The organism is Acidimicrobiales bacterium (genome assembly GCA_022452145.1).
Classification (GTDB): domain Bacteria; phylum Actinomycetota; class Acidimicrobiia; order Acidimicrobiales; family MedAcidi-G1; genus UBA9410.
Map to the genome: position 1 here is coordinate 1 of JAKURY010000010.1, position 84,704 is coordinate 84,704.

Here is an 84,704-nt window from a genome sequence, read left to right on the forward strand (position 1 = left end):
CTGGCCACGCTGGCCGCGGTCGCCCTGGGAGCCACGGTTCTGGTTCTGGCCACGCTGGCCGCGGTCGCCCTGGGAGCCACGGTTCTGGTCCTGGCCACGCTGGCCGCGGTCGCCCTGGGAGCCGCGGGTCTGGTTCTGCCGCCCCAGACCGCGTCCCTGGCCATCTCCCGGGTCGGAAGCCTCGTCCACGCTCGCTTCGGCAGTCACCGCGACGTCGGTCGGTCCGGTGTCGGTCTGCGCCTCGTCGGCATCGGTGGCAGCCGCAGCGGCGGCCTCCCACTCCGCGGGTGGCTCCCCATAGCCCGCCTCGACCTCGGGGACGTCGACGGTCGCCTCCGATCCGTCGGACGAACCGTTCGACCCGGCGTCGGTCAGGTCCAGGATCATGTCGACGATCTCGGCCTTGCGGGCCCGCGAGCCAGGCTTGCCACCCAGCGCGTTGGCGATGGTCGTCAGTTCGTCGCGGTCCTTGCTCTCCAGCGTGCCGCGTTCTAGTTGGGTGGAGTCCATGCTCACAACACCTCGGTTTCGTCGGGCCGAGTGGCCCGTCTGGTCTCCCCGGTCAGGTTCGACCGGGAGAGGGGGAACGCCATCCGGGTACCCGACTGGCGGGATCGGAGGACGTGTCGTGGAGCGGTGATCCCCGGTCCCCTCCTGGCCACCACCACGGTCGCGCGATGGTTGCGAGGCGAACCTCGTGGGGATCGTCGCCCGCCCGGCGACGACACCACTGTACCCAACAGACCTCGGCGGCGACAACCATCCCTGCTACGGCGGGAACGGGTCCTCAGTCGGCCAGCAGCCGGGGAACCAGGCGATGGCCGGGAACAAGGGGTTCTGCGGCCACGCCGGCCTCTGAGAACGTCCCTCCGGGGCCGTCCACGGCCGAGTCCACCAGCACGTAGGGCACCGGGTCGGCGGTGTGGGTGCGGGTCGTGAGCGGCGTGGCGTGGTCCGGGAGCATGAGGAGGCGCCACGGGCCCATGGCGTCCAGTCCCGGGATCAACCCGGACAGGATGCGGCGGTCCCAGTTCTCCAGGGCAGCGACCTTCTCGGAGACGTTGCCGGCGTGGCCGGCCTCGTCCGTGGCCTCCACATGGATGACGAACAGGTCCAGCCCGGCCTCGAGCTCTGCCAGGGCCACGTCCCTCTTGCCCTCGTAGTCGGTGTCGTACCAGCCGGTGGCGCCCCGGATGTCACAGACCTTCATGCCCGACAGCACTCCTATGCCCCGTACCAGGTCCACTGCCGTCACCAGGCCGGCCTCCACGCCGTGGGTGTCGGTGAACGACGGCACCTGTGGCTGGAAGCCCTGGCCCCACAGCCAGATCTGGTTGGCCTCGATGTCGAAGCCCGCCAGGACGTCCTTCGAGGCCTCCATCAACCCGGTCAGTACCGTGCCTGCCGGCCCGGACGGGTTCACGATCGTGTCGCCGGAGAGGTCGTGGGGCGGCGTGCAGTCGGCCTCGATCCACGGCCCGGGCGCGATCATGGCGTTACGGAAGCCCACCCCTGCCAGGAACTCGACGCCCTCCTGGGCTCCTGCCAGCTCCGCCTGCAGGGCGGCCACCACCGCGGCCCCCTCCTCGTCGGACGGGTTACCACCCGCGTAGTCGACCATCACGCCGTCGCGGACGACCACCAGGTTGCAGCGGAAGGCCGTCTGCTCGGGCCGCAGCGAGCGGCCCATGGCGGCCACCTCGATGGGAGCTCGACCGGTGTGGAACTCGGCCGGGTCGAAGCCCAGGATCGACATGTTGCCCACGTCGCTGCCGGGAGCCATGCCCTCGGGTATGACCGCCGCGCGGCCCACCGTTCCCCTGGCGGCCAACGAGGCCAGGACCGGCATGTGGGCGACGTCCAGCGGTGTACGGCCGTCGAGGTCGGGAACAGGAAGGTCGGCACAGCCGTCGGGGATGCAGATCACGTACTTCTTCACAGGTGGGTCATCCTGCCAGCGCCCGGCACCGGCCGGGGCACGGAGCATGGACCCGGCCGTCGGTCATCCGGCACGCCGGTGTGCCTCGACGAACTCCTGCACCACGGCCAGGTCGTTCGGGAGCCGGGTCAGGCGCTCGGGGCGCTCATGGAGGTCGGCCAGACGTTCCGGGAGAGGCGGCCGGATACCGGTGGCGTCGGCGACGGCGTCGGGGAACTTGGCCGGATGGGCGGTGGCCAGGGCCACCATCGGTACCGACGGATCCCGTCGACAGGCCCTGGCAGCCAGCACACCGACGGCGCTGTGGGGATCCAACAGGACGCCGGACCTGTCGGCCTCGGTCGCTATGCAGTCGCGGACGGTCCCGTCATCGAAGCGGGCACCGGCCCAGCCGTCGGCCAGGGCAGCGTGGAGCACGGGATCCAGGCGGAACGAGCCGCTGGCCCGGAAGCGGTCCAACTGCTCGGCGACAGCCGCGCCGTCACGGTCGAGTAGCTCGAACAGCAGACGTTCCAGGTTCGACGAGACCTGGATGTCCATGCTCGGCGACGAGGTGGGAACCACCTCGTCGATGGTCATCGTGCCCTCGACGAAGAACTGGGTGAGGACGTCGTTGGTGTTGCTCCCCACCACCAGCTGCGGTACGGCCAGGCCCGAGCACCGCGCCACGTGGCCGGCGAACACGTTGCCGAAGTTGCCCGTCGGAACCGAGAAGGCCACCGGCGACCGGCGTCCGCCCAGGCGCTCGGCAGCCACCACGTAGTAGACGACCTGCGCCATGACCCGGGCCCAGTTGATCGAGTTGACCGCCGAGAGGCCCACGCGATCCCGGAACACGACGTCGGCGAACATGGCCTTCACCAGGTCCTGACAGTCGTCGAAGGTGCCGTCGACTGCCACGTTGTGCACGTTTGCCGAGGTAACGGTGGTCATCTGCCGCCTCTGGACGTCGGACACCCGACCAGCCGGATGGAGGATGACCAGGTCCATGTTGTCCCGGTCCCTACAGGCCTCGATGGCAGCCGATCCGGTATCGCCCGACGTGGCGCCGACGATGGTCACCCGCTCCCCCCGCCGGTCCAGCTCATGGTCGAACAGGCGACCGACCAGTTGCAGTGCCACGTCCTTGAAGGCCAGCGTCGGACCGTGGAAGAGCTCAAGCAGGTGGATGCCGTCGGACAACTCGACGATTGGAGTCACGTCCGGCGCATCGAACACCGCATAGGCGTCCTCCACCATCGCGGCGAAGGCGTCCGCTCCGACGGAGTCGCCGACGTACGGCGACATCACCTCCACCGCCGTCTCGACATAGTCGCCCCGGCCACCGTCGCCAAGCACCGGCCAGGCCTCCGGCACGTAGAGGCCACCGTCGTCGGCCAGCCCTGCCAGCAGGGCGTCGCCGAAGTCCAGGACCGGGGCGGCTCCCCGGGTGCTGACGTAGCGCATCACGGTTCCGGTCGGTTCAGTCGCCGATGACGCGCAGGACACTCCCGACAGCCCGCACGGCATCCAGCGACCTGAGTCCCTGCAACGTGGAGCGCAGGTCCCGTTCCCTTGCCGCGTGGGTGATGAACACCAGGCGGGCCTCTCCTCCCAGGCCCTCCTGTTCCATGGAGCGGATCGAAACGCCGTTCTCCCCGAACACCGTGGCGACCTGGGCCAGGACGCCGGGACGGTCGTCGACCTCGACGTTCAGGTAGAACGCCGACGTGACGTCGTCGATCGGGGCTATCCGGGCCCGCTCCAGGGCACCGATCGGCGCCCCGTGGCCCCGCCGCAGGTTGCCGGCGGCGTCGATCAGGTCGCCCAGCACCGCCGATGCGGTGGGTCGACCGCCGGCCCCCCGGCCGTAGAACATGAGGTCACCGGACGCTCCACCCTCGACGAACACCGCGTTGAAGCTTCCCCTGACCGACGCCAGCGGGTGGTCGAGCGGCACAAGGGTCGGGTGCACGCGGACGCCGATCTGGAGCCCGCCGTCGGAGGCCCGGGTCTGCTCGACCACGGCCAGCAACTTTATGCAGTGCTGCAGGTCCGCGGCGAACTCGATGTCGGCGACGGTGATCCCGGAGATGCCCTCGTGGTACACGTCGCCGGCCACCACCCGTGCGCCGAAGGCCACCGTGGCGATGATGGCCGCCTTGGCCCCGGCGTCGAAGCCCTCCACGTCGGCCGTCGGGTCCCGCTCGGCGTAGCCCAGGCCCTGGGCCTCGGCCAGGGCGTCGGCGTAGCTGACACCGTCGTCGGCCATACGGCTCAGGATGAAGTTGGTGGTGCCGTTCACGATGCCCATCACCCGGGTGATCGGCTCCCCGGCCAACGACTCCCGCAACGGGCGCATGATCGGGATGGCACCGGCGACGGCCGCCTCGAACAGCAGGTCCACGCCGGCAGCCTCGGCCGCCTCGTAGAGCTCGGCGCCGTGGTTGGCCAGCAGTTCCTTGTTGGCTGTGACCACCGGCTTGCCGGCCGAAAGGGCGGCCAACACCAGCTCACGGGCCGGCTCGATGCCTCCCATGACCTCGACCACCACGTCGACATCCGCATCAGCGACGACGGCCGCCGCATCCGTGGTGAAGGCCGAGGCATCGACACCCACACCGCGGTCGATTGCCGTGTTGCGGACCGCTATGCGGGTCACGTCCAGGTACAGCCCGGTGCGACGGGCCACCTCGTCACGGCGTTCGGCGATGAGCGACACCAGGGCGGCACCGACGTGGCCGCAACCCAGCAGCCCGACACGGATCTGGGAGGGCTCCATGGACCAGACGGTATCGCTCGGACCGGCCCGGTCCAGCGCCGATTCAGTCGGTGGGGGTCGACCGGGTGGTCACGCCTCGCGACGCACGAGGTCCTCGTAGGTCTCCCGGCGGATCACCAGCCTGGCGTCGCCGTCGGCCACGAACACCACGGCCGGACGCAGGACGTGGTTGTAGTTGGAGCCCATGGCGTACCCGTATGCACCGGTTACCGGCGTGGCCAGCACGTCGCCCACCACCAGGTCGCCGGGAACCCAGCCCTCCCGGACAAGGAGGTCACCCGACTCGCAGTGCTTGCCCACCACCCTCACGGACCGGTTGCGCTCGGCATCGGCCGCCCTGGGCAGGAACGTCTCGTATCCGGACCCGTAGAGGACCGGTCTCGGATTGTCGCTCATGCCACCGTCGACGGCCACGTAGGTGCGGATGTCCGGCAGGTCCTTGACCGTTCCCACCCTGTACAGGGTGACCGCCGCCGCGGCCACGATGGCCCGTCCCGGCTCGGCCGAGACCGAGGCCGTGACCCCGGCCGCCTCACAGACGGCGCGGATCCCGGCCGCCCAGTCACCAATGGACGGTGCCGACTCGCCCTCCACGTAGGGAACCCCGAGGCCTCCCCCGACCGAGAGCTCGGCCAGCCCGTACGGCGCGGCGAACGTGGCCAGCACCTCGACGGCCCTGGCGAACGCCCCGACCTCGAACACCTGGCTGCCGATGTGGGCGTGGAGCCCGACGAGGTCGACCGAGTCCGAGGCGACGGCCCTCTCGACCGCCGCCGCGGCCAGACCCGATGACACGGTAAAGCCGAACTTGGAGTCGTCCTGGCCCGTGGCTACGAACTCGTGGGTGTGGGCCTCCACCCCGGGGGTGATCCGGAGCAGCACCATCGGCTTGGCGCCGGTGGCCGCCGCGATGGCGTCCAGGCGGTCCAGTTCGTCGAACGAGTCGACCACGATCCGGCCCACGCCCTCGGCGAGCGCCATGGCCAGTTCGCTGTCGCTCTTGTTGTTGCCGTGCATGACCAGCCGGTCACCCGGCACCCCGGCGTGGCGAGCCACGTACAGCTCGCCTCCCGTGGCGACGTCGAGGTGCATGCCCTCCTCATGGGCCAGGCGTGCCATGGCCCCACAGAGGAATGCCTTCGAGGCGTAGGCCACGCCGTCACCGAAGGCGGTCACCGCCTCCCGGCAGCGGGCCCGCAGTTGTGCCTCGTCGTAGACGAACAGCGGCGTGCCGTACTCGTCGGCCAGGTCAAGGAGGTCACAGCCGCCGATCGAGAGCCGACCGCCGGCACCGATGGACGCCGTGTCGGGCAGCAGGTGGGTGGGTATGGGACCGGCCACGGTCAGGCCTCCCCGTCGGCCCGGTCGTCGACCCCGTCACGCCACATCTCGGTGGGGGCGCCCACGCCGAGCAGGTCCATGGCCACGGCCAGCCCGATCCGGACGCCCTCGAGCAGCCAGAGACGGGCCTGGGTCGTGGACGGGTGCATGCCGTCTCCGAACACCCGACAGTCGTGGTAGAAGCCGTGGAAGGCCGACGCCAGGTCCCGGACCCAGGCGGTGACCTGATGGGGTGCCCGTTCCCGACATGCCCGTGCCACCACCTCGGGCAACTCGTGGAGGTACCGCAGGATCTCTAGCTCCCGGGGATGGACGAGCACCGACAGGTCTGTGTCGGCCAACGGCTCGCGCCCGATGCCCTCGGCGGCGGCCCTGAGGACCACCGAGTGGATCCGGGCATGGGCGTACTGCACGTAGAAGACCGGGTTCTCGTTGACCTGGCTGGCCACCAGGTCCATGTCGAAGGTCTGGGGTGAGTCGATCGAGAGCAGCAGGTAGGTGAAGCGGGCTGCGTCGGCACCAACCTCGTCGACCACCTCAGCCAACTCCACCATCTCACCCGTCCGCTTGGAGAGCCGGACCTCCCGGCCGTCCCTCTGCAGGTTGACCAGTTGGGTTATGACGATCTCGAGGTCACTCCTGTCGTGGCCGAGCAGCGCCATGGCGGCGTGCATGCGGGCCACGTAGCCGTGGTGGTCTGCGCCGAACACGTTCACCAGCCGGTCGGCCCGCCCGAACTTGTCCCGGTGGTAGGCCACGTCGGGCATCAGGTAGGTGGGCTGGCCGTCCCCCTTGACCAGGACGCGGTCCTTGTCGTCGCCATGGTCGGAGCTCCGCAGCCAGACCGCGCCGTCCTCCTCGTAGACGGCACCGGCGGCCCGCAGGTCGACCAACGTGGCGTCGACGGCCCCCGAGGCGATCATCGACCGCTCCGAGAACCAGGAGTCGAAGTGGATGGAGAGGGACTCCAGGACCGACCGGTGGGCCGCCAGGGCTCGGGCGTAGCCCCACTCCAACGGATCGGCGTCGCCGGGCATCTCGGCCGCCCAGTCCACGATGTACCGGCCGTGGTAGCCGTCCTCTCCCACCTCGGTGCCGGCGGCACGGGCTGCCAGCGACGCGGCGAAGTTCTGCATCTGGACGCCACGGTCGTTGACGTAGAACTCGCGCACCACTTCGTAGCCGCACCGCTCGTAGAGGCGCGCCACCGAGTCGCCGTAGCAGGCGCCCCTGCCGTGGCCGGCGTGCAGGGGACCGGTCGGGTTGGCGCTCACGAACTCGACGATGACGCTCGTCCCGACGCCGGAGTCGAGACGGCCCCAGCCATCGGTGCCGGCATCCACCACGTCGACCAGCACCTCGTGCAGCCAGGAGTCGGCCAGGCGGAAGTTGACGAAGCCGGGTCCGGCCACGTCCACGCCGATCACGTGGGGGGGCGGTGCGGTGGACAGGTGGTCGGACAGCGCCGTGCCCAGCTCCCGCGGGTTGCGACCCGCCGCCTTCGCGGAGGCCAGGGCCACGTTGGTGGACCAGTCGCCGTGTTCCGGGTTGGCCGGACGCTCCAACTGGACGACGTCGGGCACCGGCTCGACGCCAAGGTCGGCCAGAGCGGAGCGAACCGCGTCGATGAGGGTGTCGCGCACGTCCATAGCCGGATCCGGGGAGGGGGGGTGGAAGCGACCGGGGTCCGGCCGCCGGCCCGATGCTACCGGCGGCACCCGGGCCCGACCGGCTGCGAATAACGCAGCACATGGTCGGCGGAGTCACGGGCCGGTGGACAGGCGGATCGGCGACCTCAGGAACCGGCGGCGTGCAGCCGGGCGTCGCGGCGTACGACTACGACCAGCGCGGACAGGACCACGACCATGCCCAGTACCTGGACGGGAGCCAGCCGCTGGTCGAGCACAAGCCACCCACCTCCGGCCGACAGGACCGGGATGGCCAGCGTCAGGAAACCGGTCAGGGTGAGGCTCACGTGCAGGTGGGCCCAGTTCATGAGGAAGTGACCCGTTCCCGGCACGGCCAGGAGCAGGGCCAGCCATCCCCACTGCGACCAGGACGGGAGCGGCGGGATGACCTGCCCGGCGTCGATGGCGGCCAGGGGCAGCAGGACCACCGCACCGATGGACATCGACGTGGTCTGGAGGGTGAAGGTGTCGAGGTGGTGCCTCACGTCCTTCACGAACACGAAGTAGGCGGCGAAGAGGACCATCGACATGGCGGCTAGGAGGTCACCCCTGAGGTGCCCACCCGGCCCGCCTCCGGCACCGAACATCACCAGGGCGACCCCACCGATGGCGACGAGCGCGATGCCGACGAGCCACCCGGTCACCCGCTCCCGGTAGCGGCGGGAGGCTACGGCCATGAGGAGGATGGGCTGGAGCGCTCCGATGGTCGTGGCGTTGGCCAACGACGTGTTGTGGAGGGCCACGAAGAACAGGGCGATCTCGAGGGCGATGGTGACCGCCGGCAACGCCACCAGCCGGACCGTGGCCCAGGTGATGCGCCGGCCGCCGGCGTAGAGGAACGTCCCGTACACGAGCGCTCCCAGGAACAACCGCCAGAAGCCGATCTGGAGTCCCGGCAGGTCGAATCCGGCGACGATGACGTTGCCTGCCGACCAGCAGCAGATCGCCACGGTGGCCGACGCCCGACCCAGGCCGGCCCTGTCGTCTGCGGCTCTGGAGAGGCCCGTCATCCGCGGCACCCTAGGCCTCCGCCCTCTCACCGGCCGCCACGCGTTTCACATGCAATGCACCATTGGCTACTGTCGCTTCGTCGGCGAACCAACGAGGGCTCGCCACGAAGGGGAGGACCCATGAAGATCCGTTCGCTGTTCGCCGCCCTACTGGCCCTGGTGATGATCGCCACGGGCTGTTCCAGTGATGGAGGCGGTGCCGCCGGAGACGGCACCTGGCCGTCCGAGATCACATTCGGGTTCGTCCCCAGCTCGGAGCAGGAATCGCTCCAGGACGACATCCAGCCGTTCATGGACGTGCTCAGCGACGCCCTCGGCATCAAGGTCAACGGCGTGGTGACCACCGACTACACCGGCCTGGTCATCGCCATGGGCACCGGCAAGGCCGACCTGGGTGCCTTCGGGCCGTTCGGCTACACGCTGGCCCAGCAGCAGTTCGGCAACATGGAGGTGCTCATCCAGGCCGTCCGCTACGGAGCCGCCACCTACCACGGCCAGTGGATGACCAACGACCCGTCGTTGTGCGACTCCGCTCCGGAGTCGGCCACGGCGCTGGAGAACACGGCCAAGGGCGTCCAGCAGGTCGGGGCGCTCGACGCCGTGGCACTGCAGGTCGGCGTCTACTTCGGCGACTCCGGCAAGGCCCTGGGCGAGTCGGTGGACGCCGGCGACGTGTCTCCGGGTTCGTCCTGCATGGCCGACCTGGCCAAGATCAAGGGCAAGCGGGTGGCGTTCACCTCGGAGTCCTCCACCTCGGGCTACCTGTTCCCGGCCCTGCAGCTCATCGAGGCCGGGATCGACCCGGTCAACGACATCACGCCGATCTTCACCGGCGGACACGATGCCGCTGTCGTCGCCGTCTACAACGGCGACGCCGACGTCGGCGTGTCCTACGACGACGCCCGTCGCTCGCTCCGCAAGGAGAAGACCGACGTGGGCGACAAGGTGATCGTGTTCAACATCACCTCGGAGGTACCCAACGACGTGGTGGCCGCCAGCACGCTGCTGCCGACCTCGCTCAGGACGGCCATCTACGACGCCATCTACGCCTACCTCGAAACCGACGAGGGCGAGGCGGTCTTCGACGAGACCTACGGCTGGACGTCGATCCGCCGGGCCGTCGAGTCCGACTTCGACGTCGTGCGCCAGGCCGCCGAGGCCCTGGGCATCACCGAGCCTCTGGGCTGACCAGACGACGGGAACCGACGACCACGACCAGACCGACGCCCGGACCGTGATCCGGTTCGACGACGTCTCGGTGACCTACCGGGGCGGCGTCCGGGCGCTGCGCAACGTCGATCTCAGGATCGACGACGGCGAGTTCGTCGTGGTCGTCGGGCTCTCGGGAGCGGGCAAGTCCACGCTCCTGCGGGCCCTGAACGGCCTGGTCCCGGCCACTTCGGGGTCGATAACCATCGACGGGACCGAGGTGGTCGGCGCCGGCAGCGCAGAACTGCGCACCATCCGATCCCGGATCGGGATGATCTTCCAGACGTTCAACCTGGTGAACCGCACCTCGGTCCTGAACAACGTGCTGATGGGTCGGCTGGCATCGGTCCCGGCGTGGCGCTCCACTATCGGCCTCTGGCCGGCACCGGACAGGGAGATCGCCATGCGGGCGCTCGAGCGGGTGGGCATCGTGGAGAAGGCGTACGTCCGTGCCGCCAACCTCTCGGGCGGCCAACAGCAGAGGGTGGGCATCGCCAGGGCCCTGGCACAGGAGCCGTCGGTGATGCTGGCCGACGAGCCGGTCGCCGCCCTGGATCCGGTGACCAGCCGCCAGGTCATGGGAGACCTTCGGCGCATCAACCGGGAACTTGGAATCACCACCCTGGTGAACCTCCACTTCCTGGACCTGGCCCGGGAGTTCGGCCGCCGCCTCGTCGGGCTTCGGGACGGAGAGGTGGTGTTCGACGGCGACATCTCCGATGTGACCGACGAGACGTTCCGGAACATCTACGGTCGGGCGATCACCGACGACGACCTTCTGGCCGTCGATGGTGAACCCTCGGAGTGAACGGAGAGTCGGCCGGCGGCCGCCCCACCCGACCCCGTCCCGGTGTCCGCACCTGGGCGGTGGTCGGTGCCATCGTCGCCTACACGGTCTTCGCCGGACGCCAGGTCGACTTCGACCTCTCCACGTTCTGGAACGTCTGGTCGAACCCGCTCTGGGAGAAGTTCTGGCCGGTCCCGTGGGACTGGGTCCTGGACAGGCACAACGTTCTCGACCCGCTGGTGGAGACGTTCCAGATCGCCGTGGTGGCGACGCTGGTCGGCTGCGGCCTGGCCCTGCCGCTGGCCTTCACCATGTCGCCGCTGACCTCGCCCAACCGTCCGACCCTGGTGGTCAGCCGGTCGGTCATGAACGTGGTCCGGGCGGTACCGGACCTGTTCTGGGCGAAGCTCCTGGTCACCGCCGTGGGTATCGGGGCGTTCGCCGGCTCGTGGGCCCTGTCGGTGTTCTCGCTGGCCGTGATGGTGAAGCTGTTCAGCGAGACGGTGGACGGCGCCGATCCCAGACCGCTGGAGGCGGCCCGGGCGAGTGGTGGCCGACACCTGGCGGTGGTCAGGACCGGGGTCCTTCCCACGGTGCTGCCCGAGTACGTCGCCTACGCCCTGTACGTGTTCGAGTTGAACATCCGCGCATCGGTGGTGCTGGGCCTGGTGGGCGCCGGTGGCATAGGCCGGGTGATCGAGGCCCAACGCCAGTACTTCCGATTCGACAGGGTGCTCGGCATCCTCATGCTCGTGTTAGTGGTCGTATTCGTGATCGAGCAGGTCAGCGTGGCCATCCGAAGGCGGCTGGTCTGACGTGACGACCGACCCGGTGGCCGCAACCGACGGCCGGCCGGCGGCGCCGACCGGGGTGGCCCGGCGCCGCTGGACGGCGGCAGGCCTGCTGGTCGTCGCCGTCGGGTGGTCCCTCTCAGGCCTGGACGTGACCCTGGATCGCCTGCTCGGCGCCCCGGGCGACGCCTGGGACATCTTCCGTCGCATGTTCCCACCGGCCTTCGGCGAGGCCGCCGAACGGGGCGTGGTCGGCAAGGTGTTCGAGTCGGTCCACATCGCCTGGATCGGCACGCTCATAGGCGCCCTGTTCTCCCTACCCCTGGCCTTCCTGGCGGCCGGCAACGTCGCACCGGCATGGGTCCGTGCTCCTGTCCGCCAGCTGTTCAACGTGATCCGGGCCGTCCCCGAGCTGATCCTGGCCGTGATCCTCATCCCGATCACCGGCCTGGGCCCGTGGGCCGGGGCACTGGCCATCGGCGTGCACTCGGTGGGGACCCTGGGCAAGTGGGCCACCGAGGCCATCGAGGGGATCGACGACGGGCCGTTGGAGGCCGTGGCCGCCACCGGGGGCCGCTGGGCATCGGAGATGCGCTGGGGCGTGCTGCCCCAGATCCTGCCGGTGGTGACCTCGCAGTGGCTGTTCCGGTTCGAGATCAACGTCCGGGCCTCGGCCGTGCTGGGCATGATCGGTGCCGGCGGCGTGGGCTCCGAACTGGTGTCGCAGCTGGTGTTCCGGAACTTCCCGGCCGTGGGCGCCGTGCTGGCCATGACCGTCGTGGTGGTGCTGACCATCGACACCATCTCGGCAGCCGTCCGGCGGCGAATCATCCGGGGCACCGGCCGGGCACCGGGCGACGGAATGGACGAGGACCGGAACGCCGCCGTGCTGGCCGACCTGACCGGGTTCGGCCGCTGAGTCCCGCCCCGTCGGGTTTCTCCTAGCCTCGGGGCCATGCTGATCGGCATCGACGTCGGGGGAACCAAGGCATCGGCCCTGCTGGTCGATCCGGCGACGGACGCCATCGTCGACAGGGAGCTGACCTCCAGCGACGGGGACGGACCCACGCTGGTCGGGAAGCTGGCCGCGATGGCGGGCAGCCTCCGGGAACGCAGCCCTACCCCGGTCAGCGCCGTGGGCCTGGGCATCGCCGGACTGGCCGAACGGTCGGGCACGGTGGCCTGGTCGCCGAACCTGCGCAGCGCCGTCGGCCACCCCGTGGGCCCCGACCTGGAACGGGCCCTCGGGCTGCCGGTGGCCGTCGGCAACGACGCCACCACCGCCACGCTCGCCGAGGCCAGGCTGGGAGCGGGCCGTGGATGCGACGACTTCGCACTGATCACTCTAGGTACGGGTATCGGAGGAGGCTTCGTCCTCGGGGGACGCCTGCAGCGGGGAGCCCACGGCTTCTCAGGGGAGCCGGGTCACATGGTGGTGTCGGCCGACGGCCCGGTCCACGTCACGGGACAACGTGGGCCCTGGGAGTACTACGCGTCGGGGAGCGCCCTGGGACGCCTCGGCAGCGAGGCGGCGTCGGCCGGGGCCTTCGACCGGGGGGTGGCCCTGGCCGGCTCCCCCGACGCCGTCACCGGATTCCACGTCATCGAGGCGCTAGCCGACGGCGACCCGCAGGCCGCTTCCGTGTTCGACCGATGGTGCACAGAGGTGGCACGGGGGGTGGCCAACCTGGTCGTGCTCCTCGACCTCCAGCGTGTGGTGCTGGGTGGTGGGCTGGCCGAGGTGGGTGAGCCGCTGCGGGCCGGCGTCGACTCCGCCATGGGAGGCCTGGTGGCGGGGGCCGATTCCCGGCCGCCGGTTGAGGTGGTGCTGGCGCAGCTGGGAGCTGACGCCGGGGCGCTGGGTGCAGCGCTCCTGGCCGGCGACCCGGACTGACCGGACCGGCTACGGGGACCTACGTCAGAGGCGGGAGCGCGGAGAGCCCAGCGACGTCAGAGGCGGGAGCGCAGGAAGCCCACGGTACGGCCCCAGGCCGTGGCGGCCGCGGCCTCGTCCCAGGTGCCCAGGGGGTTCTCCTCGTTGGCGAAGCCGTGCCCGGTGCCCTCGTACACGTGGAACACCACGTCGCGGCCCGCCTCCCTGAGCTCGGCACCCAGGGCGTTGATGGCCTCCGGCGGGAAGAAGTCGTCGTTCTCGGCCAGGTGGCCCTCGACGGCGGCCGACAGGCCGGACCAATCGGGTGCGCCGTCGCCCAGCGGTGCCCCGTAGAAGGGTGCGGCGGCAGCCACCCGGTCACCCTCCAGGGCGGCGATCAGCAGGGTGAGCATCCCGCCCATGCAGAAGCCGGTCACCCCGACGGCGTCGCCGGTGGTGGCGTCGTGGTCCAGCAGGAAGTCGATGGCCGCCGACATGTCCCGAGCCGCCTGTTCGGGGGGCAGGCCCGTCATGAGCTCCCCGGCTCTGTCCATCTCCGTGTGCTCGGCCATCTCCCCGTGGTACAGGTCGGGGGCCAGGGCCACGAAGCCCTCGCCGGCCAGGCGATCGCAGACCCCCTTGATCTGGGGGACCAGGCCCCACCACTCCTGGAGCACGACCACGCCAGGTCCGCTACCGGTCTCGGGCACCACCAGGTAGCCGCCCGCCGTCGTCCCGTTGGCCGGGAACTCCACCATCACACCCATCGTCGCCTCCTGATCGTCCTCGCCCATCGTCGCCTCCGTCATCCGGGGACACGAACATAGGCCACCTGAGCCGCAGCCCGTCAGGACCCGGACCCGACCAACCCAGACCCCGACCAAGCCCCGGACCATCGGGCAGACTGCACCGACGACCCGAGACCCGAAGGGCCCCATGTCGATAGCCGACGAGAGGTACGTGCGCCTCACGACGTGGACCGCCGATGGCCGACCCAAGCATGTACCGGTATGGATCACCGCCGTCGGCAGGGATCAGGTCGGCTTCACCACCGGCTCGGACTCCTGGAAGGTCCGCAGGATCCGACGGAATCCGCAGGTGCGGATCCAGGCCAGCGACACCGGGGGGACAATCGTCAACGGCTCGACCCCCCGCACGGGAACGGCCCGACTCGGCGACGCCGACGAGTTGGCAGCGGTCCGCACCGCCATCCGCCGCAAGTACGGGTTCGGGGTCGTCGTCGTCGTCGTCTGGTTCATGGGCGCCATCGGTCGCCTCGCCGGCAGGGGTGCCGCCGCCGATTGCGCCCTGGTGATCACCCTCGACTGAACACCGACGTTCGCGCCCGCCCAGCCTTGCCCGACTACCGGACCGGTAGCCTGACCCGTCCCGGCCCCTGTAGCTCAGCGGATAGAGCATCGGCCTCCGGAGCCGTGTGCGTGGGTTCGAGTCCCGCCAGGGGCGCCACCAGGGCACCGTCACCCAGAGCGGAAGACGGTGCCTCCGTCGCGCCCGGCCCGGATCCGGGCACAACCGGGGCCGTGGCTAGGGTGACGTGGATGGCCGCGCAGCGCGAGAAGTGGTCCTTCCAGTGGAAGGAGCTCTACGAGGAGGTCATCGACACCGGCCTCTGCACGGGTTGCGCAGGCTGCGTGATCGCATGTCCCCACGACGTCATCGGCTACGAACACGAACCCGGGAAGTACACCCCGTTCCACCTCGAGGAGGACCTGGGCGCAACCGACTGCGGCCACGGCCAGAAGGGCTGCACGTCGTGCACGCGCGCCTGTCCCCGGTTCCGCAACTGGGAGACCGAGGCCGACCAGCACCTGTTCGCACGGGAGCGCCGACCCGACGAGATGTCCGGCATCTACAAGGACGTCCTGCTCACCCGGGCCAGCGACGACACCGTCCATGCCATGGGCCAGGACGGCGGGCTGGTCTCGGCCATCCTCATCTGGTGCCTCGAGAACGGGATCATCGACGGCGCCCTGACCAGCCACCTGGAGAAGCCGGGCGCAGACGGATCGAACAGCTGGAAGGCCATACCGGCGCTGGCCACCGACAGGAAATCGGTGCTGGCCGGTGCGGGCAGCCGCTACACCTACTCGGCCAACACGCTGGCCCTGCCCCAGGCGGTCGAACAGGGACTCTCGGCCCTCGCCCTCGTCGGCATGAGCTGCCAGACGTCCATAGGCCCGGTCATGTGGCACCGCAAGGTCGGCAAGGTCGGCAGGCCGATCAAGCTGAACATCGGCCTGCTCTGCTCCAAGTCGTTCGACGACTCGATCTTCGAGGAGCTGTTCTGGGCCAAGTACCGCCTCCGCAAGGAGGAGATGGTCAAGATGAACATCAAGGGCGTGTTCCAGATCTGGATGCGCAACGGCGACTACCACGAGGTGAACCTCAAGGAGTGCCACGCCTGGACCCGCGAGGGGTGCAACCACTGCCCCGACTTCGCCGCCGAGCACGCCGACATCTCGACCGGCGGCATCGGCGAGAACAACGACTGGACCCTGACGATCGTGCGCACCGAGTTGGGTCGCCAGATCATCATGAGGATGCTCGAAGAAGGCGTGATCGAGGGCAGACCGGGTGACAGCGACCCGGGTGCCATCGCCCTCATGCACAAGCTGGCAGCCAAGAGCCGGGAGCGGTGGCCGGTATGGGCCAACGAAAGCGCCCGGGTCGGCCTGCCGGCCAGGGCCGGCTGAACCCCCGATGCGTGTGCCGATGGGAACCGGCTGAACCGTAGGGCCGGCGGTCGGACGGGAACCACCGTCCGCGGACCGATCAGGTGGCGCAGGCCTCCGTGGCCTCCACGAACCAGCCGTAGTGCTCACCCAGCATCGCCTTGCTCACGTCGTCCCGGTGTTTGTCAATGAAGTCGTCCAGCTCCGTGAACTCCTCGAACGTGACCGCTGCCTGCACCTGGTCCAGCACGCAGGCACAGAACGTCTTCGCCTTCATCTGGGATAGGTCGTCGTTGGCCGCCATGCAGGCGGCGACGAACTCCCGCTCCACCAGGCCCTCGCCCGATTCGTCGGCCTGGTCCTCCCAGGAGACCGGCTCACCGGACGACACGCAGCCGGCGGCCAGAACAACTACGGCTAGAACGGCGAGAAGGAAACGGAAGCGAATCACGGCGCAGAGGCTATCGGCGGTCCCCCGACCTCCGGCCGGGATCAGCCCGCTGTGGCCAGCTCCCGGGCCCTGTCCAGGACGGCGTCGAACATGGGCTCCGTGAGACGACCTGTGAAGGTGTTCTGCTGGCTGACGTGGTACGAGCAGAGGATGGTCCGGCCATCGGCGAGTGGAGCCTCCACGCCGTGGCCGAACCTCGGCCGGGGTCGGAGCCCGAACTCGGCCGCCGCCGCCACGTAGCCGATCTGCCCAAGGACCACCACGACCCGGACCCGGTCCAGTGCGGCGACCTCCCGCTGGAAGAAGGGTCGGCAGGCCGCCTTCTCGTCGGGCGTGGGCTTGTTTGCCGGCGGGGCGCACTTGACCGGGGCGGTGATGAACACGTCGGTCAGCCGGAGGCCGTCGTCGGGACCGATTGCCTCCGGCTGGTTGGCCAGACCCACCCGGTGGAGGGCCCCGAACAGGAAGTCGCCGGAGCGGTCGCCGGTGAACACCCGTCCGGTCCGGTTGGCACCGTGGGCCGCCGGTGCCAGGCCCACGATGAGGATCCGTGCCGACGGGTCGCCGAACCCCGGCACCGGTCGGCCCCAGTAATCCTGGTCCCGGTAGGCGGCCCGCTTCTCTGTCGCCACCTGCTCCCGCCACGCCACCAGGCGCGGGCAGGCGCGGCACCCCACCACCTCGTCGTGCACCGCCAGCAGCAGTCGGCGTCCATCCATGAAGGCAGGGTAGGTTCGACGGCCATGCCCGGAGACGACCGCTCCCCGACGCTGGTGCTCTACGTGCGCCACGGTCGCACCCCGACCACCGGTGCCCGGCTCCCCGGCCGCGCACCGGGCCTGCACCTTTCCGACGAGGGCCGTGCGCAGGCCGAGGCGTTGGCGGCCCATGTGGCCGGGCTGGCCTCGCACCTGCCCGGAAAGGGCGTGGCGGCCGTGTACGCCTCGCCGATGGAACGCACACGGGAGACCGCCGCACCGATCGCCCGAGCCGTTGGTCGACGGGTCCGAACCGCCTCCGGGCTCATCGAATGCGAGTTCGGCGCCTGGACCGGGCGACGCCTGAAGGACCTCATGAAGCTGAAGGCGTGGTCCACGGTGCAGCACCAGCCCTCGGCCTTCCGGTTCCCGAAGGGCGAATCGTTCGCCGAGATGCAGGCCCGGATCACCGGCCAGGTCGCCGACCTGGTGGCCCGCCACCCCGGTGAGACCATCGTCTGCGTATCGCACGCCGATCCAATCAAGGCGGCACTGGCCCAGGCCCTGGGCTCTCCCCTGGACCTGTTCCAACGCCTTGTGGTCGGCCCCTGCTCGGTGAGCGCCGTGCTCCACGGCCCCGAGCGACCCACCGTGCTGACCGTCAACTCGACCGGCCCGCTGGGCGGGCTCAGCCCGTCGTGACCACGACCGGCGGCACCCCAGGCGACTCCTAGGCTCCCCCACGATGGAACGACCGGAGATCGACTGGGACGACACGGACGCCTTCACCGCGGGCACGGTCGGACCACTGGGGCGGCGGGTCTTCTTCATCCAGGCCCGCCGGGCCGGACAGGTGGTGTCCCTCAAGCTGGAGAAGCAGCAGGTGGCCGGGCTGGCCGACTTCCTGGACGGCCTCATGGGCGACCTCCCGCCGATCGACGAACCGGCCAGCGAGATCGTGGAGACGGCCGCCGAGTTCGACGACCCGGTCGAGGCCGACTGGGTCGTCGGGAGCCTCGGCATCACCTACCAGCAGTCCACAGACCGGCTGGTGCTCATTGCCGAGGAGCTCCTGCGGGACGAGGACCTGCTCCCAGCCCAGGCCCGGTTCCCGATGCGTCGGGAGCTGGTGGCTGCGTTCATCGTCCGGGCCCGCCAACTGGTGGCCGCCGGCAGGCCCCCGTGCCCGTGGTGCGGCGCACCGCTGGATCCGACGGTCGACGGCTGGTGCCCCTGTGCCAACTGACGCGGCGGTCCCGTCACCGACGCCGACGGACCCACACCCGGCAGGAACTGCCCCCGATCCGTTCCGGGAGCGAGGGCCCGTCGAGGACCACATGGCCGTGGAGATCCTCTCGACCGGCGACATCGATGTCCTGGGCCGCATGCCGTGGACGTCCAACGCCACATTCCTCGTAGACGTCACCCACCCGGACACCGGCGATGAACCCGTCCTCCAGGGCGTGTACAAGCCGCGTCGCGGCGAGCGCCCCCTCCACGACTTCCCCACCGGGCTGTACCGACGGGAGGCAGCGGCCTGGGAGCTGGCCCACCAGCTGGGATGGGGGCTGGTGCCTCCCACGATCGTCCGGGACGGACCGTTTGGCGAAGGGTCGGTCCAGCTGTACGTACCGTGCGACTACGAGCAGCACTACTTCACCCTCCGGGACGACCCCGAGCGGTCCGACGACCTCCGCCGGCTGGCGGCCTTCGACCTGGTGGCCAACAACACCGACCGCAAGGCGGGCCACGTGCTGGCCGGCCGCGACGGCCACCTCTGGGCCATCGACAACGCCCTCTGCTTCCACCACCAGTTCAAGGTCCGGACGGTGATCTGGGACTTCGCCGGTGATCCGATCGGCGACGGGCCGACCGCCGACCTGGTCCGCCTGCTCGCCGACGGACTCTCCGAGGGGCTGTCCCGGATGCTGGACCCGTTCGAACGCGACGCCGTGCTCACACGGGCACGTGCCGTCGTCGAGGCCGGCGAGCTGCCCGTCGACGCCAGCGGTCGCCGCGTCCCGTGGCCTCTGGTCTGAGGATGCCCACCGGGAACCCGAACCGGTGAGCGGACGCCACCTCGACCGGCTGCTGGCCGACGGCGACCTCGACGGGCTCCTCCGGCTGATCGACGGTGCCTGCGAGGACGGCGACTGGGAGGCCCTGGAACAGGTCTCCATCCGGTCCCGGGCGGCCCACGACCGGGGCCACCAGCTGTGGCCTGCCGCCGACCATGCCGACCACCGCCTGGCGCTGGAGGCCCCGGCCGAAGCGGCCGTCGCGGCGGTGCTCCGGGACGCCACGACCTTCGGGATCGCCCCGCTGGCCGAAGTGGCGTCGACGTCCCACACCTGGGCCGAGATGGACGTCCACCTCCCTACCGACGCGGCAGGGCCGATCCGCGCCGTCGTCGCCCACGAGAGGGTGGCCCGGGGCGAGGACCTCACCGGCGCCGAGTTGGCCGAGGACCCACTCGGCCTGCCGCTGCGCCTCGCCGCCTGGGAGCCGACGCCCGCCGGGCCGACCATCGGGGCCTACGCCATCGACGACCCGGTACCTGCTCCCGGACCGCTCGCACCGGTCGAGCCCCGGGAGCCGGCGAAGGCGGGCGGGCCCGAGGCGGTACCGGGGCTGGGCGCCCTCCTGGACCTGACGAACGTGTGGACCGAGCAGTCCAACGGCCGACGATCCGCTGTGGCCGTCCGGGGCGACGCCACACAGGCCGTGACGGCCCTGACCGGGTCAGCCGGGCGGAGGCGGGCCCTTCGTGGCGACGAGGCCTTCGGGCTCCTGGCCTGGGCCGGAGCCTCAGGTGGTGCCCATGGGCGACGACGGGGCATGGCCCGTGGCCGGTTCGAGGCGTGGTGGTGCGCATCGGCGCTGGCCGGGCTGGACGCCGACTGGCCGCCTGATGCCGACGACCTGGGCCGCGCCATCGGCGACCTGCGGTGGTGGCGATTCGATGACGGCTCGCCGCCGACCGGTTGGCACCTGCAACTGGCCGTAGAGGACACGCTGGACGGCCTGGCGTGGGCACTAAGCGCCCGGGACTCGGCTGATCCGACGGATTGAGCCCGGTGCGGTGGCCGACGCCACCGCGGGTGGGTCGGGTCTCAGCCCCGGGCTTCGAGTGCCTCGATCAGCCTGGGTAGCACCTTGTGCACGTCACCCACGATGCCGAGGTCGGCGATGCCGAAGATCGGCGCCTCCTCGTCCTTGTTGATGGCGATGATGTTGGCCGAGCCCTTCATGCCCACCAGGTGCTGGGTGGCACCGGAGATGCCGCATGCCAGGTAGACGGTGGGCTTCACGACCTTGCCCGTCTGTCCGACCTGGTACGAGTAGGGCACCCAGCCGGCATCCACCACGGCACGCGACGCTCCGGGCGCCCCCTTCACCAGTTTGGCCAGCGACTCGATCATCTCGTACTTCTCGGCCTCGCCGAGACCGCGACCGCCTGACACCACGATCGTCGCCTCGTCCAGCTTCGGCCCGCTGCTCTCCTCGACGAAGCGCTCCTTCACCGTTGCCGACCCGGTGCCGCTGAGGTCGCCTACGGCAATGTCCACGACCTCGGCCGGGGCACCGCCCGATTCCTCAGCGGTGAACGACTTGGGGCGCACCAGGAAAATGGCGGTACCGGAGTCCGTGAAGCCGGTCGTCACGTCGGTGGTACCGCCGAAGACGGGCTCGCTGCCAAGCAGGCGGTCACCGTCGGCGATCAGGTCGACCACGTTGGTGATGACGGGACGGTCGATCTTGGCCGACAGGCGTCCAGCCACGTCACGGCCGTCGTAGGAGGTGGAACAGAGCAGTACGTCGGGACCGGTCCCGACCTCTACGGCGCCGGCGATCGCCGAGGCGATGCGGGGGCCGGCCAGCGACCCCTCGATGACGCCGATGGTGTGGACGGTGGTGGCGCCGTGGGCGCCCAGGGCGCCGGCGACGGCGCCGGCGTCACCGGACATGACCACCTCGACGGTGTCGGCCAGCTGGCGGGCCCTGGTGAGCAGCTCCAGCGTGGAAGCCGTCGCACCGGCCTCGGTGGCCTCACCGAACACCCAGATCTTCGAGATTCCCATGACGGCCTCCTACAGGACCTTGAGGTCGTCCAGGAACGCCAGGATGCGCTCGTGGGCGTCGCCGTCGTCGTGGACTATCTCACCGGCATCCCGGGCGGGAGCAACGGAGATGTCGATGATCTCCTGGCGGGCGCCGGCCCATCCGACGGTCGCCGGGTCGATCCCCAGGCCGGCCAGGTCGATCTGGTCGACCGGCTTGTTCTTGGCGCCCATGATCCCCTTGAAGGAGGGATAGCGGGGCTCCACCACGCCGGCGGTCACAGAGACCACGGCGGGCAGCGGGCATTCGACCTGGTCGAAGCCGGCCTCGGTCTGGCGCTTCACCGTGGCGACGCCGTCAGCCACCTCGATCTCCTTGCCGAACGTCACCGACGGGTATCCCAGCAGCTCGGCGACCTGGACCGGCACGGTCCCGGTGTAGCCGTCGCTGGACTCGGTGGCGGTCAGGACCAGGTCGGGCTCGCAGCGCTGGATGGCGGCGGCCAGCACCTTGGCCGTCGACAGGGCGTCGGAACCGGCGAGTGCCTCGTCGCTGACCAGCACGGCGCTGGCGGCACCCATGGCCAGGGCGGTACGCAGGCCGCCCACCTCGCCGTCCGGGGCCATGGAGACGAGCCTCACCTCGCCATCGCCGGCGGCGTCCACCAGCTGCAGGCCCATCTCGACGCCGTAGGAGTCCGACTCATCCAGGATGAGCTTGACGTCTCGCTGGAGGGTCTTGGTTTCCGGATCCATCGCACCAGGGTCCGCCGGATCGGGGATCTGCTTCACACATACCACGACGATCATGTCGGAGAGTGTGCCCTGTGCACCGGGCAACGAGACCATCCGTGGACAGGGTTTTCGCTGCGGTTCTCGGTCACCCGGGCCATCGGACGACCCGCCCGACGGCCCGACCTAGGGTTCGACGATGGCCGCGCCAGACCAGATCCGGTGGATGGAGGGATTCCCGCCACCGCCCGAGGCCCGCATCCGCTTCGACGACGGTTCGTTCTACGCCTGGCCCCAGGTCCGCTGGCGTCAGGGTCCTCCCGGAGGTGGTGGCCGACGAGCCGTTCCTGGGTGGCGACCTGGAGCTGTTCGCCCTGGCCGACCTGCAGACCATGCAGGGGTGGTCGTACCGGTCGCAGTGGTGGATCCGCCACCTCGACGGCCATGCCCGGCCGATGGCCCGGGGCGCCCACGGGCAGGTCCTCGCCATCGACCGCCCGGCCGGCGTTGTCGTGGCCCACACGGGGTCGGCCCCACGACCCCCGTCCACCCTGCTGGACCCCGTCCTCCAGCCCCTGCTCGACGCCATCGTCGCCACCGTCCCGTGAGGAGCCTCCGGTGAAGGTCCTGCTGATCGTGAACCCGTCGGCGTCTTCGGTGACGGCCCGTACCCGCATCGTCATCCAGAAGGCCCTGTCGGCCGACCACCGCCTCGAGGTGGCCGCCACCACCCGACGGGGCCACGCAACCCGCCTGGCCCAGAGCGCGTCCAACGACGGCATGGACGTGGTCGTGGTTCTGGGTGGCGACGGCACCCTCAACGAGGCTGCCAATGGCCTGGCCGGAACCGACACGGCGTTGGCCGCCCTGCCCGGCGGGTCGACCAACGTCTTCGCCCGCACCATCGGCCTGCCCGACGACGCTGTCGAGGCCACCGGTGCCCTGCTGGATGCCATCGAGGCCGCTTCGATCCGACGGGTTGGCCTTGGCGCCATTGGCGACCGGTACTTCCTGTTCCACGCCGGCATCGGCTTCGACGCCGCGGTGGTCGAGCAGGTGGAGCGGCGCGGTGGCCTGCTCAAGCGGTTCGCCGGCCATCCCCTGTTCATCGCCGCCGCCGTCGACACGTGGATCCGCCACTACGACCATCGACGCCCGGTGTTCCGGGTGGCCAGTCGACGCCTAGACGAGCCGGGTCCGCCAGATCCGGCCTCAGGGGTCCCGGGCGTGTTCACCGTGTGCCTCAACACGGACCCCTACACATACCTGGGTACCCGGGGCCTATCCCTGGTTCCCGAGGCGACGCTGGACAGCCCACTGGCCATCGTCACCTTCCGGTCACTCTCACCAGGCAGGCTCCTTCCGGCGTTAGCCGGCGCACTGGGGGTAGGCCGGGCGACCGTCGGGTCCAGTCCGTCGGTCGACGTCAGGACCGACGTCGCCGAGGCCGTCATAGCAGCCTCGCGTCCCGTGCCATGGCAGGTCGACGGCGACCACCTCGGCGAGGCGACGACCCTGTCGGTCCGCCACGTTCCGGATGCCCTGGACCTGGTGGTCCCCCTGGCCTCGGCCGCCTTCGGTTGAGCCCGAGGGTGAGGCTCCGACCGGGAACCCGTCAGCCGTCGACCCAGGTTCCATCCAGGTGCCCGTCGATCACCCGACGCGCCACCCCGGGGCAATCGGTGATGATGCCGTCCACTTCCCAGTCGGCCAGCTGCAGGATGCGCCCGGGATCGTCGACCGTCCAGACCACCACCCGGAGGCCCCGCTCGTGGGCCGCCTCCACCATCGACTCGTCGACCAGGGTGTCCCACGGGCACACCGCCCCATGCCCGTGTGCCACCGCCCGGTCCAGCATCAGGTCGGTTCCGTGTCGTTCCATCACCAGCCATCCGGTGGGCAGCGATGGCTCGGAGGCCCGGATGCGGTCCACCGCGGTGATGTCGAAGGATGAGACGAGCAGTTCGTCGGTAGGCCGGTAGGCGGCCACCAGGCCGGCCACCGCCTCGCACACCAGGTCCGAAGCGTCGTGGTCGGGGTCGCCGGGGAGGTTCTTGACCTCCACGTTGACACCCATTCCGTCGCAGGCCTCCAGCGCCTCGGCCAGGTTCAGGACGTCCTCCGGAGAATCGCCGGCCGGGACCTCGCGCACGAGACGCCCATCGCCGTAATGGGCGTCGTGGTGGACCATCAGCACGTCGTCGGCCGACAGCCGGACGTCGAGCTCCACCCAGTCGGCGCCCTGGAGCCGGGCCTCGGTGAAAGCGGCCGCCGTGTTCTCCGGCCTGTCGTGGGATGCGCCCCGGTGGGCCACGACCATGGGCCGCCCGTCTGAGCGGGGATCGGTCACGCAGACCTCCGCGCGCGGACGCCACGTACGGACGATGGGCTGTTCACGCCATCGACCCTAGGGCGGGAACCCGGCTCAGGTCGTGGGCTCATTGGCGTCACCCCACGGGCCGACCAGACGTGCGGCGGGCACCCACACCTCGGCCATGGTCCCGGTCCCCCGCTCCACGGGCAGAAGTCGTATTCGACCCCCCAGCTCGCCCTCAACGAACGTGCGGACGATCGTCAGGCCCAGGCCGGTGACCTCCGACAGGTCGAAGCCCTCGGGGAGTCCCACCCCGTCGTCGACCACACGGACGAACAGGCCGTCAGGTCGCCGATCCAGGTGGATGCCGACCTGGCCCGAACCGACCGGGCCGTCCGACGTGCCGTCGTCCGCCAACCCTGACCCCGGCGGGAAGGCATGGTCGACGACGTTCTGGAGCAGTTCGGTGAGGACGACGGCCATCGTCGTCGTGACCTGCCCGGGCAGCACCCCAGCATCACCTTCGACGGTGAACGCCAACGGCCGCAGGGGCGACGACACGCTCTCCTCGACCACCCGGACCAGGGGGCTCACGATCTCCGAGAACGCCACGTCGGCCTCGGCGCTCTGAGCCAGCGTCTCGTGCACCACCGAGATCGCCCCGATGCGGCGAACCGATTCATCGAGCGCCGCCCGGGCCTCAACTCCCTGCAGGCGCCGGGCCTGGAGCCGCAGCAGTGACGAGATGGTCTGCAGGTTGTTCTTCACCCGGTGGTGGATCTCCCGGATGGTGGCGTCCCTGGACACCAGCTGGCGGTCCCGCCGACGCAGCTCGGTCACGTCGCGTACGAGCACGATGGCGCCCGTGGCCGTCCCGGACTCGAGCAGCGGGAAGCAGTGGCTGACCACCGCCACCTCGTCGTGGCGCTCCATTTCTTCGATCACGGCCGAGCGACGGGCGAACGCGGCACGCAGCATCGACGACCCGAGCCCCGTGTCGTCGAACCGGGCACCGATGACTCCCCGGGTCATCCCGAGGCGATGGAGCAGGGAGACGGCATTGGGCGAGGCGAACTCGATCCTTCCTTCGGAGTCGACCAGCAGCAGGCCGTCGCCGACCCGTGGGGTGCGGTGGCGGAGCCGTTCCTCCTCGCGGTACGGGAACTCACCGGCCTCCAGCATCATGGCGAACCTGTCGAACACCGTCAGGTAGGTCCTCTCCTGCTCGCTGGTCGGTCGGTCGACGGGCCGTATACGTTCCCGCGCCATCACAGCGACCGTCGTGTCGGAACATCGGACCGGCACGGCAAGCAGGTTGACGTCGCGGTCGGCCCCGACGTTGACGGTGCCGGAGGTGGCTGAACCGGTGGCGAACGCCTCGGCGACCAGCGGACGGCGGAGTGGCTCGAAGACATGACCGACCAGGTCCGCGCGGTAGAGGGTGGTGCCGGTGGTGGGCCGCACGTGTCCCAACAGGATCAGCGGCGCCTCTGGATCGCCGCGTCGGCGTCCGAAGAGGAGCAGGTCGGCAAAGGAGAGGTCGGACAGCAGCCCCCAGATGCTGACCAGGTCCTGGAGGTGGCCTATGTCGGCATCGTCGAGTTCCGTGTGCGCCCGGGCCAACTCGGCCAACGTTGCCACGGTCCGACCCCGCCGTCAGCGGTCAGCCGAAGCCGACCGGGTTCTCGGAACCTGCCGCGCCGATGTCCACGTAGGCGATCCTGCCTGAGGGCACGCCCACCTGGCGTCCCCTCACGTCGGTGAACCACAACACGGCCTCTCCACCGGCGACGGCGGCATCCACGTCGGCCCGCAGGGCGCCAACGTCGGTGTCGTCGGCCATCTCGACCCTGATCTCCCTGGGGTTGTCCCTCACACCGATTCGCAGGTCCACGTCATGCTCCTCCGGGGTATCCGGTCCTGGTCCGAGCCGAGGGCTCAGACGATCCTGAGTTCCCTGTGCCGACGCTTCGTCGGCTTCATGTCCACGTCGATGGTCCTGGCCATCTCTACGAACAGCGCTCCCACCTCGGTCGACGGGTCGCCGGCGACCGGACGACCACGGTCGGCACCGTCGCACAGTGCAGGCACCAACGGCACCTGCCCTACGAGGGGCACCTTCAACAGGTCGGCGAGGGCCTGACCGCCACCCGCACCGAACAACTCGTACCGAGTGCCGTCGTCGCCGGTGAACCACGACATGTTCTCGATGACGCCGTGGACCTTCAGGTTGACCTTCTCGGCCATGAACGCCGCCCGCTGGGCCACCGACTGGGCCACCACCTGCGGCGTCGTGACGACGTACATCTCGGCGGTGGGCAGGAAACCCGCCAGCGAGATGGAGATGTCACCGGTACCGGGGGGCAGGTCGACCAGCAGGTAGTCGGGCTCGTCCCAGTAGACGTCCGTCAGGAACTGCTCGAGCGCCTTATGGAGCATCGGGCCCCGCCAGATGACCGGCTGGTCCTCGTCGGCGAAGAAACCCATCGAGATGCAGCGCACACCGTGGGCCTCCGGTGGGATGAGCATGCCGTCGATCACCGTCGGAGAATGCGACACGCCCAGCATCCGCGGAATGGAGAAGCCCCAGACGTCGGCGTCGACCACGGCCACGTCCCTGCCCAGTCCGGCCAGTGCCACGGCCAGGTTGGTGGTGACCGAAGACTTGCCGACCCCACCCTTGCCCGACGCGATGAGCAGCACCCGGGTGGACGAGTTGGCCTCGGCGAACGGCACGGCCCGGCCCTCGGAGTGCCCGTAGGTGGAGTTGGTTCCGGCGGTGGCCGACGGGTCTCCGTGGAGGCCCTCCCGGAGTTCCTCCCGCTCCTGGTCCGTCATGACGGTGAAGTCGACGCCGATGGCCTCCACGCCGTCCAACTGCGAGACGGCGTCGCTCACGGACTGCTGGATCTCGGCCTTCAGCGGGCACCCGGGCACGGTCAGGGCTATCTGCACCTCGACACGTGATTCGTCGATTCGAACCTCCCGGACCATGCCGAGGTCCACGATGCTGCGGCGGAGTTCCGGGTCCTGTACAGGCCGGAGGGCCTCGATAACCTGGATTTCGGTGACCGCCACGGGTTCTCCTCGGCTGCGGTGGGATCGGCCCCACCATCGGATCTCGTCGGCATCCACCAGCGACCGGGTGACCGGCAGAAACAAGCGGTGGACCCGGCCGGATGGCCGAGGTGCCGTATTCGTTAGAATATCCACGTGGATGGAGCCCCCCTCACGGCCACCGAGTTCGCCTCGGCGGTCACCGCCATCACCGGAGCCTTCGGCGACCGGACACGCCGGAACATCTACCTGCGCGCCCGGGAGTCCGAGGACGGGGTGACGGCCGGCGACACCGCAGAGGCGTTCGACCTCCACCCCAACGTTGCCCGCCACCACCTCGACAAGTTGGCGGCCGGCGGCTACCTGGAGATCGTCGTGGAACGCCAGGAGGGCGCCTCGGCCGGGCGGCCGTCGAAGCACTACCGGGTCTCCGACCCCGGTACCCCGCTCGAGCTGCCGCTCCGCCAGGATGCCGTGCTGGTCAGCCTGCTGGGTAGGGCCCTCGCCCTCCTGCCTGCCGACCAGGCCGAGGCGATGGCCGAGGAGGTCGGCATCGAGGTGGGACGGAACATGGCCGAGGCCATCGGCGAACAGGGGGTCCACCGGTCGTTCCGCTCGGCACTCCAGGTGGTGGCCGAGGCCCTCACGGCCCACGGCTTCGCGGCACGGGCCGAACACACCGGCGACGACCGCCTGCGCATCGTCTCCGAACACTGCCCCTTCGGTGGCGTTCCGATCGAACACCCGGTGATCTGCGCCGTGGACCGCGGCCTGGTCACGGGGATGCTGGCCGCCCTGTACGGAGAGGCGAAGGCCGAGATGCGGTCCTCGCTGCCCATGGGCGACGCCGTGTGCATCACCGACGTGACGGCCTGAACCCGCCGCTGCGCCCGACCTTTCGTGACCCGCCACTACCTCGACCACGCCTCCACCTCGCCGGTGCTCGAGGCCATGGGGGTCGACGCACAGCGTTCGCTGCGCCTCTCCGTCGGCTGGAACACCACCGATGCCGACCACGACGCCGCATTGGACGCCGTCCCGGGGATCCTCGGCGACCTGCGGTGACGATCCTCCTGGTCCGCCACGGGTCGGCAGGCGACCCCTACCGCTGGTCGGGTGACGACGTCGACCGACCGCTGGATGCAGGTGGCGTCGTCCAGGCCAGCCGGCTGAATGCCGCCGTGGCCGAACTCCACCGGCCGGTCACCCAGGTCATGAGCAGCCGGGCCGTCCGGTGCCTCCAGACCGTGGGGCCTCTCTGCGACCAGCACGGCGTGGAGCCGGAGGCGGTGGACACCCTGTTCGAGGGAGCCGCGGACATGACCACCCTGCTGGTCCGTGACCTGGCCGTCACGGATGGCAACGGGTCTGTCACGGTCCTGTGCAGCCATTCCGACGTGATCCTCGACGTCATCAGGGACCTGGTGGCAGACGGCGCCGGCCTCAGCGGAGGCCGCGGCTGCGGCTACGCCTCGATCTGGGAGCTGACGGCCACCAACGGTCGGGTCGAGCACGCCCACTACCGGGCGACCCCCTGACCCCGGTCGCTGCGCCGGTGGGTCAGGAACCGCTTCCCGTCCCGGCGACCAGCAGGCCCGTCCCGACCAGCAGGTCGACCAGCTCGGCGGGAGGCCCGTCCAGCCCTGTGAACGTCGCCACGTCGATAGCGGCATCCTCCGGCCGGTCGACCAGCGTGGCCAGGACCGCCGCCCGGTAGGCCAGGCCGTACGGATCCACCGGGTCCACGGCAAGAGCCTCGTCCAGGCTTGCGAGGCCCCGCTCGACCAGCTCCGGCGACCGGGTGGCCGCCAGCAGCCAGCCCCGCTCGGCCAGCAGGGCGGCGGCATCCGGTCGGGATTCCAAGCCCGAGTCCAACAACTCCACGGCGGCCAGCAACTCCCCGGACGCCGCCAGGCCGGTAGCGATCCGCTGGCGCAGACGACTGGCCGCCAGCAGGTCGCCCACGATCGGCGGGGCCTCCAGTTCGTCCAGCACCACGAGGTCCCCGGCAGCCCCCACGTGGTCGCCGTCGGCATGGCGCTGCGACGCCCGGAAGACACGGACGTCCGGATACGCCGGGTCGACGGCGACCGCCTCATCCAGGTCGGACCGCCCCTGAGCGGCATCGCCGGTCCTCCAACGGACCCAGCCCCGGTAGGCCAGGGCCTCGGCGTTGGACGGCTGGATCTCCAGCACCCGGGTGTAGAGAGCGACGGCCTCGTCGGGGGCCGCCACGCCGGCCTCTACCAGCAGGGTCCGGGAGGAGGACCTGATGTCTCCGCTCAACGTGTCGCCGGCCGACCGGTCGCCGGCGGTGCCGGCCACCAGCACGCCGGCCAGGACGGCCACAGCGACCACCGCGGCCAGCACCAGCGGGCGCCGTGGCGCAGGACCGCCACCGCGACCCTGCCACCGCCGGACCGACGCCACCCCCCCGGCCAGGGCCACGCCGCCGACCATGACCGGAAGCACCCAGACCAGGCCGACGAGGCCGTCACCGCTCGGCATGTAGTCGATGTCCTCGCCGAACCGGTCGACCAGCATCGACCTGATCTCGCCGTCGGTACGACCCCGGTCGACCATGGTCCTGATGGTCGACCGGATGGTCCGGGCGATCGGTACGTCGGACTCACCGAGCGACTGCCCCTGGCAGACCGGACAGGCGAAATCCCCGGCCAGGTCGCGGACGCGGTCGGCGTTGGTGAGCGCCGGCCGCTCCGCCACCTCTGACACCACCAGGCTGCCCACAGCCACGACCAGCACGAGGAGCCAGGTGAGGCGTCGACGAGAGTCGCCGGGCCTCATGGGACGACCGCCACGGCACGGGCCAGCAGGTCCTCCAGGTCGTCCAGGGTCACGCCGCCGATCACCTTCGCCGCCACGTGCCCCGACGGGGTGACCAGGTACGACTCGGGAACGGCCACCACTCCCCAGTCCACGGCGATCCGTCCCGTGTCGGCGGTGAGGACCGGCCAGCCACCCCCGTGTTCGACGAAGAAGGCGGCCACGGTCGACGGCCGGTCGTCGAAGGCGACGGTCACGATCCGCACGTCGTCGGCACCGGAGTGGGTGGCGGCGAACGCCACCAGCTCGGGGTGCTCCCTGACACAGGGCACACAGGTGGTGGAGAAGAAGTTGACAAGCACCCAGCGACCCCGCTGGTCGTCCAGGTCCCAGGTCGAGCCCTCTATCGTCGTTCCCACGACCGCAGGGGCCACGGCTCCGACCAGGTGGGTGGTCATACGGTCCCGGTTGGTGTCGCGGGTGGCGAACACGGCGATCAGGAGGGCCAGCACGAGGCCCACGGCCAGCGCCGCGGACCGGACCGGGCTCACGCCGACACCCCGTCCGACGACCGCCTCTCCGCCTCTGCGCCGTCGCCGTCACGCCGTCGCGCAGCGCCGGCTCCGGGCACGGCGGCCAGGGCCGTCCCGACGGCCATCACCGCGCCACCCACCCACAACCAGAGCACGAGGGGCTGCACGGTGACCCGCAGGACGGTCGTCGTCGACCCGTCGTCGGGCACGGCCAGTACGGCCAGCTGCAGGTCGTCCCTCAGGGTGGACCGGGTGGCCGGCGTCCCGATGGTCTGGCCGGCGAAGGGGAACATGCTGATGGCGGGAAGGTATGGGTGCCCGTCGACGCGCACCGAGACGCGGATCTCGGTCTTCTCCGGAAGGTCGACGGTGGTCAGGCCGTCGAAGACCAGCTCGTGTCCGGCGAAGGAGGCCCGGTCGCCGGGCCGGTCGAACCGGAACTCGGCCTGCCTGACGAAGGCCGAGGAGCAGGCGAGCGCCACGGCCACCACGGCCACACCGACGTGGACGACCATGCCGCCGCTGGAGCGTCCGACGAGGCCCCGTAGGCCCCGGGCCCGCACGGCCATCCAGAGTTGGCGGGCCGCGCCGCCGATCGAGAACCCCGCAAGGCCCACGGCCAGGGTCGGCGCCCACCCCCGGCTCCCCACAACCACTGCCAGCAGCATCGACGCAGCACCGAAGACGGCCGGCCAGCGCAGGCGGGTGGCCAGCAGCACAGCGGTGGCCCGCCCCCACGGCAGGACCGGTGCCACCGCCATCAGGAAAAGGAGGGCGAACCCGATCGGCATGGTCATGCGCTCGAAGTACGGGTTGCCGACCGAGATCCGGTCCCCATTGGCGGCCTCGACCAGCAGGGGGAACACCGTGCCCAGCAGCACCACGAAGGCGAACGCCCCGAATAGCAGGTTGTTGAACAGGAACGCCCCGGTACGCGAGACCGGCGAGTCGATCGAACCGGCCGTCCGCAACTCGTCTCCCCGCCAGGCGATGAGGCCGACGGTCGTGACCACCACCAGCCCGAAGAATCCCAGCAGGAGAGGGCCGATACCGGACTCCGTGAAGGTGTGGACCGACTCCAGCACCCCCGACCGGGTGATGAAGGTACCGAGGATGGTCAGCGAGAACGTGGCGCAGAGCAGCGACAGGTTCCAGACCCGCAGCATCCCCTGGCGCTCCTGGACCATGACCGAGTGCAGGTAGGCCGTGCCGGTCAACCACGGGAGGAACGAGGCGTTCTCCACCGGGTCCCACGCCCAGTAGCCGCCCCACCCCAGGACCTCGTACGACCACCATGCGCCCAACAGGACCCCCACCGTCAGGCAGCCCCAGGCCATGAGCGTCCAGCGGCGGGCCTCCAGCAGCCAGCCCTCCCCCATGCGACCCGTGGCCAGCGACGCCACCGCCAGGGCGAACGGCACGGTGAAGCCCACATAGCCCAGGTAGAGCACCGGCGGGTGGAACGCCATGAGGACGTGGTTCTGGAGCAGTGGGTTGGGGCCCGGGCCGTCGTAGCCGGCCCACGGCTCGAAGCGGGCGAACGGGTGGGCCGGACCGGCCAGCAGGAGGAAGAAGAAGGCGCACACCACGAACAGCACCAGCAGTGCCCAGCCCACGACGGGATCGTGCAGCCGGTGCCGGAACCGTCGTACCACCAGCACCACGTAGCCCACCAGGATCAGGACCCACAGCAGGATCGACCCCTCGAGCGCCGACCAGAGGGTGGCCACGTTGAACAGGGCCGGGGTGCGGTGGCTGCCGTGTTCGGCCACGAACGCAACGGTGAAGTCGCGGGTGATGAGCGCTCGCTCCATGACCGCCACCTGACCTACCGCGGCGATGGCCACCAGGGCCACCCAGGCACGGGACCGCACCACGAAGACGGGATTACGGGTCGCGAGGCCCCAGGCCACGCTGAGCAGGCCGGCCACCGAGGCGGACAGCCCGAGGGCGACGAATGCCGTGCCGAGGGTGGCGTTCAACCGGTCTCCCCACAGGGCTCCAACTCGGCGCCATCCGACCGGTAGTCGTTGTCGTGCTTCACCACCATGTGGTCCGTCCGGAGAAACCAGCCGTCATCGGCCGCTCCGGAGAGACCGTCGACGCCGGGTGGCCGCCCGGCGGTCCAGGCGCCCTGGAGCACCACCGGCACCCCGGGCTGGAACAGCTCGGCCGGATCGCCCATGTGGACGACGTCAGCCAGCACGTCGCCTGCGCAGAGGGTGAACACGACGGCCGATCCGCCATCCAGCTCTGCGACCACAAGCCCGGGCTCCGGGGTTCCGACCACGCGGAACCGGCCGTCACCCAGCTCGGACCGCAGCTCGACAGCCTCGGCCACGTCGTAGAAGAACAGCGAGGCGTCGCCCAGCGTGCGAAGCAGGACGTACACCAGGGCACCCACCACCACCAGCACGAGGGCGATGGCCCCGGGGCGACGGGTCCCGGCCCCCGGCCTCGACGGCCGGGGCGTCAGGTCCAGGGGCGACGGCTCCGGTCCGGCGTCGTCAGCCACCGTCGGTCCCCGGGGACTCCAACCACCGACGGTGGCCCTCGGGAACCAGGGCGCTCAGCCGGCGACCGCGCCTGACCACGCGGAGGGCATAGCCGCCCAGCACGGCCAGGGAGATCCCCCAACCGGCGATCAGGTAGCCGAGATGGGTCATGGCGACGCCTCCCCGGCCGGTCCGTCCCGACCACCGACGGCGGCATCCAGCTCGGCGGGAGACGTCTCGCCACGACGTTCGGCTATGGCCGCCTCGATCCCGTGGTCGATCGCCGCCTGCTCCAGCCATCCGACCCGGAACCTCTGCAGGATCAGCCAGCAGACCACCAACCCGAAGGCCAGGAAGCCGAACATGAGGGTGAACAGCGTGAGGTCCTCGATCTTGAGCTCCTCCAGCGTGGACTGCTGGTGCAACGTGCGGTTCTCCCACCATGCCACCGACCTGTTCACTAGCGGGATGTCCAGTACGGCCACGAGGGCCACCACGGCCGCCCGCCGCGCCTGGCGCCGGGGATCGGCGGTCGTGCGGCGCAGGGCCAGGTAGCCGGCGAACAGCAGGAACAGAACCAGCGTGGTCATGAGGCGCACGTCGCCCCACTCCCACCAGGTGTTCCACACCGGGCGACCCCAGATCGAACCGGTGACCAGCACGAGGCCGCAGAGCACGGTGCCCACCTCGGCCGCCGAATGGGCCATGACGTCCCACCAGCGCGTGCGCTTCACCAGGACGCCGACGCTGGCCACCGCACACAGGAGGTATGACACGTACATGAGAACGGCCATCGGCACGTGCAGGTACAGCATGCGAACGGCATCGAGCTGGCCGAACTCCTCACCGGTGGTCGGGTGGATCCGGACGTCCGGCCCGGTCAGGACGAAGGCCAGGACGCCGAGTGCCGCAAGTCCCACCAGGGCGGCGCATCCCAGCAGGCGCGAGCCGCGGGACCCTGTGGTGTCTCGTCGCTCGTCTCGTCCGGCCATCGGGGCTCCCGGTCAGTCCTCGATCAGCACGCCGTGGGCCAGGGCGCCGACCACGGTGACGACCAGGGCGGCCACGGCCAGCAGCCCGGTCCAGGCCCAACCGTCGACCGCCGCGGCCCCTAGGGCATCGTCGAACGCCCGGGTGGCCCCGATCAGCACCGGCGCCAGAACCGGGAGCAGCAGGATCGGCAGGAGGGTCTCCCGCACCCCTAGCCCCGAGGCCAGCGCGCCGTAGAGGGTACCGGCAGCCGCCACGGCGACCCCGGCCAGCAGACCGGCCACCACCAACAGGACCGGGTCGACCACCTCGACCCCGTAGAGCACCAGCAGGCCGCCGACCAGCACCGCCTCCAGCAGCACCAGCTGCACGAACACCGCTGCGGCCTTGCCCAGGAACAGCGACGACGGTGGGAGTCCGGACATGCGCAACGCATCCAGGGTTCCGTCCGACTGGTCCACCGACGCCGACCGGTGCACGGCCAGCAGGGCGCTGAGCAGGACCGCCACCCAGAACAGGCCCGGTGCGAACGTCCGGAGGGTGCGATGGTCGGCGTCCAGGGCGAAGCCGAACAACACCAGCACCAGCAGGGCGAACGGCACCACCTGGTCGACCACCACCCGGGACCGGACCTCTATCCGCAGGTCGCGTGCCGCCACCAGCCACGCGTCGCCCAGGAACCTACGCAGCTCAGCCACGGGAACCACCCCCGTCGCCACGACCGGTGTCGTCGACCACCACTCCCCCGGCGATGGTCACCACCCGCGGACCCAGCACGGCCACCCGGTCCAGTTCGTGGGAGGAGACCAGCACCGTGGCCCCGGAGGCCACGGCATCGCCGATGAGGACGTCGACGACGTCGCGTCCCGCCTGGTCCAGACCGGCGTGGGGTTCGTCCATGAGCCACAACTCCGGTCGACGGACGACCAGGGCTGCCAGCGACGCCCGCCGCCGCTGCCCGGCCGACAGGGTGTGGACGGGTTGCCCGAAGAGCCGCTCGGCCACGCCCAGTCGGACCATCGCCACCCCGACCCTGTCGGTGGCCTCTTCGGCCGACAACCCCGCGGCACGGGCCCAGAAGTGCACGTTCTGCACGACCGTCAGGTCGTCGTAGAGGCCCATGGCATGACCCAGCAGGGCCACGCGCCTGCGAACCGAACGGCGTTCGTGGACGAGGTCATGGCCGAGCACCTCGACGGATCCGGCCTCGGGCCGCACCAGGCCGGCGCAAAGGCGGAGCAGGGTGGTCTTGCCGGCCCCGTTCGGCCCCCGGACGAGGACGATCTCACCGGGTTCCACCGTGAGGTCGACCCCGGCGAGCGCTGGGAAGTTCCCCAACAGCGCCACCGCCCCGCGTAAGTCGACCACTGGCACCCCGTCACGGTACCGGTCGGCCATACCCTGACCCCATGCCCGATCCCCGGAGCACCTGTCGCCGGCTGCTGACGGCGGTCACTATGGCGATCCTCCTGGCCGCTTGCACGGACGATCCGTCCGACCCGCAGTCGCCGACGTCCGATCCGGCGGAGGCGACCACCTCGATCGTGGAGGTCCGACCGACGCTGGCCGACGAGGGCATCCCGAACTGGGTGGGCGACGTGGTGAACCTCCACGACCTGGAGGACGGTGCCTGCTTCAACCGCTACTCGTGGGTGCAGGACGATCGGCACGTCGAGCTCGACACACGGGTCCCCTGCGGTGGACCCCACCAGCACGAGGTCTACCTCCGGACCGAGCACCCGGCCCGGGCCGGGGCACCATGGCCGGGAGACCGGGAGATGGAGGCGTTCGCCAGGGCGCAGTGCTACGGGGCATTCGCCGACTTCGTGGGCGAGATCTACGAGCTGTCAGAGCTGGAGCTCGGCTACCTCACCCCGTCCAGAACCGACTTCGAGCACGAGGATGCCCGGTTCCGCGGAATCCACTGCTACCTCCTCCGCGACGACGGCGAGGAGATGGTCGGTTCGGCACGGGACAGCCGCCGCTAGCCCGACCCCCGGGAACCCCTCCGGCCGACCCGGCATCGCGTGGGCCCACCCCCGGGGAGCCCCTCAGGCGCCCCCCGCATCGCGTCGGCCGGCCAGCAGCAGGGCCAGGCCGGCCCATGACTGGGGCACGGCACCCAGGCCACCACCGGTATCGGCGTTCCAGTACTCGGCCAGCCCCGAGGCCCACGCGCCGGCCACCGTCGTCCGGGCCAGGGTGCGAGCCGACACGGGAGAGTGCCGATCCGTGGCCAGGACCATGAGGTAGGCCAACTGTGGCCACACCGGCCCACGCCAGTAGGCATCGGGATCGAACGACGGTTCGCCACGGTGCACTCCGGTCGGCCCTGCCGGACCACCGTGGGCTGTCGGATCCAGGAGCTGGTCGATGACGGTTGCCGCCCGCCGCGGGTCGTCCTCGACCAGGAGGGGGAGCAGGCCGTCCAGCGTCCGGGCCCGTCCCGACCCGTCGGCCGTGGGCCCGGCATCCACCCAGGTTCCGGCCTCGTCGGACCACCGGTCCCCCAGCGCCCCCGCCAGCTCGTCGGACGCGGCGGCCAGGCCATCGTCGCCGACCACGGCGGCCAGCTCACGGGCGTTGAAGGCCACCAGGGCGTTGAACCCGACCGGGGCCACCGGAAAGGCGGGGTTCTGGATGGGCGAACCGTCGGATCCGGCCTGGATGGTCGACACCAGCCGGTCCTTGGCCACCCCCCACCGGTCCCGGTCGAAGCCGTCGGGGCAGCGGTCGTCCCACCGTGGAGAGTCGTCGATTCCAGTCTCCCACGGGTGGCACACCAGGAGCAGGCCCGACCGGTGGCGGGCCCGCTGGTCAATCAGGAAGCCGACGCCGGCGACCGCCGCGTCCACCACCTCGTCAGGAGGTGGCGACCCGGCACGTACCAGCTCGGCGACAGCGTGCCCGTACATGGGCGGCTGGGTGATCGACGAACCGTCCCGACGGCCCCAGAGGTCCTCATGGGCGCCGGGCGCCTGCACGTAGTTCATGTGGGGGACGAACCCGGACGGGGCCTGTGGACGGAACACCTCGGCCAACTCTCTCTGGGCGCGCCCGCCCTCGCCCAGTGCCTGCCAGATGAGCACGTGGAAGCAGGAGTCCCACAGCCACTGCCACGGGTAGATCCCCGGGTTGGGGGCTGCGTACCCTTCCGACACCCAGTGGTCCTCCAGCAGCCGTCCCACGGCGGCCCGGAGGTCAACGAACGATGGGTCCGGGAGACCATTGCCACCCACCAGGAAGCCTCGCTGCACGATCGTCTCCTTCCGGCTCGGGCCCACCGACGGTGTCTCGGTAGTAGCACGGAACTGGTCCGATGCGCTCACCCGGATGGGTTTCGACCTGACCTGGGTGGCCGGTGACGTCGAGCCGGGCTGGACCGACGAGCGTCCTCTGACGCTGGTGGGCGGGCTCGGGATCGACGCCGGGTTCCCGCCGGACCCCGACGAGTTGGCCGCAGCCCTGGAGGACGCCGACCTGGTGGTGGTCGAGAACCTGTGCACCATCCCCCTGAACCTCCCGGCCTCGGTGGCCGTCGCCGAGGCGCTCCGCGGTCGACCGGCCGTGCTCCACCACCACGACCCCCCGTGGCAGCGGGCCCGCTTCGCCCATGTCACCGAACTTCCCCCGGAGGACCCCACCTGGCTCCACGTCACCATCAACGACCTGACACGCCACCAGATGGCGGAACGAGGCATCACCGCCACCACCATCCGCAACGGGTTCGAACCCGACCCGCCGCCGGGCGACCGCCAGCGCACCCGTGCTCGGCTCGGCCTGTCACCCGACGACCGCCTTGTGGTCCACCCGGTGAGGGCCATCGGCCGCAAGGCGGTGGGTCGGGCCGTGGGCATCGCCGAGGCGCTGGACGCCACCTACTGGCTGCTCGGTCCGGCCGAGGACGGCTACGGCCCGGAACTGGCCCGCGAGCTTGCAGCCGCCCGGTGCCCGGTAATCCACGCCTCCCAGGCCGACCGGTCCGACCTGTACGCGGCCGCCGACGTCGTGGTGTTCCCCTCGACCTGGGAGGGCTTCGGGAACCCCCCGGTGGAGGCCTCTCTGGCCCGACGGCCGGTGGTGGTGGGTGGCTATCCGGTGGCCGATGAGCTCCGCGCCCTGGGGTTCAGCTGGTTCGACGCCGACGACCTCGACCCGCTGATGGCGTGGCTGGGGTCGCCTGCGACCCGGCGCCACGCCCTGCTCGAGGCCAACAGGGCGGTGGCCGTCCGGGAACTCTCGCTGGATCGCATGGCCGATCGTCTGGAATCCCTCCTGGCCGCGGCAGGCTGGCTCCCGTGAACACGGTCGGTGGAACTTCATCGCCGCACGAGGACCCGGTGCTGGCCCGCCGAGCCTCACTTCGACGCCTGGCCCACCTGGGCCAGCGGCTCGGGTACCTGGCCTTCGTTGTCTCCATCGTGGTGTTCGCCATCGGGCTCTCCACGGGATTCTCGGACGGCGTGGCAACCTCGCTGGTGGTGCTGCTGGTCGCCGGATCGTTCGTCCTCGCCCCGGCCATCGTGCTCCACCACGCGGTCCGGGCAGCCGATGACGAGGACCGGGGCACCACCGGAGGCCACTGAGAGGCGGCCACATTATCTTCCGCCCGGTTCCCGCTGGCGGGCCCGGTATGCCTACCGTCACAGCATGACCACCACGGCCACCCGATCCCGCATGCCGGCCGCAGAGCGGCGGCGGCAGATCCTCGACGTCGGGCTGGAGGTGTTCGCCCGCCACGGCTACCACGACACCTCGATGAGCGCCCTGGCGGCAGAGGCCGGTGTGACCAAGCCGGTTCTGTACCAGCACTTCGCATCCAAGCACGACCTGTTCGAGGTCCTGCTGGCCGAGACCGGCGACCGGCTGATGAGGGCCATCGAGGCGTGCGAGGTGGAGGAGACGCCGAGGCGTCGGGTCGAAGCCGGCTTCCGGGCCTTCTTCAGGTTCTTCGAGGAGCAACCTGCCGCCTTCGCCGTCCTCTACGGCTCCAGCCTGGCCGTCGACCCGGAGTTCCGCCGCGATGCCAGACGGGTCCGTGACACCTTCGCCGAGTACCTGACCGGCCTCATCCGCACCGTCGACCACGAGTCGGCCCTGGCCATGGCTGCCGGGATCAACGGGCTGTCGGAGGGCATGATTCGCCACTGGATGCACGGGCAGCGGACCCGCCCCGCCGAGGAGATGGCCGCCCTGGCTGCCCGCCTGGCGTGGGGTGGCCTGGACTCCCTGGCCTGAGGCCACCGGGCCCCGGCTGGGGTCAGTCCAGGGGCTCCGGGGAGATGTCGATGGGTACCTCTGGCAGGTCGCCAGCCACAATGGGTGCCAGGTGCTGGCGCAGCAGTGCCGGCAGGACCGGCTCGGTCGAGGCCAGGAGCTCGTCCAACGTCCACCAGCGTGCGCCCCGGAATGCCGCTGCCTCCAGTGCCTCCAGGTGCCTTGGCCGGTACTCGCCACCGTCGCACCACGCCACGTGGATCTTCTCGTGGCTGTCGAAGAAGTAGCCACCAAAGGTGAACTGCACGTGCTGGGTCCATATGACCGGCCCCATCTCCACGTCCTCGATGCCGGTCTCCTCGACGAGCTCCCGGGTGGCTGCCACCGCCGAGTCCTCTCCCAGGTCGATTCCCCCGCCGGGGATCTCCCACCAGGCGGGCTTGTAGGGGTCGAGGGGGTCCTCGGCGTTCACCAGGAAGATCCGCCCCTCGCCGTCGAGAAGCACCACCCTGGCCGCCGGTCGCCTCAGGAACACTGGCGGTAGACCTGGTGCCGCTTCGACGGGTCCGTCATGGTCGGGCGGACCGTCATCGGCAGTCGGCGCAGCGGCCGAGCATGTCGAAGCGGTGGGCCTCCACACGGAACCCGCCGTCGGCCGCCACCTCCACCAGGGCGGCCACCTGCTGTTCGAACTCGTCCGGCACGTGGAAGTCCTCCACCCGCCCGCAGACGTCACAGACCAGGTGGTGGTGGTGCCCGGTCAGCGACTCGTGGAGCTCGAACCGGGCGTGGTCGTCGCCTGCGTCCACCCTCCGCGCCACCCCGACGTCCACCAGCTCACCGAGGTTGCGGTAGGCGGAGCTCTGGGCCAGGCGCCGTCTGGCGTCGACGGCCAGGATCTCGGGCAGGGTCAACGGTCGACCGGCACCGGCCAGTACCTCGACCACGGCGTGCCGCGATCGGCTGTAGCGCATCCCGGCGGCCCGGAGGCGACGGCCCACCGTGACGTGCAGGTCATCGATGGCTCCGTCGTCGACGTGTGGGTGGTCCTCGGACATGGAGGCCAAGCCTAGGCCTGGCAGCCGGTATCGGGAATCCCTGAGAACGAGTACCGGCCCACCTCAGGGGCGTCGACGCATCAGCGCGTTGCGGCGAGTCCGGCACACCAGCTCGTCACGCTGGTTGTGCGCCCGGTGATCGAAGGTCACTATGCCCGCGTCGGGACGTGAACCGGACGCCCGGACGGACACCACCTCGGTCTCGAACCTCAGCGTGTCGCCGAGCAGCACCGGTGCGGGGAACGCCGACTCCTCGAAACCCAGGTTGGCCACCGTGGTGCCCAGCGTGGTGTCGCCCACGCTCACCCCGACCACCAGGCCCAGCGTGAACAGGCTGTTGACGAGGCGCTCCCCGAACTCCGTCGCCGCGGCGAACGTGGCGTCCAGGTGCAGCGGCTGCGGATTGTGGGTCAGGGCGCAGAACAGGGTGTTGTCGGCCTCAGTGACCGTCCGGGTCAGAGCGTGGCGGACCACCAGCCCCACGGGGAGTTCCTCGAACCAGCGACCCATCGCACCGTCGACCAGTTCCGGGGTGGTGGCGGCATCCATGTTCGCAGTCTGGCCGACCGGACGTGAACCCGCGTCGAGGGCCCTAATCTCACGAGCCATGACCACCCCCATCTGGACGCCCGACGTGCATCGCCGATCCACGAGCCAGGTCGAGGAGTTCCGGGTGGCGGTCGGCGTCGAGGGTGGCTACCGGGACCTCCACCGCTGGTCGGTGGACCATCCGGGCGACTTCTGGCGCGCGGCATGGGACCACCTGGGCGTGGTGGGCGACCCGGGCGACCAACCGATCCAGTCGATCGGCGACCACCCCACCGGCACCCGCTTCTTCCCGGACGGCTACCTGAACTTCGCCGAAAACCTCCTGGCCCACGCCGACGACTCGCCAGCACTGGTGTTCCGGGGCGAGGACGGCTCTCGCCGGGAACTCTCCCGGCAGGACCTCCACGACCTGGTCTCGCGACTCCAACAGGCACTCCTGGACCTCGGGGTGGAGCCAGGCGATCGGGTGGCGGCGTGGCTTCCGAACGTCGCGGAGACGTACGCCGTCATGCTGGCCTCGGCTTCGATCGGCGCCGTGTTCTCCTCCACCTCGCCCGACTTCGGAACCGATGGCGTGCTGGACCGGTTCGGCCAGATCGAACCGGTCGTGCTGTTCGCCACCGACGGCTACCACTACGGGGGTCGCCACCACGACGTCACCCCCCGGCTGGCCGACGTGGCCGCCGGACTGCCCACCCTCCGCCGGGTAGTGGTAGTTGGTGGCGACCCGGAAGAGACCACCTACGGGCCGCTGCCGGGTGGCGCTGTCACCCTCGACGCGTTCCTGGACCCGTACGACGCCGGGCCGGTCCGGTTCCTGAACCTGGCGTTCGACCACCCGCTCTACGTCCTGTACTCGTCCGGAACGACCGGAAAGCCCAAGTGCATCGTGCACAGGGCCGGCGGAATCCTCCTCAAGCACCTGGTGGAGCACCGGCTCCAGTGCGACGTCCGGTCCGGCGACCGGGTCTTCTACTTCACGACGGCTGGCTGGATGATGTGGAACTGGCTGGCCTCGGGCCTGGCCGCCGGAGCCACGCTGGTCCTCTACGACGGCTCGCCCTTCCACCCGGATGGCACCCGGCTGTTCGACCTCGTGGACGACTGTGACGTGACGTTGTTCGGCGTGTCGGCCAAGTTCATCGACTCGGTGGCCAAGGCCGGACTACGTCCGGCGGGGACCCACGACCTCGGCTCGTTGCGGACCATCTGCTCCACCGGTAGCCCGCTCAGCCCCGAGGGCTTCGCCCACGTCCACGCCGACTGGAAGGCGGACGTCCACCTGGCGTCGATCTCCGGCGGTACCGACCTGTGTGGCTGCCTCGTCGGTGGCCAGCCGACGGGACCGGTCCACGCAGGCCAGATCCAGGGCCCGATGCTGGGCATGGACATGGACGTCGTCGACGAGGGCGGTTCGCCCGTCGGACCCGGGACACGGGGCGAGCTGGTCTGCCGATCGGCCTTCCCGTCCATGCCCCTCGGATTCTGGGACGACCCGGACGACCGGAGGTACCACGCGGCCTACTTCGACCGGTTCGCCGGCCTCTGGCACCAGGGCGACTTCGCCGAACGGACCGTCGAGGGGGGCTTCGTCATCCACGGACGATCGGACGCCACGCTCAATCCGGGCGGCGTCCGCATCGGTACCGCCGAGATCTACCGGCGCGTCGAAGGCCTCGCCGAGGTCACCGAGGCGCTGGTCATCGGCCAGCGGTGGGAGGCAGACACCCGGATCGTGCTGTTCGTGGTCACCGCCGCCGGCATCAACCTCGACGACGACCTGCGCGCCCGCATCCGGGCCGACATCCGGACCGGAGCCTCACCCCACCACGTGCCGTCGATCATCCTCGAGGTGCCCGAACTCCCCAGGACCCGTTCGGGCAAGTTGGTGGAGCTGGCCGTCCGAAACGTCGTTGAAGGTCGCCCCGTCACCAACTCCGAGGCGCTGGCCAACCCCGCCGCCCTGGACCACTTCAGGAACCTGCCCGAGCTGGCCGTCTGACCGCCCGGCCGATCAGGACCCTTGCGATGGCACTCCGCCCGCCCGCTCAGAACTCGTACAGTGGCACCCCGGCCACCTGAAGGTGGCCCAGTTCGTTCACCGACCGCATTGTGCGGTGCCCGGCAGAAGACGCTGCGACCCGGCTGATCGACGTGTAGCGGGCCTCGTAGAACATCACGGAGTCGATGCCCAGGACGTGTGACAGGTAGGCGGAGACCACGCCCCCGTGGCAGCCCACGGCCACGGTCCGACCCGGGTTGGCTGCGATGATCCGGTCCATCCCGGTCACCACCTGGTCCCGGAACGCCTCGGGATCGGCCAGGACCTCACCGGCCATGATCTGGTCCCAGCGGGGATCGCCGATGGCCCTGAGCCGCTCCATGGGTATGTACTCGACCTCACCCTCGTCGTACTCGGTGACCAGTGGTTCCACGACCACGTCGAGTCCGAGCCGCCGTGCCAGAGGGACCACCGTCTCGCGGGCCCTGGCTTTGGGGCTGGCGTAGACGGCGTCGATGCGCGCCTCGGCCGTGGGCCCGTCGGTCAACCAGTCGGCCAGCGCCTCGGCCTGGCACCGTCCCAGGGCCGAGAGGTGCGGGTCGGCCTCCTCCCCGGTGACGGTGTTGTCGACGGTGACCGGGAGCGCGTGTCGGATGAGGAGCAGTTCCATGACCGGCCGGACGCTAGCCCTGCCCGGTCCCACGGGTACCGTCGGCACCATGAAGATCGACGGTGGCCTCACCGGCCTGACCACGCCGGCTGACTCCGGTGGCCTGGCCGCGATCGGCGAATCGGCACGACGGCTCGAGGAGGCCGGCTACGCCGGCGCATGGACCGCCGAGACGAGCCACGACCCGTTCCTGCCCCACATGCTCGCCGCCGAGCACACCCGCCGGATCGAGCTAGGCACGTCAATCGCGGTGGCCTTCGCCAGGAACCCGATGCTGCTGGCGAACCTCGGCCACGACCTCCAGCGCTACACCGACGGCCGCTTCATCCTCGGCCTCGGCACCCAGATCAGGCCCCACATAACCAAGCGGTTCTCCATGGAGTGGTCCCGGCCGGCGGCCCGCATGAGGGAGATGATCAGCGCGGTGCGGGCCATCTGGACGACGTGGAACGAGGGAACGAAGCTCGACTTCCGGGGCGACTTCTACCGACACACCCTCATGACCCCCTTCTTCGACCCGGGCCCCAACGAATGCGGCCCGCCCAAGGTGTTCCTGGCCGCCGTCGGACCGCTCATGTGCGAGGTGGCCGGCGAGGTCTGCGACGGGCTGATCTGCCACGCCTTCAGCACCGAGAGGTACCTCCGGGAGGTCACCATCCCCGCCGTGGAGCGGGGCCTGGAGAAGTCCGGACGGACCCTGGCTGACTTCGAGTTCGTCGGACCGGGCTTCGTGGTCACCGGAGAGACCGAGGAGGCCATGGCCAGCGCCGCCACCGGGGTGCGTCAACAGATCGCCTTCTACGGGTCCACCCCGGCCTACCGCCCGGTGCTGGACGTGCACGGCTGGGGCGAACTCCAGGCCGACCTGAACCGCATGTCCAAGCAGGGTGAGTGGCAGGCCATGGGCGATCTCATCGACGACGAGATCCTCTCGACCTTCGCAGTCGTCGGAGAACAGGACGCCATCGCGCGGGGGTTCCGTGACCGCTACGGCGACTGTGTCGACCGGCTCAGCTTCTACGCCTCGGGCTCCGAGGGTGGGCTGGACTTCTGGGAGCCGATCGTCGCCGACCTCTCGTCCTGATCCCGCCTGCCGACCACCGTCAGTCCGCCGGGTCACCCGACCTCGGTACTGAGGCTGGCGACGTATCCGCCGCGGTCCGGCCGACGGTCGCCCGATAGGTTTCACACATGGCCGATCAGGAGGAGTTCGCCTACACGGACCTGCTCCCGCTGGTCCAGGATGCTTACGACACCACCACGTTCCGGAAGCTCTCCGACGAGGGGGTGTCGCCGGTGGGGGGCCCGGGAGGCCGGACCTTCCTGGAGGTCGACTCCGAGGCGATCCGCCTGCTCACGGCCACGGCGATGCGTGACATCGCCCACCTCCTGCGTACGGGCCACCTGGCACAGCTGGCGGCCATCCTGGACGACCCGGAGGCCTCGGCCAACGACCAGTTCGTGGCTTCCGAGCTCCTCCAGAACGCCTGCATCGCAGCGGGCGGCGTCCTTCCGTCCTGCCAGGACACCGGCACGGCCATCGTGTCAGCCAAGAAGGGCGACCTGGTGCTCACCGACGGCAACGACCGGGAGGCCATCTCCCGCGGCGTATACGACACCTACCTGACGTCCAACCTGCGCTACTCCCAGCTGGCACCGCTAGACATGTTCGCCGAACGGAACACCGGGTCGAACCTCCCCGCCCAGATAGAAATCGAGTCGGTACCCGGCGACGCCTACAAGTTCCTGTTCATGGCCAAGGGCGGCGGCTCGGCCAACAAGAGCTTCCTCTTCCACGAGACGAAGGCCCTGCTCAACCCCGAGAGCCTGGCCCGGTTCCTGGACGAGAAGCTGCGGACGCTGGGCACCTCGGCCTGTCCGCCGTACCACCTGGCCGTCGTCATCGGCGGCACCTCGGCCGAGCACACCCTGCGGACCGCCAAGTACGCCTCGGCCCACTACCTCGACAACCTCCCGACCACCGGAAGCCCGACGGGCCACGGCTTCCGGGACCTCGGATGGGAGGAGGAGATCCTGGAGATGACGCGCGGGTTCGGAATCGGGGCGCAGTTCGGCGGCAAGTACTTCTGCCACGACGTCCGGGTGATCCGACTCCCCCGACACGGCGCCTCCAACCCGGTCGGGATAGCAGTCTCGTGCTCCGCCGACCGACAGGCCCTGGGAATGATCACCGGCGATGGCGTCTTCCTGGAGCACCTGGAGGAGGACCCCGCCCGGTTCCTCCCCGAGGTGGTGGATGACGACCTGTCGGCCACCGTGGTCCCCATAGACCTCGACCAGCCCATGGACGCCATCCGCAGCGAGCTGTCGAAGCACCCGGTCAAGACCCGGCTGTCGCTGACCGGGACCCTCGTGGTGGCCCGCGACATCGCGCACGCCAGGATCGCCGAGCTGCTCGATGCCGGACAACCCATGCCGGAGTACCTACGGGACCATCCCGTCTACTATGCCGGTCCTGCCAAGACCCCTGAAGGCCATGCCTCCGGATCGTTCGGACCCACCACGGCGGGCCGGATGGACGCCTACGTGGAACGCTTCCAGGCGGCCGGCGGCAGCCTCGTCATGCTGGCGAAGGGGAACCGGTCCCGGCAGGTCACCGAGGCGTGCGCACGCCACGGCGGCTTCTACCTCGGATCGATCGGCGGGCCGGCGGCCCGACTGGCCCGGGACTCCATCCGCAGCGTCGAGGTCCTCGAGTACCCGGAGCTGGGCATGGAGGCCGTCTGGCGCATCCGGGTCGAGGACTTCCCGGCGTTCATCGTGGTCGACGACAAGGGTGGAGACTTCTTCGACGAGGTCTCCACGAGGGTCGACCTCGACTAGACCGCTGACGCCGCCTCGTACCCGGCCATTGCCATCGTGGGGAACGGGGATCAGACGCAGTTGTTGACCATGTGGCCGACCCCGGCGATGTGGGATTCGATCCGCTGGCCGCGGCGCAGGCACCTGCCCTGGGCGTCCCCCACCCCGGCCGGCGTACCGGTGAACACCAGGTCACCCGGCTCCAGCGTGCATATGCCCGACAGGTAGGCGACCAACTGCTCCACCCCGACCATCATCCGGCTGGTCCGGCTGTCCTGTCGGACCTCGCCGTCCACCGCGCACCTGAGGAACAGGTCGTCGGGCGCCTCGAGGAGGTCGACGGAAACCACGTTCGGGCCGATGGGTCCGAACGTGTCGTAGCTCTTACCGAGGCTGAACTGGGCCGGCTCCGAGGCCGTCTGCAGGGCGCGTTCGGAGATGTCCTGGCCCACGGTCACCCCGGCCAGGGCGTCCCACACGTCGGACTCGTCGAGGTCGCGGCACCGGCGACCCACCACGACCACCAGCTCCACCTCGTAGTCGGTGCGATCCCCCACCACGACGACGTCGTCGGACGGTCCGACCAGGCAGGACGGGAACTTGGTGAAGATGACCGGAGCAGTCGACGGCGCCCGGTGCATCTCATCGATGTGGGCCAGGTAGTTCATGCCGATACCAAACACCTTCTGTGGCCGGGGCACGGCCGGGCCCAGGCCGTCGAGGCCGACCGAACCGTCTGCCTCCCCGGCGGGGATACCCGTCAGATCGGTGAGGGCGTGCAGGGTCCCGGGGTCGGCGAGGGCATCCATCGGGGCGGCCAGGCGACCGTCGGTGAGGCGTCCCAGGTCCCACCAGCGGGCCGTGGCACCGTCAGCTGGCGCCTCCAAGCCGTCGTCCATTAGCACGGCCCGGCCATCGCGGAGGTTTCCAAGTCGAAATGCCATGGTCAAAGAGTCTCGCCGGAACGGGCCCCGATCCCTCGCCCGACGGGAACCGAGCCACTGCCGGTCGGGTGGATGGGCCGGGGCTGACAAGACGGCGGCAACGCGCCATGATGGGCGGATACATACCCGGTCGGTGCTGGGCCGGGGCCGACACATGAAGGAGGAGGCTTGGCCAAGCCACATGCCGTCTGTGAAGTCGAACTTCTCACCCAGGGGCCGGTGGAGTTCGGCGATCGGGAACATGCGACCGGCAAGGTACGGGAGTTGTGCGAGCTGGGGCACGAACCGGTGCTCACCGCCGTGGTCAAGTTGAGGCTCAGGGAAAACGTGGCCGAGCCGATGATCGCCGAGGCGACCATCGACATGAACGGTGTGGCGATCCGGGCCCACGCATCGGGCGACACGATGACCGAGGCCATCGACAGGCTCGACGACCGCCTCGGCAGGCGCCTCCGCCGACACCGCAAGCGCCTCGAGGACCGCCGACACGACCGCGAACCGGAGCCGACGAGGAGTCATCCCGGCTACGCCTCGATCCCACGCGACGAGCGGGAGGTGGTCCGCCACAAGTCGCTAGCCATGCATCCGATGACCGTCGAGGAGGCTGTCGACGAAATGGACCTCCTGGACCACGGCTTCTACCTGTACCTCGACACAGACCACGACATCGACCGCGTGGTGTTCCACAACGGCGACGGCACCATCCACGTAGTGCCGTCCGTGATCGGCGAGGACCTGCCTGGCGACACCCGTCCCCCGATCCACCCGACGCCAACCGTGCTGAACCACCTGCCGCTGGTAGACGCCGAGGTGTTGCTGGACGAGGGCGACGAACCGTTCGTGTTCTTCGCCGAACCGGACTCGGGCAGAGGCCAGGTGCTGTACCGGCGCTTCGACGGGCACTACGGGCTGATCTCCCCGGCCATCTGACCTGAGGTGATGAAGGTCGTCGGCCTCTGCGGGGGCATCGGCGCGGGCAAGTCGACCGTGGCCCAGCTGCTGGCCGAACGGGGCGCCGTGGTAATTGACGTCGACGCCCTCGGGCGCAGTGTCCTGGCCCATGACGAGGTCCGGCATGCCGTGGTGGCCGAGTTCGGGGACGGCGTGCTGGACGCCGACGGTGGGATAGACCGGGCGGCGCTGGCCCGGGAGGTGTTCTCCTGTGAGGGCCGCCTCACCGACCTGGAGGCGATAAGCCACCCGGCGATCGACCGCGAGATCGCCCGACACCTCGAGGCGCTGGCCTCCGACCCGCCGGACCTGGTGGTGCTGGACATGGCGGTGCTCGTCGAGAGCGACCTGGGAAAGCTGTCAGACGGACGTGGCTACACCGAGGTGGTCGTGGTGGAGGCCCACGCCGAGGTGCGCCTGGAGCGGCTGGTGGCCAGGGGTATGGCGGCCGACGACGCCAGGGCCCGCATGGCCGCCCAGGCAACCGATGCAGAACGTCGCGCGGTGGCCGACCACGTGCTGGTCAACGACGGCGACGAGGCCGACCTCGCCGAACGGGTCGATGAGCTGATCCCCCTGCTGGTGGCCTGAGCCGCCCCCTCTGCCAGCGGAGCGCCTACCAACGGAGGGCGCCGAGCACCGACCCGGTGTACTCCGGTCGGCTGATGACCAGGCCCGGTACCACCGGTCGTGCCTTGTTGAACTCGAGGCGGGAGCCGTCCACGCCATAGACGTCCAGGCCGGCAGCCATGGCCACCCCGGCCGGCGCACAGGCGTCCCACTCGTAGAGGCCCGACGGGTGGACGTAGACGTCGGCCGATCCGGCGACCACGGCCATGGCCTTCACGCCGGCCGACCCGCAGGACCGCACCACTCCCCCGATGGCCGCCGCCACCTCCTCGGCCTCACCCCACTGGGAGCGGCTGGTGATCACCACCGGACGGTCCCGCACCGGCGGGCGGGATGCCACCGACATGCCGGTCCCGTAGAGCTGATGACTGGCCGGCAAGCACACCGCGGCGGCAACCGGCGAACCGTCCACCACCAGGGCCACGTGGACGGCCCACTCGACGCTCCCCGGCCGGCCGAAGTCATGGGTGCCGTCCAACGGATCCACGATCCAGACCCGATCGGCGCCCACACGGCCACCGTCGTCGTACCCCTCCTCGGACAGCACGGCGTCATCGGCTCGGAGCTCGGACAGGCGGTCCACCAGGTGTCGGTGGGCGTGGCGGTCACCCTCTCCCTGGAGCCGGTGGGACGCCCACCCGTCGGCCACGGCCCGGTCCCGGATCCCGAGCAGCAGGTCACCGGCCTCCCGGGCTAGGAGTCCGGCGACCTCGTGATCCTCCATGCGGCGTCGACCCTAACCCGACCTCCTCCTATCATCGGCCCAGGACACCGGCCGCCACGGCTCCCGTCGCCACCTGACTACCCTTTCAGCGGGCCGGTCACCGTCCTGCCTCCCCGACGACCGCATCGGAGCACCCCATGGCCCACGGCCGCATCACCGGTTGGGCGACCCACCTCCCCGAGCGGCGGCTCACCAACCATGATCTGGCCGAGTTCGTCGACACCTCCGACGAGTGGATCAGGGAACGCACCGGGATAGCCGCCCGCCACGTTGACGGCAGGGTGACCGAGATGTCAGCCATTGCCGGGCGCGACGCCCTGGCGATGGCGGGTGTAGACCCGGCCGACGTGGGCCTCCTGCTCCTGGCCACCTGCAGTTCCGACCAGCAGTTCCCGGCCAGCGCCTCGGTCGTCCAGCACGAGCTGGGGCTCACGTGCGGAGCGATCGACATGAACGCCGCCTGCTCGGGCTTCGTGTACGGCCTGGTGACCGCCATGCAGTTCGTCGCCGGCGGCGTCGAGCGCATCCTCCTCATCGGCAGCGACGCCCTCAGCGGCATCATCGACTGGACCGACCGCGGGACCTGCGTGCTGTTCGGGGACGGCGCCGGGGCGGTGGTGATCGAACGGTCGGCCGACGCCCCCACCCTGCTCGGTTGGGACCTCATGTCGGACGGCTCGGCCGCCGGGATCCTCTCCTGCGAACACGGCGGCAAGATCTTCATGAACGGCAAGGAGGTGTTCCGCCGGGCCGTGCTGGCCATGGAGAGTGCCGCCCGCAACGCAATGGACCGGGCAGGGGTGACCATGGAGGACATCACCCTCGTGGTGCCCCACCAGGCCAACATCAGGATCATCGACGCCGCCATGAAGCGCCTGGAGATCCCTCGCGAGAAGGCGGCAATGGTCCTCGAGCGGACCGGGAACACGTCGGCGGCCTCCATCCCGCTGGCCCTGGTCGACGCCCTGGACAACGACCGGGTGGCCCCCGGCGACCTTGTGCTGATGGTCGGCTTCGGGGCCGGAATGTCCTCGGCGGCTGCCGTGATCCGCTGGGATCCGCCGGGTTCCTGACGGGCCCCGACCGCCCTGGCGCCGCCCGGGCACAGCCCGGCTCGGCGGTACCCTCCCGGGGTGCTGACCGCCTCGGGCCTGTCGCGAGCCTTCGGGCCCCGAACCCTCTTCAGCGACGCCTCCCTGCAGCTCGGGCCGGGCCGGCGGGTTGCGCTCGTCGGCGGGAACGGCACAGGCAAGACCACCCTGATCGAGACCATCGTCGGCCTCCAGGACGCCGATGCCGGCGAGGTACACCGTCCCAAGAGCCTCCGGATCGGCTACCTACCCCAGGAACTGCCCACCGAGACCGGCAGGTCGGTATTCGAACAGGTCATGCTGGGAGCCGGCCCGGTCACGGATCTGGCCCACCGCATCGAGGCGCTGGGGGCCCAGATCGGCGAGACCTCGGGTGCCGAACAGGAGCGGGCGTTGGCCGAGTTCGGCGAGGCCCAGTCACGCTTCGAACAGATCGGCGGCTACGCCGTGGAATCCGACGCCCACCGGATCCTCTCCGGGCTGGGCTTCGACCCGGCTGACCACGGTCGGCCGATGGACGAGATGTCGGGAGGCTGGCGCATGCGGGTGGCCCTGGCCCGCCTGCTGCTGTCGGCTCCCGACCTGCTCATCATGGACGAACCCACCAACCACCTCGACGTGGACAGCGTGGCATGGCTGGAACAGCACCTGGCCGCCTGGTCGGGCGGCCTGCTGTTCGTAAGCCACGATCGGGACTTCATCGACGCCGTGGCCAACCGCGTTCTGGAGCTGGCGGGAAGCCGCCTGACCGAGTACATCGGGGGCTTCGCCGACTTTGTGGTGGCCCGCGAGGAGAAGTTGGCCCTCCAGGAGGCCATGGCCGCCCAGCAGTCCCGACAGGTAGCCCAGACCGAGCGGTTCATCGAGCGCTTCAGGTACAAGGCCTCCAAGGCCCGTCAGGTCCAGAGCAGGGTCAAGTCCCTGGAAAAGCTGGACAGGATCATGGTCGACCGGCCCGACGCCCCCGCATCCCGGTTCGGGTTCCCGAAGCCACGCCGCTCGTCTCGCCTGGTGGCCGAGTTGGACGGGGTCACCGCCGGGTACGACGACGGCGACGGCAGGGAGCCGGACATCGTGCTCCGGGACGTGACGTTCGACATCGAACGGGGGCGCACGGTCGCCCTGATAGGACCCAACGGCGCAGGCAAGACGACCCTCGTCCGCCTCCTCACCGGTGAGATGGCCCCGCTGGCCGGGCGCGTCACCCGCGGCACCAACGTGGACCTGTCGCACTTCGACCAGCTCCAGGCCGAGATCCTGGATGATCGCCGCACGGTGCTCGAGGAGCTCAAGACCGTGCCCGGCGTCGAAACCGACGGCAGGAACCCCCGTACATACCTGGCATCCTTCGGCTTCCGTGGCGATGCCGTGGACCGACGGGTGGGCGACCTCTCGGGCGGCGAACAGACCCGGCTGGCGCTGGCAAAGGCCCTCGCCGTCCCGGTGAACCTGCTCATCCTGGACGAGCCCACCAACCACCTGGACCTCCCCAGCTGCGACGTCCTAGAGGACGCCCTGGAGGCCTACCCGGGGACCGTGGTGCTGATCACCCACGACCGGCACCTCATCCGGTCGGTGGCCGACGTCCTCGTCGAGGTCAGAGACGGCCAGGTGGTCTGGCACGAGGGCGTACCGGACCGGGTCCTCTATCCGATGAGGCCCGACGCCGCTCCGGCACCCTCCCCGCACAGATCCGCCGACCGGAACGCCGAACGGGCCGCCCCGGCACCGAAGAAGCCGAAGAAGGGCAGGCCCAGGGACCCCACCCAGGGACTCCGCCGGCGCCTCGAACGGGCCGAGCGCGACTGGGAGGCCGCCGAGGCGAGCGTTGTCGATGTCCAGGGGCGCCTGGCCGACCCGGACCTGTACCAGGAACCTGACCGGGCCGCCGCGGTGGTGGCCGAACACGAGGCGGCGAAGGATGCCGCCGCCCGGCTCATGGCCGAATGGGAGCGCCTCAGCACGCAGCTCGGCGGCTGAGGCCCCGGAGCCGGGCCACCGGTACGGTCGACGGCCGTGAGGATCCTGGTCACCAACGATGACGGCATCGACTCGGACGGCCTCCACAAGTTGGCACGGTCCCTCGTCGACCTGGGCGACGTCACGGTGGTCGCACCCGACACCGAGTATTCGGGAGCCGGCGCCTCGCTCGGCGCCATGCACCTCATCCGACCCGAGGTCCATGACGCCCACGTCGAGGGCGTCGACCGTGCGTGGTCGGTGAGCGGACCACCCGGCCTCTGTGTCATCTACGGTCGCCTCGGCCTGTTCGGTGACCCGTTCGACCTCGTCGTCTCGGGCATCAACCCGGGGATGAACGTGGGCCGGTCCGTGTACCACTCGGGGACGGTGGGCGCGGCGCTGACGGCCCGCAACGGGCGCATAACCGGGATCGCCGTCAGCCAGGCCGTGACCGGATGGGGGATCGAGGGCCAGGGGGCCGACGAGGTGCTCATCGACCAGCGGTGGTCGACGGCCGCCACCGTGGCCCGTGCCGTGGTCGCCAGCGTCATAGCCGCCCCGCCGGCCGAGCCGTCGGTCCTGAACGTGAACGTGCCCAACCTGGCGTTGGACGAACTCCGGGGCTGGCGGCACACGGTGACCGGGTCGGCACCGCCCAGGAGCCTGACAACCGCCGGGCTGGTACCCAAGGAGGGCCACGTCGGCACCTACCGGGTGGAGATGGACTGGGGCGAGCCGGGCGATCTACCACCGGAGACCGACGGCGGAGCTGTGATGGCCGGCTACGTCAGTCTGACCTGGCTGAACCGCCTGCACGAGGAACCGCCACCTGCCTACGATCCGGCTGCCGACGGCCTGGCACGCCTTCTGGGCTGACAGCCATTCCTCCCGACGGGCCGGCCCTGCGACACTGGACCCCATCTCCCCCCACCCGAGGACGCCATGGATGCCCACGTCGACGTGCTGGTGATCGGTGCCGGACTGGCCGGCCTGGTGGTCGCCAACCGGCTCGCCGACCGGGGACGGTCTGTCGCGGTGGTCGAGAAGCGGAGCGGACCGGGTGGCCGGGCCCGGACCACCGAACTGGGCGACCATCTGGTGAACCAGGGCCCTCACGCCCTCTTCCTGGAGGGTGAGGCCATTGACGGACTCCGGACCCTCGGGATCGAGCCGACGGGCACTCCACCGCCGACCCGGGGTTCGATGGCCCTCCACGGAGGCCGCCTGCACCTCCTCCCCTCGGGCCCGACCTCCCTCCTGCGCACCGGGCTCCTCAGCGTCCGGGCCAAGGTGGAGGCCGGTCGGCTCCTGGCCGGGCTGCCCCGGACCGATCCGGGGCCACTGGACGGCGTCCGAGTGGGCGACTGGCTGGACGGTGCGACCTCGGATCCGGTGGCCCGGCACCTGGTGGAGGGCGTGGTCCGCCTCAGCACCTACGCCGATCCGGTCAGCCACCGGGGCCTGAGTGCCGGGGCCGCCGTCCGCCAGGTGGTCCGGGGCATCGGGGCCGGCGTGCTCTACCTGAACGGCGGCTGGCAGCAGATGGTCGACGCCCTGGTCGACCGGGCCGTGCGGCGCGGGGTCCGCTTCGGCTACGGCGACCCGGTGGCCACGGTCGATGTCGATGACACCGGCCTCGTCGTCAGGACCGCCTCCACCGATGTCACGGCCCGTGCCGTTGTCGTGTCGGCGGGCGGACCCTCGACCGCCGAACACCTAACCGGCGCCACCGGCCTGTCCGGGGCCGTCGGGCCGCCCGCTCGGGTATCCGTGCTGGACCTCTCCCTCGATCGTCCACCTGGCCATCGCTTCCTGCTCGGGTTGGACGAGCCGGTCTACGGATCGGTCCACGGGCCACCGGCCCGCCTTGGACCCGACGGCACCGCCGTGCTGAGCCTGGCCCGGTACCTGGGCACGGACGAGCAACCGGATCCCGACGAGAGCCGGGCGGCCCTCGAGGCGGTGGCGACCGCCATGGGCGTGGACCCGTCGATGCGACTCGGGGAGCGCTATCTGCACGCCATGACCGCCACCCACGGCCTGCCGCTGGCCGACCGGGGCGGATCTGCCGGCCGCCCAGCCCTCGACGCCACGGGCCTCGAAGGGGTCTTTCTGGCCGGGGACTGGGTCGGCCCCACCGGCCTGCTGGCCGACGCCGCGGTGGCCAGCGCCGAAGAGGCCGCCGATGCCGCTCTGGCGGCGACACGATGAGCGACCCTGACCGGGCTCGGCACCCGGACCGCCGATGATCGCCACCGATCCCATCTGGTACGTGGCCTACGGATCGAACCTGCTTGCGGACCGCTTCGAGTCCTACATCCTCGGCTGTGGCGACGATGCCGCATGGGGCGGCCACAGGGGCAGCGCCGATGCGACGCTGCCAGCGGGCGACCGGCAGGTCGTGGTCCCACACCCGGTGTACTTCGGCGGCCACTCCCGACGCTGGGACGGTGCCTGCTGCTTCTGCCCGGTTGAACCGCTGGGCGACGACCGGCTGCCGGTGGTCGGACGGGCCTGGCTGGTCATGTGGGGCCAGATGGTCGACATCGTGGCCCAGGAGAATGGCCTACCCACCTCGGCCGCCACGCTCCCCGGCCTGGTGCCCGAGCCTGGTGCCGCGGTCCGGGTGCTCGACGGCGTCATCGACCTGCTGCTCGGCATGGATGACATCGACGGCCACCCTGCGTGCACCCTGGCCTCCAGCAACCTGCCACCGGCTGCTCCGCCCAGCCCGTCCTACCGTCAGGTGCTGGCCGCCGGGATGGCGGAGATGGGCCTGGCCCCCGAAGTGGCGGAACGCCATCTGGTCGACCTCGACCGCACACGCTGAGCGGCGGGAAGGTCGGGCGGTCGATCTGAGAGGTTGATCTGAGAGGTCGGTACTGGCCCCTCGGGGTACCGGGGTGGCTGTCTCACCCCTCGTTCATGATTGGTCCATGACCGATCTGGTGACTCTCCTTTCAAGGCAGGGTGGTCCGGTACCTGCGGTCGAGTCGGCTGCGCTGGTGGCCGCCGGGTCGTCTCCGGAGGGGTTCACCCGCTCCCTCGCGGACCTGCTCGCCGGTGCCGTGTGTGACGAGATGACGCCTGATGTCCGGGCGGAGTGGTTGCGCGCCTGCTCGGTGTTCGATGCTGCGGTGACCACTCACCGTGCGCGTGTTGTGTCCACGCCGCCGGGTGTTCGGACTCAGCGAGCCGTCGAACGTTCCACCGACCTGGTGAGGACCACAGGCTTGTCCAGGGGTGACGCCCGGCCAGCGGTCCGAATGGCAGACACCCTGGCTGCGATGCCGGAAGCGGCTGACGCTCTGGCGGCCGGTCACCAACCGGTCGAGAATTCGAAGCCCGGCCCCGGAACAGACAGGGTGACATGCCGGACACCACGCCGCCAGACAGCCACGACCCGCCAGACAGCCATGACCTGCCGGCCAACCGCGGCCCACCAGCCGGGCACACCTAGATGGTGATCAGGCCCCCGTTGGGAGACAGCCACTGGCCGGTGGTGAACGAGCTCTCGTCCGACGCCAGGTAGAGGGCGGTGGCGGCGATCTCCTCGGCTGTCCCCTTCCGCCTCAGGGGCGTCATCATGACCATCGGAGCCAGCATGGCCTCGTCGACGCCCGCTGTCATCGGAGTGTCGATCACCCCCGGAGCGATGGCGTTGATACGGATGCCCATGGCCCCCAGCTCCCGACAGGCCGCCCTGGTGAAGCCCAGGATGGCTCCCTTGGCGGAGGCGTAGTGGATCGGTCCCCAACCGGCCAGTCCCGCGATGCTGGAAAGCGTGATGACCGATCCACCCCTGTCCATGAGCCTGACGGCCTCACGGGTACACAGGAAGGTGCCACCGGCATGGATGGCCAGCATCCGGATGAACGCACCGTGGTCCATGAGGGAGATCTGGGGGCCCTCGCCTGCCAGCATCTCGTCGAAGCCGTCGCCCGGTAGCCGGTCCACGCCGGCGTTGTTGACCTGCACGTCGAGCCGTCCGTAGGCGCCGTATATCTCGGCGAAGACCGCTCCCATCGCCGCCTCGTCCGACACGTCGCCGGCGAAGGCCCGGTGCCCGTCACCATCCAGCAGGTGCACGGTCTCGTCGGCCGCCTCCCAGCGGAGGTCCTGGGCGGCCACCGTGGCTCCCTCCTCGGCGAACCGGATGGCCATGGCCCTACCAAGGCCGGAACCCGCACCGGTGATGCAGGCGATCCTTCCGTCAAGTCGTCCCGTCATGGATGCTCCCTGCTGAGGTTGCTGCCCGATGCTGGCATGAACGCTCCGTGGTGGACGATGTCCGACTCATCCGGGGTGGCATGCGCAGGCTCCGCCACACCCGCCCGTCGACACCGGGCCGGCAGCCCGGTCCGATCCGGAGGCGCCTACGGCGGCGAAAACCGAAAGCATGCGGCGCGCCCCGTCGTGGCCGTTCGGGCAGGTTGCTGGATCCGATGACTCGGCCATCGGGCGACGCATATCGAAGACCGAGCCGCATTCGCCGCATCGGTAGTCGTAGGTGGGCACGGCGGCGAGTGTAGGACCACCTCCCCCGGCGGGCACACTGTGGCCGTGAACGTGGTCGTCATCCACCAGAGCCGCACCGGCAACACCCGACGGGCGGCCGAGTTGATAGGTGGAGCCGTCGCCGCGACCGGAGCGACGGTCGCCGTCCGTCCGGTCACCAACCTCGACTACAAGGAATTGGCCCGGGCCGACCTGGTGTTCGTAGGCACATGGGTCGACGGGCTGATCCTGTTCGGCCACCGGCCGGGCGACGCCGGCAAGGTGATGCAGATCCCCAGGCTCTGGGACAAGAAGGTGGTCGCCTTCATGACGCACGCCGTGAACCCCGGCAACGCTGCCGACAAGTTGGCCGCCCTGCTCACCGGGCACGGTGCCGAGGTCGTGGCCGCCCGGTCGTTGAACCGTCGTCGCCTCGACGACGAGGCTCCGGCATTCGCCGCCGAGGCGCTGGCCGCTGTCGGCGCCGGTAGCTGACCCGCAGGCCCGCAGGCACGTAGACAGGACCGGCACGCAGACCCCGGACAAGCCGGCCCGCAGACCCTCAGACCCGGCGTCGCGGTGGACGGGCCGCCCTGATCCTGTCCACGGTGAAGACGGCCAGACCCGTCCACACCAGGACGAAGCCGACCAGTCGACCGGCGCCTAACGGCTCACCGAACGCCAGCACGCCCAGCAGGAAGTTGATCGAGGGCGACAGGTACTGCAGGCCTCCGATCACCGACAACGGGACCCGCCGCACACCCCCGGCGAAGAACAGCAGGGGGATCGCGGTGAACGCCCCGCTGGCCACCAGCACCAGTGCCTCGGTGGGCGTGGCGGTCAGCAGCACCTCGTGGCCGCCAGCCGACCGGATCGCCAAGAACCCGACGGCCACCGGCAGCATGACCGTCAGCTCGATCGCCAGCATGTCCAACGGCGGTTGGTCCACCTTCTTCTTGATGAGTCCGTAGCTCCCGAAGGTGGCGGCTAGGAACAACGAGACCCAGGGTAGGCGCCCCATGTCGACGGTCAGCCAGACCACGCTGGCAAGGCCGAACGCCACGGCGACCCACTGGCCCCGGCGCAGGCGTTCACCGACCACGACCACGCCCAGCACGATGCTGACCAGCGGCGTGATGAAGTAGCCGAGGCTTCCCTCCAGGACCCTCTCGTTGTTGACGGCCCACACCCATACCAGCCAGTTGGAGCCGATCAGGATTCCGGCCATCGCCTCCAGGCCCAGAACTCTCAAAGACCGTGTCGCCTCACGCACGTCCCGCAACGATCGGCGGACCAGGTGCACCACGAACAGCGCCACGAACGTCCAGAGCGCCCGGTGGGCCAGCACGTCCATCGCCGGAACGGCGGCCACGCCACGCCAGAAGGCCGGCGACACGCCCCACATCACCTGGGAGGCCAGGATGAACAGAAGGCCCCGACGCATCGGCGGAGTCTCGCCGCTCGAGGGGTCATCCTCCACTACGTTTCGGCCGGTGCGGATAGGGCTGCTGAGGTGTGACGAGATCTTCGAGGACCTGCAGCCGCGTTACGAGGGCTACCAGAAGCTCTTCACCGACCTGTTCTCGGCGGTCGAACCCGGCGTGGAGTTCGTCGACTACCCGGTCATGGATGGCGCCTTCCCGTCGGCACCCGACGAACAGGACGGCTGGCTCATCACTGGATCGGTCCGCGGGGCCTACGAGGACGAGCCGTGGATCCACGACCTGCTGGACCTGGTACGGGACCTCGACGCCGCCAGAGCCCCGACGGTGGGCGTGTGCTTCGGCCACCAGGTCATAGCCCAGGCGCTGGGCGGCCGGGTCGAGCGCGTCGAAACGTGGGGCATCGGCAACCGGGCGATCCACGTGGACCAACGGGAGGGCTGGATGACTCCGGGGCAGGACACGGTCGGAATCTTCTACTGCCACCGGGACCAGGTCCTGGAACTGCCGGCCGCCGCCCGCCATCTGGCCTCGTCGGCCCACTGTCCCCTGGCCGCCCTGGCCGTCGGTGACCACCTACTCGGCATCCAGGCCCATCCGGAGTTCGATGCCGCGTACGCCGAGATCCTCTACCGGGGCAGGTACACGTCGTCCAGCCCGCCCGGCGTGTTGGAAGATGCCCTGGCGACCCTCGACGCACCTCTCCACCGGGTGGACGTGGCTGGTTGGATGCTCCGCTTCCTGCGGGGCGACACCGACTCATAGGACGCCGACACATAGGTAGGACTGGACACCACCGGTTGCCAGTCCCGGCCGAACCCGGCACTGCTGGTAACCGGCTGCTAGCCCCGGCCTACCACCTTGACCGGACGGGTCACCACGAAGGCCAGAGAGGCCATGACCACTCCCATGCCGACGGCCTGCAACCCGCCGATCCGTTCACCCACCAGCCACCAGGCGTAGAGGGGCGCCACCGCTGTGAATAACAGGTTGATGAGGCTCATCATGGTCAGCGACGTGTGGCCGTGGGCGTAGTTGGTGAGCAGATGGCCGGTGCCGGGCAGGACGGCCATGGCAACCACCAGTAGCCAGTCGTCGCCGATCGGGAGCGCCAACCCGCCCTCGATCACCAGGGCGAACGGCAGGACGGCCACCGCGGCGACCACGGTTAGGGCCAGCTGGTAGTTGGCCGAGTCGACCGTCCGACGGGCGCGCTTGCTCGCCACGTAGTAGGCGGAGAACAGGAGCATCATGATTAACGCCAGCAGGTCGCCCTGACGGGTGGCCACGCCGCTGGCGTCCGAGGCGTACATGGCCAGCACGACGCCGCCGAAGGCCACCACCGACCACCCGTAGATGGCACGGTCGGGGCGCTCTCCGAACATGGGCCCGGCCACCGCCAGAAGGACAACCGGCTGCAACGACGCTATGACCACGGCGTTGGCCGCGCTCGTCCGCCGCATGGCGAAGATGAAGAACACCAGGTTGATCCCGAACAGGAGGCCACCCACCACCGAGTGACGGACGTCGTCGAGGCTGAGGCGCTTCCCAGAGGCGATGACGACGATCCCGTAGAGCAGGGCCGCAATGGCAAGGCGCCAGCACACGAAGGCCATCTCGTCCATGGCCACCTTCTTGACGATGCTCGGACCTAGCGCCATGAAGCCGACGGCGGCGATCGCCGCGGCGCGGCCACGCGCCGCCCGATCCTGCATGCGACCACCCTGCCACCCCGGTGTCGGAGGCCCGGTGTCGGAGGCCCGGTGTCGGAGGCCCGGAATCAGCGCGGTGTCGGAGGGTCAGCCGCCTCCCACCTGACGACCAGACGCCGCGTCCTGTGCCGCCTGCAGGGCGTCCGTCAGGTCCTGTGTCCAGGCCCGCAGGGTGCTTCGGGCCGCCTTCGGCTCCGGTGGGTCGATGGCCGGCCCCACGACCATCCGAACCCTCGTGGGTCGGGGAAGACGGGCACCGGTCGGCATGGCATCACCGGTTCCGGCGATGCCCACCGGCACCACCCGGGATCCGGTCTTGGCCGCCAGCCACGCCGTACCGTCGAACAACTCGGCCACCCGATCGCCCTCGTGCCGGGTTCCCTCCGGGAAGACCAGCAGCATGTTGTCGTCGTCCAGCAGTTCGCGGGCGACCCGCATCGACTCGCGGTCGGCTGAGTCCCGGCGCACCGGGAAGGCCCCCAGGGAGGCCATCAGCCATGCCGTCGGCGATGACTTGAACAGGCTCTCCTTGGCAAGGGACCGCAGGCGCCGACGGGTCAGCGGCGAGAGCATCAGCGAATCCAGGTTGGAGCGGTGGACGGGAGCCAGGATCACCGGTCCATCGGTTGGAATGTGCTCCCGACCGGAGACCCGGGTCCGGAAGTAGGGCCAGAGCAGGAACCGGACGAGCGATCGGACTGTCAGGTAGACGGGCGTCGCGGTCCAGGCCCCGCTTGTACGCCGGGCACGGTCCTGGCGGTCCGAGGCCATGGTCGATGATGGCCGCCTCGGCCCGGGCCAGGATGTCGGCATGGACCTCGGGGGCTTGCTCCTCGGTCGCATAGGCCAGAAGCTCTACCTTGTCGAACTCATGGACCCGCAACAGGCCCCGGGTGTCACGGCCCGCCGAGGTCCACACCGCGGCTGCGGGCGATACGGGCGCTCAGGACGTCGCGCAAGCTGACCATGCCGATCAGCTCGCCGTCGACGACCACCGGCAGGTGCCGGAAGCCGCGGCTCAACATGAGGGCGGCCGCATCCTCGGTATCCAGGTCTGGCGATGCGGTCTCGGGCTCGGGGGTCATCCACCGGTCCACCGGAGCTTCCCTCAGGTCGACCTCCTCGGCGGCGGCCCGTAGGACGTCACGCTCGGTGAGGATCCCCAACAGCATCCGACCCTGGACCACGACCACCGAGCCGAAGCCGCCACGGACCATCACCTGGGCGGCGTCGCAGACCGAGGCCTCGGACGACAGGGTGACCACGTCGGGCGTCATGACCTCGGCAAGGGAGACCATCAGCCGCTCCCCCCGACCTCGTCGACCTCCCGGTCCAGCCGCTCACTGGCCGGAACCTCGAGGTCCCGATTCAGGGTGCGCCAGAGGTTGCCAGCCCACACGCTGGTGTGCGGCCACTCCCGCCAGAAGGCCTGGAGGACCACCGGATCCAACCGCTCGGCGGCTTCGGCGGGCGTGCAGGAACGGGCCAACTCGTCGAGCGAGTCGATCACGCCGAGTAGTCGTTCGGACGGATTGTCAGCCATGGTCCTCCTAGCCAGCCGAACCCCAATCATCCCCCGAATCCGGCGGATCGGCAAACGCACCGGCGTGTCAGCCGGCGACGTCCGCCTCATGGTCGAGCAGGGCGAAGGCCCCGCGCCGACCGGTGACAGTTGCGTCCAGGCATAGCGCCAGCCCAGCACCCAGGACGACCCATCGCAGGCCGACGAGGTCGCCGAGGATCCCGAAGGCCAACCCACCGATCGGGATCCCGCTGAGGATCGCCACCAGGAACACCGACATCACCCTTCCTCGGAACTCCTCGTCGACCCGGAGCTGGAGGGCCGTGCTCAGCGTCGTGCCGTGGAGCATGTGCGCAGCGCCTGTCAGGAGGTAGCCGAACATCCCGACGCCCAGCCAGGACGACGAGGCCACGACGAGCAGACCGGCCCCGTAGAGGAGGATGGCGCGGCGCTCCAGCACCGCGCGGGACATGCGCCCACCGCGGCCGCTGATGAAGGCGCTCGCCAGCAGGGATCCCACCCCGAGGCTCGTGGACAGGACCCCCAGTCCGCCGCCTCCCCTCCCGAACAGGTCATCGGCGACGCCGGCGGCCAGCGAGAAGGCGAACACCGCACCGAGGCCAGCCACAGTGAATGCCAGGCGGAAGGCAAGGCGCATCTCCGGCCGGGTCCGGACGTAGGCGAGGCCCTCCCGGAACTGGTCACCCAGGGAGCCGTCGGCGCCGGAAGGCGCCCAGGTCGTACGCACCGTGGCAAGGATGCCCAGGCCCACCACGTAGAGGCCCAGCGCCACGGCGAACGCGAGACCCGGCCCGTGGAAGGCGAGGGTCACGGCTGCGATGGCAGGACCCACCGAACGTCCGACGGTGAAGGTGATCGACACCAGCCGTACCGCTGCGACCAACGACTCGCGGGGCACCAGGACCGCCGCCATCGACTGGATGGGTGCCCACTGGAACGACGCAGCCGAGCCGCCGACGAAGTTCAGCAGGAGGATGCGCCATGGGGTCAGCTGGCCCGAGGCGTAGAGGCCGACTACCACGGACATGGTCGCCACCTGGAGGGACAGGCCGACGAGCAGCAGCATGCGGCGATCCATCCTGTCTGCCAGGGTGCCCGACAGGGGGGTCCCCACCACGGCCGGGATGAGCGCCACGAAGGACGAGGCCCCGACCCACGTGTTCGAGTCGGTGAGCTGGTTCACCAGAAAAGGGGTGGCTAAGCCACCCAGGAACTGGGCGATCCCGCACAGGGTCTGGCCGGCGGCGAACCGGGCGAAGGCGGGGTGGCGCAGCGAGCTGAATGGGCTGGACTGTCCGGGCGCTGCCGATCGGGCCTCGCCGCTCACCGGGTCAGGAACAACTGGAATTCGACCAGGCCGTGGTCCTCTACCGACACCACGATCGACGCACTCGGTGCCTCGATGGCGTGGTCGGCGAACACGATCGGGAACGAACCGACCACCGTGACCACGTCGCCGACCAGCGTGGCCGCTACGGCAACATCGACGGCGCCGGCCACACCGTTGATGGCCACCGTGCCGGCCGCCACCACCTCGATCGACGTTCCGTCCCCGGCCACGTCCCCGAGGGCGACTGGCCCGACCAGGGTGAACGTGGCCGTGGGATGGTCGTCGGTGTGCAGCGCACGCCGGACCCTGCCGTCGCGGTACACCTTGTCTGACCGCAGGCCGCGCAGGTCGGCCGTCACCTCTACAGCCAGCAGGGCATCATCGGAGAGCTCCACGGACCCGGCCACAAGCGGTGTGCGGCCGACCGCCGTGTTGGCACCGATGCCGTTGCCCAGCACCTCCTCGACCCGGTAGCCGACCCACGCCGAGGTGAAGTCGTTGAACGAGCCGATGGTCGTGTCGACAGTCCAGGTTCCCGCCGGGCCCGCCACGGACACGGCCGTCGTGGAGGCCGGAGCGGTCGTCGGCGGCGCCGTGCTGGTAGCAGACGCTGTCGTGCCGTAGCCCGACACGGTCGTCGTCGGAGTGGTGCTGGAAACCGGAGTGGTGCTGGAAGCCGACGTGGCGGCGGCCTGCGCCTCGCTGGCCGTCTCGACCGCCGAGGCCAGGTCCGGCGCAGGTGGCGCATCGGAACGGACCAGGAACCACCAGCCGGCGACGGCCACCGCAACCACGCCGAGCACCATCAGGGCCAGCCGCCGCCTGTCCATGGCCAGACCCTAGGGCCGGATCCCCGATCGGTCCCGGTCGGGACTCGGCCCGTAGGGTCCCGTGCGATGAAGTTCGGAATCTTCTACGAGCACCAGATGGCCAGGCCGTGGGCCGACGGCGACGAGCACCGGCTCTTCAAGGACGCCCTCGACCAGGTGGAGCTGGCCGATCGGCTGGGATACGACTACGTGTGGGAGGTCGAACACCACTTCCTCGAGGAGTACAGCCACAGCTCGGCACCGGAGGTGTTCCTCGCCGCCGCCAGCCAGCGAACATCGAGGATCCGGCTGGGCCACGGCATCACCCTCCTACCGGGCGCCTACAACCACACGGCCCGCGTCGTCGAGCGCATCAACACCCTGGACCTCGTATCCGACGGTCGGGTCGACTTCGGCTCCGGCGAGTCGTCGTCCAACGCGGAGCTGGACGGCTTCGGCGTCGACCGGACCACCAAGCGGGACCAGTGGCTGGACCACATCGAGGCGGCCACGCGGATGATGGTCGAGGAACCGTTCGCAGGATGGGACGGTCCGTGGCTGCAGATGCCCCCGCGCAACGTCCTGCCCAAGCCGTACCAACGCCCCCACCCGCCGCTCTGGGTGGCGTGTAGCCAGCGGGAGACCATCCACCTGGCCGCCCAGAAGGGCGTCGGCGCCCTGACCTTCGCGTTCGTGGAACCCGGCGAGGCTGAACAGTGGGTCGGCGAATACCACGACATCATCGCCTCGGAGGCCTGTGTGCCGGCCGGATTCGCCGTCAACGCCAACATCGCCTGCGTCCTACCGTTCATGTGCCACGAGGATGAGGAGACGGCGCTGGACCGCGGCATCGACGGCGCCCACTTCTTCGGCTACTCCCTCGGCCACTTCTACGGTTTCGGCGACCACCGTCCCGGGACTACCGATATATGGGCCGAGTTCCAGGAGAACCGCGCTGCCTTCGGATTCGACCGGGAGACGGCGGCCCAGACGGCGGTCACCCTCAGGGCACGGATGGAGAACGAGGGCCTGTTGTCGCTCCGGGGCGCAATAGGCACCCCGGACCAGATCCGCGAGCTGCTCCGGGAATACGAGGCTGCCGGCATCGACCAGGTGATCTTCGTGAGCCAGGCGGGGCGAAACAGGCACGAGCACATCTGCGAGTCGATGGAGTTGTTCGCCCGCGAGGTCATGGGTGAGTTCGCCGAACGGGACCCGGCCCACGTCGCGGCCAGGGACGAGAGGCTGGCCGGCGCCGTGGCCGCCGCCCTGGCCCGACGGGACGGGCCGCGTCGGGTGGACCCGGACTATCGGATCCCGCCACCCACCGCCCAGCCATGACCCGACGGTCGGTGGCCATCACGGTCACGGCCGTGGCGCTGCTGGCAGCATGTTCCGGACCGAGTTCCGACGAGCCGGCGAGCGCACCTGCCGCCGGCGCCGGGGCCGGCACCACGGTGGCCACGATCACGACGAGCGCCGCCGCCACGACCACCACGACCACGATCGATCCGGATGCCGGCCGAGACGCCGACCGTCTGCAGGCCCTCATCGCCGAGGCGGCAGCCTTCACCCAGGCCGAGGCGGCCCTGCTACTCCCGCCCGACATAGACCCGAGTGCCGGCGGCGCTCCCGGATACACGCGTTACGTGTTCCGCGAGACCTCGGCGGGCGTTGCACCGACCCTGGTCGAAGGCCCGCTGGGTCGCCAGACTCGCTGTCAGGACCCGAGCCTGCCCTGTTCGTACAGCGACCTCGTAGACCTCCTGGACTCGGGCGAACCCATTCCGGCAGCCCTCGACCTCACGCCCGACCAGCTTGCGGCCCTGGTGTCCGAGTTGGACAGGCTGGCGGAGTTCGCAACCCGCCACCCCGGCGCAGACGACGCCTGTGCCGCCGGCTTCGTGTCAGATGCCATCCAGACCCCCAACATGGGGTCCCACTTCTACCGTTCCGACTGGTTCGGCGACGGCTTCGACCCATCCCGGCCGGAGATCCTCATCTATGCACCGTCAGACGGCTCCCTCGTCTCTGGCCCACTCGGCAGGTGCGGGCCGGACGGCTGGCACGGACCGGAACTCACGCTGGTGGGAACGGCGTTCCTGGTGCCACCGGCGGTGATCGGCGTCGAGCATCCGGAGGCGTTCAGCGGAGACCTGGACAACTGGCACTCGCACTTCAACATCTGTCGCGGCAATGCCAGCGGACGTGACTCCTTCGTCACCCCTACCGAGTGCGAGGCTTCAGGCGGCAACTGGCACAACGCCATCGGCTGGATGCTCCACGCCTGGGTCGCACCGGGGCACGACAACCAGCTCGGCGTGTTCTCCATGTGGAACCCGACGATCGCCCCTGTCGCCGAGCCTGACGCCATCCGGAGTGGACGCGTGGTCCGGGGCAGCGATTTCCCGGAGGGGGCACACCAGTCCCTGATCACCAACTTCGCCTTCGAACCGGTGATCGAGGTCGCCATCGGCCAGGACGTGTACTTCAACAACAGCGACTCGGTCCCCCACACCGTGAGCGCCGGCAGCGAGGACGACCCCAACCCGGACGCCTTCGACTCCGGCCTGCTGAACCCGGGCGACAACTACCGGCTGGAGACGTCCGAGGCGGGCACCTTCACCATCTACTGCGCTCTGCATCCCGACATGACGGCCACGGTGATCGTGGGCTGAGCCCGTACCGGTCGACCCGTGGGCCAGGCCGGCCACAGGGTCAGGAGCCAGGCCCGACATCCAGCTGACGACATGTTCAGCCCAGCCGACCGGACACCAGCCAGGCCCGTCGACCACCCGACTCCGGTAGCAGTGCCTCAGCGCAACCGGCCCGTGAGGAACCACGCCTGGCGGCCGCCGAGTTCCAGGTGCAGTGCCTCGGTGAGGCCTGGCTTGACCTGGCGGGCCAACTTCCTGTCGGCCACCAACACGCCCAGCGACCATCCGGCGAACCCCTCTGCGGCCACCCGACCCAGCGTGGCATAGAGGTTCCGCAGGTCGCCGCCGGCCAGCCGGCCACCCCACGGCGGGTTGGTCACCAGAAGTCCCGTCCGGCCATCCGCCCCCTCCGGTCGTACCAGCTCCGCTATCGGCGCACTCCGCCACTCGATCAGATCGGCCACCCCGGCCCGCTCTGCATTGGCCCGGGCTGCATCAACCGCCCCGGCATCCCGATCGACCGCCAGGATGGGCGGCAGATCGCCGGCGTCGACCCGTCGCGTGTCGACCTCGGCCGACACGCTGGCCCACGTCCCGGGCTCGAAACCAGGCCAGTACCGAAACGCCAGCTCACGGCCGGCCGCCGGAGCGACGCCGGTGGCCCGCAGGGCCGCCTCGATGGCGATGGTCCCCGACCCGCACATCGGATCGACCAGCGGGGTGGTCGGATCCCACCCTGCGGCGACCAGGAGGCCGGCGGCCACCGACTCCCGGAGGGGCGCTTTGGCGGTGGCCTGCCGCCATCCCCTCTCGTGGAGGGGCGCCCCCGACGAGTCGACGCTGACCGTGAACCGGTCGTTCACGGCCCGCACCACCACCAGCTGGTCACGAGCGCCTGCTACCGGCGGGCCCAGCGCCTCCTCGAAGCGCTGGGCCACCGCACCGTCGTGCCAGAGCTCGGAGTTGCGGGTGGTAACCCGGAACCGGGGGGCGTCCCCCGGACCGATCCAGTGGTCCCAGTCGACCTCACCGATTCGACGCTCCAGGTCTGGGAAGGTACGGACCGTGAAGCCAGCCACCCGGACCAGGACCCTGGTGGCACAACGTAGGAACACGTTGGCCGCGTACAGCTGCCTGGTGGTCATGTCGACCGAGACCGATCCCTTGGATGACCGCCCGGACCGGACCCCCAGGTCGGCCAGCTCGTCGTCCACCACAGCCTCAAGGCCGGGTGGGCAGACCACCAGGCACGGATGGACGGCCGACCGGCGACTACTCACAGGCTGACCCCGGTAGGGCCGCTGGCCAGGCTTCGTGGCTGCGCATCTGGGACCTCACTCCGGAGCCCGCAGACCGGGTGGGCGGCCGCCGGTTCGGGTCTCCAGGGAACCAACCTCATGACCGGGTACGCCTAGAAGCCGATGGGTGCGGTCCGCACCTCGCTGACACCATCGGGATCTCCGGTCAGGTCTACGCGTGACCGGTCCCGGCGCCCGAAGAAGAAGAGCGCCAGTTCGCCGGGGTCACCGGTGGCGGTCACCTGCCGGCTCCCGGAACGGACGGCCACAGGCTGGCCGCCCGGACGGGCGATCGACAGGCCCACGTCCTGCACACGGCGGGTCCTGAGCTTCGTACCGCTCTTCTGGAAGGGCCATAGGGCGTCCTGCAGGTCGTCCAGGCCGGACCGGGGGGCCCATCCGTCGACGGCCCGTCGCACGTCCTCCAGGTGGACGAAGTACTCGACCAGGTTCACCGGCCCGTCGACCAGTCGGATGGGCCATGGCGGACCGGAACGGATCCGGGTCACCAGGTGCTCGAAGGGCACCCGTTCAGCCGCCCGGCGGGTCACCCGGGCGGTGTGGCGGGCGAACGGGCCGGACAGAATCAGGCCCGGACCGACGTCGGGGCGCCGGTCACGGACCATCAGGTGGGCTGCCAGATCGGTGGTCGTCCAGCCCGCACACAGCGTGGGGGCATCCGGCCCGACCTCGAGCAGCAGGTCGCAGAGGGCGGCCCGCTCGGCCTGGGCGAGGTCTGCGCTCATACGGGCGCCACCGACGTGTCGGGCACCCACGATCCGTGGAAGCCGTCCGGAACCCTGCGCGGCAAGTGCACCCGGGCCACGGAGGGCCCGGACAGGTCGGATCCGTCCAGGACCACCAGGTCCGCCGGCCCTCCGGCCCGGTCGTTGACGCATACCAGGATCCAGGCATCACCCTCGAGGGTGGACCCGGCCTTGGGGACCACTATCGGTTCGGCGCCGAACCTGTCCGTACCATGGTCGTGGACCACGGTCTCGCCCGTCTCCACGTCGACCCGGGCCGTCGGTCCCAACCCGAGGCCGGCTGCGGTGAAGGCGTAGCGGTGGCGCTGCGTCCCTACCCGCGGGTCATGGGTCGGGAACTCGTGGGCACCGTCGGCGAGCGGCGTCTCGGTGACCCGGCCGGCCACCGGGTCGACGGTCCAGCGTGCCAGCGTGGGTGTCGAGTCCCCGGCCGGCCCGAGCCGGTCGCGATCGAACATCGTGTCGTACCTGCACACGTCGACCACGACGGTGCCGTCCACGGCGTCATAGGCGTTGACGGGATGGAACACGTAGGCCTGCGGAGCCTCGCACCAGACGATGTCGTCCGCGGTGCCTGACCGGGGCAGCACCCCCACCCGGGCCGCATGGCCCGGGTTCCAGGAGAACGGGAACGGCGAGCCGCCCATCGCCCTCTCCAGGTCCAGGCATACCGGGAGGTCGTAGACGAGCACGCTGGAGGCGGTAAGCGACATGTCGTGGACCATGGGCATACCGTCGACCGGTATGTCGGTCACCTTCGACACCCGACCGTCAGGGTCGACCACCACGTGCTGGACCCGGTCCAGGGCCTCCGGGTAGGCGTAGCAGACCGCGTGGAGTTCGCCGGAGGCAGGGTCGAACTTGGGATGGGCGGTGAAACCGGCGGGCAGGGTGCCGCCGAACCCGTCGAACCCGATGGTGTCCAGCTCGTAGGTGAGCGTCATCGGGGTGGAGCCCGCTTCGACCATGGCCCAGGTCCTGCCGGCGAAGCCCCCCACGGAGGTGTTCGGACCGAGGTCACGGCCACCGAACGACATGCCGGACGGCGCCGGCTCGCCGAGGGCCGCGGCCACCCGTGGGCCCCGTACCCACCGGTTCCGGTACCACTCGGCACGGCCACCCCGGAGGCGCACGCCGTGCACCATCCCGTCGCCGAGGAACCAGTGGTGGGCGGACGGGTCGACGGCACCCAGCGGGTTGGGGCCGTTGCGTAGCCAACGCCCCTCGAGCTCCTCCGGAATGGTCCCGGTCACGGGAAGGTCCACGGCGGTCACCTCGTCGGCCACCGGAGCCATGCTCCCCTCCAGGTACCGGTTGGTTTGCGACATTGGTTCAGCCTTCCACATCGCCCGGCAGCGACTACCGTCCGATCGGTGACCCAGACGAGCAGCCAACGTCCGCAGACCGGCCTCCCCACCACCGTCATCGGTGCCTACCCCAAGCCGCAGTACGTACCGGTCTCGGACTGGTTCGACCTGCCGGACCGCGACTACGCGGGTCGCTGGGCCCACGAGATGGAGGCGGCCGGCGAGGACGCCGAGGCGTCGTTCGTGCGGGCAGCCGCCGAGGTGATCGCCGACCAGGTGGAAGCCGGGATCGAGGTGGTCACAGATGGCGAGGTACGCCGCGAGAACTACATCCACTACCACTGCCGCCACCTGACCGGCTTCGACTTCGACGACCGCACCGAGTCGACCATGCGGGGCGTGCTGACGACCACCCTGCCCACCATCACCGGCGCGGTGGCCGCCGGCAAGGCGTTCCTGCCCCACGACTGGCGGGCCGCCCAGGCCACCACCGACCATCCGGTGAAGGTCACCATCCCCGGACCGTTGACCATCTCCGACAGCACCGTCGACCGCCACTACGGCGACCGTGCAGCCCTGGTGGCAGACCTGGCAGCAGCGGTGAACGTCGAGGTCAGGGCCCTGGCCGATGCCGGCTGCACCCACATCCAGGTCGACGAACCCGTCTTAGCGCGGCGGATCGACGACGCCCTGTCCTTCGGGGTGGACGCCCTGGCCGCCTGCTTCGACGGCGTACCCGACCACGTGGTGCGCACCGTCCACTGCTGCTGCGGCTACCCACGGCACCTGGACGACGACGCCTACGAGAAGGCCCCTCCGGAGGCCTACCTGGACCTCGCCGAGGCGATCGACGCCGCCCCGATCGGACGGTTCAGCCTGGAGGACGCCCACCGTCCGAACGACCTTGCCGCCCTGCTGCCCCGGTTCCGGGACACCACGGTCATCCTCGGCTGCGTGGCCATCGCCAGGAGCCGGATCGAGACCGTGGACGAGGTGAGGGGCCGGCTCACCGGGGCCCTGCTCCACATCGACCGGGAGCGCCTGGTGGCAGCGCCTGACTGCGGGCTGGGATACCTCGGTCGGGACCTGGCCATGGCCAAGCTGAGGGTGCTCTGCGAGGCCGCCGCCTCAGTCTGATCGCGTCCGGCTCGTTCCTGGTGTCGCCGGACGTTGGATGGCGCGATCTACTCCTCGAAGAAAGCCTGGGTGACCTCGCCTCGCAGCACGGCCTTGACGACCTTGCCGCCGGCATTGCGGGGTAGGGGCCCGGCCCACACCTCGAGGTACTCCGGCAGCTTGTAGTCGGCCAACTTCTCGCCACAGAAGGCCCGCGCCCCAACAAGGTCCAGCGACGCTCCATCGACCAGAACCACCACAGCCTTGACCTCCTGGCCCAGCGTCTCGTGGTCGACGCCGTACACCGCGCACTCGGCTACCGCCGGATGCTGTTCGAGGCAGGCCTCCACTTCGATCGGGTAGACGTTCTCACCGCCCCGCAGGATGAGGTCGCGCAGCCGGGAGGCCAGGAACAGCTCGCCGCCCTGCAGGCGTCCGTAGTCGCCGGTCCGTAGCCACCGGCCCGGCAGGAAGGCCTGGTCGGTGGCCTCCACATCCTCCCAGTAGCCCAGCATCACCAACGGGCTGCGCACGCAGATGGAGCCGTTCTCACCGTCGGGCACCTCGACCCCGTCCTCGTCGACGATCCGCACACCGACCGTGGGCATGGCCATCCCCACGCTGTCGGCGTTGGCCTGCAGCATGGCGTTGCCGGCGTGGCTGACCATGCCGCCCGACTCGGTGAGGCCGTAGCCGGAGGTGAACGTGTCGACCAGGTGGGGGAACCGCTCCTCGGTGGCCCGCACCAACTCCGGCGTGGTCGCCGAGCCGCCTATGGCCACGTTCTGGACCAGCGAGACGTCGAGGGTCTCGATCATCGGATCCTGGAGGAGACGGAACACGTGGGTGGCTGTGCCATTCCAGGCGTAGATGCCCTCCTCGGCGGTGAGCTGGATCACCGTCGCCGGATCGAACCGTCCCATGGGCCAGACGTTGCCGGCCCCGGTGGCCATCGGCGTGATACTGGCGCTCTGCAGCCCCGAGATGTGGAACATGGGGAACACCGCCAGGCGGGGACGGCTCGGCCCCGTCGACGGCAACCCGACCGACGCCGCCTGGGCGGCGCCCAGGAAGGTCACCACCTGGACGAAGGCCACCACGCTGCGATGGCTGAGCACGGCCGCCTTCGATCGGCCGGTGGTACCCGATGTGAACTGCAGGAGGGCCGGCTGGTCCTCGTCTATCGGGATGTCAGGCAGGGCGGCGTCGGGGGCGAAGCCCTCCAGGTCGACGAAGTCCTCCTCGATGACCACGACGGGCATGCCGGGATCGGCACCGTCCAGGCGGGCCAGCCGCTTGGCGTCCGCCACCAGCAACGCCGGCGTGGTGTGGGCAAGAGCGTGCACGATCTCGTCGCGGGTCCACCAGCCGTTGCAGGCCACGGCCACCGCGCCCAACGAAACCGTGGCCCAGAACGTGATGATCCATTCCGGGCAGTTAGCGGCCAGGATCGCCACCCGGTCACCGGCTCCAACTCCCCGATCCGCTAGAGCGGCGGCAACCGATGCCACCCGTCGCTCGTGGTCGGCGAAGGTCAGCGCCCGCCGGCGCCCCCCGTTGTGGAAGACCGCGTAGTCCGAGTCGCCGAACCGGCCAGCCTGCTCCAAGAGCTGTCGGAGCGACCGGGCCCGCTGGACGAAGACCTGCATAACTTCTCCCAGCACGTCCTCGTCAGCCATCTCGAACGGGGCTCCCGGCGCCAACAACGCCATGACAGCCGCCGCCGGGTCCTGTGACCCGGAGTCGGCTTCGTTGGCCCCGTCTGGCTCATGGGCCACGTCGGCCTCGTTGCTCACATCGTCCGGATCAGTCACGTCGGCCGCGATCCCTTCCTCGTCAGGCTGTCGGCGTTCCGACCAGGTCGTCGCGCAGCGTGCGCTTGACGAACTTGCCGTTGGCGTTGCGGGGCAGCGAATCGTCCAGGAACCAGACGTGCTCTGGAACCTTGAAGCCGGCGATCAGGGTCCGGGTGTGCTCCCGGAGGCCGTCCGCCGAGAGGTCCACGTCGGGTAGCAGCACGACGGCCACGCCCACGACCTCGCCGTGGCGGTCGTCGGGAACAGCGAACACGGCCGCCTCGGCAATCGCCGGGTGTTCGTAGATTGCGGCCTCCACCTCGGCGCAGTAGACGTTCTCGCCGCTGCGCAGAACCATGTCCTTGGCGCGGTCCACGAGGAAAAGGAAGCCGTCGTCATCCAGGTAGCCGATGTCGCCCGTGTGGAACCAGCCGTCGGTCAGGGTCTCGGCGTTGGCCTCGGGCCGGTTCAGATAGCCCCGGAAGACGTTGCCGCCACGCACCCACAACTCGCCATGGCCACCCGTCGGCTGGTCGGTCCCGTCCTCGCCGACGATCCGGGTCTCCATGAGCGGGCAGGGCGAACCGGCCGATGCCGGCTTGGCCACGAAGAACTGGTTGGCGTTGATGGTGATGACCCCGTTGACCTCAGTGAGCCCGTACCCGGTGCTGGGCCGGCCCTCCAGGCGTTCCTCGATCTTGTGCACCAGGTCCGGCTGGACCGCGGCCCCGCCGCCGCCCAGGTGGGCGAGGCTGGAGGTGTCCCGCCGGTCGAAGTCCGGGCTGTTGATCAACTCCCGGACCATGGTGGGGACGCCGGTGAACGTCGACGGCCGCTCCCTCTCGATCAACTCGAGGGCGACCTCTGCGTTCCAACGGTGCATGAGGACCAGGCGTCCGCCGACCGCCGTGACCGGATGGAGGCAGCAGTTGCAGCCGGTGACGTGGAACAACGGCACGGCCAGGATCGAACCGGGGTACGACTCGCCGGCCTGCTTGTCCGAACCCGCGGGCGGATCGCCGGCGGCTATGGCCATGTCCTGGGCTGCTCCGGCCATGGTCTGCCAGAAGGCCAGGTTCAGCAGGTTGGAGGCGGCGCCCCGGTGGGTCAGCACGGCGCCCTTCGGGCGGCCGGTCGTACCCGAGGTGTAGAAGATGCAGATGTCGTCCTCGGGTCCGATGTCGGACATCGGGGCGACGGGCAGGACGCCGGCGTCGGCCACGGCGTCCTCCCACCGGACGGCGTCTTCGGGCAGCTCGGCGTCGGGGCCCAGGCGGACGCCGACGACGTGCACGGGTCCGTGCGACCGCAGGCCGTCCAGGTACGGGGCAATCCGTTCGAGCCTCTCGGCGTCGCAGACCAGGGCCATCGGAGTCGAGTCCGTCAGGCCGAACTCCATCTCCGGTCCCGTCCACCAGGCGTTCAGGCCGACCACCGCGGCGCCCAACTTCACGGTCGCCCAGTAGCCGAGCACCCACTCCGGGTAGTTGCGCATGGCCAGCGCCACCCGGTCGCCGTGTCCCACTCCGTTGGCCGCCAGGTGGGAGGCGATGGCGTCCACCTGGGCGTGGGCCTCGGCGTACGACATGCGCTCGTCCTGGTAGACGAGGTAGTCGGCATCGCCGTGGGCGGCCGAACCCGCCCACAGCAGGGCGAGGTTGGGCGGGGCAGCGTCGTAGGTGCGGGTCGGAACGCCCCTCACGTCGGTGACCGACCAGGCGAACGGGGCACCCGGTGCCGTCAACGCGGCCCATGCCTCTCGATAGTGCTGGTCCATCTGTTCACCCTCCGAAGGCAGTATGGCAATCTGCAGGCAGCCGTGAAGCTGACTGTCGGCATCTTTTTTCGGCCGGTGCAGGCGGTCGACCTCGACGGGTGTCGACACTAGATCCACGCGCCCACGGGTCATGCAACGGAGTACTGCAAACCGCGCTCGGACGTGAGCCCCGTCACGGGCCACGCATCGCGCGCCCGGTTCGGCCCGGCGCTCGAGACAGCGCCACAATGTCCAAACTACGTACCCGACCGAACCAGGACCACGACGACATGAGCGACAAGCCGGAGATCGCCTACGACGACCTCGAGGGCCTCCGTGGGACCATCACCGAGGAGTGGAGCGACTGGGGCCCCGAGTACGAGATGACGCAGGAAAAGGTGAACCAGTTCGCCGACCTGACGGGCGACCACCAGTGGATCCACGTCGACGTGGAACGGGCCACCGCCGGTCCGTTCGGGGCGCCTATAGCCCACGGCTTCTTCACTCTCAGCCTGCTACCAACCCTCAACCGGACGGGCCGTGTGAGGATCACCGGACAACAGAACGTCGTCAACTATGGCGCCGACGGCCTGCGCCTTCTGGCCCCGGTCCCGGTGGGTTCCACGCTGCACGCCCGAAACCGGATCACCGACGTCAGGGAGCACAGGAAGGGCACGCTGGTAGCCACCCAAGTGGCCATCCACGTCGTGGGCAACGACGACATCCCTGCCGTGCTGTACGACGCACTGAGCCTCTACCAGGGCTGACTCGCGACAGGTCGTCCCGCTCCCGGAATTGGGTTGAGTCCCTGGCCGGTATCCGGTGGTACTTCCTCAGTTGTTCTTGATGGTCATGCCGCCGTCCACCATCAGCAGGTGGCCGGTGATGTAGCCGGAGGCGGGTAGCGCCAGGTTCAGGATTCCGTGGGCCACCTCGTCGGGGACGCCGTAGCGACGTAGCGGCACCCGGCGACGGGCGAACTTCCGCCTGGCCTCGTCGGGGATGCCGGCCGTCATCCGGGTCTCGATGGGACCGGGCCCCACGGCGTTCACGGTGATGCCGGTGTCGCCCAGCTCGACGGCCAGCGAGCGGGTCAGACCGACCACGCCGTGCTTTGCTGCCGTGTAGGGCGAGATGCCGGCAGACCCTCCGACGCCCTCGGTGGACGAAACATTCACTATCCGGCCCGCCGACGAGGCACGTAGGTACGGCAGTGCGGCTCGGATAGTTCGAGCCTGGGCGGTCAGCATCACGTCCATGGAGACCAGCCAGGCGTCCTCGTAACCCAGTCCGTCGATGGGCGCAGCGATCGAGACCCCGGCGTTGTTGACCAGCACGTCCAGCCCGCCGCCCCAGGCAGCGACCTCTGCCACTACGTCGTCGAGGGCCGCCGGATCAGCTACGTCAAGCGTCCAGCCCCGTGCCCGCCCACCGATGCCGTCGATCTCGGCGACCACGGTGGTCACCCTTTCGGGTTCCATATCGGTGACGGCTACGATCGCCCCCTCATCGGCGAAGAGGTGCGCCGTAGCCCTACCGATTCCCGAACCCGCCCCGGTCACCAGTACGACGTGGCCGGCCACCGACCGACTGAGCCGGCTCAACCGACCGTGCGGTTGCGGCCCGGTGAAGTTGTCAGGCTCGTCGTCCATCCGGCGAGTCTCGCGTGGCGAGGTGGCTGGGGCCCCGCCGGAGCCGGCTGGCCGCCGCCGTGGTGGCACGGGCCTAGGGCCAACGGGCCGTGGCCGTGGCACAGGCCGTTGCCAACCTGGTCCGGCTCCCGGTGTTTGCCCGACGTGGCGCCAGATCCGATGATGGACGCGTGACGACCTCGACCTTCCCCGATGACGTGGCCGCCATCGACACCATGATGGGCACCCGGGCCGGGCAGAACGCCAGGCTCAACTACGCAAACCTGACAGGGATCAGGGACGCGGACTCGAAGGCCATGAACTTCCCGGCCCAGTACATGTTCAAGGACGTTCCGTTCTCGGACCAGGCCCGGGGGGCCGACGGCCAGCCCCAGGACCCGCCCCAGGGCGCCGAGTTGTGCCTGCCGTTCATGGACCGGAACAACGTCCAGATGGCCATGATCGGCATCGGCCCCGACAAGGGCGAGGGTCGGGCCATGATCGAGAAGCATCCCGACCGGTTCTTCGCCTGCCACGAACCAGATCCCAACGACGTCCCCGAGATGCTCCGTACCGTCCGCAGGCTCCACCGGGACGTCGGGTTGAAGGCTGTCACAGCGTTCCCATCCGGCCGTGATCCCCAGGTCCCCATCGACGACCAGAAGATGTACGAACTCTACGAACTGTGCTGCGAGCTGGGCATCCCGATCTTCTGCTGTGCCGGGATTCCCGGCCCCCGGGTGCCGTTCGCGCCACAACGCGTCGAGCTCATCGACCAGGTCATGTACGACTTCCCCGACCTCGTCTTCGTCACCCGCCACGGCTGCGAGCCGTGGCAGGACCTGATGGTCAAGCTGATGCTGAAGTGGCCGAACCTCTACTACTCCACCTCTGCGTTCGCACCTAGGCACTACCCGCAGGCCATCATCGACTACGCGAACACCCGGGGCGCCGACAAGGTCATCTACGCCGGCTACTTCCCGATGGGCCTCTCCCTGGACAGGATCTTCACCGAGCTCAGGGACGTGCCCTTCAAGGCCGAGGTGTGGCCCAGGTTCCTCCGGGAGAACGCCATCCGGGTACTCGGGCTGGACGCCTGAGACCCGATACCGGCAGGTGCGCTCAGTCCCGCGGCCCGACGACGCCGGCGGCCCGTAGCTTGGCGATGCGCTCCGATGACATTCCCAGTTCGACCAGGACCTCGTCGGTCTGCTCGCCGACCATAGGCGCCATTGACGGAGCCGGCGGCAGGTCGCCCTCCAGGTAGACGGGCAGGGGCAGCTGCTCGGCTCCAACCTCGTCGATGCCGTAGAACGGAAGCCGATGGGCGAACTGCGGGTCGTCCGGCGCGGTCTTCGGGGTGTTCACCGGCGCGATCGGTGTGTCTGCCTTGTCGGAGAAGGCCAACCACTCGGCGCACGTCCTCGTGGCGAAGATGGCCTTCAGCTCCGCCTGCAACTCTGTGTTGTGCCGGGCATGGTCCGCGTACTCCGAGCCAGGCCAGCGCTCGAACAGCTCGGGCCGCCCGACACCCTCGCAGAAGTTCCGCCAGAAAGCCCGCTCGCTGGCCATGAACAGCACGTGGCCGTCGGAGGCCTCGTAGATCTGGTAGCGGACGCCCTCCCACATACCGGCCAGTCCGGGCTCCCGGCGTTCGTGGTCGTCCGAGGCGTTGCCGGTGACCACGTCGGTCGGCCGCTCGTACGCCCGATAGGTCTCGATCCGGTACCAGTCCATGTAGGCCGCCGCATCCGACTGGGCCACCTCCAGGCAGCTGCCCTCGCCGGTCTCCCGGGCCCTGATCACCGCGGCCAGGATGCCCAGCGCGGCGATCATCGGCCCGACGTTGATACCGACGTTGGGCAGGGTGGGAATGCGGGTGAAGCCGTCATCGTCGACCGCCGGTTGGATGAGACCCGCCCACGTGTCGTAGGCGATGCCGTGGCTGGGCATGTCACGGTACGGGCCGGTGGCGCCGTAGCCCGAGAGGGTGCAGAACACCAGGCGTGGATTGACCTGGACCAGGTCGTCGAAGCCGATGCCCAACTTCGCCAGGGATCCCGGGCGCATTGCCTCCAGGACCACGTCGGCGCGGCGGACCAGATCGCGGTAGATCTCCAGGCCCTCGTCTGTCTTGAGGTCGATGGCGATGCTGCGCTTGCCCCTGTGGGTGTGGAGGTGGAGCAGCGAGGTGCCGTCGACGATCGGCCAGGTCATCCGACGTATGTAGTCACCTGACGGTGGCTCCACCTTGACCACGTCGGCTCCCAGGTCGGCCAGGAACGTGGCTGCCAGGCCCGGCCCGAGGAGCGAGCTCTCGACGACCCGGAGGCCGGCCAGCGGCCGGTTGGCGGGCGGCGTGGTTTCGCTCATGTCGGTCAGTCTCCCGTCATGCGGAGTTCCCCGCCAGATCTGACGGTCCGTCAGATTTCATCCTAGCGGCGGCGGTCCACCGGCCATCCGTAGGCTCGGCCCGTGGCCACCCCCATGCACCTGCTGCACGTCATGTCGCACCAGTCGGCCACGCCGCCGCGCATAGGCCGGGAGACCCGGCGACGGGTGTGGGCATTCGCCCGCCCCTACCGGTCCCTCATCATCGGGTTCCTGGGCGTGGTCACCGCCTCGTCCGTCCTGGGCGTGGTCCCACCGCTCCTCTTCCGGGAGATCATCGACGGGGCCATCGCCGAGGGCGATCGCGACCGGCTCACCCTGCTCGGCCTGCTGGTGGTGGGAGCCGCCCTGGCCCAGGCCGTCCTGTCGTTCATCGAGCGCTCGGCCTCGGCCACCGTGGGCGAGGGCCTCATCTTCGACCTGCGCGTGGCCCTGTTCGACCACGTGCAGCGGCTCCCCGTCACCTTCTTCACCCGCACACAGACCGGCGCCCTCGTGAGCCGACTCAACAACGACGTGATCGGCGCCCAGCGGGCACTCACCGGGACGCTCGGCACGGTGGTCGCCAACGCCATCACGGCGCTGACCACCCTGGTCACTCTCTTCCTGCTCGAGTGGCGCATAACCCTGCTGGCCATGGTCCTGCTCCCGATGTTCATCCTCCCGGCCCGCCGGGTGGGCAGGACGGTGGCCGACATCACCCGCGAGGGCATGAACCTGAACGCCTCGATGAACGCCACGATGACCGAGCGGTTCAACGTCTCGGGAGCGTGGCTGGTCAAGCTCTTCGGGCGCCCGGACGACGAACGGGACGGCTTCGCCGGACAGGCCGGTCGGGTCCGGGACATCGGCATCCGCAACGCCCTGTTCAGCCGCACCTTCGTCATCGCCCTCACGCTGCTGGGAGCCATCGGCACGGCGGTCGTGTACTGGGTGGGTGGATCGCTGGCGATCAGCGGCACCATCACCATCGGCACCCTGGCCTCCATGGGGGTCCTCGTCGCCCTGCTCTACGGGCCACTGGCCCAGCTCACCAACGCCCGGGTGGACGTCATGTCGGCCTTCGTGTCATTCGAGCGTGTGTTCGAGGTCCTGGACGCCCCCAACCCGGTGGCCGACGCCGTCGATGCCGTGGACCCTCAGCCGGTCGAGGGGCACCTGGCCCTGCACGGGGTGTCGTTCAGGTATCCGGCGGCAAACGAGACCTCGGTGGCCTCCCTGGAGACGGATCGGGCACCCGGCGAGCCTGGGCGAATGGTGCTGCACGACCTGGACCTCGACGTCGGTCCCGGCCGGATGCTGGCCGTGGTCGGGCCGTCCGGCTCCGGCAAGAGCACCCTGGCCGCACTGATACCGCGGCTCTACGACGTGACGCTCGGGTCGATCACCCTGGACGGCGTCGACCTGCGCGCCCTCCGCCAGGACGACCTGCGGGCCCGGATCGGCATGGTCACCCAGGACCCGCACCTGTTCCACGACACGGTGGGCGCCAACCTCCGGTACGCCCGACCCGATGCGACCGACGCCCAACTGGACGACGCCTGTCGCTCCGCTCGGATCCTGGACGTCGTGCGTGCGCTCCCCGACGGTTTTGACACCATGGTCGGCGAGCGTGGCTACCGGATGTCGGGAGGCGAGAAGCAGAGGCTGGCCATCGCCCGCCTGCTCCTGAAGGACCCGGCCATCGTGATCCTGGACGAGGCCACCAGCCACCTCGACACCGAAAACGAGGCCGCCGTGCAGGAGGCCCTGGCCGTGGCGCTGGCCGGGCGCACGTCGATCGTCATCGCACACCGGCTCTCGACGGTGGTCGACGCCGACGAGATCGTGGTCCTGGACGATGGGCGGATCGTGGAACGCGGCCGCCACGCCGATCTCCGTGACGCCGGCGGCCTCTACGCCGACCTGTGGGAGACGCTCGTCCGTGACGACCTGGCCGCCGACCGTCACGCCGACTGACGGGAAGCCGGCACCCGTACCCGACGGCGCACGCGACGCCGGACACGGCAGACGGGCCGTTCCGGCCGGGCACGCCGGACCGGGTCACCGGTGCCGACGGGTTGTACGTTCCTGACGTTGGCCCTGACACGAGCCACCGGGCCGATCTTCGGCCCGACGGAACGCCCACAGGAGTACCCATGTCCGAAGCGACCCGGTCACCCATCATCATCCTCGCCGGAGCACGCACCCCGATGGGCCGCTTCCAGGGCGGGCTGGCATCCCGGACGGCCACGGACCTGGGCGCCGTGGCGATCAGCGGCGGCCAGGGCGAAGCACTCGTCCTGAGGGTGTGAGTAGAGAAGGCATGGGCGGAGAAGGCATGGATGGCGAATGCGAGAACAGGGAGGGTCTTGGACCGGCCGGTGTCGCCGGCAGGCCGGAAGACGCTCCCGTCGCCCGCTGCGTCCAGGGCGCGCTGCGAGGCCGGCACCGTCGCGGCGTCCAGCTCTTCGCCGGCATCCCCTACGCCGCGCCACCCGTCGGAGAGCGACGGTTCCGGGCGCCGGCGCCGCCCGAACCGTGGGACGGCGAGCGGGATGCCCGCCGGTTCGGCCCGGCCGCACCACAGCTACCCGGTGAGGGCCTCACCAGCCGCGTCCCGATCCCGTGGGACGAGGACTGCCTGACGCTGAACGTGGTGACGCCGGCGTGCGACAACGCCCCGCGACCCGTCTACGTCTGGATCCACGGCGGCGCCTACAAGCACGGCCAGGGCGCCACCCCGTGGTACGACGGCACGTCGTTCGCCACCCGGGGCGACATCGTCGTGGTGACCATCAACTACCGGCTGGGTGCGTTGGGCTTCTGCGACCTGGCCAGCCACCTGGGCGACGACTTCGCCACGTGTGGCATCAACGGCACGCTGGACCAGGCGGCTGCGCTGCGATGGGTTCATGAGAACATCGCCGGCTTCGGCGGCGACCCGGACCGGATCACCATCGGAGGCGAGTCGGCCGGGGCGTTCAGCGTCTGCAACATGGTCGCCATGCCGACCACCAACGGCCTGTTCCACCGGGCCATCGCCCAGAGCGGCGCCGCCCACCACACCTTCGGCCCGGATGACGGCAAGGAGATAGCCGCCCAGTTCCTCGGCCGCCTGGGTAATCCCTCCGCCAACGAGCTCCTGGCCATGGACGTCGGGGCCCTCCTGGAGGCCCAGGAGCAGGTGGCGGCGGACCGCAGCCACCTGCCCGGACGCAACCAGGAGCCCTTCTACCCGGTCTGGGGGCACGAGGCCCTGCCCCGGGACCCACGGGAGCTGATCGCCGAAGGAGCCGGAGCAGACATCGCGATGCTCACCGGCACCAACGAGGACGAGTTGGCACTGTGGGGCGTGACGGGCACCACGGCCGCCGATCTGGACGACATGGTCGGAGCTATCACAGAAGACCCCTCCGGCATGCTGGCCACCTACCGGAGGCGCCTGGACGTCGCCGACCCGGGTTGGCTGGCGTGTGCCATCGGCACCGACCGGGTGTTCCGGATTCCCGCCGTCCGGCTGGCCGATGCCCGCCACGCCAACGGCGCGGACACCTGGATGTACCGGTTCTCCTGGGACTCCCGGGCCTTCGACGGCCAGTTCGGTGCCGCCCACGCACTGGAGATCCCCTTCGCCTTCAACACGATCGACCGCCCGGGTGTGGACGTCTTCCTGGGTCCCGGAGAAGCGCCCACCGCCCTGGCCGACACCATCCACGACGCATGGATCGCCTTCATCCGCAACGGCGACCCGTCGACCGACACCCTCGGCCCCTGGCCCACCTACGACCCGGAACGCCGCCTCGTCATGGACCTGGACGACGGGTGCCGCCTGCTGGACGACCCGGAGGCCGACGAGCGCCGCATCTGGGACGGGCTCGTCAGGTGATTGCACCACCACCCGTGGAACGGGCTGGACATGTGACCGCACCACGGCCTGCGGGACCGTCGGTTTCACCCTCCGGCGTGATCTCATGAACATGCTCATCATGGGCGGCACGCAGTTCAACGGACTGGCGCTGGTACACGAGCTGGTCCGCTGCGGACACGAGGTCACCATCGTGAACCGGGGCCAGACCGAGGCGCCGCTGCCGGACGGCCTCCACCGCCTCTTCGCCGACCGGACCGACCACGACCAGATGCGCGAGGTCCTGGGTGGCCGCGAGTACGACGTCGTGGTGGACATGAGCGCCTACCACCCGGACGACGTCGGACTCATGGTGGAGATCTTCGGAGGGCGGACTGGCCAGTACGTGTTCGCCAGCTCGACGGTGGTCTACGCGGCGTCCGATCATCTGCCCATCACCGAGGACCATCCCACGGAACGCGGCAACCCCCAGATCGAGTACGGCGGCAACAAACTCCTCTGTGAGGACCTGCTGTGGCATGCCCACGTCGACCAGGGCTTTCCGGCGACCGTCGTCTACTTCTCGATGGTCTACGGACCTCGCAACATCATCCCGGACCGGGAGCAGCGCATGTTCGCCCGCCTGGAGGCCGGGCGACCCGTCCTGATACCCGGCGACGGCACGACGGTCTTCCAGGTCGGCCACGTGGACGACCAGGCCAGGGCCCTGGAGGCCATCACGCGGGCGCCGGCGACCGTGGGTAAGCGCTACAACCTCACCGGTAGGCACTTCCAGACCGACCTCGGCTACGTGGCGACGACGGCAGCCCACATCGGCGTCGAACCCGACCTCCGGTTCATACCGGCCGCCACCATGGACGCCCTCTGGGACGGCGAGCTGGACCTAGAGGTGGAGAGTGGCTCGAAGGCCAACATCGACATCCGGACCAGCCCCGAGGCCAGGCAGCGGCAGCAGTCGGTGCGCCACCGGTTCCGGTTCGCCTCGGTGATCCCCAGGTTGGCTCCCAACATCCACCGGTGGAACCGCAACGTGGTGTTCGGCATCGACGCCCTGCGTCGCGACACCGGCTGGGAGCCCCGGCATGACCTGGCCTCGATGGTCGCCCATACGTACGCCTGGCACGTCGAGACCGGCGGCCGCGAGTACGACTGGGCCTACGAGGACGAACTCCTCAAGCTCCTGGGCTGATCAAGCGCTCCCAGCGGCGCGATCAGGTTGACGGTAGGTGGCAGGCCACGAAGTGGTCCTCGCCTAGTTGTCGCATCTGCGGTTCTTCGACGGCGCACCTGTCGAAGGCCAAGGGACATCTGGTCCGGAATCGACAGCCGGATGGCGGGTCGGTGGGAGAAGGAATTTCGTCGCCTAGGACTGCGTCGGCGACGCCGACTGATTGGGCCGGCTCGGGTGCCGAGGCAAGCAGCGCTCTGGTGTACGGGTGGGCCGGGGCCTCGTAGAGGCGATCAGCGTCGCCCACCTCGCAGAGCTTTCCCAGGTACATCACGACGACCCGGTCGCTCACATTGCGAACTACCGACAGGTCGTGGCTGATGAACACGAGGCTCAGGTCGTAGCGGGCCTTCATGTCCTCCAGGAGGTTCAGGATCTTTGCCTGGACCGAGACGTCGAGGGCTGAGACCGGTTCGTCGCAGATCAGGATCTCCGGGTTCACGGTGAGTGCCCGGGCGATGGAGATCCGCTGGCACTGTCCGCCGGAGAACTGGTGTGGCCGGTGGGAGGCCGCCGCTGCCGGGTCGATGCCTACGGCGTGGAGGACTTCTGCGACTCGTTCCCTTCCTTCGGTCCCGATGTCGCCGTCGGACCAGATTTCGAGACCCTCGCTGACGATGTCTTTTACCCGCCGCCGCGGGTTCAGCGACGAGATCGGGTCCTGGAAGATCATCTGGAGTCTCGGCCGCACATCGCGCAGGTCGTTACCTGATAGGGCGGTCAGGTCGATCGCATTGTCGGAGCCGGGG

At 70.0% G+C, this 84,704-nt stretch carries 87 protein-coding genes, 1 tRNA gene and 1 pseudogene; 42 read left to right on the forward strand and 47 right to left on the reverse strand.

The window, feature by feature from the left end; translation table 11 throughout:
* The 7 genes from MK177_05030 to MK177_05060 form a co-directional block, all read right to left on the reverse strand.
* Positions 1-510 (reverse strand): hypothetical protein (locus MK177_05030; protein ID MCH2426680.1); only part of this gene is annotated, 510 nt, incomplete at its 3' end.
* Positions 511-787: 277 nt separating this feature from the next.
* On the reverse strand, positions 788-1,939 hold the full coding sequence (gene apgM / locus MK177_05035) for a 2,3-bisphosphoglycerate-independent phosphoglycerate mutase (GenBank protein ID MCH2426681.1): 1,152 nt from the start codon (positions 1,937-1,939) through the stop codon (positions 788-790).
* Positions 1,940-2,002: 63 nt separating this feature from the next.
* Entirely contained in the window at positions 2,003-3,385 is a 1,383-nt protein-coding gene (gene thrC / locus MK177_05040; protein MCH2426682.1) for a threonine synthase, read from the reverse strand.
* A gap of 16 nt (positions 3,386-3,401) precedes the next feature.
* Positions 3,402-4,700 carry a homoserine dehydrogenase gene (locus MK177_05045; GenBank protein MCH2426683.1) on the reverse strand — a complete coding sequence of 433 codons (1,299 nt, stop codon included), beginning with the start codon at positions 4,698-4,700 and terminating at the stop codon, positions 3,402-3,404.
* Between the two features lie 69 nt (positions 4,701-4,769).
* On the reverse strand, positions 4,770-6,041 hold the full coding sequence (gene lysA, locus MK177_05050) for a diaminopimelate decarboxylase (protein MCH2426684.1): 1,272 nt from the start codon (positions 6,039-6,041) through the stop codon (positions 4,770-4,772).
* Positions 6,042-6,043: 2 nt separating this feature from the next.
* Positions 6,044-7,690, reverse strand: a complete 1,647-nt coding sequence (locus MK177_05055; GenBank protein MCH2426685.1) for an arginine--tRNA ligase — start codon at positions 7,688-7,690, stop codon at positions 6,044-6,046.
* A gap of 146 nt (positions 7,691-7,836) precedes the next feature.
* Positions 7,837-8,739, reverse strand: a complete 903-nt coding sequence (locus MK177_05060) for a DMT family transporter (GenBank protein ID MCH2426686.1) — start codon at positions 8,737-8,739, stop codon at positions 7,837-7,839.
* A 120-nt stretch (positions 8,740-8,859) separates the two neighbouring features.
* On the opposite strand from MK177_05060, the gene MK177_05065 reads away from it, so the two are divergent.
* The 5 genes from MK177_05065 to MK177_05085 are packed head-to-tail and all read left to right on the forward strand — an operon-like array spanning position 8,860 to position 13,420.
* Positions 8,860-9,927, forward strand: a complete 1,068-nt coding sequence (locus MK177_05065; GenBank protein MCH2426687.1) for a phosphate/phosphite/phosphonate ABC transporter substrate-binding protein — start codon at positions 8,860-8,862, stop codon at positions 9,925-9,927.
* Positions 9,928-9,973: 46 nt separating this feature from the next.
* Complete coding sequence (phnC, locus tag MK177_05070; GenBank protein ID MCH2426688.1) at positions 9,974-10,756, forward strand: phosphonate ABC transporter ATP-binding protein; 783 nt, start codon at positions 9,974-9,976, stop codon at positions 10,754-10,756.
* Positions 10,753-11,550 (forward strand): phosphonate ABC transporter, permease protein PhnE, encoded by a 798-nt coding sequence (gene phnE / locus MK177_05075; protein ID MCH2426689.1) that lies wholly within the window; start codon positions 10,753-10,755, stop codon positions 11,548-11,550. Before phnC ends, phnE (MK177_05075) begins: the two co-directional genes overlap by 4 nt.
* A gap of 1 nt (position 11,551) precedes the next feature.
* A complete protein-coding gene (gene phnE, locus MK177_05080; protein ID MCH2426690.1) occupies positions 11,552-12,445 on the forward strand; it encodes a phosphonate ABC transporter, permease protein PhnE in 894 nt (297 codons plus the stop codon).
* 36 nt (positions 12,446-12,481) lie between these two features.
* Positions 12,482-13,420: an ROK family protein gene (locus tag MK177_05085; GenBank protein MCH2426691.1), complete on the forward strand. Its 939-nt coding sequence runs from the start codon at positions 12,482-12,484 to the stop codon at positions 13,418-13,420.
* A gap of 56 nt (positions 13,421-13,476) precedes the next feature.
* Here MK177_05085 and MK177_05090 read toward each other — a convergent pair whose 3' ends face one another.
* Positions 13,477-14,208, reverse strand: coding sequence for a dienelactone hydrolase family protein (locus MK177_05090; protein ID MCH2426692.1), 732 nt, complete (start codon positions 14,206-14,208; stop codon positions 13,477-13,479).
* A 127-nt stretch (positions 14,209-14,335) separates the two neighbouring features.
* Between MK177_05090 and MK177_05095 the strand changes: the two genes are divergently transcribed.
* The 3 genes from MK177_05095 (at position 14,336) to MK177_05105 (ending at position 16,113) form a co-directional block, all read left to right on the forward strand.
* On the forward strand, positions 14,336-14,728 hold the full coding sequence (locus MK177_05095) for a PPOX class F420-dependent oxidoreductase (protein ID MCH2426693.1): 393 nt from the start codon (positions 14,336-14,338) through the stop codon (positions 14,726-14,728).
* A 63-nt stretch (positions 14,729-14,791) separates the two neighbouring features.
* Positions 14,792-14,866: transfer RNA gene (locus MK177_05100), tRNA-Arg, on the forward strand.
* A 92-nt stretch (positions 14,867-14,958) separates the two neighbouring features.
* Positions 14,959-16,113, forward strand: a complete 1,155-nt coding sequence (locus tag MK177_05105; GenBank protein ID MCH2426694.1) for a Coenzyme F420 hydrogenase/dehydrogenase, beta subunit C-terminal domain — start codon at positions 14,959-14,961, stop codon at positions 16,111-16,113.
* A gap of 79 nt (positions 16,114-16,192) precedes the next feature.
* Here MK177_05105 and MK177_05110 read toward each other — a convergent pair whose 3' ends face one another.
* On the reverse strand, positions 16,193-16,543 hold the full coding sequence (locus MK177_05110) for a hypothetical protein (protein ID MCH2426695.1): 351 nt from the start codon (positions 16,541-16,543) through the stop codon (positions 16,193-16,195).
* Between the two features lie 41 nt (positions 16,544-16,584).
* Positions 16,585-17,262 (reverse strand): uracil-DNA glycosylase, encoded by a 678-nt coding sequence (locus MK177_05115; protein MCH2426696.1) that lies wholly within the window; start codon positions 17,260-17,262, stop codon positions 16,585-16,587.
* 24 nt (positions 17,263-17,286) lie between these two features.
* Between MK177_05115 and MK177_05120 the strand changes: the two genes are divergently transcribed.
* The 4 genes from MK177_05120 (at position 17,287) to MK177_05135 (ending at position 20,313) form a co-directional block, all read left to right on the forward strand.
* Positions 17,287-17,943, forward strand: a complete 657-nt coding sequence (locus MK177_05120) for a histidine phosphatase family protein (protein MCH2426697.1) — start codon at positions 17,287-17,289, stop codon at positions 17,941-17,943.
* A gap of 43 nt (positions 17,944-17,986) precedes the next feature.
* Positions 17,987-18,487 carry a DUF3090 family protein gene (locus MK177_05125; GenBank protein MCH2426698.1) on the forward strand — a complete coding sequence of 167 codons (501 nt, stop codon included), beginning with the start codon at positions 17,987-17,989 and terminating at the stop codon, positions 18,485-18,487.
* 91 nt (positions 18,488-18,578) lie between these two features.
* Positions 18,579-19,280 (forward strand): SCO1664 family protein, encoded by a 702-nt coding sequence (locus MK177_05130; GenBank protein ID MCH2426699.1) that lies wholly within the window; start codon positions 18,579-18,581, stop codon positions 19,278-19,280.
* 25 nt (positions 19,281-19,305) lie between these two features.
* The gene (locus tag MK177_05135) at positions 19,306-20,313 is read left to right on the forward strand and encodes a hypothetical protein (protein MCH2426700.1); all 1,008 of its coding nucleotides are present in this window, start codon (positions 19,306-19,308) and stop codon (positions 20,311-20,313) included.
* Positions 20,314-20,354: 41 nt separating this feature from the next.
* Here MK177_05135 and MK177_05140 read toward each other — a convergent pair whose 3' ends face one another.
* Together MK177_05140 and MK177_05145 are read right to left on the reverse strand one after the other, a co-directional pair.
* A complete protein-coding gene (locus MK177_05140; GenBank protein ID MCH2426701.1) occupies positions 20,355-21,323 on the reverse strand; it encodes an electron transfer flavoprotein subunit alpha/FixB family protein in 969 nt (322 codons plus the stop codon).
* Between the two features lie 9 nt (positions 21,324-21,332).
* A complete protein-coding gene (locus MK177_05145; protein ID MCH2426702.1) occupies positions 21,333-22,151 on the reverse strand; it encodes an electron transfer flavoprotein subunit beta/FixA family protein in 819 nt (272 codons plus the stop codon).
* A 212-nt stretch (positions 22,152-22,363) separates the two neighbouring features.
* On the opposite strand from MK177_05145, the gene MK177_05150 reads away from it, so the two are divergent.
* Both MK177_05150 and MK177_05155 read left to right on the forward strand, forming a co-directional pair.
* Entirely contained in the window at positions 22,364-22,642 is a 279-nt protein-coding gene (locus tag MK177_05150; GenBank protein MCH2426703.1) for a hypothetical protein, read from the forward strand.
* A 10-nt stretch (positions 22,643-22,652) separates the two neighbouring features.
* Positions 22,653-23,618 (forward strand): hypothetical protein, encoded by a 966-nt coding sequence (locus MK177_05155; protein MCH2426704.1) that lies wholly within the window; start codon positions 22,653-22,655, stop codon positions 23,616-23,618.
* 31 nt (positions 23,619-23,649) lie between these two features.
* On the opposite strand, the gene MK177_05160 is transcribed toward MK177_05155, so the two are convergent.
* The 4 genes from MK177_05160 to MK177_05175 all read right to left on the reverse strand — a co-directional run bounded on the left by MK177_05160 (position 23,650) and on the right by MK177_05175 (position 27,426).
* Complete coding sequence (locus MK177_05160; GenBank protein MCH2426705.1) at positions 23,650-24,384, reverse strand: glycerophosphodiester phosphodiesterase; 735 nt, start codon at positions 24,382-24,384, stop codon at positions 23,650-23,652.
* Positions 24,385-24,459: 75 nt separating this feature from the next.
* A complete protein-coding gene (locus tag MK177_05165; GenBank protein ID MCH2426706.1) occupies positions 24,460-25,989 on the reverse strand; it encodes a PAS domain-containing sensor histidine kinase in 1,530 nt (509 codons plus the stop codon).
* A gap of 22 nt (positions 25,990-26,011) precedes the next feature.
* Positions 26,012-26,242 carry a DUF3107 domain-containing protein gene (locus tag MK177_05170; protein ID MCH2426707.1) on the reverse strand — a complete coding sequence of 77 codons (231 nt, stop codon included), beginning with the start codon at positions 26,240-26,242 and terminating at the stop codon, positions 26,012-26,014.
* Positions 26,243-26,286: 44 nt separating this feature from the next.
* A complete protein-coding gene (locus MK177_05175; protein ID MCH2426708.1) occupies positions 26,287-27,426 on the reverse strand; it encodes an Mrp/NBP35 family ATP-binding protein in 1,140 nt (379 codons plus the stop codon).
* 135 nt (positions 27,427-27,561) lie between these two features.
* On the opposite strand from MK177_05175, the gene MK177_05180 reads away from it, so the two are divergent.
* The 3 genes from MK177_05180 to MK177_05190 are packed head-to-tail and all read left to right on the forward strand — an operon-like array spanning position 27,562 to position 28,943.
* Positions 27,562-28,281, forward strand: a complete 720-nt coding sequence (locus MK177_05180) for a helix-turn-helix domain-containing protein (GenBank protein ID MCH2426709.1) — start codon at positions 27,562-27,564, stop codon at positions 28,279-28,281.
* A gap of 24 nt (positions 28,282-28,305) precedes the next feature.
* Positions 28,306-28,470 (forward strand): hypothetical protein, encoded by a 165-nt coding sequence (locus MK177_05185; protein MCH2426710.1) that lies wholly within the window; start codon positions 28,306-28,308, stop codon positions 28,468-28,470.
* Positions 28,467-28,943 carry a histidine phosphatase family protein gene (locus MK177_05190; GenBank protein ID MCH2426711.1) on the forward strand — a complete coding sequence of 159 codons (477 nt, stop codon included), beginning with the start codon at positions 28,467-28,469 and terminating at the stop codon, positions 28,941-28,943. Before MK177_05185 ends, MK177_05190 begins: the two co-directional genes overlap by 4 nt.
* 22 nt (positions 28,944-28,965) lie before the next feature.
* Here the strand turns inward: MK177_05190 and MK177_05195 are convergent, their stop codons facing one another.
* The 8 genes from MK177_05195 to ccmA are packed head-to-tail and all read right to left on the reverse strand — an operon-like array spanning position 28,966 to position 35,581.
* A complete protein-coding gene (locus tag MK177_05195; GenBank protein ID MCH2426712.1) occupies positions 28,966-30,210 on the reverse strand; it encodes a cytochrome c-type biogenesis protein CcmH in 1,245 nt (414 codons plus the stop codon).
* Positions 30,207-30,740, reverse strand: coding sequence for a TlpA family protein disulfide reductase (locus tag MK177_05200; protein ID MCH2426713.1), 534 nt, complete (start codon positions 30,738-30,740; stop codon positions 30,207-30,209). The genes MK177_05195 and MK177_05200 overlap by 4 nt, the downstream gene beginning before the upstream one ends.
* The gene (ccsA, locus tag MK177_05205; GenBank protein MCH2426714.1) at positions 30,737-32,704 is read right to left on the reverse strand and encodes a cytochrome c biogenesis protein CcsA; all 1,968 of its coding nucleotides are present in this window, start codon (positions 32,702-32,704) and stop codon (positions 30,737-30,739) included. The genes MK177_05200 and ccsA overlap by 4 nt, the downstream gene beginning before the upstream one ends.
* A complete protein-coding gene (locus MK177_05210) occupies positions 32,701-33,237 on the reverse strand; it encodes a cytochrome c maturation protein CcmE (protein ID MCH2426715.1) in 537 nt (178 codons plus the stop codon). Before MK177_05210 ends, ccsA begins: the two co-directional genes overlap by 4 nt.
* Positions 33,230-33,388, reverse strand: coding sequence for a hypothetical protein (locus MK177_05215; GenBank protein ID MCH2426716.1), 159 nt, complete (start codon positions 33,386-33,388; stop codon positions 33,230-33,232). The genes MK177_05210 and MK177_05215 overlap by 8 nt, the downstream gene beginning before the upstream one ends.
* Positions 33,385-34,209 (reverse strand): cytochrome c biogenesis protein, encoded by an 825-nt coding sequence (locus MK177_05220; GenBank protein MCH2426717.1) that lies wholly within the window; start codon positions 34,207-34,209, stop codon positions 33,385-33,387. Before MK177_05220 ends, MK177_05215 begins: the two co-directional genes overlap by 4 nt.
* A gap of 12 nt (positions 34,210-34,221) precedes the next feature.
* Positions 34,222-34,905: a heme exporter protein CcmB gene (locus tag MK177_05225; GenBank protein ID MCH2426718.1), complete on the reverse strand. Its 684-nt coding sequence runs from the start codon at positions 34,903-34,905 to the stop codon at positions 34,222-34,224.
* Positions 34,898-35,581: a heme ABC exporter ATP-binding protein CcmA gene (gene ccmA, locus MK177_05230; protein ID MCH2426719.1), complete on the reverse strand. Its 684-nt coding sequence runs from the start codon at positions 35,579-35,581 to the stop codon at positions 34,898-34,900. The genes MK177_05225 and ccmA overlap by 8 nt, the downstream gene beginning before the upstream one ends.
* Positions 35,582-35,616: 35 nt before the next feature.
* Between ccmA and MK177_05235 the strand changes: the two genes are divergently transcribed.
* The gene (locus tag MK177_05235; protein MCH2426720.1) at positions 35,617-36,195 is read left to right on the forward strand and encodes a septum formation family protein; all 579 of its coding nucleotides are present in this window, start codon (positions 35,617-35,619) and stop codon (positions 36,193-36,195) included.
* Between the two features lie 63 nt (positions 36,196-36,258).
* Here the strand turns inward: MK177_05235 and MK177_05240 are convergent, their stop codons facing one another.
* Positions 36,259-37,464 (reverse strand): hypothetical protein, encoded by a 1,206-nt coding sequence (locus MK177_05240; protein ID MCH2426721.1) that lies wholly within the window; start codon positions 37,462-37,464, stop codon positions 36,259-36,261.
* Between the two features lie 76 nt (positions 37,465-37,540).
* Here MK177_05240 and MK177_05245 point away from each other — a divergent pair, with 76 nt between their 5' ends.
* The 3 genes from MK177_05245 to MK177_05255 all read left to right on the forward strand — a co-directional run bounded on the left by MK177_05245 (position 37,541) and on the right by MK177_05255 (position 39,445).
* Positions 37,541-38,509 carry a glycosyltransferase family 4 protein gene (locus tag MK177_05245; GenBank protein MCH2426722.1) on the forward strand — a complete coding sequence of 323 codons (969 nt, stop codon included), beginning with the start codon at positions 37,541-37,543 and terminating at the stop codon, positions 38,507-38,509.
* A 38-nt stretch (positions 38,510-38,547) separates the two neighbouring features.
* Complete coding sequence (locus MK177_05250) at positions 38,548-38,793, forward strand: hypothetical protein (GenBank protein MCH2426723.1); 246 nt, start codon at positions 38,548-38,550, stop codon at positions 38,791-38,793.
* Positions 38,794-38,857: 64 nt separating this feature from the next.
* Positions 38,858-39,445 carry a TetR/AcrR family transcriptional regulator gene (locus MK177_05255; protein ID MCH2426724.1) on the forward strand — a complete coding sequence of 196 codons (588 nt, stop codon included), beginning with the start codon at positions 38,858-38,860 and terminating at the stop codon, positions 39,443-39,445.
* A gap of 22 nt (positions 39,446-39,467) precedes the next feature.
* On the opposite strand, the gene MK177_05260 is transcribed toward MK177_05255, so the two are convergent.
* From MK177_05260 to MK177_05270, 3 genes are all read right to left on the reverse strand, one after another.
* Positions 39,468-39,932, reverse strand: a complete 465-nt coding sequence (locus MK177_05260; protein MCH2426725.1) for an NUDIX domain-containing protein — start codon at positions 39,930-39,932, stop codon at positions 39,468-39,470.
* 79 nt (positions 39,933-40,011) lie between these two features.
* Positions 40,012-40,482 (reverse strand): transcriptional repressor, encoded by a 471-nt coding sequence (locus MK177_05265; GenBank protein ID MCH2426726.1) that lies wholly within the window; start codon positions 40,480-40,482, stop codon positions 40,012-40,014.
* Positions 40,483-40,545: 63 nt separating this feature from the next.
* The gene (locus MK177_05270; protein MCH2426727.1) at positions 40,546-41,091 is read right to left on the reverse strand and encodes a MaoC family dehydratase; all 546 of its coding nucleotides are present in this window, start codon (positions 41,089-41,091) and stop codon (positions 40,546-40,548) included.
* Between MK177_05270 and MK177_05275 the strand changes: the two genes are divergently transcribed.
* Positions 41,090-43,033 (forward strand): acetoacetate--CoA ligase, encoded by a 1,944-nt coding sequence (locus MK177_05275; protein MCH2426728.1) that lies wholly within the window; start codon positions 41,090-41,092, stop codon positions 43,031-43,033. The two genes, MK177_05270 and MK177_05275, sit on opposite strands and share 2 nt — an antisense overlap.
* A 46-nt stretch (positions 43,034-43,079) precedes the next feature.
* Here the strand turns inward: MK177_05275 and MK177_05280 are convergent, their stop codons facing one another.
* On the reverse strand, positions 43,080-43,703 hold the full coding sequence (locus MK177_05280; GenBank protein ID MCH2426729.1) for a histidine phosphatase family protein: 624 nt from the start codon (positions 43,701-43,703) through the stop codon (positions 43,080-43,082).
* Between MK177_05280 and MK177_05285 the strand changes: the two genes are divergently transcribed.
* Both MK177_05285 and MK177_05290 read left to right on the forward strand, forming a co-directional pair.
* Positions 43,702-44,787: an LLM class F420-dependent oxidoreductase gene (locus MK177_05285; GenBank protein MCH2426730.1), complete on the forward strand. Its 1,086-nt coding sequence runs from the start codon at positions 43,702-43,704 to the stop codon at positions 44,785-44,787. The genes MK177_05280 and MK177_05285 overlap by 2 nt on opposite strands.
* Positions 44,788-45,014: 227 nt before the next feature.
* Positions 45,015-46,547: pseudogene (locus MK177_05290) on the forward strand (fumarate hydratase).
* A 50-nt stretch (positions 46,548-46,597) separates the two neighbouring features.
* On the opposite strand, the gene MK177_05295 reads toward MK177_05290, so the two are convergent.
* Positions 46,598-47,470: a fumarylacetoacetate hydrolase family protein gene (locus tag MK177_05295; GenBank protein ID MCH2426731.1), complete on the reverse strand. Its 873-nt coding sequence runs from the start codon at positions 47,468-47,470 to the stop codon at positions 46,598-46,600.
* A 168-nt stretch (positions 47,471-47,638) separates the two neighbouring features.
* Between MK177_05295 and MK177_05300 the strand changes: the two genes are divergently transcribed.
* A complete protein-coding gene (locus MK177_05300) occupies positions 47,639-48,400 on the forward strand; it encodes a sigma 54 modulation/S30EA ribosomal C-terminal domain-containing protein (GenBank protein MCH2426732.1) in 762 nt (253 codons plus the stop codon).
* 9 nt (positions 48,401-48,409) lie between these two features.
* Entirely contained in the window at positions 48,410-49,012 is a 603-nt protein-coding gene (gene coaE / locus MK177_05305) for a dephospho-CoA kinase (GenBank protein ID MCH2426733.1), read from the forward strand.
* Between the two features lie 25 nt (positions 49,013-49,037).
* Here coaE and MK177_05310 read toward each other — a convergent pair whose 3' ends face one another.
* Positions 49,038-49,775: a 3'(2'),5'-bisphosphate nucleotidase CysQ gene (locus MK177_05310; GenBank protein MCH2426734.1), complete on the reverse strand. Its 738-nt coding sequence runs from the start codon at positions 49,773-49,775 to the stop codon at positions 49,038-49,040.
* Positions 49,776-49,912: 137 nt separating this feature from the next.
* On the opposite strand from MK177_05310, the gene MK177_05315 reads away from it, so the two are divergent.
* From MK177_05315 to MK177_05335, 5 genes are all read left to right on the forward strand, one after another.
* Positions 49,913-50,848, forward strand: a complete 936-nt coding sequence (locus MK177_05315) for a ketoacyl-ACP synthase III (protein MCH2426735.1) — start codon at positions 49,913-49,915, stop codon at positions 50,846-50,848.
* 60 nt (positions 50,849-50,908) lie between these two features.
* Positions 50,909-52,846: an ATP-binding cassette domain-containing protein gene (locus tag MK177_05320; GenBank protein MCH2426736.1), complete on the forward strand. Its 1,938-nt coding sequence runs from the start codon at positions 50,909-50,911 to the stop codon at positions 52,844-52,846.
* Positions 52,847-52,882: 36 nt separating this feature from the next.
* Positions 52,883-53,704: a 5'/3'-nucleotidase SurE gene (gene surE / locus MK177_05325; GenBank protein ID MCH2426737.1), complete on the forward strand. Its 822-nt coding sequence runs from the start codon at positions 52,883-52,885 to the stop codon at positions 53,702-53,704.
* 66 nt (positions 53,705-53,770) lie between these two features.
* Positions 53,771-55,039 carry an FAD-dependent oxidoreductase gene (locus tag MK177_05330; protein MCH2426738.1) on the forward strand — a complete coding sequence of 423 codons (1,269 nt, stop codon included), beginning with the start codon at positions 53,771-53,773 and terminating at the stop codon, positions 55,037-55,039.
* A 34-nt stretch (positions 55,040-55,073) separates the two neighbouring features.
* Positions 55,074-55,658, forward strand: a complete 585-nt coding sequence (locus tag MK177_05335) for a hypothetical protein (GenBank protein ID MCH2426739.1) — start codon at positions 55,074-55,076, stop codon at positions 55,656-55,658.
* Between the two features lie 626 nt (positions 55,659-56,284).
* On the opposite strand, the gene MK177_05340 is transcribed toward MK177_05335, so the two are convergent.
* Positions 56,285-57,058 (reverse strand): SDR family oxidoreductase, encoded by a 774-nt coding sequence (locus tag MK177_05340; protein ID MCH2426740.1) that lies wholly within the window; start codon positions 57,056-57,058, stop codon positions 56,285-56,287.
* A gap of 333 nt (positions 57,059-57,391) precedes the next feature.
* On the opposite strand from MK177_05340, the gene MK177_05345 reads away from it, so the two are divergent.
* Positions 57,392-57,820, forward strand: a complete 429-nt coding sequence (locus tag MK177_05345; protein MCH2426741.1) for a flavodoxin family protein — start codon at positions 57,392-57,394, stop codon at positions 57,818-57,820.
* Between the two features lie 67 nt (positions 57,821-57,887).
* On the opposite strand, the gene rarD is transcribed toward MK177_05345, so the two are convergent.
* Entirely contained in the window at positions 57,888-58,769 is an 882-nt protein-coding gene (gene rarD, locus MK177_05350) for an EamA family transporter RarD (protein MCH2426742.1), read from the reverse strand.
* Positions 58,770-58,818: 49 nt separating this feature from the next.
* Between rarD and MK177_05355 the strand changes: the two genes are divergently transcribed.
* Complete coding sequence (locus tag MK177_05355) at positions 58,819-59,532, forward strand: hypothetical protein (GenBank protein MCH2426743.1); 714 nt, start codon at positions 58,819-58,821, stop codon at positions 59,530-59,532.
* 77 nt (positions 59,533-59,609) lie between these two features.
* Here MK177_05355 and MK177_05360 read toward each other — a convergent pair whose 3' ends face one another.
* From MK177_05360 to MK177_05385, 6 genes are all read right to left on the reverse strand, one after another.
* Positions 59,610-60,482, reverse strand: coding sequence for a DMT family transporter (locus MK177_05360; GenBank protein ID MCH2426744.1), 873 nt, complete (start codon positions 60,480-60,482; stop codon positions 59,610-59,612).
* A gap of 84 nt (positions 60,483-60,566) precedes the next feature.
* Complete coding sequence (locus MK177_05365) at positions 60,567-61,250, reverse strand: 1-acyl-sn-glycerol-3-phosphate acyltransferase (GenBank protein ID MCH2426745.1); 684 nt, start codon at positions 61,248-61,250, stop codon at positions 60,567-60,569.
* Positions 61,251-61,375: 125 nt separating this feature from the next.
* The gene (locus MK177_05370; protein MCH2426746.1) at positions 61,376-61,777 is read right to left on the reverse strand and encodes a CBS domain-containing protein; all 402 of its coding nucleotides are present in this window, start codon (positions 61,775-61,777) and stop codon (positions 61,376-61,378) included.
* Positions 61,777-62,022 carry a hypothetical protein gene (locus MK177_05375; protein ID MCH2426747.1) on the reverse strand — a complete coding sequence of 82 codons (246 nt, stop codon included), beginning with the start codon at positions 62,020-62,022 and terminating at the stop codon, positions 61,777-61,779. Before MK177_05375 ends, MK177_05370 begins: the two co-directional genes overlap by 1 nt.
* A 67-nt stretch (positions 62,023-62,089) precedes the next feature.
* The gene (locus MK177_05380; protein ID MCH2426748.1) at positions 62,090-63,349 is read right to left on the reverse strand and encodes an MFS transporter; all 1,260 of its coding nucleotides are present in this window, start codon (positions 63,347-63,349) and stop codon (positions 62,090-62,092) included.
* Complete coding sequence (locus tag MK177_05385) at positions 63,346-64,182, reverse strand: YceI family protein (protein ID MCH2426749.1); 837 nt, start codon at positions 64,180-64,182, stop codon at positions 63,346-63,348. The genes MK177_05380 and MK177_05385 overlap by 4 nt, the downstream gene beginning before the upstream one ends.
* A gap of 66 nt (positions 64,183-64,248) precedes the next feature.
* Between MK177_05385 and MK177_05390 the strand changes: the two genes are divergently transcribed.
* Both MK177_05390 and MK177_05395 read left to right on the forward strand, forming a co-directional pair.
* Positions 64,249-65,502: an LLM class flavin-dependent oxidoreductase gene (locus MK177_05390; protein ID MCH2426750.1), complete on the forward strand. Its 1,254-nt coding sequence runs from the start codon at positions 64,249-64,251 to the stop codon at positions 65,500-65,502.
* The gene (locus tag MK177_05395; GenBank protein ID MCH2426751.1) at positions 65,499-66,839 is read left to right on the forward strand and encodes a hypothetical protein; all 1,341 of its coding nucleotides are present in this window, start codon (positions 65,499-65,501) and stop codon (positions 66,837-66,839) included. The genes MK177_05390 and MK177_05395 overlap by 4 nt, the downstream gene beginning before the upstream one ends.
* A gap of 137 nt (positions 66,840-66,976) precedes the next feature.
* Here MK177_05395 and MK177_05400 read toward each other — a convergent pair whose 3' ends face one another.
* The 3 genes from MK177_05400 to MK177_05410 all read right to left on the reverse strand — a co-directional run bounded on the left by MK177_05400 (position 66,977) and on the right by MK177_05410 (position 70,211).
* On the reverse strand, positions 66,977-68,032 hold the full coding sequence (locus MK177_05400) for a hypothetical protein (GenBank protein ID MCH2426752.1): 1,056 nt from the start codon (positions 68,030-68,032) through the stop codon (positions 66,977-66,979).
* Between the two features lie 197 nt (positions 68,033-68,229).
* The gene (locus MK177_05405) at positions 68,230-68,862 is read right to left on the reverse strand and encodes a TIGR03085 family metal-binding protein (GenBank protein MCH2426753.1); all 633 of its coding nucleotides are present in this window, start codon (positions 68,860-68,862) and stop codon (positions 68,230-68,232) included.
* Entirely contained in the window at positions 68,859-70,211 is a 1,353-nt protein-coding gene (locus MK177_05410; protein MCH2426754.1) for a carotenoid oxygenase family protein, read from the reverse strand. The genes MK177_05405 and MK177_05410 overlap by 4 nt, the downstream gene beginning before the upstream one ends.
* A 45-nt stretch (positions 70,212-70,256) precedes the next feature.
* Here MK177_05410 and MK177_05415 point away from each other — a divergent pair, with 45 nt between their 5' ends.
* Entirely contained in the window at positions 70,257-71,327 is a 1,071-nt protein-coding gene (locus MK177_05415; GenBank protein ID MCH2426755.1) for a cobalamin-independent methionine synthase II family protein, read from the forward strand.
* A gap of 47 nt (positions 71,328-71,374) precedes the next feature.
* Here MK177_05415 and MK177_05420 read toward each other — a convergent pair whose 3' ends face one another.
* Together MK177_05420 and MK177_05425 are read right to left on the reverse strand one after the other, a co-directional pair.
* Entirely contained in the window at positions 71,375-73,120 is a 1,746-nt protein-coding gene (locus tag MK177_05420) for an acyl--CoA ligase (GenBank protein ID MCH2426756.1), read from the reverse strand.
* Positions 73,121-73,142: 22 nt separating this feature from the next.
* Positions 73,143-74,879, reverse strand: coding sequence for an acyl--CoA ligase (locus tag MK177_05425; GenBank protein MCH2426757.1), 1,737 nt, complete (start codon positions 74,877-74,879; stop codon positions 73,143-73,145).
* Between the two features lie 269 nt (positions 74,880-75,148).
* Here MK177_05425 and MK177_05430 point away from each other — a divergent pair, with 269 nt between their 5' ends.
* Entirely contained in the window at positions 75,149-75,625 is a 477-nt protein-coding gene (locus MK177_05430; protein ID MCH2426758.1) for a MaoC family dehydratase, read from the forward strand.
* A gap of 66 nt (positions 75,626-75,691) precedes the next feature.
* Here the strand turns inward: MK177_05430 and MK177_05435 are convergent, their stop codons facing one another.
* A complete protein-coding gene (locus MK177_05435; GenBank protein MCH2426759.1) occupies positions 75,692-76,510 on the reverse strand; it encodes an SDR family oxidoreductase in 819 nt (272 codons plus the stop codon).
* Between the two features lie 170 nt (positions 76,511-76,680).
* Between MK177_05435 and MK177_05440 the strand changes: the two genes are divergently transcribed.
* Positions 76,681-77,589 (forward strand): amidohydrolase family protein, encoded by a 909-nt coding sequence (locus MK177_05440; GenBank protein ID MCH2426760.1) that lies wholly within the window; start codon positions 76,681-76,683, stop codon positions 77,587-77,589.
* Positions 77,590-77,611: 22 nt separating this feature from the next.
* Here MK177_05440 and MK177_05445 read toward each other — a convergent pair whose 3' ends face one another.
* Positions 77,612-78,862, reverse strand: a complete 1,251-nt coding sequence (locus MK177_05445; protein ID MCH2426761.1) for a CoA transferase — start codon at positions 78,860-78,862, stop codon at positions 77,612-77,614.
* 102 nt (positions 78,863-78,964) lie between these two features.
* Between MK177_05445 and MK177_05450 the strand changes: the two genes are divergently transcribed.
* The 4 genes from MK177_05450 to MK177_05465 all read left to right on the forward strand — a co-directional run bounded on the left by MK177_05450 (position 78,965) and on the right by MK177_05465 (position 83,916).
* Positions 78,965-80,839, forward strand: coding sequence for an ABC transporter ATP-binding protein/permease (locus MK177_05450; GenBank protein ID MCH2426762.1), 1,875 nt, complete (start codon positions 78,965-78,967; stop codon positions 80,837-80,839).
* A gap of 179 nt (positions 80,840-81,018) precedes the next feature.
* Positions 81,019-81,174: a hypothetical protein gene (locus tag MK177_05455; protein MCH2426763.1), complete on the forward strand. Its 156-nt coding sequence runs from the start codon at positions 81,019-81,021 to the stop codon at positions 81,172-81,174.
* Between the two features lie 11 nt (positions 81,175-81,185).
* Complete coding sequence (locus MK177_05460) at positions 81,186-82,748, forward strand: carboxylesterase/lipase family protein (protein MCH2426764.1); 1,563 nt, start codon at positions 81,186-81,188, stop codon at positions 82,746-82,748.
* An 85-nt stretch (positions 82,749-82,833) separates the two neighbouring features.
* The gene (locus tag MK177_05465) at positions 82,834-83,916 is read left to right on the forward strand and encodes an NAD-dependent epimerase/dehydratase family protein (GenBank protein MCH2426765.1); all 1,083 of its coding nucleotides are present in this window, start codon (positions 82,834-82,836) and stop codon (positions 83,914-83,916) included.
* A gap of 22 nt (positions 83,917-83,938) precedes the next feature.
* Here the strand turns inward: MK177_05465 and MK177_05470 are convergent.
* The coding region (locus MK177_05470; GenBank protein MCH2426766.1) for an ATP-binding cassette domain-containing protein at positions 83,939-84,704 on the reverse strand (766 nt) is incomplete at its 5' end.

What these genes read in the sequence shown, in the direction of transcription:
- thrC (MCH2426682.1), bottom strand. Translation starts at nt 3,385, where the DNA reads ATGCGCTACGTCAGCACCCGGGGAGCCGCCCCGGTCCTGGACTTCGGC.
- MK177_05045 (MCH2426683.1), bottom strand. Translation starts at nt 4,700, where the DNA reads ATGGAGCCCTCCCAGATCCGTGTCGGGCTGCTGGGTTGCGGCCACGTC.
- MK177_05055 (MCH2426685.1), bottom strand. Translation starts at nt 7,690, where the DNA reads ATGGACGTGCGCGACACCCTCATCGACGCGGTTCGCTCCGCTCTGGCC.
- MK177_05060 (MCH2426686.1), bottom strand. Translation starts at nt 8,739, where the DNA reads ATGACGGGCCTCTCCAGAGCCGCAGACGACAGGGCCGGCCTGGGTCGG.
- MK177_05065 (MCH2426687.1), top strand. Translation starts at nt 8,860, where the DNA reads ATGAAGATCCGTTCGCTGTTCGCCGCCCTACTGGCCCTGGTGATGATC.
- MK177_05085 (MCH2426691.1), top strand. Translation starts at nt 12,482, where the DNA reads ATGCTGATCGGCATCGACGTCGGGGGAACCAAGGCATCGGCCCTGCTG.
- MK177_05090 (MCH2426692.1), bottom strand. Translation starts at nt 14,208, where the DNA reads ATGACGGAGGCGACGATGGGCGAGGACGATCAGGAGGCGACGATGGGT.
- MK177_05095 (MCH2426693.1), top strand. Translation starts at nt 14,336, where the DNA reads ATGTCGATAGCCGACGAGAGGTACGTGCGCCTCACGACGTGGACCGCC.
- MK177_05105 (MCH2426694.1), top strand. Translation starts at nt 14,959, where the DNA reads ATGGCCGCGCAGCGCGAGAAGTGGTCCTTCCAGTGGAAGGAGCTCTAC.
- MK177_05115 (MCH2426696.1), bottom strand. Translation starts at nt 17,262, where the DNA reads ATGGATGGACGCCGACTGCTGCTGGCGGTGCACGACGAGGTGGTGGGG.
- MK177_05120 (MCH2426697.1), top strand. Translation starts at nt 17,287, where the DNA reads ATGCCCGGAGACGACCGCTCCCCGACGCTGGTGCTCTACGTGCGCCAC.
- MK177_05125 (MCH2426698.1), top strand. Translation starts at nt 17,987, where the DNA reads ATGGAACGACCGGAGATCGACTGGGACGACACGGACGCCTTCACCGCG.
- MK177_05130 (MCH2426699.1), top strand. Translation starts at nt 18,579, where the DNA reads ATGGCCGTGGAGATCCTCTCGACCGGCGACATCGATGTCCTGGGCCGC.
- MK177_05140 (MCH2426701.1), bottom strand. Translation starts at nt 21,323, where the DNA reads ATGGGAATCTCGAAGATCTGGGTGTTCGGTGAGGCCACCGAGGCCGGT.
- MK177_05145 (MCH2426702.1), bottom strand. Translation starts at nt 22,151, where the DNA reads ATGGTCTCGTTGCCCGGTGCACAGGGCACACTCTCCGACATGATCGTC.
- MK177_05195 (MCH2426712.1), bottom strand. Translation starts at nt 30,210, where the DNA reads ATGAGGCCCGGCGACTCTCGTCGACGCCTCACCTGGCTCCTCGTGCTG.
- MK177_05215 (MCH2426716.1), bottom strand. Translation starts at nt 33,388, where the DNA reads ATGACCCATCTCGGCTACCTGATCGCCGGTTGGGGGATCTCCCTGGCC.
- MK177_05220 (MCH2426717.1), bottom strand. Translation starts at nt 34,209, where the DNA reads ATGGCCGGACGAGACGAGCGACGAGACACCACAGGGTCCCGCGGCTCG.
- MK177_05235 (MCH2426720.1), top strand. Translation starts at nt 35,617, where the DNA reads ATGCCCGATCCCCGGAGCACCTGTCGCCGGCTGCTGACGGCGGTCACT.
- MK177_05245 (MCH2426722.1), top strand. Translation starts at nt 37,541, where the DNA reads ATGGGTTTCGACCTGACCTGGGTGGCCGGTGACGTCGAGCCGGGCTGG.
- MK177_05255 (MCH2426724.1), top strand. Translation starts at nt 38,858, where the DNA reads ATGACCACCACGGCCACCCGATCCCGCATGCCGGCCGCAGAGCGGCGG.
- MK177_05265 (MCH2426726.1), bottom strand. Translation starts at nt 40,482, where the DNA reads ATGTCCGAGGACCACCCACACGTCGACGACGGAGCCATCGATGACCTG.
- MK177_05275 (MCH2426728.1), top strand. Translation starts at nt 41,090, where the DNA reads ATGACCACCCCCATCTGGACGCCCGACGTGCATCGCCGATCCACGAGC.
- MK177_05270 (MCH2426727.1), bottom strand. Translation starts at nt 41,091, where the DNA reads ATGGCTCGTGAGATTAGGGCCCTCGACGCGGGTTCACGTCCGGTCGGC.
- MK177_05285 (MCH2426730.1), top strand. Translation starts at nt 43,702, where the DNA reads ATGACCGGCCGGACGCTAGCCCTGCCCGGTCCCACGGGTACCGTCGGC.
- MK177_05280 (MCH2426729.1), bottom strand. Translation starts at nt 43,703, where the DNA reads ATGGAACTGCTCCTCATCCGACACGCGCTCCCGGTCACCGTCGACAAC.
- MK177_05295 (MCH2426731.1), bottom strand. Translation starts at nt 47,470, where the DNA reads ATGGCATTTCGACTTGGAAACCTCCGCGATGGCCGGGCCGTGCTAATG.
- coaE (MCH2426733.1), top strand. Translation starts at nt 48,410, where the DNA reads ATGAAGGTCGTCGGCCTCTGCGGGGGCATCGGCGCGGGCAAGTCGACC.
- MK177_05310 (MCH2426734.1), bottom strand. Translation starts at nt 49,775, where the DNA reads ATGGAGGATCACGAGGTCGCCGGACTCCTAGCCCGGGAGGCCGGTGAC.
- MK177_05315 (MCH2426735.1), top strand. Translation starts at nt 49,913, where the DNA reads ATGGCCCACGGCCGCATCACCGGTTGGGCGACCCACCTCCCCGAGCGG.
- MK177_05330 (MCH2426738.1), top strand. Translation starts at nt 53,771, where the DNA reads ATGGATGCCCACGTCGACGTGCTGGTGATCGGTGCCGGACTGGCCGGC.
- MK177_05335 (MCH2426739.1), top strand. Translation starts at nt 55,074, where the DNA reads ATGATCGCCACCGATCCCATCTGGTACGTGGCCTACGGATCGAACCTG.
- MK177_05340 (MCH2426740.1), bottom strand. Translation starts at nt 57,058, where the DNA reads ATGACGGGACGACTTGACGGAAGGATCGCCTGCATCACCGGTGCGGGT.
- rarD (MCH2426742.1), bottom strand. Translation starts at nt 58,769, where the DNA reads ATGCGTCGGGGCCTTCTGTTCATCCTGGCCTCCCAGGTGATGTGGGGC.
- MK177_05360 (MCH2426744.1), bottom strand. Translation starts at nt 60,482, where the DNA reads ATGCAGGATCGGGCGGCGCGTGGCCGCGCCGCGGCGATCGCCGCCGTC.
- MK177_05365 (MCH2426745.1), bottom strand. Translation starts at nt 61,250, where the DNA reads ATGGCCTCGGACCGCCAGGACCGTGCCCGGCGTACAAGCGGGGCCTGG.
- MK177_05370 (MCH2426746.1), bottom strand. Translation starts at nt 61,777, where the DNA reads ATGGTCTCCCTTGCCGAGGTCATGACGCCCGACGTGGTCACCCTGTCG.
- MK177_05375 (MCH2426747.1), bottom strand. Translation starts at nt 62,022, where the DNA reads ATGGCTGACAATCCGTCCGAACGACTACTCGGCGTGATCGACTCGCTC.
- MK177_05385 (MCH2426749.1), bottom strand. Translation starts at nt 64,182, where the DNA reads ATGGACAGGCGGCGGCTGGCCCTGATGGTGCTCGGCGTGGTTGCGGTG.
- MK177_05390 (MCH2426750.1), top strand. Translation starts at nt 64,249, where the DNA reads ATGAAGTTCGGAATCTTCTACGAGCACCAGATGGCCAGGCCGTGGGCC.
- MK177_05395 (MCH2426751.1), top strand. Translation starts at nt 65,499, where the DNA reads ATGACCCGACGGTCGGTGGCCATCACGGTCACGGCCGTGGCGCTGCTG.
- MK177_05405 (MCH2426753.1), bottom strand. Translation starts at nt 68,862, where the DNA reads ATGAGCGCAGACCTCGCCCAGGCCGAGCGGGCCGCCCTCTGCGACCTG.
- MK177_05410 (MCH2426754.1), bottom strand. Translation starts at nt 70,211, where the DNA reads ATGTCGCAAACCAACCGGTACCTGGAGGGGAGCATGGCTCCGGTGGCC.
- MK177_05425 (MCH2426757.1), bottom strand. Translation starts at nt 74,879, where the DNA reads ATGGACCAGCACTATCGAGAGGCATGGGCCGCGTTGACGGCACCGGGT.
- MK177_05430 (MCH2426758.1), top strand. Translation starts at nt 75,149, where the DNA reads ATGAGCGACAAGCCGGAGATCGCCTACGACGACCTCGAGGGCCTCCGT.
- MK177_05435 (MCH2426759.1), bottom strand. Translation starts at nt 76,510, where the DNA reads ATGGACGACGAGCCTGACAACTTCACCGGGCCGCAACCGCACGGTCGG.
- MK177_05445 (MCH2426761.1), bottom strand. Translation starts at nt 78,862, where the DNA reads ATGAGCGAAACCACGCCGCCCGCCAACCGGCCGCTGGCCGGCCTCCGG.
- MK177_05455 (MCH2426763.1), top strand. Translation starts at nt 81,019, where the DNA reads ATGTCCGAAGCGACCCGGTCACCCATCATCATCCTCGCCGGAGCACGC.
- MK177_05460 (MCH2426764.1), top strand. Translation starts at nt 81,186, where the DNA reads ATGGGCGGAGAAGGCATGGATGGCGAATGCGAGAACAGGGAGGGTCTT.
- MK177_05465 (MCH2426765.1), top strand. Translation starts at nt 82,834, where the DNA reads ATGAACATGCTCATCATGGGCGGCACGCAGTTCAACGGACTGGCGCTG.